This window comes from Endozoicomonas acroporae (assembly GCF_002864045.1).
In the GTDB taxonomy this organism is placed as follows: domain Bacteria; phylum Pseudomonadota; class Gammaproteobacteria; order Pseudomonadales; family Endozoicomonadaceae; genus Endozoicomonas; species Endozoicomonas acroporae.
In genome coordinates this window covers 1-115,343 of the sequence record NZ_PJPV01000137.1, presented here as the reverse complement: position 1 = coordinate 115,343, position 115,343 = coordinate 1, and the positions used below count along the sequence as shown (strand labels likewise).

Sequence of the window (115,343 nt, the reverse complement as noted above, 5' to 3'; positions counted from 1 at the left end):
AAGTGAGTTTGCCGAAGAGTTGTATCTCAACAAGTTCCTTTTAGACGACCAGGGGTTTGTAGCAAAAGTCATTGACCTATCGGGCGACCAGGTAAGCCTTCAGCACTACAGCAGAGAAAGCCTGATGCATCAGGAAGCCTGGGGGTTGAGACCCTTGAACATCAACCAGGCCATGGCCCTGAATCTGCTGATTGACCCGGATGTGCATCTGGTGAATCTCAATGGTGCCGCCGGTTCTGGCAAGACCATTCTGGCCCTGGCAGCCGCCATTGAAATGACCATTGCCACGAAACAATACCGGAGAATTATTGCCACCCGTTCCACCCGGGGATTGGATGAAGACATTGGCTTCCTGCCAGGTACCGAGGCTGAAAAAATGGAACCCTGGCTGGGCGCTATAACCGATAACCTGGAAGCGCTGCACAATGATGACGAATCCACCAACAGCAGTGTGGAGTACATACTCGACCGGGTACCGCTGCATTTCAAATCCCTGAACTACATCCGTGGCAGGAGCTTCCAGCAGAGTCTGATCATCATTGATGAATGTCAGAATCTGACTCCCCACCAGATCAAAACCATCATCACCCGCGCCGGCGTCGGCAGTAAAGTGATCTGCCTTGGCAACCTGGCCCAGATCGACACCCCTTATCTGGCCGCCACCAGCTCCGGCTTAACCTATATGACTGAGCGCCTGAAGCATTTCCCCAATGGAGGTTCAATGCAGCTTCAGGGTGTACCAAGGTCACCACTGGCAGCGTATGCTGAAACCCATCTGTAATTCATTCCTCTTCATCACGACAAAGCCCCGGATCGCCGGGGCTTTCTATTTATTTCAACTGTACGGGAATAGACTGCACTGCTGCGGTGGCAACAAATTGATCTGAACATTCCCGTTTCTTAAAGTGATAGCCATTATCAATGGACATGATAGGTCTTATTAACCCATTCAACCCTATTAAAGGAACGCTCCCTGCTCTACTATTGTCATCATTATCTTAAGCTTGAACAATCAGGGAGAGTTGAATGCTGCTCGTTATTTCTCCAGCGAAAACCCTGGACTATGACACACCACCCACAACAAAAAAATTCACTCAGCCAGACTTTCTTGACCAGTCCGCCCTGCTGATTGAAGAGCTCCGTGAATTAAGCCCGGCAGCGATTGGCAGCCTGATGAGCATCAGTGATAAGCTGTCCCAGCTCAATGCTGCCCGTTTCCAGGCATGGTCGACACCGTTCAGTCCGGATAATGCCAAGCAGGCGGTACTGGCCTTCAAGGGTGATGTCTACACTGGTCTCGACGCAGAAACACTGAGTGAACAGCAGCTGTCATTTGCCCAGAAACACCTGCGAATTCTCTCTGGCCTTTATGGCCTGCTTCGCCCGCTGGATTTAATGCAGGCTTACCGTCTGGAAATGGGCACGCGATTTGCCAATCAGCGGGGGAAAGACCTTTACCAGTTCTGGGGAAGCAGGATTACAGAGCAGCTGAACAACGAGCTGGCCAGTCAGAAGAGCCAGGTACTGGTCAACCTCGCGTCCAATGAATACTTCAAGTCTGTTCAGCCAAAGCAGATTAATGGCCAGATTATTACGCCGGTATTTAAAGACTGGAAGAACGGTCAATACAAAATCATCAGTTTCTACGCCAAAAAAGCCCGGGGCCTGATGTGTCGCTACATTATCGACCACAATATTGACCAGCCAGAAAAAATGAAAAGTTTTGACTACGAAGGTTATGCCTTTAATGAGGCCATGTCCTCGGATGAAGAATGGGTTTTCACCCGGGAAAGAGATAGGACAGAAAATAAATAAAAAAGCCGGTCAGCTGAAATAAAGCTGACCGGTAACAATTTCCTCCTGCTGCCGATATCACTAACAATACAACCGGCCAGCCTACTCAATTATGTTCAAACTACCCAGAAACCCACTTTGTCACAGAGCGCCAGGAGTCGAGGGTTCAGGCCCTGTCCACACCAATTATGAGCCAGCGCCAAAAGAGGCGGAGGCACCGGTTGGTACCCATAGAGGCAGGAAAATTGAAAGTGCCGATACCACAAGCTATTTAGCTGAACAGAAAAGCGTGGTAACCGGTGCAGACAGTCCATCGCCACTAAAAACAGCAGCTACCCAGGTACCCGCTCATCACACGACGGGTTTAAAAGAGAATAAACCGGATAGCCAGGATGCAAAACTTTTGCAGGAACGGACTGATTTACTGCAACGGGCAGACAGTGTTCTTGGTGCCATTAACGCCAAGAAAGTAGTCGGTATTTCGCTGGAAGCGCTGGATAAAGCTCGAGCTAATAGCCCTGAGCAAGTGCTGGCAATGCTTAGGAGTATGGAGTTCCCGGCTGGCCTTAGCGTTAAAATCACCCTTAAGTCTCAGTCCGAAAAACCACTGAGCCTGATACCCCCGGGCGATGAATTGGAGAACCAGAAGAATCTTGACCAGTTAATGGAAAAAACCATAGAGGCCCTTAAGCGTCAGCAGCATGCCAATACAGAAGCAAGTGTCAGTGAAGCCGAAGAAATAAGACAGTCCCTCGTGCGCAACGATAACGAGATTGCGGGCAGAGAAACTTTGGGCCAGGGGGAAGGCGCACAGGCGTTTGACAAGCTCAGTAACAGAAAGTGTGCAATCACCGTTCATCATCGAACCCCCGTTGAGAAAAGCTATGTCGAGACCAGGCACCATGATACAAGCACCCGGCCAGCAACAGGGGAAAGTTCGGCTATCACTGCCAGAGAAGATTCTCCGGGTATTGAGAAGGGTAATGCTCACCCTGAAGAGCAAGACTTAACCACAACAACTGCTTCCGGTGCGCAGAAGCAAGCTGCCCCCATAGTCACCGATCCACCTGTAGGCACTCAGCAAGCAACTCCGGTTTATCCAGTACCACTCCCTTCAGTGAATAGTTCGCAAACCGCCGCTCCAACTCAGCCTAAGGAGGCCAAAACCGCTTTACCCCAGCAGCAGGCTACTGACTCAGTCGCACAAAGCTCTCCACTGATTCAGGAGACAGAACAAGAAAGCACTCCCGCAGCTGAACATACCGAGAGTGTTCCAACAGAAGAAGACCTCGCTGTCACCGAGCCCGTTTCAGCTCTGAAAGAGCAAACTGACGCCGTACCAGACAGCGCAGAAAGTCCGCAGGAAACAGCGCCCGTTGATAGCCTCTCTCCCTTGCCGGAAACCATGACAGCACCATCCCTCTCCCGGGAAGAAATCCGGGAAACAGCCTCTATCCCGGCAGAGCAATCCGACGCTCAGCCGACAATGACGCTGCAACAGGCAGAGCCGTCAACTGACCCGAAAACGGAACAGACGGCCAAATCGCAAGTCCGACAGCCAGAAAAACAAGAGAACTTGCATGCAGCACTGCTCAGAGAGCTAAAAAATAGACAAAGGGAACTAAAATCAATAAAGCCAAACCAGCCAATCGAAGGCAATAGCACTCAAACCAGTGACACACTTTCACCCAATGACGATACGGCAAACACACCAAAAGCCTCTCGGCCCGGGAGTCACCCCGAACTCATGGCGGAATTGACCAAAAAACTGGCCGACAGAAGACCCAAAACACCAGAAGAAGTTGACACTCTGGATAGCAATGTTGCCAAGAAATGGGCTCAGACGACGGAGAGATTGGAAAATAGCCACCTTCCCTTTATCGATGAACTGATGGAAAAAGTAGCGGCAAGAAACAGAGCAATGGAAGAAACGGCTCAGCCCTCCCAGTCGGCACTATCATCCAACGGTTACAAGCCTGCTGAAACAACGGTTTCCTTTCCACCGTTCCCTGCGGCGGATGAGTTACCAGCCGGGCAGAGAAGCTCTTCTCAGACGAATAGCAAGGCAACCAGTAACATTGCCGTACCAAAGGGCGAAACGAAAAACACATCATCCGGTAACAAGACGTTTAACGATGCCCAGTTTAAAGCAGAGTTGGAAGCCGCCGTGGCAAAGATGCTGAGAAAAAGTTCAGATACCATGGATGCTGACGACATCACAGACTCGTCGGTATCTGATGACCAGCTCCCGGAGGATGTAACCGCTGACCTGAACAACATAAATGCCGCCCTCTCTCCAGAAGAACCGGGAGAAACCACTCAACCAATTTTGAACAATGATGCCACAACGCCATTGCCTCCCGCTGCACCACCAGTACCTCCACCAATATCCCAGGAAATATTGTCCGCCAGGACCAGGAAGGCTCCGGCATCAACCAGCACTGCTCAGGCCAATAGCCCGGACAACGCAAACAAAACGGAATCAGGTAACGGAGCTAAAAGCAAGCCATCAAACCAGGGCTTCTTTGGCAGTGAGACATTCAAAAAAGCTCTGGAAAACGCTGCTACCGCCATGGATAACAAGCGTCAGAGCAGCGACAAGGATATTGAGCAACAAATCCAAGAGGCAAAAAAAGAGGCAAAGGAAAAAGAAGAGCAGGCACCCAACCCCAATGATCTGTTTGGTTCTCTGAGAAAGAGATTGTTTCCAATCAGGCAAGCCAATGATGATGATGTTGATGATAAAGACGAAAAAGACGGGTTTAACTAAGCACCACACATTCCGGTGAGTTCAATGTAACCTGGCTGACCGGTAATGTCGCCTTTAGGCGATAACGTTCCCGTATCTGTCATGTCTGCGGGGTTCTTTGAGCTTTATGATCATGAATAGGGTGCTCTCTCGGGTTAATAGCTGGCTCAGCAATCAAGTAGAACTTTGCCTGACATAACGTTAGACCACAGTTGTTCCCACTGCCTTGTAACGCTTTTCTATCAATGCCGTCGTCTTTTTCGGGAGTTCTTCTGATTCAATTTCCTTCAGTATTTTCCTGGCCGCACCGCATGTGTGTTTCAAGTTATGGAGCCTATCTTCTAACCAGAGCTTTCTCCTGGCTTTGCTTGCCATATTCAGGTGAGCTGGCGGTATAAATAGTGTGCAATCAATCACCATTGGCCGAGTAAAGACTCAGGGTTCCACACATCGCTTCTCTCCAGCCGTGTTCACAGAGCAAGATGCAGGTGCCATCCAGACCTATGGCAATGGTTTCGACGGGTTCTGACAGGAGCGGCAAGTCATATTCGATGTCTTTCTGGTCTTCAATTAATGCACCTACCCTGTCGGATAAATGCTTGATATACGAGTTAGACAGAGTTCTTTGATGGTTGGTTGCAAAGTCTTCTTTAACAGCAGGAGCGGGCATCTGACTGTATTTCCAAGCGAGTGTTTTGGCAAACTTGGGGGTAGTTGAGCCGACAATACCGGTGCGAAGATCAAGAGGCGCCAGCGTAACACCACCTCTGACTCCCTGATAAACAGAACGTTCCATAGGCACGCATCCATACATGGTTTCATATCGCTTCAGTACCTTTACCTTGTAGCTCCACTTCTGCTGGTTTAAGACAATGGGGTCTTTGTTGGGTGGTTCAAACAGTTCAAGCAACTCTTTTGTTCCGAGCTGCCCTGCCTGAAAGAACGTTGGGCGGGCAACGACGAGGCGGTTAAGAACAATCTTGTCGACCTTTATCGACTCTTTAAAATGAACTTATTCCTTTTTTTCTGGTCTGGTGTGATGCTCTGGATGATTTTTCCAGGAACCTGAAGATTGATGTCAATCACACTACAGGGTAAACAGATATGGTTCCCACATCGTTTTCTGGCGTAAAACGTGTGTTTGCGCAACTTGATGATCAGCTAGATTTGCCCAAGAATCAGGCTACTGAGGCTGAGTCAGGGGCAATTGCCAGAAAAAATCTTAAAGCCCTTAAAAAGGCTAATAAGATGCAAGCATCATCGTCAGATGCACCATCCACTTTAGAGTCTTCCAACCCCGATGGGCCGGTAACTCCCATTCAGCATTGGTTCTGGGATTTGACTGTCAAGCATCACAAAACCAGCACCATGGCCAAAATTTCCCAGGCTATCCAGGAAGGCAAAGAAATTCTGGAGCAAAATCCAGCCCTGTCCATCAATGATTGTCTGTGGTGGCCAGAATGGAAATATGTAACGGGTTTAATGTCTGTTATAGCAAACGGTGGTGGTGAGGTTGCCATTGATTTAATCACTGAAATGGGTGCTGATCCTTTTATTGAGGACTGTAACAGGAAAAATTTGCTGCACCTGTTGATTGCCAAAGGACATAAAAAAGCTTCAACAAGTAGGCATCAAAAACAATACCCAGTGTTCACAAAAATAATACAATCAGAAAGTTTACCGGTCAGCAGGCATATAAACTCACAGGATAAATACGGCCTGACACCATTGCATTATGCTTGCGCCAGGCGAGATCAGGCCTATATCCAACCCCTTATAGAGAGGGGAAGCGACCCTGCTATCAAAGATATCAATGGCAATAATTGTCTGGACGTATTACTGATGAGCGAGCAGAGTAGACTCAATCTTATTTCCCTGGCAGTAGCCATTGAAACTCAGTCGTTAAGCCATAGCAGGGTCTTGGCTGACTATAGATTGGACGGAAGTCAAAACTACTTTTTTCGGGATAAACCTATAGCTAATGTATTTGAGTCCCCCGCTACGTTGTTTAATCACTTAACCTTCAATTTAAGCGCGTTTATCAGTTGTCTGGAGCAACCATCTGATGACTGCATGAGCTATCTGGTCGATTTGCTGCTCTCTGCCATGGCCACTCCCGAGGCAGTTACAGAGGGTAGAGACAATAAGGGTGTTGCTGAGACAGCAAAAAAACATGGAGTCCTTACTGGTACCACGACTGAAGGTGATGGCAAAAAACTGGGGGCAGTTCTTTAACCTTGAAACCAACGTCAAAAATCAAGACCTAATGAAATGGTCCACCCCGCTCCCAAAACGGCTTCAAATGAGCCAGGATAGTTCTCGTCCAAAAACACAGCCAATTGAAAATGTTATTGGCATTTATCTTTAAAACCAATAACAACACAGTCAATGCTTGCTGCTGTTGGTTGTGGCTCTTTGCCCGCCTGAATTCGTACCTGATCACGAAGCGCATCATGTCCTTCTGCCATGTGTCATCTTTTTTCCTGATCCGGAAAGAGGTGTATACAGTGCTCCATGGTGGAAAATCAGAAGGAAGCATTCGCCACTGGCAACTTGTTTTATTGAGATAGAATATGGCATTCAGTATCAGACGATAATTCCAGTCACGTGGACGTCCGTTCTTCGGAGTGTCATAGCCAGGGTCAGGAAACAGAGGTTTAAGGATTGCCCACTCGTCATCAGTCAGGTCTGAAGGGCACCATGATAGTTCTCCATCAACTAATCAGATACAGTAGTTATAGACGACTTTTGATCTTTATCCTGAGTTAATGATCAGTAACTTTTACAACAGCCTCTAATATCTCTGCCGATTTGAGCTACGGCTGTTGAGTAGTTAACCTCTCTTGATATAACGAGATTTATGCAAACCCTAATAAAACAATTTTCTTTTTATTCCTTAGGAGATCATTTAAATGGCATTTAAATTATCAAAACCAGCTCCCCTGACCGTCGCTGCTATTGCGGTTATGGTTAGCGCATACTCCCTTATCCCGGAAAAACAAACGGGCACCGCCTTCGACCCGGATAAAACTTACCAGTTAACGGTACTGCACACTAATGACCATCATGGCCGGTTCTGGCATGACAGGAAAGATCAGTTCGGTATGGCAGCCCGCATGACTTTGATTGAGGAGATTCGCAAAGAAGTATCTGAAGAAGGTGGACATGTGCTGCTACTGTCCGGGGGCGACATTAATACAGGTGTACCCGAGTCAGACCTGCAGGACGCTGTCCCTGACTTCAAAGGCATGAATATGCTTGGGTACGATGCAATGGCTGTTGGCAACCATGAATTTGATAACCCGCGAGATATATTGATGATGCAGGAAGAACTGGCGGAGTTTCCATTCCTGTCAGCCAATATTATCGATCAGAAAAGTGGGGAGCCATTGTTTGTGCCTTACACCATGTTCAATCTTGATGGCCTTCGTGTCGCGGTTATGGGTTTAACCACAGACGACACCCCTAAAACGTCTAATCCTGAGAATGTGCAAGGTCTGACATTTGCCAGCCCGATTGAGGTAGCGCGTGAATTACTGCCCAGACTGGAAGAGAAGGCCGATGTGATCATTGCTTCAACGCACATGGGTCACTACCCCAATGGCAATCATGGTGTTAAGGCTCCCGGAGATGTAACACTTGCTCGAACCGTAAACGGCATCGACCTGATTGTTGGCGGTCACTCCCAGGATCCATTGTTTGAGCCTGATCTGCAAAATGACACCTGGATCGTACAGGCCCATGAGTGGGGCAAATACGTTGGGCGCGCAGACTTCGTTTATCAACAGGGTGATCTCGAACTTATTGATTACCAGCTGATCCCTGTTAACCACACAGGCAGTGAAACCAGAATTCCTTATCAAGAAGCAATGATGAGGCTTCTTTCTCCTTATCAGGAGGCGGGCGCAAAGCTGGTTGACGTTAAAATTGGCAGTGTCGACCAACGCTTAATGGGCGAACGTAATGAAGTACGGTTCCAGCCAACTAATCTGGGCACGTTACTGACCCGGGCTTTTATGGACAAAACCGGTGCTGACTTTTCGGTAACCAATGGAGGCGGGATTCGTGCCAGTATCAATGCTGGGGAGATTACTTATAAAGATGCTCTGATAGTATTTCCATTCGGCTACACACTGACTACTGTTGAGATGTCTGGTCAGCAGGTTCTCGATTACCTCGAGGTTGTTGGTCAAATGTCGGCTAATAGCGGTGCATTTGCCCACTTCTCTGGTGTTGAGATGGTGATCACCCCATCGGGAATTGAAAATGTTCGTATTGGCGGGAAACCACTGGATAGGAATAAAACTTATAAGATGGCAACTCTGAGTTTCTCTGCAAGGGGAGGTGATAACTATCCTGATGTGAGTTCCTATCCGGGCTTTGTAGACACAGGCTTTATGGACGCAGAAGTGATTCGTGAGTACATCGAAAAAAACTCACCCATTAACGTTGCCGATTATGAACCACAAGGTGTCGAGCGACAGACATTGATATCATACGGCAGCGATTAAGGAGACGCTGCGGATGTCTAAATAAAGTGAACGCGGTAAAAAAGGACGAGCGCACACTTGCACTTATTCAGGATGCATCATCGCAAGCAGCGCTTTGACAAAATCCTTCCTCTTGATCTCGTAATCATTAACATGGTGAGTTGTCGTTAGCCAGTCGTTAACTCTGTGCTCAAAAGCATCACGGTAAACATGGCTATGCAATTTGGTTTGAAGATTCGCACTAAGCACACGAAGGCGTTGTTGCTCTTGTTGAAGCTGATCGGTAAGACAGTCAGGATTTCCTTTTTTTTGTTCAAAGTGCAGAACGATAAACTGCCAGGCTTTATTCAGGCTAAGCAGGGCGCGCATAAGCAAGCCATAAATACGCTCATCAGGGCTTTGCGGGAAATTAAAAAGAATGGTTCGCGGCAGGTCACATACCGTGCCTTCTTGCAATTGCCCTGTCAGCGCATCAAGGTTCTCAGCGAGGTGTTCGAGCGTATCGTTCAGTAGCCTGGTTTCTTCAGCAAACGACAAATACCATACCGGCCTCTCAACGCCGGGCACATGAACAGCCAATCGTTCTGCATTGTCATGGATGACTCTGGCATCAACACTGACCTGAATCCCCATTGCCCTGGCACCCAAATCACCGTATTCAAGCTCAATATTATAAGCGTTTGGTAGTTTAATCGCCGGACATCCCGGTATTAGCCTGATGGTGATGTTTTTGGGGATTTCAAAGTCCCTGTCGGTATTCAGTGACTGCAGCGTATCAAAGAGTGCTCTGGCAGACGCTTCTGTCGTGCAGATAATGTCAATATCATTAAATACTGGGCAGAGGTTCTGTAAAAAACGGGAGTATGAACCGGTAATCAGAATGGCTGGATCGGTATTAGCACCATTAATTTCCTGAATAATCTCCAGGGTTTTCAGCGTTAGCGCATTTAACTGCGGAATCCAATGGTTGGGGGCTCCCGGCCCGCCTGTTGCTGTCCATTCTTTTGGCAAGTGCTTCCGGGTTTGAACTGCACCAGCGGTAATGGCAACAGAAGCTTCCTGTTGTACGACAAAATCTTTATATACGTCAGAATTATCACTACCCGAGGTAACGGCACTTACCCGTTTAAACAGTAAAGAATCCGTTATATTGGCTGCGGAGCTGCATTGTTCAAACCAGCAGCTTAACGCATTGCGAAGCCTGCTTCCCTCGGGAAAACTCTGAAGGCATTCCTGAACCTGCTCCCTATGGATTTGCCGTCCATTAACAGGCTGTCTCGCGATATGACACTGCGCCAGAAAGAAGAAATACAGGCGTGAATTCTGATATGAGCATCTCAGTGTGTTAATTGATTGCAATACCTGTTCTGCGGTTACTCTCAGATGATCAATGGTCAATTCATACTGCATCGCCATGAATTGCAATATACATTGCAGTCGGAGTTGCTCATCGTCCCGGACCGATACGTTGCTTAAGATTTGCCAGGCCTTTTGAAGGACATCCTGAGCTTCATTGGCTTCATCGTACCGCTGAGGTGGTTTCAGGCTTTGCATCAAATACCTGGCTTGCCTTGAAGAATGATCCCCGGGAACGTCATTAAATGCTTCTAATACTTTCTGATCATCCAGACAGGTAAAATCCGATACTTTTGCATTCAATGCCAGCTGAGCATAAAAAATAGCTCTCTCGAGCAACCAGCCACCACGCTCATAATCCTTGACCACTGCCCCCGGTGTGACCTGCTGGCCATTCAATAACAGCCCCCTCAGGCAACATTCCGCCTGGAAACGTGCTATCCCCAGTCTTCCTTCCGGGCTATCCGGGAAATCCCTGACCACCGAATCCGGTGTGACCAGCTGACCATTCAATATCAGGCCCCACAGGCAACATTGTTCCTTAAAGCGTGCCAGCTCCAGTGGTGCGTTGGCTATCTGGTAGCCCTCAACCACTTCATCCGCTGTGACCTGCCGACCATTCAATGTCAGCCCCCTGAGGCAACACTCTGCTTTGAAGCGTGCCTCCTCCAGTGTTGCTTTGATTGCCTGATAATTCTTAACCACGGTATCCGTTGTCACATGCTGGCCATTCAACAACAGCCCCTTCAGGCAACATTGTTCCTGAAAACGCCCTAGCGACAGTGTCGCCTTTAATGCCTGATAGCACCTAACCACCGCATCAGGTGTGAACTGTCGACCATTCAACAACAGTCCCCTCAGGCAACATTGTTCCTGAAAGCGCACCAACTCCAGTTTTGCGTTGGCTGCCTGATAATCCTTAACCACTGTATTCGGTGAAATCTGCCGACCATTCAACATCAGGCCCTTAAGGCAGCATTGTTCCTTAAAACGCGCTATCCCCAGTTTGCCTTCCGGGCTACCCGGGAAATCCTTAACCACTTCACCCGGTGTAACCTGATAACCATATAACGGCAGACACTTCAGGCAACATTCGGCCTTGAAGCGTGCTATTGCTAATTTGTACTTACTCTTTCGGTCCGGCTGCCGGTTGAATGCCTGAATGACCTGATCCGGGGTAACTTTTCTATTGCTATGTAAAATATTCTGTAAACAGAGCTTTTGCAGGAAGAACCCGCTTCTGAGAGACGTTTTCTCATTTCCATAGGTAGCAAGCACTACAGCCGTGGTTATCTGACGCCCTTCTAATGTTTTTTTTGCCAAAAGGCATCCTCAGTACATTTGCCAATATCTGAGGGGGTAGCTGTGGCTCTATAAGACGGATGACTTGCAACGCTTTTGCAGTTACAGGGGCTTTTTGAACAATCAGGAAACCCGCCTGCACCAGCTTGTTGACCAAACCGATCAGCAGAATGTGGAGATGAGCAGGTTGATGCTGTTGCTTTCAGAATAAAACCCGGCGCACTTTAACCATAAATACCACTGTCAGACCTAAAAATAATGGTTAGGTTCCTGTGTGGAGTGTTCGGGGGAGCAGCAGTCGGTGATCATATTTACCTGGTCATATTCAGGATGCATCATCGCCAGCAGTACTTTTATAAAGCCCTTCCTCTTGATCTGGTAATCATTATGCATGGTCGATAGACAGCCATTTACCCGGTGCTCAAAATCATGACGGCAAACATGGCCATTCAATTTCGTTTGAAGCTTCGCAGTCAGTGTATGCAGGCGTTGTTGTTGTTCTTGCAGCTGGTCAGTCCGAAAGTCTGATCTTCCGGTTTGTTGCTTAGAGTACAGAGCGATAAATTGCCTGGCTTTATTCAGAGTAAGCAGGGAGCGCATCAGCAAGCCATAAATGCGTTCCCCTGTGTTCATAGGGTTGTTAAAAAGAAGCGTTCGGGGTAATTCAAATACCTCCCCTTGTTGCAATTGCTCTGTCAACGGGTCGAGGTTCTCAGCGAGGTGTTCCAGCGTATCGTTCATAAGCCTGGTTTCTTCAGCAAACGACAAATACCATACCGGCCTCTCAACGCCGGGAACGCGAACGGCAGATTGCTCTGCATTCTCATGGATGACTCTGTCATCAACACTGACCTGAAACTCCATTGCTTTCGTACCCAAATCACCGTCTATAAGATGAATATTGTAGGCTTTTGGCAGTTTAATCGCCTGACATCCCGGGATTGATGAGATGGTGATGTCTGTTGGAATTTCTGAATCCCTGCCGGTGTTCAGTGCCTGCAGCTTGTCAAAAAGCGCTCTGGCGACCTCTTCTGTCGTGCAGATAATATCAATATCATTAAATACCGGGCAGAGGTTCTGTAAAAAACGTGAGTATGAACCGGTAATCAGAATGGTTGGAGCAGTATTGGCACCATTGATTTCCTGAATAACCTCCAGTGTTTTCAGCGTTAGCGCATTTAACTGTGGAACTCCCCGGACACTCGTTGCGCCTGTTTGTGGCCATTGTTTCAGGGGTTGATACCCTCTGACGATCATTGCCCAGGTAGCTGACACAGGTTTTGTTTCATCCCGGTATTCCCTGGCCTGATAAGGGAATAGTTTCTCCCTGTCAGGATTGGCAACGGATACCTCTACCGATGTTGCTCTTCGGCCAAAGCTCTCTGTATCGGGTATCACTTCGGAGAGGAAATCCGATTTGAACAGCAACTCATCCATGATATTGGATGCCGGGCTGCATTGTTCAAACCAGCAGCTTAAAGCGTGGCGGAGCTTGCTGGCTTCAGGAAAACTCTGAAGACACGCCATAACCTGATCTTTATGGATCTGTCGTCTATTAACAGACTGGCTGTTGATATAGCAGTATGCGAGGAAAAAGAAATGCAGGCGTGAATTCTGAAATGAACGCCTCAGTATTTTGATGGAATGCAATACCTGCTCTGCGGACACCCGCTTATGATCAATTCGCAACTCATGATGCATAGCCATGAATTTCAATATGCATTGCAGCCGGTGTTGTTCATCACCTTTGACCGATATGTTGTCCAAGATTCGCCAGGCCGCTTGCAGCAAATCCTGAACTTCTTTGGTTTCATCGTACCGCCAGGATTGTCTCAGCCTTTGAATCAGATACCTGACCTGCTTTGAAGAATGATCCCCCGGAGCTTGATGAAACGCGGCCAATACTTCCTTGTTATCCAGATAGCGGCCATTCAATGTCCTGCCACTCAATGCCAGCTGAGCATAAAAAATTGCACTTTCGAGCAGCCATCCACCCCGCGCATAATCCTTAACCACCACATCCGGTGCCACCTGTCGGCCATTCAACGTCAGGCCCCTCAGGCAACATTCTGCTTGAAAGCGTGCCAGCTCCCGTGTTGCCCTGAGTGCCTGAAAGTCCCTGACCACTGACTCTGGTGTCACCTGTCGGTCATTCAATGGGAGCCCTCTCAGACAGCATTCCGCCTTTAAGCGTGCCTGCTCCAGTGTTGCGTTGGCTGCCTGAAAATCCTTGACCACCATATCCGGTGTTACTTGCTGGCCATTCAACACCAGCCCATTCATACAACATTGCTCTTTAAAGCGCGCCAGCGCCAGTGTTGCGTTGGCTGCCTGAAAATCCCTGACCACTTCATCCGGTGTCATCTGCTGGCCGTTCAGTGGCACACCTCTCAGGCAACATTCCGCTTTAAAGCGCGCCAGCCCCAGTGTTGATTTGGCTGCCTGAAAATCCTTAACAACGGCCTCCGGTGTCACCTGCCGGTCATTCAACGCCAGCCCCAGCAGGCAACATTGCTGCTTAAAGCGTGCCAGCTCCAGTTTTGCGTTGACTGCCTGAAAGTCCTTAACCACCGCCTCCGCTGAGACCAGTTGGCCATTCAATTTCACTCCCTTCAAGCAACAATGTTCCTTAAAACGCCCCAGCGCCCTTGTTGCCCCGGCTGCCTGAAAACCCTTAACCACCGCCTCCGTTGTGACTTGCTGGCCATTCAAGATCAACTTCTTCAGGTAACAGTGCTCCTTAAAGTGCGCCAGGGCCAATCTGCCCTTCGGGCTATCCGGGAAATCCTTAACCACGACATCCGGTGTGAACTGCCGGTCATTCAACGCCAGGCCACTCAGGCAACATTTTTCCTTGAAGTGCGCCAGTGCCATTCTGCCCTCCGGGCTATCCGGGAAATCTTTAACCACTGCCGCCGGTGTGAGCCGTTGGTCGTTCATTGACAGCCCCTTCAGGCAACATTCCGCTTTGAAGCACGCTATCGCTAATTCGCTCTTACTCCGATCTGGTTTCAGGTTAAACGCCCGGACAACCTGATCCGGGGTGATGTTTCTATTGTTATGGAGAATGTTCCTTAAGCAGAGTTTTTGCAGGAAGAAACCGCTTCTAAGAGACGTTCTATCATTGCCGTAAGCTGTAATCACACAAGCCGTGGTGATTTGACGCCCTTGCAACATTTTTTGTTGCCAAAAGGCATCTTCAATACGTCTGCTATCGTCCAGATTCTTGGCTGTACCACCAGAGGACTGATGGCAAGAGACTCTTTTACCATTAAATAGACTTATGTAGTGGTTAGACGTCCCACTTGAACCGGCTTGCTGTTCAACCCGGCCATCAGGCTTTGGACGGGTATAGGTTGATGCCATTGTTTTCAGAATAAAACCCTGCGCAGTTGAACTATAAACACCGCAGTTTGACCTCAAAACGGTTATTAGGTTCACTCGCTTTTGGTTCGTGGGCTTTGCTTTACCCCCATTCGCCATTGCAGGGCGACCAGTACCGTCACGACCATTAAGCCCGGCAATGCCCCGCCATATGGATTAAATAGCAGCAGAGGCAAACTAATCAGGGCCATCAATCGCTCCCAGGCATTTAACTTTCTTAGCAGATAGCCTTCGATAGTCATTGCCATTGCCACAATAATCGCGACCGTTTGCAGGGTTGCTATAACCAGCCCCAATAGATCTGCGGAAGTATTAATCAGTCCGGTATAAGCCATCATCATTGGAATGACAAACAAGCCTGCAGCAAGCTTAAATGCCTCAACCGAAGCCTTCATTGGTTTGGCATTAGCCACACCCGCACCGGCAAATGCGGCCAGGGCAATGGGGGGCGTGACATTAGAGGTTTGTGACAGCCAGAAAATAATCAGATGGGAGGTTAATAACGGTAACCCGAAATCACCTAATAAAGGCACGGCAATAACAGCAAGCACAATATACGCAGCGGTAACCGGTAATCCCATGCCCAGAATCAGGGCAACAAGGCTGATCAACAACAAAGCCGTGAACAGGTAACCACCGGACAGTGCCATAACAAACTGGGTAAACTGCAGGCCAATGCCGGTCTGCCCAACAACACCGACAATAATACCGGCGGCACCACAGGCTACAGAGATAGGAAGTGCCAGCAATGCCCCCGCCTTCATACCTTCAATCACCTTGGGCAAACTTACCCGACTGTGTTTGCGTAAAGCGGCGGTGACCAATATGGCAGCACAGCCAGCAACCCCCACCAGCAAGGGGGAATACCCCATCATCAATAATGCAGTAATCAGCACCAGGGGAATCAGGAAGTGAGCACCCTGCTTCATCACCTTAAGAACGGCTTCTGTACGACTGACCGCCTGTAAATCCAACTTGCAGGCCATGATATGCACATAAAGCAGTGTGCAGAAGAAATAAAGCAATGCCGGCACTATGGAAGCAATCATAATGTCGCTGTAGGGCACACCGGTAAACTGTGCCATTACAAAAGCGCCCGCCCCCATGATCGGTGGCATAATCTGTCCACCGGTTGAAGCGGCAGCTTCAATACCTGCTGCCTGTTCGGGTTTGTAACCCAGTCTCTTCATCATGGGGATGGTGATTGAACCGGTGGTTACCGTGTTGGCAATGGCAGAGCCGGAGATTGAGCCCAGTCCGGCAGACGCAATGACCGCAGCTTTTGCTGGTCCGCCTCGATATTTGCCAGCAATGGCAAAAGCCAGATCAATAAAGAATTTACCCGCCCCGGTCACCTCCAGAAAAGCACCAAACAAGACAAAGATAAATACGGTGGTGGCGGCAATACCCAGTGCTGAACCAAAAATACCGTTACTGGAAAAAATCTGGAACTGTACCAATTCCTGCAGACTGTATGCCTTGGTTGCCAGTGTTCCCGGAAGCAGATCGCCAAAAGCACTGTAAGCCAGAAATATACCGGCAATAATCACCATGACCCAGCCTACAGTACGTCGACAGGCTTCTAACAATAACAGCGTAAAAACGACACCCGCCAGCAAATCCGTATCGGCCAGGCCAAACAGAAGATAGTTAATATCGTTATAGTCAAACTGGATGATCTGATATCCGGCAAACAGGGCCAGAGCACAGAACCCAAGGTCTAGCAATCGGCCAGCCACCATTATCGGGCTGCCTTCCTGTTTATTCCCGGCGTTTTTAATGAGTGGATAATGCAGAAAAATCAGTACCATCACCCAGGTCAGGTGAGCTGGCCTGAAGTACGTTGCAGAAATGGTTGAGGTCACACCCTGCCAGATCTGGAACACTGACAGCAGCACAGCAAGGGCTAACAACAAATAGCCCAGTCCCTGATTAAACCTGCTCATATAATACGCCCAACAGATTACAAGAGAGGAAGTAGCGATGCCCAATCGGCTAACGCTACTGTTCAGTGCTGACTCAGTACTGAATTTATTGAATGCTGTTCAGATACTTTTCAGCACCCGGATGAAGAGGCACACCAGCCAACTGTTTCGCATTAGCCGGAATGGTCGCCTCAGCAACGTTTACCACCTTGCGGACTTCATCCATGTTTTCATAGGCAGCCCGGGTCAGTTCAAACGCCATGTCATCTGACATATCTGCCCGTACCACCAGCACGTTCCAGATACTCAGCGTGTCAGTGGCTGGCACATCGTTATAAACACCTTCGGGAATGGTGTACTCGCTGTAGGCTGGATACTCGGCAATAAATGTCTGACGTTCTTCCTGAGTAATGGGAATGACACGCAGCTTGTGGGTCAGTGCAATCTGGGTCACCGCCCCAACCCCCTGGCCACCAACAATAAAGCCAGCATCAATCTGACCATTGGCGAGCGCATTGGTGGTTTCAGAGTAATTGAGATAGACGGCGTTGATGTCCTTTTCAGGGTTAATCCCCAGGGTTTTCAGTAAGGCTGCCGAAGTGACGGCAGTGCCTGAACCTGGCGCTCCCAGGGAAACACGCTTGCCTTTCAGGTCATCCAGGGTCTGAATATCAGAATTTTGCAGTGTCATGGGATGAACAAGGTTTGGATAAAGCGCGAACAACACTTTGACGGGCATTTTTGCGGGAAATTTACCCTCCCCCTGATAGGCGTCCATCACGACATTGCCCATGGCAATACCCGCCAGCATATCGCCACGTACGACTTTGATCGTGTTTTCAACGGAGGCAGCAGTCACCTCGGCTTTTACATTGATGCTACTCACTTCGTCCGACCAGACTTTGGCCAGAGCACCACCAAAAGGGTAATAAATACCACTTTGTCCACCTGTCCCAATGGAGTAGTTTTGGGCAAAAGAAATGATAGGCAACAGCATTGCGAATGCAGCAGCTATACGTTTCATGTGGATCATCCCCCTTTTACAGGTCATTTTGTTGTTTTTTTGAACGGGATCTTCCGCTCTATTTTCTTGTTTGAGCAGAGCTTACTACAGGAAGCGCTGATGGAGAATACTCTCTGATAAAAGATGGTGCCACTGACAAAATAAAATAATGGATTAGAGATAAGCCCAAACCTTGCTGTAATACTCCTTCGTAATGATCACCTGGTTAAAATAATAGACGAAAGATGTAGTTAATAACTTCCATGGGATTAACTAATAGCACAGAAAAAATTTCAATTAGATACTCTGTTTTTTTCAAGGCGGGGTTTTCCACTTCAATTTTCTCATTTGCTTTGAGAAATTTTTTTATCGTTTCATCATTAAAATCCATGTTGTAGTCATTAAATTTATCCAGTACTTCTTCTACCATTTGCCGAAGCTGAGCTGAATTAGCACTTTTTAAATCTTCGTGCAAACGTAGTCTTGTTTCTTTGGCACAACTGACTGCTCTTTGATACTTGTCCCCGCGGGATTCGGAAGGTTCTTCATCACCAAACACATCTAACAATGAAGTTAATAAACTTAAATGGCGTATGAGATACTCTCTCAGAGGTGGTCTGGTCAGGGCTTTCTCACAACAGTCACTGATCAAAACTACATTTTTCAAGAAACCTTGACCAGTATAAAACCACTTCAGAGTTGACCTTTCAACTGATTGACCTTCAGGTGTTCGAAAATGATCACATAAAATTTGAGCATTGTGATGTAATTCAGATTCAGGATCAGATACTGTTTCAGAGTAAAAACACGCCATTTCAAGCAGCGTATGATGGAGTTGAGTTTTTTCTTTAGTTAAATTCCTGATAGCCTCATCACGAGGAGCTATCCGTTCGTGCATATTAGCTCCGCAGTTTAATAATAGCTTGATCATCTTTGCTGCTGCAGGATTCGTGGAAAAACTTGCCATAAATAATGGTGATTGTTGAATGGGATTAGCCGGATCAATATTATTTGGATCTCCACCATTTGCGAGCAGTTGCTCCAGAATAATGTGGTTGCCATATTCAATTGCAGACATAACAGGAGTAATCCAAACCTTTCCTGGTGGTATTGATTCACTCTCTCCAAAGTTGCCAATGGATCTGAATCCAATCTTATCACTCCCAGCGCAACGAATTTTGTAGTTGGGGTCAGCCTTGTGCTCCAAAAGGATTTTCGTGGTCTCGGCGTAACCCTTTTTTATGGCCATGATCAATCCGGTGATGCCATCTTTCCTGGGGTTGTCAGGATCAAACTGTTTGGATTTGGTCATCACCTGAATGACCTTCGTTTGATTTTCCTGCGCAGCAATAGTTAGAGCACTACTCTGAAGGGAAGAAAATGGATTGTTTTCACAGGGATTTGCCTGATGGTCGATTAATGTCTCAACAACTGCTGCATGACCACGTCGGGCAGCATATATCATCGGAGTGTCTTTTTTATCGCTGAACGACAGTGGGCAACTGAACCATTCCTTCCGTGTTTTTTCATCCGTACCCGATAATAGACGAGCAAGCTTCTCGCCATCATCCGAGTTGCACGACTCTTGAAAGCAAGAGGTTAAAGCCTCCGGTGTTATCTGAGCTATTGTGTCAGGTTGTGAAAGCACATTGGGCATTTCAAGCCGTGCTTTTTTAGCAGCGGGCTCAGAGTTAACATCAACCCTGGTTATGATGAAATCTGCTAACGGTACGGTCTCAGGTGCAGGAGGACTGCGATGTTCGCAGGGAATCTGAGGAATGCCCGCTGCTGTCTTATTATCCGACGGTTTTTCCGGGATAGCTCTGGGTAGTGCGGAAGGGACTAATGAATAATTGCAGTTCATTGTTGTTGGACCTCAGTCATTTGTCAGATACATTTTTGGACTCTCCAATGGGCAAAAATGACAGTCACATCCTGTCGGGCAAAGTGCAAAATGGACCGGGTAGAGTCCGACCGTACATTTTCACGACAATTTATAGTCAAATTTGTTTTTTTATGACTGATCGATCATTGGAAAGTTCCCCTATCAAGGCATAGCTGGCAAACTTAGCCAGAATTCAACAGTTGAATTGAGAACCTGCTCAAATCCCGATTTACGGTTCAGCCGTTGTTTTCCTTACGCTTCAGAGGTTTGATTACGGCAACAGGCATGCCAATATTGGACTATCAAACGATCAGGTACTGGCGGGGAGGACTGGCCAGCCATACTGATCACCATCAGGGAACTGTGTGAATGTCACCGATTATAGAACTTATAGAGACCTCAACCCCTTACCTGACCTTTGTGCTGACCATCTCTGGCTTGATTGTCGGTAGTTTTCTCAATGTGGTGATCCACCGGTTACCGATAATGATGGAAAGGCAGTGGCAGCAGCAGAGTGAAGCTATTTTACACCCGGAAAAGATACCGGATCCTCTGCCTGCTTTTAACCTTGTGGTGCCTGCATCTACCTGTCCTTCCTGTCAGCATAAAATCCGTGCCTGGGAGAATATTCCGGTGATCAGCTATCTGTTCCTGAGAGGTAAATGCTCAGCCTGCCGGACCCCGATTTCATTGCGCTATCCGGCCATCGAGATACTCAGCGCCCTGATGACGGTAATGATTGGCCTGACCTACGGCGTGACATTACAGACACTGGTCTTCTGTCTGTTCGGCTGGTCACTGCTGACCCTGACCATGATCGACTACGATACCCAGCTACTGCCTGACGATATTACTCTGCCACTCCTCTGGGCAGGCCTGATCGTCAACAGCTTTGAACTGGTGGTAACCCTTGAACAGGCGTTATGGGGAGCCATTGCCGGTTATCTTTCCCTGTGGAGTGTTTACTGGGTATTCAAACTGGTGACCGGCAAGGAAGGCATGGGCTACGGTGACTTTAAACTGCTGGCGGCGCTGGGAGCCTGGCTAGGCTGGATGAAGCTGCCCCTGATCATCCTGCTCTCATCACTGGTTGGCACTGTTGCAGCGATACTGTTGATCGTCAGTCAACGCCAGGAACGATCCAACCCGATTCCCTTTGGTCCTTATCTGGCCATTGCCGGCTTTGTTGCCCTGGTCTGGGGCGATCAACTGATTGCGGATTATCTGAGCTTTTCGGGTTTGAACGGATGACCACGGTAAGCTCACAGCAGCCCTTAGTTCAACAAAAGCGCCCTTTTACGGTTGGAGTCACCGGCGGTATTGGCAGCGGCAAGACGGCAGTGACCGACTTTTTTGCCAGCAAGGGAATTTGTATTGTTGATGCGGATATCGCTTCCCGCGTGGTGGTAGAGCCGGGAAAACCGGCTTTGGCTGACATTGAACGGCGCTATGGCCCGGAGATTTTGCTCGATGGCAGTCTTGACCGTAGAAAGCTGAGAACCATCATCTTTGCTGATGCTGATGAACGAAAATGGCTGGAAGGTCTGCTACACCCCCTGATACGGGATCAGATAATCCTTGAGCTGACCCATGCAGAATCACGTTATGCCATACTGGTTTCGCCGTTGATGCTGGAAACCAGTCAGCATGAATTGGTGGACCGTGTGCTGGTCGTGGATGTGCCAGAGAGTGTTCAGCTATCCCGCACCATGGCCCGTGACCAGATGACAGAGGATCAGACCCGGCAGATCCTCAGTAGCCAGATGGAACGGCAACAGAGAGTTGGCAGAGCCGATGATATCGTTGATAACAGTGGCTCTATAAGCCAGTTACACCGGTCATTGGATAAACTGCATCATTATTACCTGAGCCTCGCTTGAGGCTCAGGTGCTTCGTTAAACACCCGGTCTCCAGCCATTAGTTACCGGATAGCGACGATCCCGGCCAAACCCTCTTGGCGTAATTCTGACCCCAATAGCTGACTGGCGACGTTTGTACTCATTGATGTCCACCAGCCTCAGAACGCGATAAACCGTATCCCGGTCAAACCCTTCTTTCACGATGGATTCGGCGCTTTGATCCTGTTCAATATAGAGTTCAAGAATGCGATCCAGCTCATCATAGGGCGGCAGGCTGTCTTCATCCACCTGATCCGGGGCAAGTTCAGCGGAGGGCGGACGGTCTATCACTCGCTGGGGAATCACATAGCCCCGGGTATTGCGATATTCGGACAGTTTAAACACCAGTGTTTTCGGTACATCTTTCAGAACATCAAAACCACCGGCCATATCGCCGTAGAGCGTGCAGTATCCCACTGCCATTTCACTTTTATTACCGGTAGTCAGTACCAGGTAACCCTTCTTATTGGAGATCGCCATCAGCATGACACCCCGGCACCGGGACTGCAGGTTTTCTTCCGTGGTATCCCGACCATAACCGGCAAACTCGGTACTCAGGGTGTCCATAAAGGCATCAAACATCGGTTCAATCGGCAGCACTTTATAGTCAATACCCAGAATTTTCGCCTCTTCTGCCGCATCCTCAAGGCTCATATCGGAGGTGTAACGATAGGGCATCATGACCGCCTGAACCCGATCTTTACCCAGGGCATCGGTAGCTACTGCCAGAGTCAGGGCAGAGTCAATGCCTCCGGACAAACCCAGAACGATGCCCTTAAAACCATTCTTATTGACATAATCCCTGACACCAGTCACCAGGGCATCATAAACCCTTGAGCAAACGTCGGGGATTTCAGCAACCTCTCCCGGTTCAAATGTCATAGAGCCTTTATCAAAGGCAACGCAGAACAACTCTTCGGTAAACCAGGTTGCCCCAACAGCCACTTCACCATTACCGTTCATGGCAAAGGAGCCCCCGTCAAACACCAGCTCATCCTGACCACCCACCAGGTTGGTATAAAGGACAGGAAGGCCCGACTCCAGACAGCGCTCACGAACTACCTGCTGACGCAGTGACTGCTTGTTCATGTGGAAGGGTGACGCATTGAGACTGATAATGAGGTCTGCTCCGGCTTCTTTAGCCCGGCGAACCGGCCCCTGGTACCAGAGATCTTCACAAATCAACAGGGCAATATTGACACCTTTGCAGGCATAAATAACCGTGTTCTGACCTTTCACAAAATAGCGTTTTTCATCAAAAACCTGGTAATTGGGCAGATGCTGTTTTCCGTAGCGGGCGACAATCTCACCATCACGCAGCACCAGCGCCTGGTTTTCCAGACCATGTGGCCCCATCAGCGGGACACCGATAATCAAGCCAATACCCTTAACCACCCTGAGTCGGTTCAGCGCCTGTTCTACCCGCACAATGAGACTGGGCCGCAACAGCAGGTCTTCTGGCGGATAACCACAGAGGGTCAGCTCCGGAAAGACAACAACATCCGCATCCAGCTGATCCCGGGCCTGCTCGGCAGCCTCAATGACACGGGACGTGTTCCCGTCGATGTCGCCCACCACCAGATTCAGCTGGGCCATGACCATATTGAGCTTTGCTGACATGGAAATACCTGTCTATCCCTTGTTTAAAGACATCTATCAGGGGCGGTATTGTCTGGTAAGTAATGGTGTCTGTAAATTGAAATACCCAATGAAGGGGATAAACCCATAAATCCAGCTGCTGAGAAACAGCCTCAAATCATGGGAAGATGGGGAACAGCCAATAGAAGATGCAGGATGGGCGGCGTTACCCATCCGCCCCGAAATCAAAATCCATGCGCTCTGAAGGGGGTTGCATATAGCTGCCCTGAATAAAATCGGCGCCATACTGCCAGACAGGGGTCATTTCTTCCGCTGTTTCAATCCCGGGCACAATCACTTTACGGCCACTTTGACTGAGATCCTGGATCATCTTTTGTAACTCCTGGGCATTTCCACCACTGCTGAGGTCTTCTGTGAAGGATTGGTCAAGCTTTACCAGGTCAATATCAAGATGAGCAATCCCCTCCAGTGGGTTAAGGCTGCAACCAAACTCACTAATTACTGTCTGGCATCCCATCGCTTTCAGAGTGCTGAAAAAATCCGGTATCTCTTCTGAGTAACGGGCCAGGTTCTGTTCACTCAATTCAATGGCAACAGCATCAGTAGGAATGCCCGCCGTTTTCAGAGCAGCCTTCATCCATGGGATAAATGTATCATCCGTTGCAGAACAACCACCGACATGCAGCAACAGCCGGGTATCACTCCCTTCTTTTCTTTTGGCCATCAATGCTTTACTGGCTTCAATCAGTTGCCACCGATCCAGCTTGTTCCACAAACTGATTTTTTCCAGTTTGGGCCTGAATTCCGAAGCCTCATGTTCCTTTCCTTCCGGGTCGGTCAGGACAAAAGAGACTTCGTAATACTCAGATGGCGATCCTGCAAGGGAGATAACGGGTTGATAACTCAACCTGAATGTTTTGTTCTTTATCGCCTGGCTGACCATGCCAGCCAGCTGCTTTTCAACGGAATGAACCGAGCTGACTTTACGCTTCTGGTAAAAGCACAGTCGGTTGCCACCCTGCTTTTGTGCCAACACGGTGGCCTGACGACTTTGACCAGTCAATGTTTCAGCATCGCTGGCGGTATCACTGAGAATAACAGCACCTATTGACAGCTTGACCGGCAACGGATGTTGATCAATGACAATATCCTCACCGGTAACCGCTGCCAGTAAACTTTCCATCAGTTCGGTAACGTCCTGTTCTTCCCCTTCCCGAAGCAGGGCGGCAAAGTTTGCCCCTCCCCGACTGGATACATGATGCGTGGCGTCAAGATGTGACGTTATCTTATGCGCAACCGATTTAAACAGCTTATGGCTAACCTCTTTCCCATGCTGTTCATGGGCGGCTTTCAGAGTTTCCAGATGGAGATAACATAATGTTGACTTTCCTTTGCCTTCTACCGCTCTCTGGATAGCAATATCCAATGCCTGATCGAACAGTTTTCGGTCAAATAGCCCCGTTTCGGCGTCCGGCGCTGACTTTTCGAGAGTTTTATTTACTTCGTCCTGCTCACCTTCTTTCTCGCAGTGCTTAATCTGCAGACTGAGAGTGAACTCACCATTAAATGACGTTGGTGAGATCACTATGGACACAGGCACTTCTGAGCCATTGTGAGCGACTAAAGGACATTGAATAGCCGCCAGTGCCTGACCACTTTCTTCAATGCCCATGAGAAACGCTTCAACGTCCTGCTGATCTTTGGAAATGATCAAATCCCTGAACAATTTTTCATCCAGAGACTCCTCTTCCGGAAGCCCCAGCAGGTTGATAAATGCCGTGTTAGCAAACCGGATGTGTCCATAATTAATGTATACAACCGGATCAACCTGGTCATCGAGCAATAATTGACGCTGCTTTTCTGATTCATGCAAGGCGACGCTCATGCGTCGATGGTGTCGCCTGACCTTCAGGTCTTCGAACTCCTTCCGGGCAACCGTCAAAAGATATTCGTCATGCCCCGGTGGAATCACTGCACGGGCACCCATTTGAATAAACGACAGTTCGTCGGTTTCATCATCCGGGTTTATCAGGACGATACCCGGCAAATCAATGCCTTTCTGATTAATATCATCAAAGATGCGGGAATAAGTTAATGGCTCGGGAGGCTCTGCCATCAACAGTAGATCCCAGTGCTGCTGTCCGGACGTGGCTTCAGTGAGATCATCCAAAGAGTTGATCTGTTTTGCCCGAGTGGAATAACCAGACTCACGGAAAACATTCAGGAGCGATTCTGCTTCCCTGGTTGATGAGTCAATGATTAAAAAGCGAATTAAGTCTTTGTCGCCCAATGCCATGGTTATGCTTTCCCTGTTGATCTTAGAAAGCTATCGGCGGTTACCTGATGAATTATATAGCGCAAAGATCATCGTCAGAGGCTGTTGACGTTTCAAACTGTGCGATCAGGTAATAGAGCAAGGCGGAATCCCCGTAATACCAGGAAGAAAGAATCCAGTCATTGGTAAGGGCGACATTAACTGGCATTTATACATTATACAAGGACAGACAGGGAGCACGTCTATGAAATATCCGGGTTAGCTTCCTGGTAATGTATCAACGAAAATAATCCCCATAGTCTGGCTTGAACTGGCTCCGTTACCATTGAGCGTAGCTATGCTGTCTAACTCATAAACACGGCCGATGAATTTAGCAATGTCAAATCCGGGGGGAGGAAGGGTATTAGAAACATACCTGAGTGTAACCCTCTGACATATTCCAACTGCATTGTTACACCCACCCGGATTGACAATAGGAGACAGAGGTTCCTGCTTCGCGGTGAAGGCGTTACGGAAGTGTACGGGATTGGCATCCAGGTAGGAAAATTGGCTTTCCAACTCATTGAAGGCAACCTGATATACCTCAATGGTTCGCTGTTCATTGCCTACTGTTACTTCTTCCAGCAATGCTGTTTCCATAACCATAAGACCGGAAAACGTCATAACAAGCATGACAATCATAACGATCAATAAAAAAGAACCCGTCTGCTTGCGTTGCTCTGAACCGCTTTCCATAATGACAGCCCGTATTAATGTGGTCTTCAAATGGTGCTATCGACTGATCATTCTGCTTCATAATATCCATCGGGCTTTTTCATCAGTGAAATTCCAAACGGGTTATTGCAAATCATCTACTTGCTGACATATTGCTAACATCACCGCCAGTGGCTTTGAGGTGTTCGTGCTCCGCGGCTGTCCAAAGTCATATTGCCATCTTCTGCCTGCAAACCCTGGGCAACAGCGGTTAACTGCACGCAGCGCTCCAGGGGGTCTGAACCACACTGAGCGGCCTGTATCCGGTAAGTACCACTTTCAGACTCTACAGGGCTTGTGGTGTCAAACCCTAAATCGGCCAGATTGGCAGTGTATCTCAACATCTCAGTGTAGTACCGTTCCTGCTGCTGCATGACATTCAACAGCATGGCAGCACCCTCACCTCTTTTTGATTCGGTGACATATTGACGATAGCTGGGCAGCATAATGCTTGCCAAAATACCAATGATGGCCACAACAATCATCAGTTCAATCAAGGTGAAACCTTTATTAACCTTATTCATCGGTTCTCTCTCCGGAACTCTCGGATAACGGTTATGGAGCCAGTACTTCTGCATCAGTAAAAAGAGCCCTGCTTTTTTTCAGAGTAACTGTCCAGGCTAAAATCCTGCATTATTCAAACGGATGGCTGTGCTATACATGTACCTGGGCGTCTGATCATCCATTGTCAAACTGCCACTATCGAGCAGGTTATAGGTTCTGGACCTTCTATCAAAAATACGTGACTCCTTTCCAGCGCTGACCAGCACGCCAACACGAATGCCTAAAACCTGTCGCCAGTCTGGCACCCCTGAGGCTGTCACATACTGGTTAATACTTGACTCCCCCGCCGGGGCAATTCCATAAAGTGCCTGCAATCGCTCCACACCCTGAACCAGTGCCTGGGCATTCCCCCGTGGAGTTCCCGTTAATGGATCATAACCACGGCAAAACAAGGTACTGATGTGATCGTTTGCATGGTCCGGGGCTACAAAATAGACGTCTGCTGTCAATGCCCCCGGGACAACGGTTGCTCCAGTACAGTCCTGAAGTTGACCATTATCACGATTTGGCACGGGCTCATATTGAATGGCCACTCTGTCACTGTTGGTACCACCACCTTCAATCGTACAGGTCGCCCCCCCTTCGCATCTTCCCAGGTAGAAAGGTTGTATTGAGCCTGCTCCGATCTCGGATCTGAAGCCGGCTCTACGAAACTCAGTACTCATGATATAGAGACTATGACGTCCGTTTTCCTGGGCTGTGGCAATAAACTCATTCACACTGGCGGAGCGACTATTGTTCACCATTAACTGTAAAGCACTGCCTGCGACTATCAGCCCCATAAGAAAGGCCAGCATCATTTCTACAATGCTGAACCCCTTTTGATGATGAATTATGTTGGGCATTGTTCAATTCCTGACGTACCTGAATTCAACCTGCTGACGATCCCCAAGAACACCTTTTTCCGTTCCCCTTGTGGCCCAGGAAATCAGGACCCTGACTTTATCCGTCGGCAAACAGGAGCCATCACAGCTGATGTCGATTCTCGGTTCGATCACGATATTGGCACTGCTGCACACCAAACCATGAATATCAAACGCTGCCATTTGATCAGCATTACATGTGGTACCAATACAACGGGGAGGAGAAGCCTGGCAGTAGGAGCCCAAATTGGCGGAGGCGTTTGATGATTCTCTCTGATATGCTGAGTTTGCCAGCCCGGCCGGGTTTAGCCTCATTACCTCAGCAGCGGCATTCACCATCCATACGGCCTGGGATCGCTGGATAGCGTCATGATTCGCTCGAATGGCCTGACTTTGCATACCAGTAACCGCGATTACGCCCCCTGCAAAAATCAGCACACCGACCATGACTTCAACAATACCGATCCCTTTTTGCCGCAAAGACCCGGGCTGTCTTCCTGTCTTGTGAAAAGCCGCAACCGAAAGGGAACCTGGTTCAGCATTTACGGGGCTGGCATTGGCAGGATTGATATGGTTGGTCATAAACAATTCACACCCTCACGCTTGCGAATCAACCCTGATCCTGAAATATTCACCAGTCGCTGAAACACTGGTCTTTTTGGCACCGAACATAACGTGAACCCACCCTGATGAACTGCGCTCCCCCTGGGTCTGAAACTGAGCACCTCAGCATTGCTGTGCCACAGAATTTCAACCGGGCTGCTGACCGGGTTATACACCCGAATAACCTCTTCACCCCAGTCAACATAGTTGTTGCCATTGCGGTTAACGAAAACAATCCAGCCATCTGCCCAGTTCACCCCGGGCTGACAGCCACTGCCAGTTGTGGAGCGACAGACGCTGACGGTTTCAGCACGCTTGATCGCTTCACTTCGGGCCAGAACCGCACTGGCATAGAGCCGCTGATTCACATAATCAAGCTTGAACCCTTCAGCAACCTGCCCGATGGGAATAACCAGATTGACCATGATGGCGATCAGGACAATCGTGATCATCATCTCTACAAGCGTGAAGCCACGGTTGTATTTATGGTTTAACGTTGTATGAAGAAATAACAAACCTACCTACTTCCCTGTCGAGGATGCTTTTCTTTAAATCTAGGTGTGTGAGTTAAACCGACGTTCAGAAGTCGATAGACGGTACAAAAACAAGGATAAAAACTGGAAGTCGTCCGTTTATTTCCAGCACGCATCCGGGGCCAGAACACCTAAATGATCCACAGTAAACTGCGTACAACCTGAGTCCGTAGCCTGGACACCATTGCCCAGCGCAGTGGCTGTCAGGGTAAATGAGGAGTTGTCGGCTTCAACGCTCAGGGTGTAATACCCCTCGGGAGAACTGCTTCCACCGAGCATATCCATAGAGTCTGTATAGGTATGGTTAACGGAGTACCAGCGCTCCTGGGCAGCCATAGCGGCGGTCAGGGCGGCCCAGGCATCGCTGCGTCGAACTTCATACATATACTGGCTGTAGGAGGGATAGACGATACCTGCCAGAAGACCAATTATGGCGACAACAATGATCAGCTCGGGTAATGAAAACCCCTTTTCATGACTATTTTTCACTGGTTTATCTGTATTCATATCAATCAATCCATGGAATGCTGAAAATCTGCCACCAGCTCTGCCGTCCTTCCGAGCTGAAACTGTAATCAAGGTTTGTTGCCGTAATACTGCCACCGGCCCCCTGGGTCACCGCAGTCAGTTTCCCTCCTTCCCCCTGATGGGCCACCGGTGAAGAAGCATAACCGATGCCCAGACTCACCTTATTCAGGGAACGCTCCAGCTCCAGACTTTCCACAGGCACACTGCCCAGGACGGCATCAGGCGATGCGGTACCGGTCAGGTAATGAACGGCATAAAGTAAGCTTGTACCATCAATTGAACAACTGTCCGCGGGTGGACGGTATTCAGTAAACAGGATTTGGGAGAACAACCTGGCAGCGCTGTTCACACTTCGCCCGGCTGGGCCAGAGCCATCAACACTGAGAGGCAGCTTCCACCCCCCCTGCTCAGCGACCACCGCCTGTAAGGTGCCGAAACTGTTGATGGTTCGGGAGCCTACCGTAAATGGCGTATAGGAGGAGTCTGACTTCTTCAGTACATCACCATTGGTAAATACAACCACATCCCCCACATTGACCAGATTGCTCTGGCTGACAGATGCATAGGTAAACTGCCTGGAGCTGTTCAACGGCTCCTGAACACCGTAGAAATAGTTGGACTCAGTACTGCGATTGTCACCATTGGTCAGCAGCCGACCTGTTCCGGAGTATACCCAGAAGCTGTTGTCATCAGTCACGGTCATGGGGGGGGCCATAATCGGCTGTCCGGCATCCATCAATACATTGAGGCTTGAGTTTTCCAGTGCTGATGTCAGCCTTAGCCTCATCAGTTTTCCACTCAAACCGGTACTTCCTGTCTCAACCGTGCCAAAATAAACGGCATCATCCTGGTAATCCCGGTCCCAGTCTTCAGCCACCATATCGCCTGCATAAGCCGTGGAATAGGAGGTCACAAGGGGATCAAAACCGGCAACAAAATTCTTATTATTAAGATCGTACACAAATACCCGTAGATTCTGATCCGACGTTCCCTGCTCCAGGGCTGATCTCAGGGCAGTAGACCCACTGCCTGCTGGCCCGGAGCCAAACACCAGGTACCACTCGTTTTGCACCGGATTACTCCAATCGGTCTCGCCATTAACATCCGTAACAGCTTTCCGCCTTTTAACCAGCGCAGGCTGTGAGGTAGTAAAACCCAGATCAGCATGGGTAATTTCAGCCAGCAACTCCGGTGGTTGCTCGGGATCAGTGATATCCAACACCACCCAGGCAGAGCGCATGGTGCGACTTTCGCTGTCGATGGTGACATCAATATTGCCCCCACCCAGTCTCATACCCACCACCAGAACTGTTCCCCAGCCACCAGGATGAGTGCTGTCATCAGCGAAGATATTGGCATCGAAGACCATCGGTTCCGAATCCATGTAATAAACATGGGGGTAATCGGTCTCAGTGAGCCAGCGAAGGTGAGGTAACAGATTCATTGGTGCGTAACTCCAAAGCTCTGAACCCAGCGGATGCTGTACCTCACCATGACTGGCTGTGCGCTCATAGCGGTAGGAACTCTCTTCCCAGAACCCGCCATTAAAGGCATGAATCAAACCATCGTTGGCTCCGACGTAGAGCACATGCCGCCGATTCAGGTATTGATTGCGGAAGGTTCGATAGCTGCTGTCGTTGTAATAGGCGTCGTAACGGCTATCGGGTGCTGCCACCAGTCTGGGGGTTGAGTGGACGATATCCCCAAGACGCCAGACTTCATCAATACCATCTTCATCAAAATCGATGGTACGGGAACGGGTGCCAGCCTGCTCTTCTCCCCGAACATAGTTAACGACAGTAGCGACTTCACTGGCAAAAACGCCCAGATACCCTTCATGTCCAGTAAAGGTTGAAGGCATAAACGGCAGCTGTTCGTCATCATCCACCTGCTGATTATTATTGATATCCAGCCAGGTCAGCATATATCGGCCGCCGGAGGCGAGCGCATCATAGGTTCTCTGATTGCTCAGATTACTCAATAAGGCCAGCTGTTCCCGGGCATCCCAGATCGTCTCAAGTGAAGCGAGTGATTTCAGCGGGCCATCGGCTACCCTAGTGACACCAAAGTCGTCAGAGGTGTAACGTTGAACCATTGTCTGTCCGGCATTCGGATCAAAAAACAGTTCAACGATTTTATCTGAGCGGTAGTCATCCAGTTGGGCATTCCCGTTGCCATCTTCACGGATATAGCCTTTGCTATCGATAAACAGTGAATGGAGAATACCGCCCCAGGTCACCGACTTGCCATTGATATCCAGGCTTGGCTGAAACAGTGCCTGATAGATAGCGCCAGTGCCTGTAGAGCTATTTGCAAACAGCGCCGCATTCGTTGCCGAAGAGACCCGACTGGAAATATCCTCCAGTACCTGCCCCAACTGACTGGCAAGTAAGGCTGGATTTCTGGCGAAAAAATAGTTATCCGGCAAGCCATCCGAGCCCAGGGCTCCCGTCACATTATTTCTATTGTCCCACTCACGGTGATCATCGCTATCAGGGCTGCCATCCCCATCAGCATCATGGTTGGGACTGCCATCGCCATCAAGATCGATAAAGCCACCGTATTTTGCCGCAAGAAACAGCGGTTTGGGTAACACCCCAGCAGCCGCTCCGGAAGCGGTAAAATCAGTAACCTTAAATGCGGTTGTTCCCTTGTAGGCATAATCAGTTTGCAGGCCATCACGCCCCGAACTCCCGGTGACGGTATAAGAGAAGCGCATATTCAAACCGGCAAATACGCCATCCACCTGCACAGCCACCCTGACTTCACTGGCATTAAACCCGGTTGTCTTCAGCGTGCTGTCTGTGGTTTGGTTGCATTGATTGCCAACACAGAACTTGATTCTGGAAGAAGCGTCATAGTCGTAGTCATTTCCCCAGAGCGAATCCTCCCAGGTAAACAGAAGAGAGCCCTGAACAACCTGTCCGGTGGCATTCAGTATCTGCTCTTCAATCACCACATCGGTTAAAGAGCAGTCACTGATATTGTTACCATTGAAGTTAGAGCTACTCTGACAAAACGGCTGAAAAGTAAATGATTTACCATTCACATCCAAGGTAAAACCCGGCAAGGATTCGGCCATTTCAATGGCATAAGTTTTCACTTTCTGAGAACCGTCAAAATCGGTACGCAGGTCGCTGGTATTTCCATAATAAGCAAGTCCTGCTGCCTGATACCCCCCTTCCAGCTGAGGAATTTCCGGGCACAGGCCAACGGCTTTAGAAAGTCCTGACAAATACTTTGAAGTGCATTGACGTTTACTTCCGGTTCCGCCAACCAGGTAGTTACCGGCAAAATTACCGCCATACTCATGGTTGCCCACTTCATCTGTTTTGCTATTAACGGAGCTGGTTCCTGTCATTCCAGGCAGGTCCGAACTGCTGGATAGCTGATCGGTATCGAAAGAATTCAGGCCTGTGGATAACACAATAATGGAGCAGTTGGCACAGGCACTTTCCGATGACATGGGATTGGCCCAGCTTTCCCTGGATAAGTCACTGACAAAAGCACGGTCATTCGTGGTATCAAAACTACTGGTAGCCGCTGAATTTCCGGAAAAATAGCGAAGTGCCTCTAAATAAAGTTCAGCCAGCGGATTGCCCCACATACTGCAATGCTTAGAGGAGTATGTGCCTCTGCTGCCTTTAAAGTCCGAAACAGAAATTCCGTAAGTACCGCAATCCGTATATTTGTTCTGGGAAAAACTGTACTTCGCCAGTCTGAACTTATTGATGTTATGAATAATGCCTTCAACACTGTTGAAACGGCCGGTAGCCAAGTCTATCTCATCATCAACACTCTGCGTATTACCGGCAATTTTGCTGATATTTTTCCGCAATACGCCACCGGAAATATTTTTATCATAAGAACCACTAATTAAGCCAAAGCGAATATCCCCTGACTCACCATACTGCTGAAGCAAGCCTGTGGGTTTGCTATTGCCGGTGCTGTACAGCTTACAGCGATCGGTATTAACAGCGTCTTTATCTGTGACACAAGCCTCAATATAAACATCATTCGTTGTTAATCTGTACCAGGTAGAAGGACTGTTTACTCTACCCCACTGACACTGTCTTTCTTCAGTTGAAGCCCATCGCGGCCAAGCTTCCCTGGCAACCCTGACTTCAGGCGTGCCATTTTCGGAACCGGCAACATTGCAAAGGCTGATCTCACTGTTGCTAAAGGGCGTAAAATTTTCTGTTGGAATACCAGAAACACTGCTTCTGTACACCTTAACAAATGCATGTACATCCCTGGGGATATAAGCCCGTTCCAGTATCGTTTGATTATCGGTATCCGTTGATCGCTTGCCACCAAAAAGCACCGTTCTGAGGATGTCCATCCGTGTCATGGTGGCCCAGTTCAGAAAGTTACCACTCCAGGGAGCCTCAGAGGTGGTGCAATAGTGCCCGTGATCACCGGTGGCCTGGGCTACCGGTGAATAGCGTCCGGAAGCGTATTGATAGCACCAGCCACTGTCGAAATAGCCGAGATAGTCAAAACTGTCCACATAGCTGGTATCCAGTCGTCCATCCGAATCCAGGTCCGTGTAATCGCTGTACGCTTTCTTAAAAAGTTCATGGTCAACGGACATCACCAGCATCACCAGTGGCTCCGATGTATTACTGATCAAGGGGGGCATTGCTGCATAATCACTGGAAACCGCTTCAGCATTGGCCCGAAAAGACAACAGCACCAGCAGCCAGAACAACACGACCCGCCTGAAAGTAACACCATGTGAGGTATATCGATCCATGATCACCTCCACTTCCCTGTTAATATTCCCTAACTCAACATCAGCTGCTTTTTTTATACGACGATTGAAGCATTACCCGCGAATCGCCAGAACCGCCCGTAGCCAGGGCGGTAATCCGATAGAACCTGGCCCAGTCCCCACGGTTGGCCGGATCTGGTAAAGGCCCTGATGCCTCTTTGGCGATATAGCAGCGAAACTCAATAATGTATTTGGCCTGGGCAGATATACCGCTGATGGTAACTGTCGTCACTCTGTGCCGATCACTCGCACGCCACAGGGTGCCCGTTAACCAGGGCTCGGAAACACCCGGGTCACAGCTACCAATATCGTCAATATCGCTTCCGGCAAAACAGTACCCATTGTCACAATTCACACCAAAGCTGGATAAGGCCAGCTCATTGTCGGCAATAAAATTTTCCGCCTCTTTTAACGCCGCCTCTGCCGCATAAAACGCCATCTGCTGATCCTGATAATTACCACTCATCTTCTCTTCAAGCGTTGCCATTTTTACAGCGGTCAAACCAGCAACCGTCATCACCAGCAACATCACCAGGCTGACCAGCAATATACTTCCTCTCTCACCTGTTTCCGGATGCAATAAACGGCTTCTCCAGAAAAACTCAATATGTTGTCTGATGCCTGAGGCAGTTAAAATGATTCCCATCACAGCCCCCGATTCCTGATCTTAATGGTTTTCATAAAGCTTCGGCGAACGTATAGGTCATCAGGCAGCACTCGCTGGCCAGCAAAGAAATAGGCCTGAGCTTCCGGAGCCACTTCAGTGAAACTCCGAACCAGCAGTTCAAGCTTGACCGTAATAATCTGCCGCCACTCATCGCTGTAAGGTGTTATTTCACCAGCGGTCATATACCGGTTGGCAACCCCGTCATTATCACTGTCCAGCCCATAACGAATACTCAGCCCTTCAATGCCTTCAACCAGCGCTTCTGTATTGATGCTATTGCCACTGGCGTATTCACCCGCCAGTTTCCGGTACAGTGTCGGTACGTTATTGCTTTCCCTCAGATAGAAGGCATAAGACTGCAAAGGTGCCAGTCGTGATCCCAGGTGACTGATATTGCCGGAACCAACAGTACTGCCATGACAACTGAAATTACCCTGTAACTGACTGATACAGTTGTAAAGGCTGCTACTGCCTGCTGCCGGATGCGTCACCACACTATTGGTTGTTGCCGCCCCTGCCCGGAAAATGGAAACCTGCCCACAGTCTGATGAAATCAGCGCCAGAAGATCACCCTCATCATGACTACGGCTTTGTGCCAGTGTTGCCGAAGCAGTGCCAGTATTATGGCCACTGACCAGGGTGGACTGATTGCTATCAACACTGTGGATAATAATGGCTTCAGAGATAGCATTGCTGTCCAGCTGCTGCTCAACACTGTTACCGGCAGGAATGCCCAGAACGCCTTTATCAAAATGCATCATCCACTGACGATTATCATTGTTGGAATAGACTAAATTCGCCAGCTTTGCCTGGGCAGGACAGCCGGTATATCCCGCAGTGCTGATACTTTGCCCCAGAATATCCAGGGCCAGCCGACCATTTTCCTGAACCCGTGCCAGCTCATCCTGCAATACCCACGATCGGCTGGATGCCAGCACCAGATGGCCAACCCCGGTAAAAAGAACCAGACCAAGGACCAGGGCAATCATCATTTCAACCAGTGAGAATCCTTTCTCAATCCGCTTCATAGTATCCCCCTTAATACCACATCACTCAGGGGGACCCTGTTGCCCATATCCGGGAAACTGAGACGAATGATATACGTTCGAACACCCTCACTGTCCTGGTAGGTAATTGAACCCTTGCTTCCCGGAATCTGGCAGGTCAGCTGAAACTTCCATTGCAGAATATCGTAGGCCGCCATTTCCTGAGGAGTGCAGCTTCCAGCCTCGCAACTGTTGGGGTAGTTGCTATCAATGCATTGGCTGTATTCAAGATCATTCATACCTGCCTGATAACTGTTTCCGCTTCTGGCCAGGCTGTTGTTGGCCTGAATACGATCCAGCATATCCGTCGCTAAAAAGGTAGCCTGTGATTGCACATAGGCTGACTGGTTATACTGCAAACTGCTGCTATGTACTCCTGCCATACCAAGAATGCCGATCGTGATCACCAACAGGCTGATCAATACTTCAATCAACCCTGCGCCCCGGTTCTTTTTCTCAGGGCTTTTGTCACCACTATGAACATACTTCAGCCGCATGCGCCCCGCTCCTCCGTCCGGAGACGGCCTGTCATGCTGATGATAATTGCTTTGGCATCGCTGTTACTGTCCTGGTCACAAACCTGAAAAGTGCCTGCCTGACTGGTCTGGCCACGGCTATTGAAGCGAAGGCTGTAACCACGATTCCACAGGATTGAGATAAGCTCTGACTGCCCTGCAACACGACGAATCACCTGATCACTGTCGTTCAATAGACCATCATCACGTTCATCCGTAAAAATAAGCCAGCCGTGATGCCAGCCAGCGTTACTTTCATCGCAGGTCAGATCATCCACAGTGCTGCACAATGAAACGGTCCGTTGTCGTTTGACAGCCTCAGATCTGGCCAGCATCAAACTGCCATACAGTTCATCTGCCACATTATCGATCCGGTTATTGACGATAAGGGTTTTCATGCCGGGTGCAGACACTGCAATCAAAATAGCCGCAACGGACAGGGAGACCAGTAACTCAACCAGAGAAACACCCATTGTTTTTAACGGAGTTTGGGGGAAATATTCAGACGGGAAATGGCGATTGCACTCACAGGCTGTATGAGAGCTGTCAACATGATTTGCTGAGAAACGATGCCCAACCTTGTACTTCATTGCCCAATCCCTGGCACTCAGTTTTTTTGATGATGTGCGTTATCCAATTGCCAGAAGCTGTCATGCCAACTGAATCTGCGTCAGGCTTTCTGGTGAGAAGACATTGCATCTTTTACCCAATTTTAAACCCGAAAACTGAAGTGCCAGGATTTAATCTATTAAAGGTTCCTTTCCTTTGATCAATGGGTCAGCAATCAGCAGAAAGCCCAAAACCCGGTTAAAAATGCCAAGAGGTGTGTTAACCAACCTTTACAGCTTATCGTTATTCATAACCATTGATCAGATTTTATTCAACGAATAACGTTTACTTTGACCGATTGTTTGCAAAAATTAAAAAAATGAATTAATCAGAAACCGCTTTCAAACGCAGCTCTTTAGGCATGGTAAAGACAATATTCTCTTCTTTGCCAGCCAGCTCTTCCGGTAATTCTGCGCCCAGTTCTTTTAACCGCATAATAACACCCTGAACCAGAATATCCGGTGCCGAAGCGCCTGCTGTGATACCAATGGATGCTTTGTCCACCAGCCATCCCGGTTTGACATCGTCGGCATTATCCACCAGATGTGCTTCAGCGCCCGAGCGCTCGGCCAGTTCCCGCAGTCGGTTAGAGTTTGAGCTGTTCACTGAACCGACCACCAACACCAGGTCACACTGTCCCGCCAGAATTTTTACCGCATCCTGCCGGTTCTGCGTGGCATAGCAAATATCGTCTTTCCTTGGTCCCTGTATCTCAGGGAACTTGAGACGCAGGGCTTCAATAACTTTGGCAGTGTCATCCATGGAAAGGGTTGTCTGGGTGACATAGGCCAGTCTGGAAGGATCTGCTACCTCAAGAGCACGAACATCGTCTTCGTTCTCAACCAGATACATAGCACCACCGTTTCGCGAGTCATACTGCCCCATGGTGCCTTCCACTTCAGGGTGCCCATGGTGACCAATCAGTACACACTCCATGCCATCCCGGGAATAGCGCACCACTTCCATATGAACTTTTTTAACCAGCGGGCAGGAGGCATCAAACACTTTCAGGCCCCGACGTTGTGCCTCATCCTCTACAGCCCGGGAAACACCATGGGCACTGAAAATAACGATGACGTCATCCGGTACCTGATCCAGCTCATCGACAAAGATTGCCCCACGCTCTTTCAGGTTTTCCACCACAAATTTGTTGTGGACCACCTCATGACGGACATAAATAGGAGGACCGAAAACATCAAGCGCCCGGTTGACGATCTCAATGGCACGGTCCACACCTGCACAAAAGCCACGGGGATTAGCCAGTTTGATTTTCATAGGGGAATCACCAACCTTTTCTGTCACTGCTTTATGGCTCTGGTTATCGCTCAAGGCGTCTCTACATCCAGAATCTGTACCTCAAAGGTCAGGTGCCGACCTGCCAGAGGGTGATTGAAGTCAACTTCAACCATTTCATCATCAAAATTTCTGACCACGCCGGGAAGCTCACTGTTGGCCGCGTCAGAAAAGGACATCACCAGCCCTTCCTCCAGTTCAACCCCACTGGCAAAACTGCCCTTGGGGATACGCTGGAGATTATTGGGATTCGGCATACCAAACGCTTTTTCCGGAGGAATCCGGGACACCCGGTCTTCACCCGACGCCAGGCCATACAGCGTTTCTTCAAATCCTTCCGGGAGATTACCGTCACCGATGATCAGGGATGCCGGTTTCTCCGCTGGTGTGCTGTCCACCACACTCCCATCATCCAGCTTCAGGGAAAAATGCAGAGTGACCTTGCTGCCTTTCTTAATTACTGCTGACACCGTGACTCACTCCTGCTCTTCTATTTATCGTTGCTGCTACTTTCCACCGAAGGATTACTCCGGAACATATCCAGAATCAACATGGCGGCACCCACCGTAATGGCGGTATCCGCCAGGTTGAATGCTGGAAAATACCAGTTTTTGTAATAAAACAACAGAAAGTCGGTGACATGCCCATGCAACAACCGATCAATCAAATTCCCCAACGCACCGCCCAGTATTAATGACAGAGAGCAGGCCTGCCAGTTTTCCCCTGAGCGAAGCTGCTTCAACCACCCCACCAGCATGATGCTGACGATAATGGCCACACTGCTGAGAAACCAGCGCTGCCAACCGGACGCATCACTGAGAAAGCTGAATGCAGCACCGGTATTGTAGGCAAGGGTCAGGGAAAAGAAGGGCAATACCGATAATTGCTGGTAAAGGGAAAACTCCTCAATAATCCACCATTTTACCAGTTGGTCAAAGCCGAACACGATGGCACTGAGCCAGAGCCAGTGAAGCTTTCCTGAAGTATTACTCTGCATGGCCGGTTCCTGCTAAAAAATCCATATTATTCAGTGAGTCCTGTCAATACTAAGTGTCTTGAACCGCCGGGGGATAGTGCGAATTACCGAAATCCATAAGAATTTAACAAGTTACAGCGTTGAACAACAGGTCATAAAGCAGACTACTGTCCAAAAAAATACCCGGAGCTGACCGGGTATTTTTTATGGCAAAAGCCAGGAGGCTGTCCGAGAATAGCGCCCGTCTAGGCGACCCCGTAGCGAGGATGGCAGAAAATTGAGGATAAAAATTCCGTTTTGTGAGGTGAATAGCGGGGCTATTTGCCGAACAAAACGGAATTTTTAGACCAATTTGCTGCCACCGCAGTAGGGCAGTCTATTCTCGAACAGCCTCCTGGTATCAGGCAAATTGTCGCTGTTCGCCACTGCCTTCTACGTTTGCAACACAGCGGCCACAAAGCTCCGGATGTTCGGCAATGGTGCCAACATCTTCACGGCGATGCCAGCAACGCTCGCACTTCTTGTGCCCGGCCTTCTCAACCAGCACTTTGAGTCCTGCCAGTTCAGTTGCCGCAGCATCACCCTTATCAGTCAGTGGCTTAACGGTAGCCGCAGAGGTAATCAGCACAAACCGCAACTCATTACCCAGACGGTTCAGTTTTTCTGTCAGCGCCCCATCGGCAAACAGAGTCACTTCCGCTTCCAGAGAGCCACCGATGGTTCCAGCCACACGGGCATCTTCGAGGGCTTTGTTCACCGCCGTCTTCACGTCCAGAATCGTATTCCAGAACTCACGACCCAGCTCATCACCCTCCAGACTGTTCAGCCCTTCATACCAGGTTTCCAGGAAAACCGATGCACCACGCTGCCCGGGCATCGCTTCCCAGATTTCATCGGCGGTAAAGCTGGTGATGGGTGCCATCCAGCGGACAAAGGCCTCGATGATACGGTACATCGCAGTTTGACAGCTGCGACGGGCCAGACTGTTTTGCGCAGTGGTGTACTGACGGTCCTTGATAATGTCCAGATAGAAACCACCCAGATCCAGTGAGCAGAAATTGTGAACTTTCTGGTAGACCGAAAGGAAGTTGTAGCTGTTGTAAGCATCCACCACTTCATTTTGCAGTCTCAGGGTACGATCCACAGCCCACTTATCCAGTGACAGCATATCCTTCCAGGCAACCGCATCGGTTTCTGGGTTGAAACCGGTCAGGTTGGACAACAGAAAGCGTGCGGTATTACGAATACGACGATAGCTGTCTGCCGTGCGCTTGAGGATATCATCAGAAACGGTCATTTCTGAGGTGTAATCTGTAGCAGAGACCCAGAGACGCAGGATATCCGCGCCCAGAGACTTGAAGATCTTCTGGGGAGCAATCACATTACCCAGCGACTTGGACATCTTCCGGCCATTGGCATCCACGGTGAAGCCATGGGTCAGCAGGCCTTTGTAGGGCGGCACGCCATGCATGGCAATACTGGTTTTCAGGGACGACTGGAACCAGCCACGGTGCTGGTCAGAACCTTCCAGATAGAGGTCTGCGGGGAGTTGCAGCCCATCACGTCGCTCGATCACCGAATAGTGAGTAACACCGGAATCAAACCAGACATCCAGAGTATCGGTCACTTTCACATAGTGCTCAGCATCTTCAGCACCAAGCATATCCGCAGGCTCCAGATCAAACCAGGCGTCCATCCCCTCCTGCTCAACTTTCAGCGCAACTTGTTCAATCAGTGCCTGAGTATCCGGATGCAGATCTTCGGTCTCTTTATGGATAAACAGCGCAATTGGTACACCCCAGGTACGCTGACGGGAGATACACCAGTCCGGACTCTGGCCCAGCATGGCTTCCATCCGGTTACGGCCCCACTCAGGGGTAAACACGACACCTTTCAGGGAATCCATGGCGGTATCCAGCAGATGTTCTTTGGTCATGCTGATAAACCACTGGGGCGTGGCACGGAAAATCAGTGGTGTTTTGGTACGCCAGCAGTGAGGGTAGCTGTGCGTCAGTTTCTCCTGAGCCAGCAGTCGACCTTTATCAACCAGTACCTCAACCACTTTCGGGTCAACCTTGTAAACGTGCTCACCAGCAAACAGTTCTACGTTGGCACGGTAATAACCACTGTCGTCCAGATAATTCAGGGTACCGATACCGTAGTGACGCCCCACATTGAAGTCATCAACACCGTGGTCAGGTGCCGTATGAACATTACCGGTACCCGCGTCAATGGTGACGTGGTCACCCAGTATCAGCGGCAGTTCCCGGTCATAGAATGGATGGGCAACTTTCTTGTGTTCAAACGCTGCGCCCTTTGCCCGGGCAATGATCGTATAGTCCTCAATGCCATAGCGCTGCATGGCACTGGCCACCAGGGCTTCAGCCAGAACCAGACGGGCAGGTTCACCATTCACCTGACACTGCACCAGGGCGTAATCCAGATCGCCGCCCATGCTGACCGCCTGGGAGGATGGCAGGGTCCATGGCGTTGTCGTCCAGATTACGACGGCAACCTCGCCTGCACCTTTCTCTACTGAAGAGCCACCGTCAAAAGTAAACGCACTTAACAGATCAGCTTCATCAAGCGCTGCATAACGCACGTCAATCTGGGTAGAGGTTTTATCCTGATACTCAACTTCTGCTTCCGCCAGGGCAGAGCCACCGACAACACTCCAGTAAACCGGCTTATAGCCTTTGACCAGGTGGCCATTGGCAGCAATTTTGCCCAGGGAACGGATGATGTCAGCTTCGGTCTGGAAATCCATGGTCAGATATGGCTTGTCCCAGTCGCCAAACACCCCCATGCGCTTGAAGTCTTCACGCTGGCCATCCACCTGCTTGGCGGCGTATTCACGGCACTTTTTGCGGAAGGTTTTGAAATCCACTTTATCGCCAGCCTTGCCGAGCATACCTTCGACCTTATGCTCAATCGGCAGACCATGGCAGTCCCAGCCCGGAACGTAAGGCGCATCATAGCCATCAAGTGTTTTGGCTTTAACGATAATATCCTTCAGGATCTTGTTAACGGCATGGCCGATGTGGATATCACCATTGGCATAGGGAGGGCCATCATGGAGAATAAACTTTTCCCGTCCCTGGCTGATCTTGCGAATTTCTTCGTAGAGATCCATGTCATACCAGCGCTTGAGCATTTGTGGCTCACGCTGGGCCAAATTGCCACGCATCGGAAAATCGGTCTGCGGCAAATTCAATGTATGCTTGTAGTCGGACATAGTTGTTTACCGGAACCTCTACGGACTATTCATCACAGCTATTTAAGTAGTTAACCAAATGAAATCATATATTTCTGACTAAGTTGTCAGTCACTCTGCGGCGTTGCAACTCCGGTCACATAGCTACGGCTATGCTCCCTACGTTGCGCCTTGCATAGCAACTGCCCACTTAGCCAGAAATATACGATTCCATTTGGCCAACTACTTATTTAAAAAGCTTGCGGGTTATTTAAAAAAGCTTGCGGGCTGTTTCAATATCATTGGCAATCGCTGCCCGCAAGGCTTCAAGCGATTCAAATTTCTGTTCATCCCTGATCTTTTCCACAAACTCTACCCGCAGGGTCTGATCATACAGATCTCCCTTGAAGTCGAGCATATGGACTTCAAGCAGCGGTTTAACGCCGGATACCGATGGCCTGACGCCCAGGTTGGCAACCGCATTAAAACGATGACCATCCACCAGTGTACGAACAGCAAACACGCCCCGCAAAGGCAGACGTCGACGACATACCCTGATGTTCGCCGTGGGGAAGCCCAAGGTTCTGCCCAACTGCTGCCCCTTTACTACCCGGCCAATCATGGTAAATGGTCTGCCCAGCATATGTTCCGCTTCGGCAAACTTATTTTCCGCCAGCGCATCACGAATGCGGGTACTGCTGATACGCCCCTGCTGCATCAATACGGTCTGGGTATCACAGACTTCAAAACCGTAGCGCTCACCCATCAGTTCCAGATGGGTAAAATCGCCTTTGCGGTCACAGCCGTAGCGAAAGTCATCACCCACAATCAGGTAGCGAATATCCAGACCTTCAACCAGCGCCCGGAAGACAAAATCATCAGCACTGAGGCTACGCAGCCGGTCATTGAACGGCAGACAGAGCACCTGATCCACATGATTTTCCGCCAGCAGCGCCAGCTTTTCCCGCAGGCTGGACAGCCTCACGGGTGCAGCATCCACCTGAAAATACTCTCTGGGCTGGGGCTCAAAGGTGATGACACATACCCTGGCGTCCAGCTCAAACGCCTGTTGTTTCAGGGCCTCAAGAATGGTTCTGTGGCCCACATGCACACCATCAAAATTACCGATGGTGGCCACGCATCTCTGATGTTCTGGCCTGATATTGTGCAACCCGCGGATCAACTGCATGGAGGGGCTCGGACTCCCTTACTTCCTGTATTCAACCATTGTTGAAAAAATGTTGACGATGAAGCCGGGCAGTATACCCCAGCCGGTTCCACGGGTCACTGCGTTGGGAAAGCAGCCTGGAAAATTATGGAAAAACAGTCTCTAATGCCTGAACTGCCCGGGCCTGACACCACTGAGTAAAAGCACACCGATGTAAACCGCCAATCCGGACAGGACCAGCAGGCCAGTCTGGGATACTCGCTCCCATAGTGACCAGACCAGCCATTGTTCAATATCTTTGGCCAGCCAGATCAGCGTCGCCGCCATCGCCAGGTTAGCAGCCAGCAGCCGGGCGAAATAAACCAGCCAGCCACTGGCAGGCTGATAAACCCCGGACCGTTGCAAACCACGATACAGCAAGCCCGCATTCAGAAAAGCCGACAGAGTTGTGGCCAGTGCCAGCCCGGCATGTTGCAGGGGGAATACCAGAATCAGGTTAAACGCCATATTCGCAACCATCGCGATAATGGCAATTTTTACCGGCGTTTTGGTGTCCTGGCGGGCAAAATAACCGGGTGCCAGCACTTTGATCAACATAAAAGCGATCAAGCCAAGGGAGTAGGCCTGCAAACTCATGGCGGACATCAACACATCACGGTCCGTCATCTCGCCATAGTCAAAAAGGGTTGCGATTAATGGTCCAGCCAGAATGAACAGCGCAACGGCCGCCGGCACACCAATCAGCAATACCAGACGAATAGCCCAATCCAGTGTTCTGGAGAAATGCCCACCGTCTGCTTCCGCATGCTTGGTGGAGAGGCTGGGCAGAATCACCGTGGCAATGGCGATACCAAACACGCCCAGTGGCAGCTCGGATAAGCGGTCAGAGTAATACAGCCAGGAAACACTGCCGGTTTGCAGGAAAGAGGCCAGCACCGTATCCAGCAGCAGGTTGATCTGACTGACAGAAACCCCGAACAGCGCCGGCACCATCAGTGTCATGATTCTCCGGCTGCCCTCATGCTGAACGCCCCATTTAGGCATGGGCAGAAGGCGAATCTGCAAAAGAAAGGGCATCTGCAGCAACAGCTGGGAAATGCCCGCAATCGCTACGCCCCAGGCCAACGCCATCACCGGCTGATCAAAATAAGGCGTTAGCAGAAGCGTTGAGCCAATCAAACTCAGATTCAGCAACACGGGAGTAAATGCCGGTACCGCAAAGCGTCCATAGGTATTCAGGATTGAGCCCGACAGTGCTGTCAGGGAAATCAACAGCAGGTAGGGAAAGGTAATCCGCAGCATGTCACCGGCAAGCGCCAGTTTTGCCGGTTCATTGATAAAGCCCGGCGCAAACAGCCGGATCAATATCGGAGCCGCCAGAACACCCACAACCGTCACCAGCAGCAATATCCCCGCCAGGGTTCCACTTACGCGACTGACCAATTCGCGCACATCGTCAAAGCTTCGTTTAGAACGATATTCCGACAGCACCGGCACAAAGGCTTGAGAAAACGCCCCTTCAGCAAACAGGCGACGAAGAAAATTCGGGATTTTGAACGCCACAAAAAAGGCATCCGCTGCGGCTGTCGAACCAAAGTAGCCAGCAACCACCACATCCCTGGCCAGACCCAGTACCCGGGAGAGCATGGTCATTATCCCCACCACCAGGCTGGATCGCAGTAATCCGGATTTTTTCGATTCAGGCTGATTGGCTGGCGGACTGTTATCGGAATCACTCATGGTGCAATTGAATGTAAAAGCATAAGAATAAACAGCCAATCATATCCAAGGTAATTGCGATTGCCACATATATTGTGAAAATCGCTGGTTTTGCCCAAAAGCAGTGTCACCTCCCGGACCGTCAAAAAACGCCACAGTCCGGCAGATTTAAAGCCCTGCAGGCAGTATGCCGTATTGACAAGACCGGCCTGAGTCGGCATAGTTCGGCGGCTAAATAGCCTTGAGCCAAATACAGTGCCAGGTATAGCCCTGAGCTGGATAAAGCCCTGAGCTAAATGAAAGTGGGATATGGGCTGACAGTGTCTTACCCGGGGCATTGCCAGTAACTGCGGCAAACAACCTATTCCATGCAGGGTGCCCCAAAGCCGCCCTGAGACAACCCGAACGAAATTGAATTTCCAGGAGCACCGAAATGGCAAACTCTCCTTCTGCACGCAAGCGCGCCCGTCAGGCTGAAAACCGTCGTCAGCACAACGCCAGCCTGCGTTCCATGGTTCGCACTTCTATCAAGAAGGTGATCAAGGCGATCGACACCAGAGACGTTGAAGCCGCTAAAGCTGCCTTCACTGCAGCGGTACCTGTGATCGACCGTATGGCCGACAAGGGCATCATCCACAAGAACAAGGCTGCTCGTCACAAGAGCCGTCTGAACGCTCAGATCAAGGCCCTGGCAACTGCCTGAGCCCCGCTGAGACAGACAACCAATCTGCGTTGTCAGGATACAAAAAAACCGGCGCTTGCCGGTTTTTTTGTATCTATACGATCAAGACGCAAGCACCATATTATCCCGGTGCAGCAACTCAGGCTCTCGCTGATAGCCTAACAACGCCTTAATCTGATGACTGGGCTTGCCAATAATACGTTCCGCTTCACTGGCACCGTAATTGATCAACCCCCGAGCCACTTCATTGCCGTTTTCATCCAGGCAGGTAACCATCTCACCACGCTGGAAGCGGCCTCTCAGCGCTTTTACCCCTACTGGCAACAGGCTCTTACCCTGTTCCTTCAGTACCCGGACAGCACCGGCATCCAGCACCAGTTCGCCGGCGGTTTTCAGATGCCCCTGGAGCCACTGCTTGCGTGCCGCCATTGGCTCCTGATCCGGAAGCAGTAAGGTACCCAGCTCTTCACCGGCAAACACCCGGGTAATCACACTGTCTGCACGACCACCAACAATCACCGTCGCACAGCCGGATGCAGCCGCCTGGCGGGATGCGCGCAACTTGGTCTGCATGCCACCACGACCCAGGCGACCACTGCCACCACCCGCCATGGCATCCAGGGACTCATCCCCGGCACGCACTTCATGCATCAGCCTGGCATCAGGATTGGTTCTTGGGTCGGCGGTAAACAGGCCATCCTGATCCGTCAGAATCACCAGGACATCCGCTTCCACCTGGTTGGCCACCAGCGCTGCCAGGGTATCGTTATCGCCAAAGCGAAGTTCGTCAGTCACAACCGTGTCATTTTCATTGATGACCGGTACCACCCCAATTTCCAACAGGGTTTTCAGGGTACTCCGGGCATTCAGGTAACGTCGGCGATTACTGTGGTCATCGTGGGTCAACAACACCTGTGCAGGCTGCACACCATACTTCTGAAAACCAACCTCCCAGGCCTGCACCAGACGGGCCTGACCCACCGCCGCCGCTGCCTGCAGCTGATGCAGCGCTGTTGGCCGCTCCATCCAGCCCAGCTTTTCCATGCCTGCCGCAACCGCACCGGAAGAGACCAGCACGACCTCCACGCCCTGATCACGCAGCTGGCACATCTGCGTCACCCAGGCGTCCATACGATCAAGATCCAGGCCCTGACCTTCATTGGTTAACAGCGCACTGCCAATTTTGATCACCCAGCGCCGGGCTGCCTGCAAGCGGTTGCGTTCACTCATACGTAGAAGACCTCAACATCGTGATCGTCATCATCGTCGTCGTCATCGTTATCCGCCGCTTTTTTTGCCGCCCGACGAGCACGACGCTCTTCGGCCAGCTCCCGCATACGCATGCGCGCCTCAGATTCCATCTTGCTCAGCTGCTCTTCTTCCTGTTTGGCCAGCTCTTCATCTTCACTTTGTTCCAGGGCGCGCTCTTCGATAAAGCTCATGATGTTCTGACAAAGAATCCCGGTGCCCAGACCAGCAATAGCGGATGTCTGGTAAACAGGGCCGGTCCAGTTCAGCTCCTTGATAATATGCTGGCAGACAGCTTCACGCTGATCATCGGGCAGCAAATCAACTTTATTCAACACCAGCCAGCGATCCCGGTTCGCCAGGGTTTCACTGAACTGTTCTAATTCATGAATGATTGCCTTGGCAGACTCCGCCGGATCGGTGTCATCATAAGGTGCCACATCAACAAGGTGCAGCAGAATACGGCATCGGGCCAAATGCTTGAGGAAGCGAATACCGAGGCCAGCCCCCTCAGCAGCGCCCTCAATCAGACCGGGAATATCAGCAATAACAAAGCCACGATGACGATCCACCGCCACCACGCCCAAATTTGGAACCAAGGTAGTAAATGGATAGTCAGCCACCTTTGGCCGAGCCTGGGATACGGCACGAATAAACGTAGACTTGCCCGCATTGGGCATACCGAGCAGGCCCACATCGGCAATCACCTTAAGCTCAAGGCGCAGATCCCGGCGCTCGCCTTCAGAACCCGGGCTGGTCTGTCTCGGCGCACGGTTGACACTGGATTTATAACGGGTATTCCCCAACCCATGGAAGCCACCCTGGGCGACCTTGACGCGCTCACCAACATGGGTCAGATCGCAGATAACCTCTTCCGTCTCGTTATCCACAACCGTGGTGCCCACCGGCACTTTCAGCTCGATATCCGTACCTTTGGCACCGGTACAGTTACGGCCACGACCCGGCTCACCGTTCTGTGCCTGGTAGTGCTTCTGGTAGCGGTAATCCACCAGGGTATTCAGGTCGTTGTCAGCAATCACATAGATGCTGCCACCATCACCACCGTCGCCACCATCGGGGCCACCTTTTTCAATAAATTTTTCACGGCGAAAGCTCAGGCAGCCATTACCACCTTTACCCGCCTGAACCGTGATTGTCGCTTCATCTACAAACTTCATTGCGCCACTCTCCTGCAACCATAATTGCAGCGTAACCAGTCATCTGCCAATGCCTGCAGGTAAACCCTTAATAGATGTCAGGGCTTACCTGTAGGCACTGTCCGGTCAATAGATAAACAAAAGCCCCGCGATAGCGGGGCTTTCAGGGTGAGCCGTCAGCAATCATCAGATAATCACTGGCAGCCCGAACGCCATTATGCAGCAGCTACGCTGACATACTTGCGCTTTTTAGGACCCTTCACTTCAAACACGACTTTACCGTCGGCCTTGGCGAACAGGGTGTGGTCCTTACCGATGCCTACGTTAGCACCAGCGTGGAACTTGGTACCACGCTGACGAACGATGATGGCACCCGCCTGGATAGCCTGACCACCAAAGATTTTGACACCAAGGCGTTTACTTTCTGAATCGCGACCGTTGCGGGTACTACCGCCAGCTTTTTTGTGAGCCATCTTGCTCTCCTTTTATCCCGGACCTGCCGCCAGCTACCACACCAGAGACTGCCCTTAGAAGTATTCAACAGGTTTGATAAAACCTGTCAGCAATAATTAACCGGCAATTCCGGTGATCTTCAGCTCAGTGAACCACTGACGATGGCCCATCTGCTTGCGGTGATGCTTACGACGCTTGAACTTGATGATCTTGATTTTTGGACCACGGCCGTGGCTGATAACTTCAGCAGTAACCTTGGCACCTTCAACCACTGGAGCACCAACTTTCAGTTCTTCGCCATTGGCGATCAGCAGAACGTCGTTGATTTCCAGGCTTTCGCCAGCGGCGTTGCTCAGTTTTTCTACCTTCAGGATTTCTCCTTCGGTAACGCGGTACTGCTTACCACCAGTTCTGATAACTGCGTACATGATTTGATCTCCGAAAATCCTTAAGAGCCTCTTTGTCAAAGGCATCCACCGGCCCTGGAAAGGCATGGTGGAATTTTTAGCTATCTAAAAACCACTTCTTTTGAAGCTGACGGCCATTAAAGAAGCTGATGGCTGCAACAAGACCAGTACGGCCTTTCAGTTACCATCAGGGATGGGCGGCACCTCATGAGCTGAAGGGCAGCTGAAACCAGCTATTGATCAGCAATCCATGACAAAGCGGCACACCGCACCGGATTCTCAGATAGGGGCGCAAATTCTAAGGGAGTCAAGCCTCACTGGCAAGACCTGTTGGCATTTTATCCTGCCCTGCCCGGTGAAAGGGGTCAGGAGGTCTGCTGCCTGTGTCACCGAAATAAGTAGGCACACCGCAAAGACCCTGTATTAGTGCCTTCATCACCGGCTGCTATTGACAGTTGCAGTAGCACTAAATACGATGCCCAATTTCGCCCCACCAAATAAGCCAGATGCCGGACAAACAACAAGCCTCTTTTCAGATCGCAGTCCACGACGATTTCCGCAGGGTGAACGAGTGCATTCACGAGCAGTTGCACTCTGACGTCGCCCTGGTCAGCAAAATCAGTGAATACATCATTAAGTCCGGTGGCAAGCGGCTACGCCCATTGCTGGTACTGCTGACGGCCCGGGCCTGTGGTTACAATGACTACAACCATGTGCCACTGGCCGCCATTATTGAATTCCTGCACACCGCCACCCTGCTGCATGACGACGTGGTGGATCAGTCAGACCTGCGCCGTGGCAGAGACACGGCGAATGCCCTGTGGGGCAACGCGCCCAGCGTTCTGGTGGGTGATTTTCTCTATTCCCGCGCATTCCAGATGATGGTAGGGCTGGAGAGCTTCAGGCTGCTGCATATTCTGGCGGATGCCACCAATGTCATTGCCGAGGGTGAGGTTATGCAGCTGATGAACATCAATGATGCTGATGTTACCGAAGATGACTACATGGAAGTCATCCGCTGCAAAACCGCCATGCTGTTCCAGGCCTCCAGCCAGACGGCTGCCGTGCTGAGCAAAGCCAGCCCGGAACTGGAAAAAGATATGGCTAACTACGGTAATTACCTCGGCATTGCCTTCCAGCTGGTGGATGATCTGCTGGACTATGAGGGCGATACGGAAACCATGGGTAAAAACCTCGGGGATGATCTGGCGGAAGGCAAACCGACATTGCCGCTGATTTACACCCTGAAACATGGTACCAGTGAACAAAAAGCGCTGGTAAGGGAAGCGATTGAGCAAGGCGGCCGGGACAATATTGCAGCCGTTGCGGAAGCGGTTCGCAGCTCTGGAGCACTTCTGTACACTGCTGCTAAAGCCCGGGAATACACAGCCAAGGCAAAACGCTGCCTGAACTTATTGCCTGAAGGCGAGTATCGCAGTGCTATGGCGGACCTTGCGGACTTCGCGGTTGTCAGAAGCTGTTAATCAGCATTTATTACAAGGCGAACCCTTGCAAGCGAAGTGGCCGGTATTTTGTGAATACCGGCCTTTTTTTATGGCTGGACAAAAGGCAAGTTCACCGCAGCCTCCAGAAAGATCTGACCGCGGTTTTCAGGATTGGTGTCGCATTCCAACGAAAGCAATCCCTGCAGCCATGGCTCAGGGGTGATCAACTGCTGAAGTCAGGTCAGCAATGCATGCCATTAACATGCAACTTTTCCACTATTTTGAAATCGAATATGTCCAAAACAAATATGACATTGGACAAATTCATGCTTTCGTTAAATACAGAAATCAACTCAATACTTTTCCAACCCTGGCAACCAGATACTGCTTCTGAAAAGTCACCAATACCAACGGCTGCCTATCAGCCAGAATATATTGAATTGCCCGGGGTCCATTGTTACGAGGAACTGGAAACCCATGCTGCCTTTCCTGAGATTAAAACCCGTTTCCTGAATGATATTGAGGAGATGAAACAACTGGTACAGCCCTACGTTAATGATCAATACGATACATCAATAGATATTTTTTATGAGAAACTGGAATCACCGCCTGATCATCTTAAAAACAGCCTGCTCACCCTGTATCGTGAGACACGCTTTCAGATTCGACAGTTAGTCATGCAGCTCAGGGACCAACAACACGATCCAAATGTTGACAACCAAAATTACATCGCCGGGGTACTTCATGAGTGCCTGAGTGACATTCAGGAGTGCCCTCCCGGTATTCACGGCCGCTTTACCAAGAGTTTTCTTAATTTGGAAGCCTCACGAGGAGGGCTGGGCGGGAAGCTCTTCAATGTCAGGAGTGAACTGTTTGATCAATTTATCCAGTCTTTCCTGCTTGAGTTGCAACGGGAGGGATTGGTTGATATATCACCAGACATGGAGATTCACTGGGTTCACAGCTTGCACAATCTTTTCTGTGAGCCTCTGGGACTTGCTCATATCGCTGACACTTCGGCACCGATCAATCTGGGTGGTGACCTTACCCGGCGATTTCTTGCAGCTGCACCACTGTCAGTCAATGCTTGCACCATCCTCCGTAAACTCTCGTCCGGGTGGTCTGACCAGCTCAGCGCAACCCTGCAAAAACTGGGCGTACAGACATGGGAAACCAACGTTATTGCCCCTTTTGAACTGACTTCAGAGAGAACGGGGACGCTTGAAAGCGCACTCTTTAAACCGGTCAATCATTTACTGCAAACAAGCGGAGAACAGTCCCTTGATCTCAGGACCGTTATCGAAGAAACAGGCGATGGCAACTATTACCTTGGCCGTTATCGGGAAAAGTTACTGGCCTGGGTGACCAGCCATTTCTGTGAATCATCCGCCCGGGTGTTCGCCACTATTCCTGCTGATGTTGATTCGGCCTGGTATATCGGTACCATCAACCAGCTTTTCTTCTGGGTATTTAATCATGACCAGTACTTGCCGACGGGGCTGGCGTGTCCTTTTGATGGGAATAATCACACCACGCTGACATTGCCTCATTTAATCTCCATTGACTTCTCAACCTGGCCTGAAACCACCATTTATGCCCTGCTCACCCAGGCAATGGAGCAAACCGATAAGGCCTGGCATATTGCCTCGTTCTTCCTGCAACACACCACCATCGAACAGCTTGGTAAAATACCAGCGATGGTGACCAGGGCACTTGCCAACCAACTCAGTGACAAGCTGATTAAACACGATGACACTTTTAAAGAAACGTTATACCAATGTGTAGTTGATCATTTTGCCTCTGTTACAACGTTCATTACTCCCGGCATTACTCCAGGCATTGCTCCACGCGTACTGGACTGGCTGATCGATACACCTCTGCTGAAGCCGGTCTTATTGAGACTTCAACAACAGGGAATAGATGTTTTGTCAATCACATCACGTCTGGCCAGCTGGCAGGTCTCTGATTTCTCCCACGAGGATATCAAAAAGTTACTGACACCCCATGATTGCCAGCGACTGTTCAAACAGGCCCTTATTCTGAAGCAGGCAGAAACCCTGTCCAATCTTCTGTTAACCGGTCATTGTGATCAATTGACCAGCTTCTTGAACGATGACCAGGACAGCCCCCTGGCGTGCTTTGCAAGTTCCGGTAATTTGCCTGGATTGGAATACCTGTTGAAACCGGGCAACCCGCAGGTTAACCAGAAAAATATCCATGGCTCGACGCCACTGCACATCGCTGCCAAAAACGGGCACGTAGCGTTCGTCAGGGCGTTACTGGCCATCGGTGGCATTGACGTCAATGTGAAGAATAACAATGGCGTGACACCCCTGTACTATGCTGCCTTGAGAGGCCACGCAGAGTGCGTCACGGAGTTGTTGAACACCACAGGCATTGACGTCAATGTGACACATAACGATAGCTTGACGCCCTTGCACGGTGCTGCCTCAGAAGGCCACGTAGTGTGTGTCAGGGCGTTATTGACCGCCGATGGCATTGATGTCAATGTGCAGAATAACAATGGCTTTACGCCCCTGTACTGTGCTGTCGCAGAAGGCTACGCAGAGTGCATCAAGGAATTACTGTCCGCCGACGGCATTGACGTCAATGTTAAGTGTCTCGATGGCTATACGCCCCTGTACTGCGCTGTTGTAGAAGACTTCGCAGAGTGCATCAAGGTATTACTGACCGCCGACGACATTGACGTCAATGTGAAATCGTCTTCAGGCGTGACGCCCCTGAGCTGCGCTGCCCTATCTGGCTATACAGACTGCATCATGGTGTTATTGAACGCCAAAGGCATTGACGTCAATATGGCACTACCTGGGCACCTTACGCCCCTGCACTGGGCCGCCATGGGCGACAACGTAGAGTGCGTCCTGCTGTTATTGAACGCCAAGGGCATTGACGTCAATGTGAAAACATTCAAGGGTCTCACGCCCCTGCACTGCGCTGCCGAATTTGGCCATGCAGGGTCTATCAAAGCGTTACTTACAGCTCCCGGCATTGATATCAGTATAAAAAGTAGCGATGGCTTGACGCCCCGGGACGCCGCCCGCAAAAATGGCCATGCAGAGTGCGAAAGACTGCTGACTCCACTTTTTCCGGATCCGGGACTTGGCTCTGGTAATTGATTAGCCCGGACTGCGTAAAATGATGAAGTTATTCCGGGACAAATTCAAAGGGGTGTGAGGGAGCACATTTACGAAATATTCGGGTCAGGGTCGGCAGTTCCCGGTTTATTCGTTACCTGTTTTTCCCACGCCAATATCACCATATTCATTTTAATAGCTAAAAATTCAATAATTAATGCAAGCCATTAATATGCAACTTTTCCACTAATTTGCAATCAAATATGTCCAAAACAAATAGAACATAGACAAATTCATGCTTTCGTTAAATACAGAAATCAACTCAATACTTTTCCAACCCTGGCAACCAGATACAGCTCCTGAAAAGCCAACGGTTGCCCATCAGCCAGAATATATTGAATTGCCCGGGGTTCATTGTTACGAGGAACTGGAAACCCATGCCGCCTTTCCTGAGATAAAAACCCGCTTCCTGAATGATATTGAGGAGATGAAACAACTGGTACAGCCCTACGTTAATGATCAATACGATACATCAATAGATATTTTTCATGAGACGCTGGAATCACCGCCTGAACATCTTAAAAACATCGTGCTCACCCAGTATCGTGAGACACGCTTCCAGATTCGACAGTTAGTCATGCAACTCAGGGATCAACAACACGATCCAAATGTTGACAGCCAGAATTACATCGCCGGGATACTTCATGACTGCCTGAGCGACATTCAGGAGTGCGCTCCTGTTATTCACGACCGCTTTACCCTGAGTTTTCTTAATTTGGAAGCCTTACGGGGAGGGCTGGGCGGGAAGATCTTCAATGTCAGGAGTGAGCTGTTTGATCAATTGATCCAGTCTTTCCTGCTTGAGCTGCAACGGGAGAGGTTGGTTGATATACCACCAGGCATGGAGGTTCACTGGAAGCACAGCTTGCACAATCTTTTCTGTGGGCCTCTGGGGCTTCCCCATATCGTTGACACTTCGGCACCGACCCATCTGGGTGATGATCTTACCCGGCGATTTCTTGCGGCTGCACCACTGTCAGTCAATGCCTGTACCATCCTGCGTCAACTCTCGTCCGGGTGGTCTGACCAGCTCAGTGCAACCCTGCAAAAACTGGGTATACAGGCATGGGAAACCGACGTTATTGCCCCCTTTGAACTGACTTCAGAGAGAATGGGGACGCTTGAAAGCGCACTCTTTAAACCGGTCAATCATTTACTGCAAACAGGCGGAGAACAGTCCCTTGATCTCAGGGCCGTCATCGAAGAAACTGGCGATGGCAACTATTACCTTGGCCGGTATCGGGAAAAGTTACTGGCCTGGGTGGCCAGCCATTTCTGTGAATCATCGGCCCAGGTGTTCGCCACTATTCCTGCCGGTGTCGATTCGGCCTGGCATATCGGCACCATCAACCAGCTTTTCTTCTGGGTATTTAATCATGACCAGTACTTGCCGACGGGGCTGGCGTGTACTTTTAATGCGAATAATCACACCTCGCTGACATTGCCGCATTTAATGTCCATTGACTTCTCAACCTGGCCTGAAACCACCATTTATGCCCTGCTCACCCAGGCAATGGAGCAAACCGATAAGGCCCGGCATATTGCCTCGTTTTTCCTGCAACACACCACCATCGAACAGCTTGGTAAAATACCAGCGATGGTGACCAGGGCGCTTGCCAACCAACTCAGTGAGAAGCTGATTAAACACGATGACACTTTTAAAGAAACGTTATACCAATGTGTAGTTGGTCACTTTGCCTCTGTTACAACGTTCATTACTCCCGGCATTACTCCAGGCATTGCTCCACGCGTACTGGACTGGCTGATCGATACACCGCTGCTGAAGCCGGTCTTATTGAGACTTCAACAACAGGGAATAAATGTGTTGTCAATCACATCACGCCTGGCCAGCTGGCAGGTCTCTGATTTTTCCCACGAGGATATGAAAAAGTTACTGACACCCCATGATTGCCAGCGACTGTTTAAACAGGCCCTTATTCTGAGGCAGACCGAAACCCTGTCCAATCTTCTGTTAACCGGTCATTGTGATCCATTGACCAGCTTCTTGAACGATGATCTGGACAGCCCCCTGGCGTGCTTTGCAAGTTCCGGTAATTTGCCTGCATTGGAATACCTGTTGAAATCAGGCAACCCGCAGGTTAATCGAAAAAATATCCATGGCTCGACGCCCCTGCACATCGCTGCCGAAAACGGGCACGCAGCGTTCGTCAGGACGTTGCTGGCCATCGACGGCATTGACGTCAATGTGCAGAATGAAGATGGCTATACGCCCCTGAACTGTGCTACCTCAGAAGGCCACGTAGTGTGTGTCACGGAGTTGTTGAACACCACAGGCATTGACATCAATGTAAAAAATAACGATGGCTTGACACCCCTGCACTATGCTGCCTCAGGCTACGTAGTGTGTGTCAGGGCGTTATTGGCCGCCGACGGCATGGACGTCAATGTGCAGAGTGACGATGGCTTTACGCCCCTGTACTGCGCTGTCGTAGAAGGGCATGCAGAGTGCATCAGGGAATTACTGTCCGCCGACGACATTGACGTCAATGTTAAGTCTGCCGATGGCAATACGCCCCTGTTCTGTGCTGTTATAAAAGACTTCCCAGAGTGCATCATGGCATTACTGACCGCCGCCGACATTGACGTCAATGTGAGGTCTGACGCAGGCATACCCCTGAACTCGGCTGCCGCGGCAGGTAAGGCAGAGTGCATCTCGGCGTTATTGACCGATGACCGCATTGACGTCAATGTGATGTCTGACGCAGGCTTCACGCCCCTGAGTTCCGCTGCCCGATCTGGCCATACAGACTGCGTCATGCTGTTATTGAACGCCAAAGGCATTGACGTCAATATGGCACTACCTGGGGGCTTTACGGCCCTGCACTGGGCCGCCATAGAAGACAACGTAGAGTGCATCGCGCTTTTATTGAACGCCACAGGCATTGACGTCAATGTGAAAACACTCAAGGGTTTCACGCCCCTGTACTGCGCTGCCAAATTTGGCCATGCAGAGTCCATCAAAGCGCTACTTAAAGCTCCCGGCATTAACATCAGTATAAAAAGTAACCGTGGCTTGACGCCTCGGGACGCCGCCCGCAAAGAAGGCCATGCAGAGTGCGAAAGACTGCTGATTAACCCTTTTCCAGATCCAGGACTCAGCTCAGGTAATTGATAGCTATCCAAAATAAATTCTGACATTGGATAAATTCATGCTTTCGTTAAATACAGAAATCAACTCAGTACTTTTCCAACCCTGGCAACCAGATACTGCTTCTGAAAAGCCACCAATACCAACGGTTGCCCATCAGCCAGAATATATTGAATTGCCCGGGGTTCATTGTTACGAGGAACTGGAAACCCATGCCGCCTTTCCTGAGATAAAAACCCGTTTCCTGAATGATATTGAGGAGATGAAGCAACTGGTACACCCCTACGTTAATCATCAATACGATATATCAATAGATATTTTTCATGACAAGCTGAAATCACCTCCTGAACATCTTAAAAACAGCCTGCTACCCCTGTATCGTGAGACACGCTTTCAGATTCGACAGTTAGTCATGCAACTCAGGGATCAACAACACGATCCAAATATTGACAACCAAAATTACATCGCCGGGGTACTTCATGATTGCCTGAGCGACATTCAGGAGTGCGCTCCCGGTATTCACGGCCGCTTTACCCAGAGTTTTCTTAATTTGGAAGCCTCCCGGGGAGGGCTGGGCGGGAAGCTCTTCAATGTCAGGAGTGAGCTGTTTGATCAATTTATCCAGTCTTTCCTGCTTGAGCTGCAACGGGAGAGGTTGGTTGATATACCATCAGGCGTGGAGGTTCACTGGAATCACAGCTTGCACAATCTTTTCTGTGAGCCTCTGGGGCTTCCCCATTTCGTTGACCCACTGGCACCGACCCATCTGGGTGATGACCTTACCCGGCGATTTCTTGCGGCTGCACCGCTGTCAGTCAATGCCTGTACCATCCTGCGTAAACTCTCGTCCGGATGGTCTGACCAGCTCAGTGCAACCCTGCAAAAACTGGGCGTACAGACATGGGAAACCGACGTTATTGCCCCCTTTGAACTGACTTCAGAGAGAACGGGGACGCTTGAAAGCGCACTCTTTAAACCGGTCAATCATTTACTGCAAACAAGCGGAGAACAGTCCCTTGATCTCAGGGCCGTCATCGAAGAAACTGGCGATGGTAACTATTACCTTGGCCGGTATCGGGAAAAGTTACTGGCCTGGGTGGCCAGCCATTTCTGTGAATCATCGGCCCAGGTGTTCGCCACTATTCCTGCAGGTGTCGATTCGGCCAGGCATATCGGCACCATCAATCAGCTTTTCTTCTGGGTATTTAATCATGACCAGTACTTGCCGACGGGGCTGGCGTGTCCTTTTGATGGGAATAATCACACCACGCTGACATTGCCTCATTTAATCTCCATTGACTTCTCAACCTGGCCTGAAACCACCATTTATGCCCTGCTCACCCAGGCAATGGAGCAAACCGATAAGGCCTGGCATATTGCCTCGTTTTTCCTGCAACACACCACCATCGAACAGCTTGGTAAAATACCAGCGATGGTGACCAGGGCACTTGCCAACCAACTCAGTGACAAGCTGATTAAGCACGATAACACTTTTAAAGAAACATTATACCAATGTGTAGTTGATCATTTTGCCTCTGTTACACCGTTCATTACTCCCGGCATTACTCCAGGCATTGCTCCACGCGTACTGGACTGGCTGATCGATACACCGCTGCTGAAGCCGGTCTTATTGAGACTTCAACAACAGGGAATAAATGTGTTGTCAATCACATCACGCCTGGCCAGCTGGCAGGTCTCTGATTTTTCCCACGAGGATATGAAAAAGTTACTGACACCCCATGATTGCCAGCGACTGTTTAAACAGGCCCTTATTCTGAGGCAGACCGAAACCCTGTCCAATCTTCTGTTAACCGGTCATTGTGATCAATTGACCAGTTTCTTGAACGATGATCTGGACAGCCCCCTGGCGTGCTTTGCAAGTTCCGGTAATTTGACTGGATTGGAATACCTGTTGAAACTGGGCAACCCGCAGGTTAGCCAGAAAAATATCCATGGCTCGACGCCCCTGCACATCGCTGCCGAAAACGGGCATGTAGTGTTTGTCAGGGCGTTACTGGCCATCGACGGCATTGACGTCAATGTGCAGAATGAAGATGGCTATACGCCTCTGCACTGTGCTGCCTCAGAAGGCCACGTAGTGTGTGTCAGGGCGTTATTGACCGCCGACGGCATTGACGTCAATGCACAGGATGAAGATGGCTCGACGCCCCTGCACTGTGCTGCCTCAGAAGGCCACGTAGTGTGTGTCAGGGCGTTATTGACCGCCGATGGCATTGACGTCAATGTACAGGATGAAGATGGCTCGACGCCCCTGCACTGTGCTGCCTCAGAAGGCCACGTAGTGTGTGTCAGGGCGTTATTGACCGCCGATGGCATTGACGTCAATGTACAGGATGAAGATGGCTCGACGCCCCTCCTGCACTGTGCTGCCTCAGAAGGCCATGTAATGTGTGTCAGGGCGTTATTGACCGCCGATGGCATTGACGTCAATGTGCAGAATAACGATGGCTTTACGCCCCTGTACCGTGCTGTCGCAGAAGGCCTCATAGAGTGCATCAAGGTATTACTGTCCGCCGACAGCATTGACGTCAATGTGGAGACTAACGAAGGCTTTACGCCCCTGTACCTTGCTGTCGCAGAAGGCCTCATAGAGTGCATCAAGGTATTACTGTCCTCCGACAGCATTGACGTCAATGCGAAATCGTCTTCAGGCTTTACGCCCCTACACTGGGCTGCCACGAAAGGTCAGGCAGAGTCCATTCTGGCGTTATTGACCGACGACCGCATTGACGTCAATGTAACGACTGACGATGGCTGGACGCCCCTGTGCTGCGCTGTCAACTCTGGCTATACAGACTGCGTCATGGTGTTATTGAACGCCAAAGGCATTGACGTCAATATGGCACTACCCGGGGGCCTTACGCCCCTGCACTTGGCCGCCATAAGCGACAACGCAGAGTGCGTCGTGCTGTTATTGAACGCCAAAGGCATTGACGTCAATGTGAAAACACTCAAGGGTATCACGCCTCTGCACAGCGCTGCCCAATTTGGCCAGGCAGGATCCATCAAAGCCTTACTTACAGCTCCCGGCATTGACATCAGTATAAAAAGTAGCGATGGCTTAACGCCCCTGGACACTGCTCGCAAAAAAGGCCATGCAGAGTGCGAAAGACTGCTGATTCCACTTTTAACAGTTACTGGTTCACTAACTGATGACCGTGATAGTACTGATACTGGATTCCTGGCGGTGTCAGGGGGAAGCGCTTCAGGAACCGGATGGGAGTCGAACCCACTGGATTTCAACGATTAAAACAACCAATGGACGACAGTATTCATCGATCCTGCCAGCCTGAAAGTGGTGTCCCCAAATCTAATTAAGGATATGAATGACTATGCCCCCGTTAGCAAGCTCCAATGCACATTCACTGCCTTTACCACCGTCTAATCCAGACGTCAGCGAGGTTGTTTTCGCAGCTTCATGCAATGCCAGCGTTCAGATATCAGCCCCTTGTTCAAGCCGGTTTCCTGATTCCGGCGAGCGTCCCGGGCACTCGCTGGATGAACACCAAATAACCGCTCTAAAATCTGGTGACGCAAAAACAGAGTCTGTCAAATCACCGGCCAGGTTTCAGGAAAATGATATAGTGCTCGTTTACCCGTATCATGATTTTAATGGCAATTTTCCTCGTTTTGATTTGAAGGTGAGACTCGAAAAACTTAATGAAAAGTTAGCTTTACACATAAGTCAGGATTTGGATGAGATAGATCTGGAAGACCTGTCAATCAGTAGTCAAGATCTGCCTACCGAGGGGGATAAGCCAGGGTGGCTGGCTGATTTCATATTTTCAAAGTTTCCACCAGAGTTAACAGAATTCATTAACAAAGACTGGTCTGGTAAAACGCTGTTTGCTCCCGAAGAGTACCAGGCCCTGGCGAGATTCCACTGTGCAATGACTATGTATGATGATGATAGGGGCTTAAGCTATTCACAAGACTGGTTGGATGATGAATTTGAAGATTTTTTCATAAAGGAATGCTTACCCCTCCGTGATGGTTGGACCAGCAAAGAAATCGAGTTAGTTCAGGATATGCTGAATTATGGATTGGATCAGTATATGGATTTTAAACCTGACTTTATTAAACCTTGCCATTATGGCCTATTAAAAGCCGGATGTGTGTCGATCTGCAAAAACTGTGATTATAGCATCACTGAAAACTGGCAAACATACAGACACATCAAAAACCTTGAGAGCCAGCTGGCAAAGTTGTCTCAACACTGCCACTCTTCCATACCGGTTAAAGAATATGCAGTTGGGCAGCGAAAAATTAGCAAAGATATTCAGAACCAACCTGCAGAGCATCCAGGCCAACAGCAAAACTGCGCCCCATTTGATGTATGACGCCGTGGAAAACCACCACGCCCAGGCAGAGCATCATCAGCAACGCCCGCCCGGTAGACGCCCCATTCTGGCAGACCCAATATCTAACCACTGGCTGGAATTGCCAGTGCGGCGAGATTCAGCTGACCAGATGGAGCGAACCTTTTTTTAACGGTACAAATGGTCGTAACAGTAGTTGGTAGCCTCAATAAAGCCCTCAATACTGCCACAGTCAAAACGCTCACCCTTGAACTTATAAGCCATGACACAGCCTCGCTGCGCCTGAGCCATCAAAGCATCGGTAATCTGAATCTCGCCCCCCTTACCCGGCTGGGTATCATGAATCAGGTCAAAGATGTCCGGTGTCAGAATATAGCGGCCAATGATAGCAAGATTACTGGGCGCATTTTCTCTGGCGGGCTTTTCCACCATATTCTCAACCCGGATCAGATCTTCTGAAATGTGCTGACCAGCGATCACCCCATATTTATGCACTTCATCTTCGGGTACTTCCTGCACCGCAACAATACTGCAACGGAACTGCTTATAGAGTTGCGCCATCTGGGCCAGAACGCCGGGCCCTCCGAGATTGATGCAGAGATCATCCGCCAGCACCATGCCGAATGGCTGGTCACCAATCAGCGTCTGTCCGGTTAATACCGCATGGCCAAGCCCCTTCATCTCACGCTGACGGGTGTAGGAGAAGGTACACTGATCAATCACACTGCGAATATCAGACAACAGGCTTTCCTTGTCCGTACCGGAAATCTGATGCTCCAGCTCGTAGTTCACATCAAAGTGATCTTCCAGCGAGCGCTTGCCCCGTCCAGTGACAATGCAGATATCCGACATACCGGCCTGCAGTGCCTCTTCAACGCCATACTCAATCAGCGGTTTGCTGACGATGGGCATCATCTCTTTGGGCATGGACTTGGTGGCTGGCAGGAACCGGGTACCATAGCCTGCTGCCGGAAAAAGGCATTTCTTGATCATTTAAGGCTCTTTATTTATCCAACTCAAATGAAGAGACCGCTCCTTAATGAGCAATCTCTTGAAAATATCAGTTACGAATCAGCTTCAGTAGCTCTGCAGTTTTTTCCTGCATCAACACCTCATCACCACGACTTTCTACATTCAGACGAATCACTGGCTCGGTATTGGACAGTCGCAGGTTAAAGCGCCATTGCCCCATATCCAGGGAGATGCCATCGGTGTTATCAATTTCCAGCGCATCTTGCTGATAGTGTGCCAGCACACTCTCTATAGCGGCCTGAGGATCGGTTAATTGGCTGTTAATTTCGCCAGACGACGGGAACATGGCGATCCGTTCACTGACCATCGCTGACAAGGGCTGCCCCTTTCTGGAAATCAACTCAGCGACCAGCAGCCAGGGAATCATGCCGGAGTCACAATAGGCAAAGTCGCGGAAATAATGATGGGCACTCATCTCGCCGCCATAAACCGCATCTTCCCGGCGCATCCGCTGCTTGATAAAGGCGTGACCGGTTTTGCACAGCACCGGTTCACCACCCACCGCTTTTACCTGATCGATGGTGTTCCAGGTCAGCCTGGGGTCATGGATGATTTTTGCTGCGGGGTTGTGAGCCAGGAAAGCCTCCCCCAATAACCCGACAATATAATACCCCTCGATAAACTGCCCCTGCTCATCAAACAGGAAGCAGCGATCGAAGTCACCATCCCAGGCGATGCCCATATCGGCCTGATGTTCCAGAACGGCGTCTACCGTCGTCTGACGACACTCTGGCAGTAAAGGGTTAGGAATACCCTGGGGGAAGTAGCCATCCGGCTCGTGCAGGACTTTGATAAACTCTACCGGCACACCGGCCGCCCGGAATCGCCCCTCGATAGCATCCACCACATGCCCTGCAGCACCATTACCGGCATTGACCACCAGCTTCATCGGCTTGAGACTGTCAGCCTGGATATACCCCAGAACGTGGCTGATATAATCATCCAGAACAGAGATCTTCTTGTAGCCGCCCCGTTGTGCCGCAGGCTCCCCAAACCGGTTCTCCTCTGCCAGTTGCTGAATCTCCCGCAAGCCGTTATCGCCACTGATGGGTTGCGCACCGGCCTGCACCAGTTTCATACCGTTGTAGTCAATGGGGTTGTGACTGGCCGTCACCTGAACACCGCCATCAACCCCCAGGTGGAATGTGGCAAAATAGATCTCTTCGGTACCGGACAGGCCAATATCCAGCACATTGACCCCGGCATCACGCAGGCCTTCAGACAATGAGTGTTTCAGGGCTTCACTGGTCAGGCGGCTATCGCCACCAACAACGACATCCTTCGGTTTAAGGTACTCGCCATAGGCCCGCCCTATGCGGTAAGCAATATCTTCATTAAGTTCATCCGGCAGGCGGCCACGGATATCGTATGCCTTGAAGCAGGGAAGCTTGGTCATTTCTCGGTCGCAACGGAAATTAAAAGTCTGTATTTAACTACGAATTCCCTTAAATAGACAAACTGTGTCGGATAAAAAATGCCTGTAAGTTAAACGACAAGGCAATACATCAATCACAAAGCCTTTGCCGTGAAAGAAAATTGCCACGGAGGCACAGAGACACGGAGAACAGAAAAACGCTTTTCCTCTGTGTCTCCGTGACTCTGTGGCTAAAGCTTTCATGACAGAGGGTGACAAATCATCGTCATGAACATTTGTGGAGAAAGCCACCTATCAAACCGTCACCTGAATAGCCGATAGCTTTCAGATAAATGCTGAACAGAGTAAAGCGGTTATCAGAGCTATGAACAGGACCATCAAATCCCCATCCACGCAGCCATCAGGACGGCTGTTATGGTTCATTACCGTGGTCTTCTTTTCAGGTTTGTCGCTGTCCACCCCGGTAGCCAGCCAACCCTGCACCGCTAACGGGCGACCGCTGTTTGGCTATCTGGAAAACGCCACGTTGGTCAATATAAATCAACATAAGGTTGCATCACTGGTTGACAGTGGTGCGACAACCACGGCCCTGGATGCCCGTAATATCCGCATGCATATTAAGAGAAATGGCTATCGCTGGGTTTACTACGATTTCATTCACCGGGAAAGCCGCCAGAAAACCCCCATGCATCAACCGGTCAGCCGGGTAGCCAGAATAATCACCCATAAAGGTGCGCCCAGTGAACGAGCGGTTGTCCGAAACACCGTAAAAGTTGGCCGGATTACCCGCATTGTAGAAATGTCCTTAATCAGTCGCAGCAATTTTCCTCAACAGTTATTGATTGGTCGCAACTTTCTCAAAGATACCGGACTGATTGATGCTGGAAAGCGATACCTTCAGGAGCGCTGCCCATGAACATTCACCACAAGGCAGTGACTGCCAGCCTTATACTGGGCCTGACCGTCACGATAACGTCAAGCTATGGGAAAGACCGCTCCATTGGGCAAAATATCCATCGGGCTTATGAACCGGCATCCATGCTGCTGGACGTTAACCTGCAACAGGATACCCTTAACCTGTTCCTCTCCATCTCCCCGGAGGCGGCGAACACGATCACAACACTAACGCCCGATGCTCTGGCCCGGTCTCTGCAAGAATTCAACCTCCTGGTTAACCTCCCGGACGATGCACAGTGTCGGCAAACGCAAAAGCAGTTTCTTGTTGAGCCGTTAGACAGCCCTGATCTCAAGGGGGAATTGCTGGCTGCACAGCTCAGTGAAATCAACGGCTATCTCGAATATAAATGTCAGCACCCGGAAAACCTGTCCCATCTCTCATTCCTGGCTTTTGAAGCAATACCTGACTTAAAGCACACCAGCGTCTGGCTGGTCAGTGACAACTGGCAAAGTAAACAGCGGCTGAGTCAGAAACAGCAGGAGGTGCAGTTGCAACCGGTAAAGAGTGATTTCCTTCCGGACTTTTTTAACGATTAAAAAAAGCTGTGTTTTGCAAGAGGACCATGTATGAGTCAGGCAGTTACCGTTGAAAAGCTTGAATTAAGCAGAGGAAAGCAAAGCTGTCTGTCGATACCACTGTTTACGGTAGAGAACGGCGAACGCCTGCAGATTACCGGGTTGAACGGCTCTGGCAAGACCACGCTGCTGCAACTGCTGACCGGGTTACTCCTACCGGACAGTGGCAGAATTGACATACTTGGCCAGCAGATTGACAGCCTGTCCAGATCCGGGCGGGAGACATTTCGAGCCGGACAGGTGGGCTACATTTTCCAACAGCCAACATTGGTTCCCTATCTGAATCCACTGGAAAATATTTTACTACCCTGTCGTTTATCCAGGTGGCGCCAGCAGCGCCTGGCAGACCGGAAAACCACGGCGAATTATGAGGCCTACCAGCTGATGGCCGCACTCAACATGGAGAACCCCGAGCTCCTGCGCCAAAGCACCGGCATGCTGAGCATTGGTCAGCAACAACGGGTGGCTATTGCCCGGGCACTGATCGGCTCCCCCCCGCTGATTCTGGCCGATGAAGCCGCATCAGCACTGGACCCGCAGGCGCGAACAACCCTGTATGACATGCTGCTGAAAAGCACCAGAGAACATGCACAGACATTGATCTGTGTTGACCATACCCCTTACCCGGGATTTGACCGCTGTATTGATATGTCAGACATCAACCATTCACAACAGGTGGCCAGGCTATGGTAAACATCCACTGGCTCAGTACTGCATTACTGACCTTTCAGCATGCCATGAAGAGCATGAACTATCGGAAAAAAAACACGCTGACCATGCTGCTGGTTCTGGCCTTTGGCTTTTACCTTGTGTTTCTGTTTCAAGGTATCAAGCAACAAATGATTGAAAGTATTGATCGCTATTCACTGGAAAGCGACCTGATCATCAGTAAAGAAACACCGGCCATGCCCCTGGTTCTGTTCTCGCTATTCCATGTGGGCTCACCACCACCACAAATGCGCCTGAGCCTGCTGAATAAGCTGACAAGCCACCCGGAGATTGAATACGCTATTCCTTATGCCTATGGCGAAACCCATCGGGGAATCACTGTTATTGGTACCAGCGCCGAAGGGATAGCACGATTGACTCAACATTCAGCCAACCCTGCAAAACACCCGCAGAGAAAACAGCAACGGCCGATCAGCCCAGAAACATTACCGCCAGCAACTCACCCGATGGTCGCTTATATCGGGATAAACATCGCCAATACTCTTGGTTACCAAATCAACGATCAGATCACCATTGCCGATGGCAGCGAACCAGGGCCAGAACAAGAATACAACGAGCTATTTACCATCGCCGGTGTTTTGCCACGGCAGAATGCCCATCAGGATGACAGTATTTATATCCCGATTGAAGGCTTGATAACCGCAAGAAAATCCTACGTAAAAGGCAATACGCCGAGCTGGTCAAGCCCTGATGATATCTCTTTTATCGATATCAAACTGCAGGACCGTATGGCCCTTCTGGCGCTGGAAAAAAGCCTGACTCGATCGGCCACGGAACAAGGCCTGGCAATAACCGCCGCGATGCCAGCCAGAGAACTGGAGCTGCTTTATAGCTATCTGAACAGGGCAGCGGTCAGTCTGATATTCATCTCGTTTGTCACGCTCGGGTTGTGCCTGCTGACCCTTTTTTATGCATTGACCCGCAACCTTCAGGAACGAAGGCAGGAAATACAGCTTTATCAGACGCTGGGAATGAGCCAGACCTGCATCAGTGTTATGGCCCTGCTTGAGCCTCTGTTAATTATCTCCGGTGCTCTTGTCCTGGGTTTCATCGCCAGTGAAATGCTGTCAGCCCATACGGCCGATTTTTTCCTGATAAAATGGTTAATAAATTAAGGTAATTTAAAAAAGTATTTTTTTGATCCTTAATTATTAACCCGGCCTGTATACGTAAAATCACCGAGCAATACAACAAATCAAGCTCATAACCCGGTTAATAACGCTAAGCTGGGAAGGCAATAGAGGGAACTTTTCCATACAACCCGGATCTAATGGAGTTAATCACAGTATTTACCAAACACGTTGGAAGATTTCATTCCGAATTGATCAGCGGAGAAACTTCCACCCGGAGTGCAAGAATGCCCGCGCAAGTTGTCAACAGGCTACCCAACATTGCCTTACTTCTGGTTCTGACCATTTTTATCACTTATCCGCAGCTTGATTATGCCAGTAGCCATACCGGATTTCCCGGGCAAACCTATAGCAACTACTCTCTGCCAATTGACTACCGGCACATGGCGTTGTTTCAGCTTAAGCTCAATCGTTATTACTACCCTTCCCGTTCAGGGAACCCCGACTATATACATATTGAACACACCCATCATCATTCACACCTGGGTTGGTGGGATGGCCCGTTTTTCTGGGGAGGCTATACCATTGACAACGATTCTTCCTTCAGTGATCGGGTGTCAGACGGGCTGATTGGGGTCGCGGTGGTACTGACAGTCGTTGCTGTTGCCGCAGCAGCCATCTACTCAGTGGTCCATGCAACCTCGCCCTATCTGGGCGCTGCCAGCCTGACATCGATTGAACTCCCGGAAAACTCACCCTGGAAAATTACAGGTTATAAAGTTGCACATGGTGGAGCAATACGGTACTCAGATTTAGCCTTCAACGAAGACGCCATGATCAACGCCAGAGAACAGGAAATGTTCGACCGGCAGCAAATGATGCAAGGCCGCTTTCTTCTCGTTGACCAGGAGAACTGGTGGGGTATTGTCGATTACCCTGTAGACGTTGACGTAACCTTCACCCACTTTGATGACGTTTCAGGCGAAGCTACTGAACAGGTAACGGTGAATGTGCAACGTAAAGTCACCAACGGCATGAAAGCCGGAACCATTTTGCCACGGGTGGTCCACAGGACTCAAAACCAGCAGAAGTATCAACTGGCCACCAGAACGGATTATCCGGCATGGTTCAATTTTTCCAACTGGTATCATCAGCCAGCCCGGATAATGATTGATTTCAAGCCCTTTGGCCCCGTGACACCTCACGATTAATTACCATCTCTGTGCCAATTCAGCGAGTTGAAAATCGAGTCCGGTCTTCGTTTTTTAAACCACAGAATCACCGGACTGACCGCCAGCCTACTTGCAGTCATCCCCCCGATTTGGATAATTCACCCAAATTTTGATTATTTTCTTATTTTGTACACATCCCTTCTTTGCGGCAGGCACCTGTGTACAGAGATACGTACACAATTTGGAACCCGCTCATGCCTCCAACAACGTCACCACTTCTCCAGGAAGTTGAAGCCAGACGCACTTTTGCCATCATCTCCCACCCCGATGCCGGTAAAACCACGATTACCGAAAAACTTCTGCTGCTCGGTGGTGCCATTCAGCTTGCCGGTACGGTAAAAGGCCGCAAGAGCGGGCGAATGGCCACCTCTGACTGGATGAAGATGGAACAGGAGCGTGGTATCTCCATCACCACCTCGGTGATGCAGTTTCCCTATGACGGTCGTACCGTAAACCTTCTGGATACGCCCGGACACGAAGACTTCTCTGAGGACACCTACCGGACACTGACCGCTGTTGACAGCTGCCTTATGGTGATCGATGGCGCCAAAGGTGTCGAAGATCGCACCATCAAACTGATGGAAGTCTGCCGCCTGCGGGACACACCGATATTTACCTTCGTCAATAAAATGGACCGTGAAGTCCGTGACCAGATTGAAGTACTGGATGAAATTGAAGATATTCTGAAAATCCAGTGTGCACCTATCACCTGGCCTATCGGCATGGGTAAACAGTTCAAAGGGGTTTATAACCTCTATACCGATACCATTCATGTGTTCAAACCCGGTCAGGCCAGTGTGGTTCCGGAAGATATCCGAATCAAAGGTCTGGAATCAGCAGAAGCCAGAACCCTGCTGGGTGATCTCCATGAAGAGTTGATGGAGGAAATTGAGCTGGTGAAAGGTGCCAGCCATGAGTTTGACCTGGAAGAGTACCTTGCCGGTCGGATGACTCCGGTCTTCTTTGGTACCGCACTGGCCAACTTCGGCGTTCGGGAAATGCTGGATGATTTTGTCAAGTGGGCTCCCTCCCCCATGCCCCGGGAAACCAATGAACGCACGGTGGTCGCCAATGAAGAGAACTTCTCAGGGTTCGTCTTTAAAATCCAGGCCAATATGGACCCCAAACACCGTGACCGCATTGCCTTTCTGAGAATCTGTTCCGGCAAATACACCCGGAATATGAAAATGAAACATGTTCGTATCGGCAAGGATGTAAAAATTGCCGATGCCGTGACGTTCCTGGCGGGTGACCGTTCCCATGTGGATGAAGCGACCTCCGGTGATATCATCGGTCTGCACAACCACGGGACTATCCAGATTGGTGACACCTTTACCCAGGGTGAAATGCTGAAGTTTATGGGCATCCCTCACTTTGCGCCCGAGCTGTTCCGCCGTGTCCGCCTGAAAGACCCATTAAAGCTCAAGCAATTGCAAAAAGGGCTGCAACAGCTCTCAGAAGAAGGTGCTACCCAGCTATTCATGCCAGTGAACAATAATGACCTGATCCTGGGGGCAGTGGGTGTACTGCAGTTTGATGTGGTCATGCGTCGACTGAAAGATGAATACAAAGTTGAAGCGATCTATGAGCCGGTTAACGTCAACACCGCGCGCTGGATTGACTGCAGTGACCAGAAAAAGCTGGAAGAGTTCAAGCGCAAGTGCGCTGATAACCTGGCTATGGATGGCGGTGGCCATCTGACCTATCTGGCACCCACCCGGGTCAACCTTTCCCTGGCAGAAGAGCGCTACCCGGATGTGACTTTCCGCACGACCCGGGAGCATTGATCGCAACCGATAACCCCGGTATAAAGTGACAGGCAAACGAGTTTTGACTGCCTGTCACTGTGATTAGTTCCATCGTTCAAATCAATAATTTATCTCACCTGCACTTATTCCTTTTCTGACTAATACCGATACTGCGGGACCAAAAAATATTGTCTAATCTGAAGGTTCCTTTCTTTCTGGTATTTCTATGAGTGATGCAGTCTCGACCAAATCGGAAACCTCAACGGGTGTACGTCAAATCGTAGAACCGTTAGCCCTTCTTCTTCTGGCAGGGCTTTTGTTTGGCTATCTTGGCCAGACCATGGGTGTTACCCACATGTTCAACACCCTCTTCAACACCGCGCACCAGCTGTTGTTAAATACCGTGCTGTTCCTGATGGGGATCACCGTATTGACCGGTGCCGCAGGCCGTCTGCTGATGGAGTTCCATGTCATTTCCCTGATTGAACGGCTGCTGGTGCCATTAATGAGACCTGTGTTCAATCTCCCCGGCCGTGCTGCCATGGCGGCCATGATGACCTTTTTCTCAGATAACCCGGCCATCATTGGCCTGGCAAAAGACAGGCGATTCAACCACTCCTTTAAGGTTCCCGAAATCATCTCACTGACCAATTTCGGTACCTCTTTTGGTATGGGACTTATTGTCATCACCTTTATGGCAACCCTGCAGAATAATGAGACTGGCGCTACCTATTTTCTGCCGGCCATGATTGGCCTGGGCGGTGCCCTTGTTGGAGCCATCATATCCACACGGCTGATGCAGCGCCTTATCCGGAATGATTCCCGACTGCATGAGCTAAGCATTAAAGATACTCACAGTGAACTTCTGGATGACCACAGCTCCACAGATCCGGTCTGGTTGAGATTCCTCAACGCTCTGCTGGATGGCGGTAAAGGTGGCGTCAAAATGGGTGTAGCGATTATTCCCGGAGTATTAATCATCAGTACGTTTGTTATGGTGCTGACCTTTGGCGCACCAGTAACCGGCTACACCGGTGGAGCGTTTGAGGGAGTGGCCCTGCTGCCCAAACTTGCCAGCCACGTTACCTGGCTGTTTGAGCTGCTGTTTGGTTTTGATCATGCCGAACTGGTTGCCTTCCCCATTACCTCGCTGGGCGCGGTTGGTGCCGCCATGTCGCTGGTACCAAACTTTATCAGCCAGGGCATTATTGGCGGCAGTGATATTGCTGTGTTTACGGCTATGGGGATGTGCTGGAGTGGTTACCTGAGTACCCATACGGCCATGCTCGATTCTCTTGGCTTTCGCCAGCTCACCTCAAAAGCCATTCTGGCTCATACGGTTGGTGGTATCTGTGCCGGTATCGCTGCCCATTATCTTTACCTGCTGCTCAGTCCTTTTATTGGCTAACAGCCGGAACAAACAATCAACTCATCGGATGAGTTGATTGTTTGTTTTTTCGCTTGGGACTGGCAAAAACAGTACCCGCAATAACCTCCCCCTCCAAATCATGATCAAGTGACTCAAACCAAGGTCTAACGGTCAAAAATCATTTCCAGAGCCATATTTAAGACTCTACAGATATAAAAAGAAAGCTTATAAGACCCACAGATTTTAAAAAACTGGGCTGAGCAGCCCGGAATACTGAATTGGTAAGGAGAGATGTATGCGCCTGAACCTTCTGTTAGCACCGTTACAACAGGTAATCGACACCATGCATAAGGGTAAGACCTTCAAGATCCGGGTGCTGATGGAGGAGCTTGGCCTGTGGGAACATCAGGATGATCTGCAGAAAATGAGAACAGCCCTGGCTTTTCGCTCCATGGTGGAAAGTGGCGTGCTTAGCAATATTCAGCTTCTCACTCACCATAAAACACGGCATGCGGTATATATCACGATATAATTGCCATATAGAAGCCGAAGGTATCCGGCTTCTTTATGGGATCAACGTTCTGCTCAACGCTTCACACTGTGGGTTTGGATGGACTCAGTGAACATGTCCGCCAGGCCCATGCACATGACCGTGGTCCAGCTCTTCCTTGGTGGCTTCACGAACCTCAACCACTTCAACGCTAAAGTGCAGATTCTCACCCGCCAGGGAATGGTTAGCGTCGATCACCACCTGGCCCTCTTCATCATCAATAGCTACCACGGTGACAATACGTGGGCCAATGGCGGTATCAGCATGGAACTGGTTACCCACCTCTACAGGATGGTCACCAAACTGCTCTTTCGGTACCGGCTGCACCAGACTTTCGTCGTACTCGCCGTAGCCTTCAGCAGGCTCAACCACCACATTAAACTTGTCCCCAGCCTGCTTGCCTTCCAGGGCATTTTCCAGCCCTTCGACAATATTGTGCTCACCGTGAAGATAAGCCATCGGCGACTCGCCTTCCGAACTGTCGAGAACTTCTCCCGCATCATTTTTCAGCGTGTAATGGAACAGAGCCACTTTCTCTTTGGCTATCTTCATCTGTTTATGCCCTTAATAAAGTAAACAACTATCTTAACTGCCATTGTTACTGGTAGCCAGAAAACTGCAAATAAATGCGTTATCTGATGTAATTGGCAAACTACCCCTGTTGGCAAGCGCCTGACAAAAGGAGCTTTTTATCTTGAACGATGCTCGATGCAGTTGGTGCCATGGCGATGAACTCTATACCCAATACCATGACACAGAGTGGGGGATTCCCTGTCATAACGACCAGAAACTCTTTGAATTCCTGATTCTTGAAGGTGCCCAGGCAGGTCTGAGCTGGATCACCATCCTGAAGCGCCGGGAAGGCTACCGGAAAGCATTTCATCAATTTGACGTTCAACAAGTGGCCAGAATGACAGACCCGGATATTGAAAAGCTGATGCAGGACGCAGGCATTATCCGCAACCGGCTGAAAATCCGGAGCGCCATTAACAATGCCAAGGCATTTATCCGGGTGCAGGAGGAATTTGGCTGCTTCAGCCAGTATCTGTGGTCGTTTGTAAACCATCAGCCCATCATCAACCGGCGACAATCCATGAGTGACGTACCAGCCACCACCGATATTTCAGACCGGATGAGTAACGATCTGAAAAAACGCGGCTTCAGTTTTGTTGGCAGCACGATATGTTATGCCTATATGCAGGCAATGGGTCTGGTGAACGATCACCTGGTCACTTGCCCATCTTATCTAACCGAAAAAGTTATTGCTTCTGCATAGGTTGGTGGTTGTTGTCCTTGTGGTGCTGATTCATCAATTACGGGTTCCGTTTGTGTTCCCCGTTCGCAGGCTGTTTGTGTTCCCTGTTCACGAGTGGTTGGCGCTGTCGGCGCAGGGGTCCTTGGGGCCGGGATAGGCAGTTGAAGTCTATCACAGTGTTGGCGATACACGGCTCCGTGGCCATACCATGGGTCTTTGAGTGCAGCTTGAAGAGCATGGCGGTTTAATGCTTCAGGGTTGTCACGCTTGAGTTGCTTATAGCTGCTATAGGCCCCGCTGCAGTATCCATAAACACACATCATGACCATCCCAATGGGAATTGAACCGAACATAAGACCCAAGGCTAAATGAACGGTATCGGGATCAGAGGTCGTGGTCAGGTTTGTCGTTGGATAAGCTGAGGATGGCGTGTACAGGAAGCCTGTCTCGTTTGATCCATTACCGTATGCCGGGCTGTTACTCACCGGGTATGCACCGGCCTGGGCAGGCATTGTCGCCAGAAACATCAGCCCCTGTCCTATGACCGGAACATGGTGAGCGGCGAACCCGGCAACACTGTGAATCAGCATATTGCTGCCCTGCAGGGTCTTACTGACAAACTGAACACCGTAATCAGACAGGGATTTCTCTGTCGTGATATTATTTTCCGTGCCAATATCCGGACAGACCGATTGACTGGGTTGTGCGAAATTGACAGCCCTGCCGTTGGCCGTTGGCTCCTGGCCATAACATTCGGTTTGGGAAGCTGCATCTTTTTTTACAGCAACCATTTGCGCAAGGGGGAGGCTGGATGACGATCCAAAGGTAGCGTGCATTTTTGACATTCCTTTCGAGGCAATCTTCTCGTTAAGACCATCAATCAGCAATTAAGTTCCGTAGAGACCAGCAAAAGCTGTCAGCAAAAAAAGAAATGAAAAAGGTATCAACAAGACAGCTTTCAGTGAAAGGTTGCTGATCCCTTTTTCCAACACAGCACCTACCGTCTTTACTGTTCTCTTTCCTGCACCAGTACCCAGGGGCGAACCACAACCGCCCACAGATCACGATTATCGGTAACCCAGGACTGGGCCTGCTCATCGCTGACCGCCCCCAGGACACCCTGTGCAACCCAGGCTTCTACCGCTGATTTATTGTCTACCGAGATCTGATAGCCAACATCAATCAGGTCCAGCGAATCATCCACCTGGAGCACAACCCCCTGGGCAAAGTAACGCAGCAGTTCGGACCAGGCTATTAATGAGGTTTCCTGATTTAATTTGGCCTTTTCAAGCAATTCACGGCTAACCGTCTCAGACATCTTTTGCTTCCCATTTCATTGCACAGACATTGTACAAACCGACAATTTTTTTATAACGGTGGGCGGGAGCATAACAGCACATAACACTAAAGTGAAAACGCTCAAAAGAGCCTTTTGACGTTTCGTTGCGTGCTCGTAACGCATCAATAAGCCCTGTAAGAGTTGAGCTGACTTTGTCTTTAAGCCCCGGTTCTCTTCTATACGGCACCTTGACTGCTGCTCAAAGCGGCAAAATCTGCACTATCGGTGATGGTTATCTGTTTGTGTTGCAGTTTGAACAACGCCCCGGGAGACCGATCAATACTGTCTTGTTGCCCGCTGTAAAAGTGCCTGGTGAGTTGATCAACGCTGTCATTGTATTCTGAATATGTAAACACCTGTGCAGACCAGCCAGCCCGGAGAATGAATTCTTTTAGTTCATTGAGAGCCTTTTCAGCCCTGATGATAGGGGAACCGATAGCCTTTTGTTGATTCAAATTAGATAACACAATGTTTTTGAACTTCAGGCCGAGTGCTTCACAATTCTTTTTATAGAACTCTGAAAGGTAAACCTCCGGCTCACCTGAGACATTTATTGAAACTTTAATGAACTGCATTGATGAACTCATCCATGATATTGAAGAATCAAGGTCACCAACGAACTTTTCAAGATCTGAATGTTGATCTTCTGCTCCAATTAATAAGAAAACAGAATTTGCCTTGGCAATCTCACAGGGTGCGCCTGACACTATATATCCACCAGTATTACCAAGTGTTTCTTGACTGTTGCCATGAGTGGGTGTGGGCGGGTTAAATTCTAAAATGACAATCGCACTATTTTCTCTATCTGTGGTCCGGAGTTGCTGACCATTTAACTTTTTGTTCAGGTAGGTGGTTGCTGTAGTAAAAAACCGGACATTTTTTCCCTCTATAAACTGCTTTCTGACATCTTTAAGAGTCTGTGAAGCCTCCGGGGAACGAGAGGGATCCTCCTCGTAATCAATATCTATACAACGCCAGGCAATTTTTTTATCTGATACCCCGCTCTTGGTGATTTGCTGGTGAATCAGCTGCTCCATCAACAATGCTCCAGCCCCCATGGATATAAAAGTTACCCGACTGTCCGGCAGTTTTTGCAGATAGTCACACACCCATTGAGTAACCTTGTTGATCACCTTTATACGGGATTTTATGCTGTCAATTTTGTCATAAACATTAAAACTCAGGCACCCCAATTTAACACAGGTTAGTGATTCATTGCTTGCCTCCGATACTTCCCGTCGATGGATAAACTCACTGGTATGGATATCTTTATATTCAAGCTTCTTTGCTACCAGGGGGAGGCGCTTAAATAAATCATCAATTTCCTGAAGCTTAACACTGGGCAGGTCGGAATAGATCATTTCTTCAACAATACGATGAATTGCTTCTTTTTTTTCTGACTCTGTTCCACCTGAAGGAATTTTTTTCAGCAACGAGAGGCAGGCTTCGTTTGTCAGTTTTAATACAGTTCTTAAGGACAAGGGTATTTTTTGATGTTCGATGATATATCGTGAAACAGTCTCCTTTACAGCACTGGGGTTAACAGAAATGTTCTCTGGTAATGACTGACCAGCAGCCTGAGGCTCTGGCGTAGAAGGGGTATTGTGGCAGCTGCTGATAGTGGTTTGCATAATTACTGACTCAAGTGATTATTTTAATGGGCTGAGCAAATTTGTTCAGTACTTGAGTAGTAGAAATAACTTCGTGAGAAAAGTTCAGTTTTGTCACAGGTCAACGGGTATAAACGACACGAATAGACTGGTTCTCAATGGCCATCAGACCTCGTCAGTGCCATTTTCGAATGGCCTGATTTGGCAATCAAGGCGGATTATGGGAGGATGTCTTCCTCGAAACAGAGAAGGTTACGTTGTTTATGCCCCTCGCTCTCAAAGGCCGCCTGAAAGATCACCCCAGGCTGGCCCGTGAATATTTTACCGTTACCCGCATGATTGAGCTTTACTGCCACCACCACCACCAGCACCCCACCCTGTGCAATGAATGCCTCTCTCTGCTGGCTTTCAGCAAGCGACGGCTTGAACGCTGTATTTATGGTGTCGAAAAACCCACCTGCACTAACTGCCAGGTCCACTGCTACAAGCCGGAACAACGCCGACAAATTCGTGAAGTGATGAAATGGGCTGGCCCTCGCCTGCTTCTTAAACATCCCGTTCTGACCATTCAACACCTTATTGATCAACGCAGGGCTGCGCCGGTGCCCCCCAACGCCGGGAGCAACTGAATTAGCTGAGGGAACTTTCCGGTAAGAAACTGGTCAGAGAGTTATAAACCAATATACCTCTGGACGGATCTAAATATGGAATGTCATTGGCTTAACCCGAATGTTTTTCGAGCCCCTCAGCGTGGATACCTTCTTCTATCAGAGCCCGGGGAAGAGCGCCATACACCGGCTCACTCTCGTAACCCCCTGGCGGGCAACTCATTTACTGATCTTCGTTGTTATGCACCGGTTCCGGGATTACTGGAAATTCACGCGCCTCCCGGCACGCCGTTTGAGCCAAGAGATCTGCATACCCGTAAATCACATCATGCACCTTCCGGGCATGTTTGTACCCGGCTTCCCCACGGGATCACGCCAAGCCCTTCTCAACGAACTGATATGCTGATGGCCAAAGCAGCCACATTCAAGGGCTTTGAGAAGAACTTCCCCCATCATACTCCGAGGGAATTGGCTGAAGCGGGATTTTCCTGCAGTAAACATAGTGACTCAAGTGAACATATTGACTCAGTTTATTGTGATCAGTGTTATATACATATTGGCAACTGGAAACCTGATGATATCCCATGGATTGAACATACTCGCCTGTCGCCAGACTGTGCGATCGTGGAGCGGGAAATGGGTCAACCATTTACCAGAGCGATTAAAGAGTCATTTGATGTGGAAAAACAATTAAAAAGGTACTGCGATCAACACTCTCCTGTAAAAGAGGATCCTTATAAAACGCTTTTCAAATTCAGACTGAGCCGACCTTACCAGCAACTTGAACAGATTTACATTAAAAACCTTAAAGATCTTCCAGAACAAATGCGCAAGGTCGAACAAGCCTTCATTCATTGGCATTATACTGAAAACCTCTATGGAAATAGCACTTTGCACGCTTCCTGTATTCTAAGCCTGCTTAATAATCCCCGGAACCATGACGAGGCGGCCATAACTGAATCCTGCAAAAGGTTCCAGCAGGAATACAAAGAATACAAGGAGCAATTAAAAGCATCAAAAGAAGAGCAACAGCTAATTGTCCAGTTGAAAAATGAGCGCATTGCACTCTTTGAGCAAGTAAATCAGCAAAGGCAAATAAGAATCAAGGCTGAACAAGAGGGTGAAGATGCAGAGATCGCCCGTATACTGCAAGAACGGTACAACAATGAACAGTTTCAATTACCTGTCCACTAAGTCAGGAAATATGATTTCATTTGGTTAACTACGTAACCTCATTTGAGGACTCGAGTTGGCTTGCATGCACTGTGAATGCGCATGCGAGCCGATTTTCATCGAGACCACTTTTAACATGTTCGCGACAACCCCGGGGTCGTCAGAGTCAGGTGCCTGTCAGAGTTTAAATCCTTTACGCCGTTTGTCGGGTAGCCGTCACTACCAGCTCACGGATACAGACATTTTGCGGCTGCTGATACACAAAGGTAATACAACGGGCAATATCCTCTGGCGTAATAACGCCTCCCATGCCGTGCTTCCACTGTTCATAGCCCTCCTTGATGTCACTGGATGTGGTATGGCTCAGCAGCTCAGTTTCTACCGCTCCAGGTGCGATGGTTACCACCCTTACACTGTCGTCAGCCAGCTCTTCTCTCAGGGTTTCAGACAAACCATGCACGGCAAACTTGGTGCCACAATAGGCCATATGATTTGGAAAACTTTTGATACCGGCCACTGAACTGATATTAATGATGGTTCCCCCTTTTCTGGCTTTCATCTGATGGGCAACGGCATGAATGCCATTCAAAACACCCTTGATATTCACATCAACCATGGTATCCCACTCGGCAGGATCCTGTTCATCGACACGCCCCAGCTGCATTAGCCCGGCATTGTTGATAAGACAGTCTGCAGGTCCATAGCGGGACTCGGCTTCTTCGATAACCAGTTTCAGGGCATCACGATCTGTCACATCCACTCGTCGACAAAGTGCGTCAGTCAGATCCAGGGCCTCCAGGCGCTCGATCCTTCTGGCCAGTAATAACAAAGGGTGTCCAAGTTGGCTCATTGCTTTGGCAACAGCTTCTCCGATACCAGAGCTGGCTCCGGTGATCACAACCAACGGCTTATTCATGGAGGGACTCCTGCAGAAATGGATGTTGGGATCTCAGTTCACCAGGCTGTGGCGAACCATGTATCTGTCGTTAAGAACAGAGAATAGAGATAGTTGATCTGAAAAGGATTTTAGACCGAAAAACAGTATGCACTGTTTTTATTTAACGGGAAATAGCGTGCATTGTTTTTATCGGTAAATACTATGCATTGTTGCCTGTTCGGTATTCGTCAGCCCCATTAGAGGCATCACTACATGCATCCGGCCGGTTGTGGCGTTATAATCCCCGCCTCCTGAGCCAGGAGGCTATTCATTTAAGACTCAATGAGTCTTCCGAAAAAAGCATCCAAACCGGTTATCGGTTTATCGTTATTCGATTTATATCTTTAAACATGATTTATCTGCTTATTTCGGAAATATATACTTGACGCCTTCCATCAGGTACCCAACAGCACTTTTGATCGACCGGCTCTCCAGGAGGCTGACCGAGAATAGCGCTATTCTCGACCAGCCTTCCAGGGGCCGGGCATTGCGGCAGGAAACCCCAATGAGCGAACTGATACTGATTCTGGTCAGCGCCATACTGGTCAACAACTTTGTACTGGTCCAATTCCTTGGGTTGTGTCCTTTTATGGGCGTGTCCAACAAGCTGGAGTCGGCCATGGGTATGTCAATGGCTACCACCTTTGTGCTGACACTGGCCTCTATCTGCAGCTATTTAACGTATAAGTACGTCCTATTGCCACTGAATCTGGAGTTTCTGAAAACCATCTCATTCATTCTGGTGATTGCCGTGGTGGTGCAATTCACCGAGATGGTGGTGCGCAAAACCAGCCCGCTGCTACATAAGGTGCTGGGCGTGTTCCTGCCACTGATCACCACAAACTGTGCGGTACTCGGGGTTGCCCTGCTGAACACCAACCGGATGGACAGCTCACTGGTGGATTCAGCCACCTACGGCTTTGGTGCGGCGGCCGGTTTTTCCCTGGTACTGGTGCTGTTTTCCGCCATGCGTGAGCGCATCGCCGCGGCGGATGTACCAACACCGTTCAGAGGGGCCGCCATCGGTATGATCAGCGCCGGTCTGATGTCGTTGGCCTTTATGGGTTTTACCGGACTGATCAAACTGTGAGTGCAGGATTTCAAACCATGATGAGAAATGCCAGACGTGATAAAAAGCTGAAGGAGCGGTTGCGTTAGTCCATGGACATTGTTCTTTACGCCATTGGAGCCCTGCTGGCTCTTGCCCTGATTTTCGGGGCGATTCTCGGTTTTGCTGCTATCCGTTTTAAGGTGGAAGGCAACCCGATTGTTGACCAGATTAATGAAATTCTGCCCCAGACCCAGTGTGGCCAATGCGGTTATCCGGGGTGTCGCCCTTATGCGGAGGCCATTGCCAATGGCGATGCCATCAATAAGTGCCCGCCCGGTGGCCAGGCAACCATCAACACACTGGCGGACCTGCTGGATGTGGAGCCTGAGCCGCTGGATGCGGAACATGGGCAGGAGTCGATCACCAAAGTTGCCTTTATCCGGGAAGCGGAGTGCATCGGTTGTACCAAGTGCATTCAGGCCTGCCCGGTGGATGCCATCCTGGGCGCCGCCAAACAGATGCATACGGTGATTTCCGATGAGTGTACCGGTTGCGATCTCTGTGTTGAGCCCTGCCCTGTTGACTGTATCGAAATGCGTCCTGTGGATATCACGGTCAGGACCTGGAGCTGGGCGCTGCCCCAGCCGAATCATGGCAAGGCTGGCTTGATTGCCACTGACCTCAGGGGGCAGACCGTATGAACGCAATTGTCAAAAGTCCACACCAGGACATACAGAGCCCTGTGGCCGGGAGCCAGGTGATAGCCAGTTCTGAACGCAAAATCTGGCCGCTGACCGGCGGGGTTCACCCGGAAGAAAACAAGCATCAGTCCACCAGCCGCCCTGTCAGTGTTCCGCCTCTGCCTGAAACACTGGTACTGCCATTGTCGCAACACGCCGGTTTGCCTGCTGATCCGCTGATCCGCGTGGGAAACAAAGTACTCAAAGGCCAGATGATTGCCAAAGCGTCCGGCTTTGTCAGCGCCGCGTTGCATGCGCCCACCTCGGGCACTGTTACCGCCATTGAGAACCGTCCGATCCCCCATGCCTCCGGCTTTTATGACCTGTGTATCATTCTTGAAACCGATGGTCAGGAGCTATGGTGTCAACTGGCACCCGTAGCGGATTATCGTCAACTGTCGCCTGCTGAGCTGGTAGAAAAAGTACGTGATGCCGGCATCAGCGGTATGGGTGGCGCAGGCTTCCCTACAGCCATCAAACTGGCACCCGGCACAGCAATCAATACCCTGATTATCAATGGTACGGAGTGTGAGCCCTATATTACCGCCGACGATATGCTGATGCGGGAAAAGGCTGATGCGGTAATCCAGGGTGCAGAAATCCTCCAATACATGCTCGGTGCCCGGGAGTGCCTGATCGGTATTGAAGACAACAAGCCGGAAGCCATCACCGCGATGCGCAGGGCAGCGGCTGGCAAAAATATAGACATTGTCGTTTTCCCCACCATCTACCCTTCCGGTGGTGAAAAACAGCTGATCCAGATTCTTACCGGTCAGGAGGTGCCTTCCGGAAAACTGCCTGCGGATCTGGGCATGGTGGTTCAGAACGTGGGAACAGCCGTTGCCGTCAAGGACGCCATTGTGGATGGCAAGCCGCTGATCTCTCGTATCACCACCCTCACCGGTGATGCCTTGGCAGCGCCACAAAATGTCGACGTATTGATCGGTACACTGGCTCAGGACCTGCTGCAATACGCGGCGCTCAAAACGTCCGAATTATCAACGCTGGTGTTTGGCGGCCCCATGATGGGCTTCACTGTTGATCGCATGGATATCCCGGTGATCAAAACCTCAAACTGCCTGATTGCCGCGACGGAGGATGAATTTCCGGCAGCACCGGATGCCCAGGCCTGTATCCGTTGCGGGCACTGTGCCGAAGCGTGTCCGTCGTCATTGCTGCCCCAGCAGCTTTACTGGCACGCCAGGGCTGAGAACCATGAGCAGCTTATGCACCACAATCTCTTTGACTGTATAGAGTGCGGTGCCTGCTCCTTTGTCTGCCCGTCGTCTATTCCGCTGGTTCAGTATTACCGGGCATCCAAAGGCGCTATTCGTACCCAGGAAGCCAAACACACCAAGTCCGAGCGCTCCAAACAGCGCTACGAAGATCGCCTGGCCAGACTGGAGCAGGAAAAAGCCGAGAAAGAAGCCAAACGAAAAGCCAATGCCGAACGGGCAGCAAAACTGAAGGCGGCCAAAACAGCGGAACAAACCGGAAGCGACGCCAAAGCCGAAGAAGACCCGATCCAGGCCGCTATCGCCCGGGCCAAGGCACGAAAAGCAGCGGCTGCTGCGGGGAACTCCGAGCCTGCCTCAGGCAGACAAGCGTCTGATCGACCACTTTCTGCCAAACAAAAAGAGCTGAAAGTTCAGCTGTCCATGGCCAAAGCTCAGGCCAAAAAGACAGAGAGAGCGCTGGCTGCCGCCGAAGCTTCTGCTGAGCTTAAAGGCGACAGGAAAGATATTGAACAACTGAAGTCTAATCTGGCGATGCTGAATGAGCAGGTGAGTCAACTTCAGCAGGCGTTTGATGAAAACAGTCAGGATTCTGCCAGCAAAGACAGTCCAGAGAAGCCCGTTAAAGTTGCCAAACCGGCACTCTCAGACAATGAGAAGAAACGCAAGGTTGAACTGGCCATGGCCAAAGCGGCCTTGAAAAAAGCAGAGCGCGCACTGGCAGCAGCGGTTGAGAGCGGCTTTCCTGATGAGCAGGAAAACACCGAGTCGTTCAAGCAGGCCGTCGAAGCGTGCCAGGCCAACATCAAGCGCCTCGAAGCTGAGGCTTCAGAGCCTCCGGCAGAAACAGCGATACCCCCTTCTGCGGATGCCAAACCGTCAGCAAAGGCCAAAGCGCCGTTAACTGATGAAGCAAAAAAGCTGAAAATCGAGTCGGCCATGGCCAACGCTGCGGTGAAAAAACTTCAGCGAGCGATCGCCAGTACCGGTGAAGATGAGCAGGATACGCTGAAACAACAGCTGGTGGCAGCGGAACAAAAGGCGGCTGAGCTGAAACAGGCTCTGGAGAGTCTCTCGTGACTTGCAGCTACAGCCACCTCGTTCCCACGCTCTGGGTGGGAGGAAACCCGGGAAGCATGATAAAGACACAACAGAGCGGAATCGTTGAATGGCTTTGATTAATAGCAGATCGTCCATCAGCCAGAGGGGAAGAGAGACCTCACCCCATGCGCTGGGACAAAACAGCACTCAGCGGGTCATGAGTCTGGTGATCATGGCCACCATCCCCGGTCTGATGGCACAAACGCTCTTTTTTGGCTGGGGCACACTGATCAATGTTGTCTGGTGTTCCCTGATTGCGATGGGCTGCGAAGCAGCCGTGGTATCACTGCGCCAACGGTCCGTAAGCTTCTACCTGAGTGATTGCAGCGCCCTGTTGACCGGTGTACTGCTGGGGCTGGCATTGCCGCCCTTTGCTCCCTGGTGGCTATCACTGGTCGCTGTGTCCTTCGGTATGGTCATTGGTAAACATCTCTATGGTGGCCTGGGTCAGAACCCCTTTAACCCGGCCATGCTGGGCTATGTTGTAGTACTGATTTCGTTTCCACAGGAAATGACCACCTGGCTGCCACCACTGGGGCTGGAAGGTCATAACAACAGCCTGACCGATGCGCTGTTCACTATTTTCCCCCTGGGTCAGAGTGTTGATGCCATCAGTATGGCCACCCCACTGGATGTGTTGCGCGAAAACAAAAGCCTGACCATCAATGAACTCTGGGAAGCCAACCCGGTATTTGATGGCATGGCTGGTCGTGGCTGGATGTGGGTTAACCTGGCTTATCTGGCCAGCGGCGTCTTTCTGATCTGGCGCAAAGTATTTACCTGGCATGGCCCTGTGGGAATGCTCGCCGCCATTGCCATTATGGCGACCCTGTTCTGGAGTGGTAACGGGTCAGACAGTCATGGTTCCCCACTGTTCCACCTGCTCAGTGGTGCCACCATGCTGGGTGCTTTTTTTATCATTACGGATCCGGTCAGTGGTGCAACCAGTAACCGTGGACGTCTGATTTTTGGTGCGGGTGTTGGCGTTATGGTCTACGTCATCCGTGCCTGGGGTGGATACCCGGATGGTGTCGCCTTTGCCACGTTGCTGATGAATATGGCTGCCCCCACCATCGACTATTACACTCAGCCACGCACTTATGGCCACCACAAGGCCAATAAAGGCCTGCCAAAGAAGGACTGAAACATGAGTGACGGCCAGATTCCTTTAAAAGACACCACCGACAGCAAGGCTCCCGGCGGGAACGGTCTGCTGCAAAGCATTTTTCGCAATAGCCTGGGCCTTGGCCTGTTTGCCGTATTTACCGTAGGCCTGATTTCCGTGACCTGGATCATGACTCAGGACCAAATAGAGACACAGGTTCGAGCCTATGAAGCCAAAGCATTGATGGAGATTTTACCGGCCGATACTCACGACAATGTGCTGGTAGATTCGAAAATTGATCTGGAACCATCCCCCCTGCTTTCCAGCCAGGATCAACGTGACGCCTATATTGCCCTGAATGATGGGGCGGTCTCTGCCGTTATTCTGCCGGTCACCGCACCTGACGGGTATAGCGGGCGAATTGAGCTTTTGGTGGGCATCAACCGCAATGGTACGCTGGCAGGCGTCAGGGCCATCACCCACAAAGAGACACCCGGGCTTGGCGACAAGATCAACAGCAATGTCACCGATTGGATTCTCGGGTTTGCCGGCAAATCCCTGGGCAACCCCGTTAGCGAAGGCTGGGGAGTGAAAAAAGACGGTGGTGAGTTTGACCAGTTTACCGGTGCCACAATAACGCCAAGAGCGGTTGTCGCTGCGGTGTACCGCGCACTGCGATACTTTGAGGCAAACCGCAAGCTATTGCTGGACCCACTTGCCGGTGTCCGCGAGGAGATTCAATATGACAAATGACACTGTGGCGAACCAGAGCACTGCTGGCAGCCAGGCCGCAAAGATTGCCCTGGACGGTCTCTGGAAAAACAATCCGGCACTGGTCCAGCTGCTTGGCCTGTGCCCTCTGCTGGGGGTTTCCAGCAGTGTCGTCAATGCGCTTGGTCTGGGCATAGCCACCATGCTGGTGGTGATGGGCTCCAACGTTGCCGTCTCGCTGATACGGCACCAGGTAACCGATGCCATTCGCCTGCCGGTATTTGTGATGATTATTGCTTCTTTCACCACCTGTATCGAACTGCTGATGCAGGCTTATACCTACGAACTCTATCGAATACTGGGTATTTTTATTCCGTTGATTGTCACCAACTGCATCATCCTGGGCCGGGCCGATGCCTTTGCCTCCCGAAACCCGGTGCTGCCTGCCGCTTTTGATGGCTTGATGATGGGTACGGGCTTCGCTGTGATTCTGGTATTGCTGGGGGCACTGCGGGAGCTGATTGGCCAGGGCACGCTGTTCTCCGGCATGGACCTGCTGCTGGGCCCCATTGCCGCTGACTGGACCATTACGGTGATTGCCAACTACAAGCAGTTCCTGTTTGCCATTCTTCCCCCGGGTGCCTTTGTCTTTATGGGCTTTTTGATTGCCATTAAAAATATTGTTGATCGTCGCCTGGAAGAAAGAAGGAAAAGCCTGCAACCGGTAACTGCAAAAGTAAGCAAACGGGTCAGGGTTACCGGTAATGTTTGAATATTCTTAACGCCGACACAGGAACTTACTCTCTGATTACCTGTCTATTGAATCAGAATCGTAAACCTTTTTTGATTTGCCAGACAGGCCCCCATTAAACCAGAGGAAAATTCTGTAATGTTATCTGTTCAATCGACTCCCCCACCCTTGCAATCAACACCAACAGGCAATGAAAAAGCGGTTAAAGACGTGGAGGTGAGCAGATCAACTCAGCCTGTTGAACTGACACAACTCCAGAAATGCATCCTGGACAACCAGCGCTTTATCCTCGATACAGTAAATCTGGTTAAAGTAATGAACAAAGTCTTTGGTAAAAAGGAACCAGACGCCTCGCTACGAAAGCCAGACAATTTCGATGCACTGCCGGAGCCAGAAAAGTACGAAAGTCTGACTAAGCTTGTCAGGCAACTTGACGTCTATTTCCACCAAAGCCCTATTCTCAGGGAAGAACAGGGAAAAATAGTGGAGCGCTGGAATGCCATAGAGCAAACTGAAGTCATTGAAAACCTGAGTGACGCTGCCAAAAATGAGCTACGGTCAGCACTTGAGCCCTTAAGGACTGCTGATTCAGAGCCCCTTGAGTTTACTGATCAATCAGTTCTTCTTTTTCCGGGAGCGGCTATCCCTCGAATGCACCTTCGCCCTAAGTTCGCTATTGCACAAAACAGTGACAATAAACTGCCCGGACTGCTGCTCTGTAACGGTTCATCAAGGACTTTGGGCGACGTCGACGAGCTTCAGGATGTTACTAGCAATGATCGTCTGTTTAAGCGCATGGGTGAGCTGGTTAAAAAGTTTGAAACTACCCTGGGATCCACTACCACAGAAGCTCACGCCCAAATGGCTCTTATGGACATGCTCCGTATGGCTGACCAGAAAAACGATCAGAAAAGCGTTCAGGAAAGTGAGCAGATAAGTGAGGAGAAAAGTGACCAGAAAAGTCAGCAGACATGCTTTCTGAACAAACAAACCATCTATGTAACTTATACCGGAGAAGTTCAATTCTTTCAGCAATCTCTTCAGGAAGATGGCAAATACACGCTCAACCTCAATGAGGAAAATATCATCACTGGCAGACCAAACACCGAAGCAACGATGGTGTCTGCCTTAAATGCCCTGGAACTACTGCCTGGAGCCACTCCCGGAGACATCGTTCTGGTCAGCAACCAGCCCCATATACGTGCCCAGCAAATTGCCACAGAACGCGTGGTTGCCAATAGAGGGTACAACAATGACTACTCTCCAATAACCATCCGTGCCTGTGGTGACGAGTGTTCGCTGACAAGCTCTAAAGATTTGTTCCTTGCCATCGACTCAGCCAGAAAGGCAATCCAGTTGTTAAATCCGGATTATCATGTGACAACTAATTGGGTTAAAGCCCCGGAATGGAAGCTGTTTGAATCCAGGAAAGCCGGTGAATGGCAGCTCTATAAGCCTGAGCAACCGCCACTGGAACTGTTGGTTTAGGCATTCTTCGCAGGATGGCTTGCTGATGTTATGCCAACCTGCGAACGTCCCTAAAAATCCACATCAAGATTATAGCTGTCAATCAACTGCTGAATATGATTATCCAGTTTTTTCTGGTGATCTATAAAGCCACCCTGCTGATTCTGATGTTCTATAAACAGGGCATCACTATTAGCATAAAAAGCTTCTGCCCTGGTTAATCCGTTATACAGAGGATTATATTCAAGACCTGCCCGTTCAGCAGAAAAATAGAACGCATACGTTTGCGATACCAGAATCCAGCCTCTATCCATAACCCGGGCGGTGATAATAACTTCTGTATCGGTATCTGAAATCGGGTTTACGGTTATTGGTCGATTCATTGTCAGGGGATCTATTTTTAAATGATCAAGCTGATCTGAATAGACAGGACCAAATTCTTTTATCTCCCACAACTGGTCGATATCCCCTCCCTCAGCGTACACGGTCCCCCTGCCATTCGACCGGGTTCGAACATCAACATCAAGCTCAATCATGTTGAAGGCATTGGTTGGAGCCGTCACGTTTACACCGGATTTTTTCAATGAAACTGACAGCTGTTTTTCCAGATATCGGGCAACACCTGAAGCGGCATGTTTTTTATCAACATAAACGGTAGCTGATCCAAGGCGTCCTCTGGCGATGAGGCTCTCAGCAAGTTGGTTGGCAATAACATTCCAATATTGAGTAAATGGAACAGGCGCATATTCCGGTGAGGATACTGCCAGCAACCTGGTTGAAGGAAATAGTCCACCGATCATTAATAAACCTGTAACGACTGACAGGTATAACTGCTTATTAAACACGATACATCCCTATACTGCTTTTTTATTTCAATGTAGCATGTGCAACCTTATTCGTGTTCAGGCTGCCTGAACCACTACTCTGAACAAAGTCAGAAATCCGGCATAACAAAATAAGAGCCTGATTTATCAGCCCGATAAAACTGGAAATAATGATAAACCTCAATCGATTATTGACCGAATTCGCTATAGAATCGTCCTCTTTTGTCCAGAACAGGGGTAATGACCTGAATGGATAACCCGTTTTTGGGTGGTGTCTGCGCCTCCCCCCAGCTATCTCACGAATAAAAGACGATGCTTAACCAGATATTGCCAGTTTTTTTATCTGGCCTGATCATGCTTTCCGGCTTTGTCCAGGCCAACGCCACAGCTTCTACTGTCCCATCAGTGGCGGAGCCAGACGCTGAATTCACCCTCTCTCTTCAGGAAGAGCGCTCCCCATGGGCGATCACCCTGTTCGATGACAATCCTCAGGAGAATCAGGCACGTCTCTGGTCCCAGACAAAACTCATGTTCGGTCTGGGCGTTGGTGTGATTGGTGCCCTGGCCGTTATGCCGGAGTCCTTTACCAACTGGGATAAGTCTGACATGAAACAGTTCCACAAAAAGTGGTGGGATAATGTCAGTTCAGGCCCGGTGATGGATGAAGATGACTTTTTCCTGAACTACGTCACACACCCTTACTTCGGTGGTGTTTACTACATCGTTGCACGGGAGTCTGGTTACAACCAGTGGAACTCCTTTGTCTACTCCTTCCTGATGTCCACCTTCTACTGGGAGTACGGTATCGAAGCCATCGCTGAAGTGCCTTCCATTCAGGATATTATCGTAACGCCCATTGGTGGCTGGCTATACGGTGAATGGGCTTACCAGAAGAAGCGCACAATTGTCGACAATGACGGTCTGGTATGGGGCTCTGCCGGCCTGGGCTCCACGGCGCTGTTTTTCCTGGATCCGGTCGACAGCATTGACCAGTGGATCAATGGTGACCGTGAACAGCCCGTTATGGAAGACTTTGATATCCGTCTGGCATTTGCTCCAACCTTTTATCAGGTAGAGAATCAGGATAAAGACCGGAACTATTTCGGCCTGGTCATGACATTTCGGATGTAAGCCTCCTAGTGATCAGAAACAGGGCATTCCAGCCCTGTTTTGCATTAAAATAAGCACAAACTGATTTTTATACTTTTTACTGGTCAAAGGATGAACAAGGAAAAGCGCACACAGATTTTTACCCGGCTTCGGGACGCTAACCCCAACCCAACGACCGAGCTAAACTACAGTACACCTTTTGAACTGCTTGTCGCGGTGATACTGTCTGCCCAGGCCACCGATGTAGGGGTCAACAAAGCCACCGATAAACTTTACCCTGTTGCCAATACCCCTGAAGCAATACTTGCCCTGGGTGTTGATGGCCTGAAGGAGTACATCAAAACCATCGGGTTATTCAATGCCAAGGCAGAAAACGTTATCAAAACCTGTCAGATGCTGATTGATAAGCACAATAGCGTGGTACCCGATAACCGGAAAGATCTTGAAGCACTTCCCGGCGTTGGACGAAAAACGGCTAACGTCGTTTTAAATACCGCCTTTCATCAGCCCACCATGGCGGTGGACACCCATATTTTCCGGGTATCCAACCGAACGGGCATTGCCCCCGGCAAGGATGTGCTGGAAGTGGAAAAACGGCTGGTCAGGCTGGTTCCCAAAGAGTTTCTGATGGATGCCCACCACTGGTTGATCCTCCATGGCCGTTACGTGTGTAAAGCAAGAAAGCCACAATGTGGTAGCTGCATTATTGAAGACCTTTGTGAGTTCAAGCAGAAAACATCTTAGTCTGACTCACTTTAAACAGGGAAATATCCGCTCATGGCATTCCATTATGGCGTAATAGAAGGGCTGTATGACCAGGAAAACCAGTGGTCCTGGGAGTCCAGGAATGCCTATGCCAGCTTCTGTGCAAAGAAAGGTTTCAATTTCTATATCTACGCACCAAAGAATGATCCTTATCTGCGCGAACAATGGAATCAGCCCTGGCCAGAACAGGATTTCAACCACCTGAACACACTGGGTTTGTCGCTAAAACAGAACAATGTGCGTTTTGGTATCGGACTAACGCCGTTTAATGTACGGGAGCTGAACCAGAAAAGTCGCCAACAGCTGCAACAGAAAATCGCCAGCATCAATCAACTGAATCCACAGATTCTCTGTATTCTCTTTGATGATTTCAGTAACGACATTGATGACCTGGCAAAAACCCAGGCTGACATTGCCGAATTTATTGCCGCAGAAAGCACCGCGACCCAATTTATTGTCGCAGGCACCTACTACTCAAAAGACCCGTTATTACAGAGAGTCTACGGCACCATGCCCGAAGGCTACTGGTCTGACCTGGGCCAATACCTGGACCCACAGTTTGATATTTTCTGGACGGGCGACCACGTTATTTCCCTTGGCTATGACCAGTCAGGTTTGCAGGAAATGACGGACCACTTCCAACGCAAACCCTTCCTCTGGGACAACTACCCGGTCAATGATACCGAATGGCTGAAACACCGGCTCAGACTCTATACCTTCACCGGCCGCCCATGGCAAATCAGCGACTGGTGCCGTGGCCATGCCGTCAACCCGATGATCCAGCCCTGGCTATCCATGATACCGCTGGCCACTCTGGCTGACCTTTACCAGCAACGAGACCGGTTTGATGGCCATGCCAGCTTCAGGAAGGCAGTGGTTGATCTTTGCGGTCAATCGCTGGCATCGGCCATCGAAAACAACCTGCTCTATTTTACCGAAGAAGGCACGTTGAACTTTTCCGGTTTCACCCGCAAACGCCTGGAAAACACCTTTTCGGCGTTTCAGTCCGACACAGCACAACCGTACGTTCGGGAAATTCTCACATGGTTGCAGTCCGGCGAAAAATGCTAGACTGCATTGCAATTGCTGCCAACTATCCGATTTCTTTCCAGAACAATAAATGACTGATTCCCTGACTATGACCTCCAAAACCCTGCAACTGGCCATGGACCTGATCAGCCGCGCTTCCGTCACTCCTGAAGATGCGGGCTGTCAGGAACTGATGATCAGCCGACTTGAGCCACTGGGCTTCAAGGTTGAGCGACTCCGCTTCAGTGAGGTCGATAATATCTGGCTGCGCAGAGGCGACCAGAGCCCGGTGCTCGCCTTTGCCGGACATACCGATGTGGTGCCCGCCGGCCCGAAAGGGCAGTGGGACAACCCACCGTTTCAGCCAGCCATCATCGACGGCATGCTGCACGGCCGTGGAGCCGCCGACATGAAAGGCAGCCTTGCCGCCATGGTCACCGCCTGCGAAGACTTTCTGGCAGAACACGCTGACCATAAAGGGTCCATTGCCTTTCTGATCACCAGCGATGAAGAAGGCCCCGCCAAAAATGGTACGGTAAAAGTGGTTGAGCACCTTGAGGCTCGAAATGAGAAAATCGACTGGTGCCTGATTGGCGAGCCATCCAGCACCAACCGGGTGGGAGATGTGGTGAAAAATGGCCGCCGTGGCTCACTCCATGGCCACCTTACGGTCAAAGGTATTCAGGGACATGTCGCCTATCCTCACCTGGCCAGAAACCCGGTACATCAAGTAGCCCCGGCCATTGCGGATCTGACCGGCGAAGTCTGGGATGAAGGCAATGAATTCTTTCCGCCCACCAGCCTCCAGATCTGGCAAATTCAGGCCGGTGCCGGTGCCAGCAATATCATCCCCGGCGAGTGCCAGGTGAATTTCAACTTCCGGTTTTCTTCAGAGGTCACGGCTGAGCAGCTTCAGGAAAGAGTCACCGCGATTCTGGACCATCATCAGCTGAAGTACGATATTGACTGGTACCTGAGCGGTCAGCCGTTTTTAACCCGCCCCGGGGCCCTGGTCAATGCCGCTCAGCAAGCCATACGGGACGTTACCGGCATGGAGGTGGAGTTATCAACCTCCGGCGGTACCTCCGATGGTCGTTTCATCGCGCCTACTGGTGCCCAGGTGGTAGAGCTTGGCCCCGTTAATGCCACCATCCATAAAGTGAATGAGTGCGTTTACGCGGAAGATCTTGATACCCTGCAGGAAATCTATACGGGTATACTTAGGCATTTGCTAGCTGAAAAGTGACGTTTCTCCAATGAGCAGTCTTGATCCATCAAAAGCTGACGCAGCCGAAGTCGACGATATTGAAGTGTATGCCAGCGGTCTCTCCCTGGAGGCTATTACCGACTGGCTGAACGATACCTTTGATACCGTTGTGACAGTGAACAGCGGCAAGGTGGTGCATGACATGGAAGTCACCCGCCTGGACAACACCATTACGGTGATGATTGTTGAAAACGCTGTTGGCAAAGCCTGGACCAGCATCTGGTTTAAAACCACAGGCACCCCCTGGCAGGATGACACCCAGTGCGCAAGAAGCCTTCAGGCCTATGGGCAATGCCGGGTTCGCTGTAACTCCGGCCCCTGGCAGGAAGGAGCTGATATGGATGAATGGTGGCAACTGGATGAACACGGCCAGGAAAAGCTGATCAAGTGGCCTAACGCTTCATAACCGCAAAGCAGCCTAGGAGCCATACTGTCGAATGGAGAGTGGTTTCTTCCTGATATCGAAGCTCCGTAACTTTTGCGCAACACCACGTAATCAGGCTAGAATGCCCGATTAACTCATCAGCGACTTGAGAGCTACCATTTAATACCAAGCCATGAGGCCTGTACCGGTTTACCGGTACCAGTCTTCTGACGTTCATTATCTCCTTTACTGACGGATGCAGGCCAAGAGCCAGTTCCATGCTGAAGCCCATTACCCTGAATCGCTATGTTTTTCATAGCCTGAGAAAACTCCTCTCCACGTGGGTGCGTACCACGGTTGAAAACAACAATCCTGAAGCTTTGCACCTGCAGACCGGAAAACCGGTGGTCTATGTTATGCACCAGCGCTCCCTGACGGACCTGATGGTGCTGGAAGGTGAGTGCATAAAAGCAGGTCTGCCCCGCCCTTACAAACCCATTGTCGCTGACCAGCCACAGAGCAAAGCGCACTTTTTCCTTAGCCAGCACGAAGGCCTGATTCTCCAGAGAGAACGGCCAGAGCCCCCGGAACTGCTGGAAGCGCTGGTCAGACAGGTTGAAGCAAAGCATGAGGATGTCCAGCTCGTTCCCGTTACCATTATCTGGGGACGCTCACCGGAAAAAGAACAGTCCGCCTTTAAACTGCTGTTTGACTGGAACTTCAGCCTTGGCGGACGTTTCCGGAAGTTTCTGGCAACCCTGCTGCACGGCCGACAGACCATGGTGTCTTTCAGCCCTGCCTTATCACTGCAGGAAATCATGGGTGACAGTAACAACCATGCCCGCAGTGTGCGCAAGGTCAACCGGATTCTCCGGGTGCATTTCCGCCAGAAAAAAGCATCGGTTCTGGGGCCGGATCTTTCCCACCGTCGTATGCTGGTCAACAGCCTGATTCATACGCCCAGGATTCAGAAAGCCATTGCGGCAGAAGCTGCGGCTCAGGAAATCACTCTGGTAGAAGCCGAAGCAAAAGCCCGGAAGTATGCCAATGAAATCGCTTCTGACTTCTCCATGCCCGTGATCCGCTTCCTGGATATTCTCCTGACCTGGTTCTGGAACAAGCTATACAGCGGCGTAAAAATCAATCATGTCGAGCCATTGAAGGCGCTGGCACAGAGCCATACGATTGTTTATGTGCCCTGCCACCGAAGCCATATCGATTACCTGCTACTGTCGTACGTCCTGTACTATGAAGGTCTGCCACCGCCCCATATTGCTGCGGGCATTAACCTGAATATGCCGTTGGTTGGCACCATTCTGCGTAAGGGCGGTGCCTTCTTCATGCGCAGAACGTTCCGTGGCAACCCGCTTTACAGCATGGTCTTCCATGAATACATGTACACGCTGACCAGTAAAGGCTTTGCTACCGAGTATTTCATTGAAGGCGGTCGCTCAAGAACCGGCCGTACCCTGACACCAAAAACCGGCATGCTCTCCATCACCGTCCGCAGTTTCCTGCGTGACCATCGCAAGCCGCTGGCGTTTGTTCCGGTCTATATCGGTTATGAAAAGCTGTTGGAAATGGCCAGCTATCTGGGCGAACTCCGGGGTGAAGCCAAGAAAAGTGAGTCCCCCCTGGATATAGTCCGCACACTGGCGGCCCTGAGGAATGAGTTTGGCAAGGCGTGGATCACTTTTGGTGAGCCACTGGACCTGGGCTCATTCCTGAGTTCACAGGCACCCAACTGGAAAGACAGCTCAGGTGCCAATGACAAACCGGCATGGCTGGAAAAAACCACGTCGAACCTTGGCGATATGCTGGCTGGCAGAATCAATGCGGCAGCGGTCATCAATCCGGTCAACCTGGTCGCCATTGCCCTGCTTTCCTCACCAAGGCATGCACTGGGTGAAGAGGAGCTGGTTCGCCAGCTGGGTGGCTATACACGTCTACTGTCCATGGCTCCCTACAGTGACCGGACGGCAATGACCGATCTGGATGCCCGCAGCATGATTCACTATGTGGAAAACCTGCAGCTGATCCAGAGAAAGACCGATGCGCTGGGCGATATCATCAGCATGGATGAGAAAACAGCCATTGCCATGACCTATTATCGCAACAATGTGCTGCATATTTTTGCCATCCCGTCCCTGATCAGCTGTTTCTTTGTGAACTGTGCCAGTATCACCAGAAAAGAGATTCTGCGCATCAGTGCGGTTCTCTACCCTTACCTGCAGGCGGAGCTGTTCCTGCAGTGGACGCAACACGAAGCGCTGGCCGTGGTGCAAAAATGGCTGGATTGTCTGGTTGCAGAAGGACTGATTACCCATGGTCAGGATGATGATGGCGAAGCGTGTTATTTCCAGCCGGACCCTGCCACCGCCGAATACATCATGTTGAATGTTTTCTCACGCTCCATTGTCCAGACACTGGAACGCTTCTATATGGTGATCAGCCTGCTCCTGCGCAATGGCAGTGGCAATATTGAAGCAGAAGCCCTGGAACATCAGAGTGGGGTGCTGGCACAGCGCCTGTCGATCATTCATGGTCTTAATGCGCCGGAGTTTTTTGATAAATCACTGTTCCGTGGCTTTATTGCCCAGATGCGCTATCACGGTGTATTGGAGATCACGCAAACCAATAAACTGGTGTTTGGCGATGATATTCAGAAAGTGGCTGATCAGGCGCACACCCTGTTAACCACTGAAATACGACACAGTATCAACCAGACCAGTCGCTACGGAGTCAGTAACGGTTCAGGAGAAAAATCTACGCCATGAATAGGAATTGTCCCTGAATAACTTCCTCTTTTTGCCACAGAGGAGCCACAGAGGAAAAGAGTTTTTTCTTTTCTCCGTGCCTCCGTGTCTCTGTGGCAATGTTTTTTTACTGGATAACATCGGAAATGTGGCAGTTATTTCGGGAGAGTTCCATAGCGGGTAGAGCACGCGATAAGCTGGTCATACCATAACCACGATTATCGTTAGACAGATTACCCGGAAAATGCTTTCAGGGCATAGATATCATAGCGACAGGCTTTCCCTTCCAGCCGGTAGGTGGGAGCCCGACCATTAAGATCCGGTGCCAACCTTGGCCTTTTCACAACAACCCGATACTGAGCAAGATCCAGTGCCGGTTGCAGCAACTGATCCGCATCCGGATCATCCCCCAGCAGATCCTGAAACAACCGCATCTCTTTTTTGACCAAAGCCGACTTTTCCCGGTGAGGAAACATCGGATCCAGATAAACAACATCGTACTTATTGTCCGATGCCTGCATCAGCTCAATGGCATTACCAGGCAAAAGCGACATTTGTTGTGCAATGGGCGCGATATCACTATCGCCGAGTGCACGGCGCAAACCATCTGCCAAAAGGGCTGCCACCACCGGTGACCGTTCAATCAGGGTGACATTGCACCCCAGACTGGCCAGCACAAACGAATCCCGCCCCAATCCACCGGTTGCATCGAGCACCGATGGTTTGACGCCTTTATTCAGACCCACGGCCTTGGCGATATCCTGCCCTTTGCCACCACCAAACTTGCGCCGATGCCCTGCCTTGCCACCGACAAAATCAACGACAATCGGCTTCTCTTTCGATCCTGCACGTTGAATCGCCAGCTCTCCGGATGCATCAAAAGCCACCAGAGCGCCTTCATCAACGTCTTGAAGACGGTGACTAAAGGCTGTATTAGGCTGTGCGGCCAGGCCTTCAAGCAAAGCCTGAATGGCAGGGTGATCAGAAGCAAGAAGAAATAGCGGGGTAGACATCAGTGCAAAAGAAATAAGCCATGGGGGTGGCAGAATCTAACACCTCCAGAGCAGCCGTTGCAATCTATGCACATCAGCGATATGTTCCGAAAGCCTGTTCAGGTTCACTCAGTCATAGGTTTTTACCGCTATTCCATACAACAACGATAGATTTCCCATAACCTTGTTGCTATCTTCCGCAGCTTCATTTTCATCAACCTGATGACTGGGGGTGTAGCGACTCCGTTGAGTCACTACTGATTATTGAAAAAATGCCATCGAAGAGTAACTGGCTCCAACTGACCGGAGTACCAGGAGGCTCACCCATGGCTTGCTGTAAGGATTCACCATGATCAGACATCTGGGGAAATCTGTATCCACTCTTGTAATCGCTGCTTCTCTCGCCATAGCGCCTGCGTTTGCCACAACGGCCAATGAAGGGCAGAGTACGCTTAATATCTACAACTGGTCGGATTATATCGCCGAAGACACCATAGCCAACTTTGAGAAAGAGACTGGCATTAAGGTTCATTATGATGTCTTTGACAGCAATGAAGTTCTGGAAGCCAAATTGCTTTCAGGAAAAACCGGCTATGACATCGTCGCACCATCAGCAGACTTTCTGCTTCACCAGATCAAAGCCGGGGTATACCAACCGCTGGATAAAGAGAAGCTGCCCAACTGGAAGCACCTGGACGCTGAGTTGATGACCTTGATGGAAACCTACGACCCGGATAACCAGTACTCGTTTCCCTATCTGTGGGGCACGACGGGCATCGGCTATAACCCGGAGCGGGTGAAAGCGCAGTTGGGGAAAGATGCTCCCATCAACAGCTGGAGCCTGATCTTTGATGAAAAACACATCAGCAAGCTCAGTCAGTGTGGTGTTGCATTCCTGAATGCACCAACCGAAGTGATTCCTGCGGCCCTGAGCTATCTGGGTCTTGATCCGAACTCGACCGACAGAGCGGATTACGCCAAAGCCGAAGCACTGCTGATGAAAGTTCGTCCCTACGTCACTTACTTTCACTCTTCCCGCTCAATTTCCGACCTGGCCAATGGTGATATCTGTGTCGCCATGGGCTGGTCCGGGGATATTCTGCAGGCAGCAGACCGTGCTGGTGAAGCGGACAATGGTGTAACCGTAAAGTATATGATCCCTGATGAAGGTGCTGGCCTGTGGTTTGATGCCGTAGCTATCCCCAAGGATGCCAGAAACCCTGAAGAGGCCCATATCTTTCTGAACTACCTGCTGCGTCCCGATGTGATCGCCAACATCACTGACTATGTGGCTTATGCCAACCCGAATAAATCCGCCACAGCATTAGTGGACGACGACATTCGTGAGAACCCTGGCATCTATCCAACCACTGAGGCAAAAAAACGGTTATTTGTCTTTGATGTGCTGCCTTCCAGAATTAACCGTCAGGTTAACCGCCTGTTTACCAAACTGACATCCGGTCAATAAAAGCGGCAAGGGCAAGAAAGAGTATACTCTTCCTTGCCCTTGACATATCACAGCATCGATATGATGGATCGGAACACGGACCCGGAGAGGCCAGCATAGTCCGTTAGAAAGAAGCCGAAGCCCCAGTTAATAATTGCAGTCACGGAAGACCTCCTGTTTATGAAAACAAAAACATGAAAACATGGTGTCGCCCGCTAGTAGACAAAGGAACATCCATTTTGTTCACTTCATCATCAAAATTATTTCACATCAGCCAACCAAAAAACGCTGACTGACGTAAAATCCATCAGCCTCCTAGGGAATCTTCAAGCTCTGCTTTCCAGATAGCCATGGCCAATGCCGGTACACGAAGGACTTTTGGCGTTGGTATCCACTTGTGGCGAATGCGGGAAAACACATCAAATCGCTCAGACATCCCCGCCATTGCTTCCGCAACCACACGCCCGGCAATATTGGTCAGTGCTACACCATGCCCCGTATAGCCGTGTGCCGTGTAAATATCATTTCCAAGATGCTCAATATGCGGCATATATTCCCGGGTAACCGCAAAAAAACCGCCCCAGTGGTACTCCATTTTCACATCATCAAGCTGTGGAAAGACCTTCAGCATCCGCTGACGCAGACGCTCTTTGGAGTCACTGTATTCGCCATTGAACGGATGGTTCACGCCACCAAACAGAATTCGGCCATCAGCAGTAGGACGGAAATAGTCAAGACTGTTGTTTAAGTCAGACATGGCCATTTTGTTGCTAATAGGCTGTCGTTTACCTAACGGTTCGGTAACGGCAATATACGAGGCCACCGGCAATACTTTGCTTTCCGCTTTCCGGTTAAGACCGTCAATGTAAGCGTTACAGGCCAGCAGAACCTGCTTCGCCTGCACACTGCCCTGCTCCGTCAGTATCCGGTTTGGACTGCCTTTGACCAGTTTGCTCGCCTTGCTCTGCTCGAATACGCGAGTGCCCAGCTCGATCGCTGCGCGGGCCAGGCCCAGGGTGTAGTTGAGTGGGTGCATATGACCACTGTTGGTATCGAACAGTCCACCGAGGTACTTCTCGGTTGAGGTCACTTCCCGGATTTTGTCCCGATCCCACCAGGTAACGCTGGGGTAGTTATAACGGGTCTGCTTCAGCTCCAGCCAGGACTTCAGCTCTTTTACCTGACCTGGTTTGATGGCCAATTCGATATAGTTCTGCTGGAAATCACAGTCGATATTGAACTCACGGATACGATCACGAACGATATCCAGCGACTCACAGGAGAGATCCCACAGCTGCTTTCCCCACTGCGGACCAAAGGTTTCATCCACCTCACGCAGCCCCAGACAGTAGCCCGCCAGACACTGTCCGCCATTGCGCCCGGAAGCGGCCCAGGAAATACGACCAGATTCCAGCAGTACCACATCAAAGCCCCGCTTGCGCAGTTCAATAGCCGCATTAAATCCGGTCATGCCACCACCGATGATGCACACATCCGCAGTGATATCGCCACTCAGCACCGGCTGAAGTTCCAGTGAATGCCCGGTGGCCTGATAATAGGAATCGATATATTCGCCAGCTTGGCTCATTCCAGTTGCCCACTCATTATCAAAAAACTGAACGTCAATAACGCAGAGGCCTGAGCGATGCAATCCAACCATTACATACTCATCGTCAGTCTCTGATTATGGCAGTATGGCTTTGATCACCATAAGCGGCGTGGATTATCAGGTGGATATACGATGCTGGCAATAAGTACCCGACTGCATAAAACGGTAATTATCCTACGCATGGAACGAGACACACTCGATCTGCCTGGCAATAACTCCCGGAAACGGCGCTAGGAGCCTGTCGGACTTAAGCGTCCGTAGCGAGGATTGCGAGAAATTGAGGATAAAAATTTCTGCTTCTGAGGAGAATAGCGGGGCTATTTGACGAAGAAGCAGGAATTTTTAGACCAATTTATCGCAACCGCAGTAGGACAGTCTTAAGTCCGACAGGCTCCTAGTCCCTCCCATAACCGAATCCGGATATACGTAACCTTAATTTCCACTTCCCACCCCCCGGCCTCTGCCGCTACGATATCGCCAGCCAAGGTCATAAACACATGAATTATTTATGGTTTCAATAAAAGATGTCGCCAGGGAAGCTAATGTTTCTACGGCAACCGTTTCACGGGTAGTCAATCGCTCCCCCAACACCAGTAACGAAGTGGTGCAACGGGTCTGGCAAACCATTCGGAAGCTGGGTTATCGTCCGGTGATTGGCCGACAGTCGGCAACCACTATCGGTGCGGTGGTGTCTGATGTTTCAGAACCCTTTTTTGGCCAGATGTTGAAAGGCATTGATCAGGTTGCCAGAAACCACAACAAACAGCTGCTGATCCACAATGGCCATTACAGCGAACCAACCGAGCATCAGGCCATTGAGCGACTGATCGGTCACTGCGAGTCGGCCATTGTGCACAGCAAATGGTTGTCCGATGAAACACTGATAGACTTTGCCAGCCAAATCCCCGGTTTAGTGCTGATTAATCGATACATTGAACCCATTGCTGAGCGCTGCATCGCTCTGGACAATGTTCAGGGAGGCTACATTGCTACCCGACACCTGCTGAATAAAGGTCATCAACAAATTGGCTATTTATGTTCAGACCAATTTATCGATGACGCGCAAGATCGTCTTAAAGGCCACCACAAAGCCATGGCAGAAGCGGGCATTCCTGTTGATGAACGTTATATTGCCGCCTGCCCACCCACCGAAGATGGCGGACGACTGGGGGTTTATGACTTACTGGCAAAAGGCTTACCACTGACCGCCATCATCACCTACAACGATATCATGGCCGCTGGCGTGCTGTTTGGCCTGCAGGAAAACGGCCTGCACTGTCCGCAGGACATCTCTGTCGTTGGCTATGATGATCTGGTCATTGCCCGTTATCTGCACCCGAAACTGTCCACTGTCCGTTACCCCATTGCCATTATGGCTGAACAGGCGGCACGACTGGCCATCAGCCTGAGCGATAAGAACAGGGGAAAGGTAACAGGCCAGATAATGATGCCGACTTTTGTTGAACGCAGCAGTGTGCAAGCACCAAACCTGTATCAACAAACAGGCTGACACCAGAAAATGTAACAGTTACATAAGTTTGAGCTGGATCAACACTTTTTCCCGCCTTCACAGATAAGATACATCATGTTGAAGTATGAAAATTCTGGATAACTGTCGTCAATAATCTCACCACCAGGTGAAATGATCTGTGACTCCAGAGACAGGAAAATGATTTAGCCAACCTATGAGTAAATTCATGCAGCGCGACTGGGAAAGCCCACAAATCACCGCACGCAGCCGACTGGCAAGCCATACCCCTATGAGCAGCTGGCGCAGTGAGCCACAAGCTCTGGCAGACAATGCCAGTGATTCGGTATTAAGTCTGGATGGCCAGTGGGCTTTTGCACTGTATGACTCTCCGGAACAGGTCCCTGAAACATTTTCAAGGGAGGGATCTGACCCGACACAGACCATTACCGTTCCCGGTAACTGGCAGCTACAGGGCTTCGATAAGCCCATCTATACCAACGTCAAGTATCCGTTCCCCTGCAACCCACCCCGGGTGCCTGTGACGAACCCGACTGGCTGCTACTCCACCACATTCACCCTGCCTGAGCAGTGGCAGGAAGATAGCCAGACCCGGGTGATCTTTGATGGCGTAAACAGTGCCTTCTATCTCTGGTGTAACGGCAAGTCCGTGGGCTATTCACAAGACAGCCGACTGGCCGCCGAGTTCGATTTGACACCATACCTTCAGGCCGGAGAGAACCGCTTATGCGCAATGGTCATCCGCTGGTCCGATGGCAGCTACCTGGAAGATCAGGATATGTGGTGGCTAAGCGGCATTTATCGTTCAGTCCGCTTGCTCAACAAGCCACACCAACGTATGGTGGATATTCGCGTCACACCTGACCTTGATGACCGCTACGAACACGGCAAACTCACTATTGTTGCCGACACCAGGAATGCTGATGACCTGGCCATTCGAGCGACGCTGTATTTGGCCAAAGACGTCATTGCCACCACCACATCCGCCATTGGTACCGCACCGATGGACGAAAAAGGGGGGTATAACGATCGCACATGTCTGCAACTGGATATCAACCATCCGCAAAAGTGGAGCGCAGAGGCACCCAACCTTTATCGCGTTGTGGTCACGCTGACGGATCCACAATCAAACAGCGATATTGAAAGCGAAGCCTACGACGTTGGATTCCGTAAGGTAGAAATCAAAGATGGCCTCCTGCAATTAAACGGACAGCCATTAATGATTCGTGGTGTGAACAAGCACGAGCACAACCCGGCGACCGGTCATTTTGAAACGGTAGACGATGTTCGTGAACACCTGATACTGATGAAACAGCATAATTTCAATGCTGTGCGCTGTTCACACTACCCGCACCAACCAGCATTCTATCAGCTGTGTGACCGCCTGGGCCTCTATGTGGTTGACGAAGCCAATATTGAAACCCACGGCATGACCCCCATGCGCAAACTGGCCGACGACCCGATGTGGGCCAATGCGTTCCTGGAGCGGATGATGCGCATGGTGGCGCGGGACTTTAACCACCCATCCATCATCATCTGGTCACTGGGTAATGAATCAGGCTACGGTGCCGCCCATGATGCCATGTACCAATGGACCAAACGGACCGACCCGTCTCGCCCAATACAGTATGAAGGTGGTTGTTCCGATACCCCCGCAACAGACATCATCTGCCCAATGTATGGCCGTACTGATCAGGATCAGCCACAGCAGTTCCTGGGCAAAAACAAATGGGCATTGACCAAGTGGGTCGGCATGCCCAACGAAACCCGACCAATTATCCTGTGTGAATATGCCCATGCCATGGGCAATAGTCTGGGCGGTTTTGCCGAGTATTGGGATGCGTTCAGAAAGCACCCCCGCCTGCAAGGTGGTTTCATCTGGGACTGGGTGGACCAGGGACTGGACAAGTTCGACGACAATGGTCAGCACTTCTGGGCATACGGCGGTGATTTTGGTGACCAGATCAACGATCGCCAGTTTTGCATCAATGGGCTGGTATTCCCGGATAAAACACCGCACCCCGCACTGTTTGAAGCCAAAAGAGCACAGCAGCCGTTTACTTTCGAATTAGTGGCAACCCGACCACTCACCGTGAAAGTCACCAGCGAAGCCTGCTTCTGCAGCACCGACAACCATCAACTGGTGTGGCAGCTGATGGCGGGCGAAGAGGCCCTGGTTGCTGGCGAAGTCACGCTGAATATTGCGCCCCACTCCTCAGAACTGCTGGTACTGTCTGAGCAGTCACTGACCATCAACGGCAAACAGCCACGACTGGATCTCTCTATTATCCAACCTGAAGCAACCGACTGGTCCGAAGCCGGCCACGAAGTCGCACGCCAACAGTTTATGTTGACGGGATCGCTGATCAATCAAGCGGTTACTCCTCGCTTACCAACCTCTGCGGTCATCAATGAGGCCGACAGCAGCTTTACTGTCAATGCGGCAGAAAACAGCTGGACGATTGATCGTAACAATGGCCAGCTGGTGAGCTGGGTAAAAGACGGCAAAGAACAACTGCTCACCCCGTTGGCAGACAATTTCTACCGGGCACCGTTGGATAACGATATTGGTGTCAGTGAAGTTGACCGTCCGGATCCTAATGCCTGGATGCCACGCTGGGAGCGGGCCGGATTAAACAACCTGCAACACCGCTGCCTGCTGGTTGAATGTGATGCTGAGAAAGGGCTGGTTCTGTCTCACCATGGCTATTTCCATCCGGAACAACCGGAAAAAGAGATTCTGCGCAGCGTATGGACCTATCAGTTTGCCGCCAACGGCAGTGCCCGTATTGATATTGAGGTCACTGTTGATGGTGATATGCCGCCTATGCCCCGCATCGGTGCCTGCCTGAGACTGAAGGAACAACCGGCACAGGTGAACTGGTTTGGCCGTGGGCCCCACGAAAACTATCCAGACCGCAAGTTAAGCGCGGATATCGGACACTGGGAACAGTCCCTCAAGGCCATGCACACGCCTTATATTTTCCCAAGCGACAATGGTCTGCGGTGCGATACCCAGGCGCTGATGCTGGGCGATATCCGGGTAACAGGACAGTTCCATTTCAGTGTCAGCCCGTACGGTCAGGCACAATTGGCCAGGGCAACACATACCCACGAGCTTCAGGAAGAAAAAGGCATTTTTGTCTATCTGGATGGCTTCCACATGGGTATTGGTGGTGATGATTCCTGGACGCCGAGCGTTCGGCCTGAGTACCTGTTGACTCAACCAATGTACCAGTGGTCGTTCGAACTGTCGTGATCACACGTTGATAACCCTGAATCCACAGTGATACAGGGTTATGACCAGCAAGCTTTGAAACACCCTGAGACGGTTAATGGTTCAGAATTAACCGTCTGCCGGGATTCACTACATTTTATTGCTGTTTCTAAACAGGGGGGTTAACTCTTCATTAAATGGAGGGTTAATTCAGATGCAATTCTCAATTGGCGAAAATGACAATGAATGCTCATGCAGATAGTCAGCATATAACGCTGAAAACCAAAGCATCTTATGGCCTGGGTGCCCTGGGAAAAGATTTTGCCTGTTCTATTATCTATATCTTTTTAATGTTCTATTACACCGATGTCGTTGGCCTCTCGGCCGCCTTCGTCGGTTCCCTGTTCTTCGTTGCCCGTTTTATTGATGCATTTACTGATCCTTTGATGGGCATGATCGTTGATAATACCCGCTCCCGGTTCGGTAAATTCCGCCCATGGATTCTCATCGGTACACTGATTAACTCCGTGGTGTTATTGATGGTATTCAACACCCATCAGTTTGAAGGCACCTTTGTTTATTTTTATGCAGCGGTAACCTACATCCTCTGGGGAGTCACCTACACCATTATGGATATTCCTTACTGGTCGATGATTCCATCGCTTTCCAGCAAACGGGAAGAACGTGAGCACCTGGTGGTCTGGCCACGTATTTTTGCCAGCATCGCCTGGACCGTAATGGGAACTTATGGTCTTTATGCTGTTGGTGTTTTTGGTGGCGAGAATAAAGGTCAGGGCTTTTTCTACCTGAGCATCGCCATTGTTATTTCATTTATCGCCAGTGCGCTGATCACCTTTTTCCAGGTCAAGGAAAAAGTCGTCAATCAAAAAGTGTCCGGTGAGAAATTCAATATTTCCGATGTCAAAAAGATCATTGGTGATAATGATCAGCTGAAGTCCCTGATCGGATTTGTACTGTCGTTTAATATTGCCATTCAGTTAGTGGGTGGCTTTGCCATCTATTACTTCACCTACGCCATTGGTAAACCGGAACTGTTCCCAATGTTCTCCTTGGTGGCCGGGGTTGCTGAATTCTCAGGTATCTTCCTGTTCCCCTGGATTGCTAAAGTAGTCAATCGCCGTTTGATGTGGCCCCTGGCCTGCGGCTTTCCGATTCTGTGCAGCTCCGTACTCTACTTTTCCAGCGTGATTGCCCCGGAAAGCGCCATTCTGGTAGGTCTGGCCGGTGCTGCCCTGAAATTTGGCAACGGTCTGTTCAATGGTCTCTCTACGGTTATGCTGGCTGATGTAGTGGACTACGGCGAAACCAAAACCGGCTTGCGCAGCGAGAGCATTATCTTTTCAGTGCAAACCATGCTGGTGAAATGTGCCGGTGCCCTGGCAGGTTTCCTGATCGGTTTTGGTCTGACGTTTATCGGCTATGTGCCCAACGTTGTTCAGACACCGGAAACCATTGTCGGACTGAAAGTGCTGATGATCCTGATTCCCGCAGTACTGATTGCCCTGAGCGCCATCATCTACAAAAAGACTTATCGTCTGGATGCCCGCTTTAGCAAGGATGAAAGTGCTGTAGCTGCTATTGTCTGAAGACCGGTAGTTCACAAATAACCTGTTTTTTGCCCCCCTTATGTGGGGGTATTTTTGTTGAATAGTCAGAACCATTTCTTACGAGCATATTCTCAAGAGCACATTGTGATGAGCAAACCGTTAATACACCTTTTCACAGACACCACCAGCCTGGTGATCAAGGCAGGCACCTCCCTTCCGGTGATGCTTTACTGGGGCAAGCGCCTGCCCGACGGCATTGATCTGGAAGGCTTCTTTACCGCTAACCACCACCCGGTTCCCCAGGCCCGAATTGATACCGATACCCTGGTCTCTCTCTGCCCGGAACACGCCCGGGGACTGTTCACGTCGCCAGGTCTTGAAGGCAGCCGTCAGGGTGACAGCTGGTCACCGGAATTCACCCTGGAAGAGAAGACACTGGTCAATAATCAGGTGTTGTTTTCCAGCAGGGATACCCGTGCCGGCTTAAAACTGGTGATCCGCATGGGCCTGAATACCACCTCACATGTACTGGAAACATCGCTGGAACTCACCAATGAAGGGGATACACCTTACCAGCTGAATAAACTGTCCAATACCCTGCTACTGCCCACCCACGCCAGGGAAATCATGTACTTTCATGGTCGTTGGACCCACGAGTTTCAAACTGAACGCAAACTGCTGGATCGCAGCGGTTTTATCCTGGAAAACCGCCGGGGCAGAACTTCTCACGAGCACTTTCCGGGCATGATGATTGGCCAGCCCAACTTCAGCGAAACCGCCGGTAAAGTCTATGGCTTCCACCTGGGATGGAGTGGTAACCACCGCTTTCATGCCGAAGCGATGAGTGATGGACGCCGCTATCTGCAGGCCGGTGAACTGTTGATGCCGGGAGAAGTCGAGCTGGCACCCGGTGCAAGCTATACGACACCAACCCTATACAGCACCTACAGCAACAAAGGTCTGAACGGCATCAGCCAGAATTTCCACTGCCACGTGCGCGCTGAAATCATCCGCTTCCCCGAACCGGAAAAAGTGCGTCCTGTCCATTTGAACACCTGGGAAGGCATCTACTTCGACCACAACCCGGACTACATTCTGAAAATGGTGCGCTCAGCGGCAGAAATCGGCGTGGAGCGTTTTATTATTGATGACGGCTGGTTCCGCGGTCGTAATGATGACAAAGCCGCGCTGGGGGACTGGTACCTTGACCAACAAAAGTACCCTCAGGGTCTGCAGCCCATTATCGATTGTGTGAAAGAACACAATATGGAGTTTGGCCTCTGGTTTGAACCGGAAATGATCAGCCCGAACTCTGACCTCTATCGGGCCCATCCGGATTGGATGCTCTGTACTGAAGGCTACGATCAGGTCACCATCCGTAACCAGTACGTACTGAATCTGCAGATCCCGGAAGCCTTCGACTACGTTCTGGAACGTCTCGACAGCATGCTCAGTGACTATGATATCCGCTACATCAAATGGGATATGAACCGGGAACTGGTACAACCGACACACCATAATCGTGCTGCCTTCCATGGCCACGTTCAGGCTTATTATCGACTGGTGGATGAAGTCCGCAAACGACACCCGCTGGTGGAAATTGAAACCTGTTCCGGTGGCGGCGGCCGGGTTGACTTCGAAGTACTGAAGCGCACCCACCGCTTCTGGGCATCGGACTGTAATGATGCCCTGGAAAGACAAACCATTCAGAAGGGTGCCAGCTACTTCTTCCCGTTGGAAATTACCGGAGCCCATATCGGGGCAACGCTTTGCCACACCACGGGCCGCCAGCATAACCATGACTTCCGGGGTATTACCGCCTTGTTTGGTCATATGGGGGTAGAGCTGGACCCGGCCAGTGCTTCAGAGGAAGAGAAGCGCTCCTTTGCCAAATACATTGCCCTGCACAAGTCCTTAAGACACCTGTTGCATACCGGTGATCATTTCCGCTGTGACACCGCCCATAAAGCGTCACAGGCCTGGGGAGTTGTTAGCACCGATAAGCAGGAAGCCGTGGTGATGTTCGCCCAGCTGGATATGCCTGAGTATGCTATGTCCGCCACTGTGCAAATTCCCGGCCTGGACCCGGAAAAAGACTATAAGGTTCAGGTATTGGAAAAAAGCTCTTCCGATATTTACATGAAACAGTGTCCACCCTGGATGACAGAGCCTGCCATTATGAGCGCTGCCCTGCTTGAACAGGTGGGTCTGATGATGCCAGTGATGCAACCGGAAAGTGCACTGCTGATTAAGATTACGCAGGTTTGAATTTAACGAACCTCGCGGAATTCTCCATCCATAGCGTCTAAGCGCTTGGGTGGAGATGGATAGGGCCGCCCGGGTAGCGACCAGCCCGTGGAGGGCTGGAAAAACCCTCAATATACTATGAATTTTCTACTGGTAAGTTTGTCAATTACCATGAGAGCCTACAAGTACAGAATTTACCCGAATGCCGAACAGAAAGTGTTGCTTGCCAAGCACTTTGCTTGCATTCGGCATGTTTATAACTGGGTACTTGCTGAAAAAGAAAAGCATTACCAGGAAATAGCGGTTGTGTAAAGAGTTCTCCTGTAGAGATACCTGACAGCGCAGGTTCTACGGCGAAAGGTGCAGAGGATTCTCTGTATGCGTCAAAGAAGCCCCCACTATAACCGCCTTAGCGGTTTAGTGGTGGGAGTATTTCACTACGATAACTGTTTTATAACGTCCCGGGTTTTCAGATTTTGTCTGGAAACCCGATTTTTGTGATCGTATAAGACGCTCAGGCCTTTTTATCCCGCGTTTTGGTCAGCATCTCATCCATCAAGACGCTGGTATAGACGAACCATCTCTTCTACCATGTCTTGAGCCAATATCGAAGTCATCAGGTGGTCCTGAGCATGAACCATCAGCAGGTTAACCGGCACTTTTCCTTCACCGCTATCTGCAGCAATCAGTGCGGTTTGCATTTTATGCGCTAAACGGCTGGATTCACGGGAGCTGCCAAGAGACGTTTCAGCCAGATCGAAATTACCGGCTCTGGCGTGAGATAACGCTTCCATCGCCAGGCTTCTCGCTTCACCGGACTTTACGATCAATTCCATTACAACATTATCAACGTTCACAACATTATCCTTACAAAGACCTGCCAATAACAGCAGGCAAACAGTCTGTTTAAAGCCAAATAATATTTATGCTTTTTCCAGTAAAGCTACTGCCTGATCCAGCACTTTTTCACCGTTCATCATTCCGTAAACCATTGGTTCAATGGCTGCTACAGATTTGTTTAACTTTGCGGCCTCAGTCTGGAAATCAGCCAGTTTGTATTTCACTTGCGGTCCAAGAAGGCAAGCGTCGTATTTAACAATAGCACTACTAAATTCATCCATGGGAACTGCGGCAATTTCTATTTCAATGCCGCGCTGAGCTGCAGATTGCTCCATTTTTTTAACTAGCATACTTGTTGACATACCAGCGCTGCAGCACAGAAAAACCTTCTTCATGACATTTTCCTAATTTGTTAAGTTGTTAACTTTCACTGCACCATTTCCTCATAAAGACAAGCAATGGTGCTATTGAATCTATGACCTAAAGAGACTCGCCATTAGTGGCAATGACTTCTTCATACCAGTGGTAGCTCTGCTTTTTCTTTCGCTGCAGGTTCTCGCGATCCACATAGACAAATCCGTACTGTTTTTTGTAGCCATTCAGCCAGCTCAACAGATCAATCCATGACCAGGCGTAGTAACCTTTCAGGTTGATGCCTTCACTAATGGCTTGCTTACAAGCGAGCAAATGGCGACGAATGTAATCTATGCGAGCCTCATCCAGTACTTCACCATTGACGATTGGGTCTTCATCTCCCAAACCGTTTTCAGTGATGTAAATTGGAATATCACCGTAACGGTCTTTGATTCGATGCATGCTGTCGCGCAGCGCATCGGGACAGATCTCCCAAAGCCACTTGGTATACTCAAACTGCTCTGTGTCTAAAACTGTACGATAACGGCCGCAGAAGCTTGCCGTTCCGGCTGCACCAGTATTACTCTCACGCCCATTGCTGTGGCTAGTCTCAGAGTTATTTGCAGCTACCCGGGAAGGTTGGTAATAATTGATGCCGATGAAGTCACTTTTTGCCTGCTTTAAAAGACTTATGTCGTCTTCTGTGATATCCAACTTGCCATAGGCTTCTTCAATAGCAGCCAGATATTCTGCCGGATACTCTCCTTTCAAAATCGGGTCGTAATACCAGTGGAATGAATACGATTCTGACCACCAGGTAGCTTCACGATCAGCAACACTATCGGTGTATGGGTAAGCTGGGTTGATTACGTTGGTTATCCCTATTTCACCGGTGCCCCCTATTTCGCGGTATGCCTTAACCGCACGGGCATGTGCCAAATTGACGTAGTGGCTGGTCTGATACAGCAGATGCGGATTACTTTTAGCCGGAGGGTGCGCTTCTGTCACATAGCCAAACATCTGGAATACAATTGGTTCATTGAAAGTAATCCAGTGGTTAACCCGATCACCAAATCGCTCAAAACACAGACGGGCATATTCTTCAAAAGCATCAACGCACTCACGGGATTCCCAGCCATCAACCTCATCTTGTAATGCCTGAGGCAGATCCCAGTGATAGAGGGTGACGAAAGGTACAATGCCGTGTTTTATTAACTCATCGATCAGGTTTGAATAAAACTCAATTCCTTTCTCATTGACTCCACCACGACCTTTCGGCATAACCCGTGGCCAGCTGATGGAAAAGCGATAGCTCTTTAAGCCCATCTCTGCCATTAACGCAACATCTTCTTTGTATCGGTTGTAATGGTCAGCAGCAACATCACCGGTGGTGCCATCAAATGTTTTTCCGGGAATACGAACAAAGTTGTCCCAAATGGAAGGTCCTTTGCCATCTTTATCCCATGCACCTTCAACTTGATAGGCAGCTGTAGCAGCTCCCCAGAGGAAATCAGCTGGAAATGTCATGCGTTAATCTCTGTTGCTATTAATGATGAATGTTTCACCATATTTTTGGTCTTTGTTTGAGCAGGTCGTAACTCCGCATTAAATATATACGACACTGCAATACTAGTTAATGAATTCTTTCAGGCAGCCACTGCAGCGCCGGAAGCAATGCCTGGCTGCTCATCTTGCTGCTCTTGAGCTAAGAGTGTTTTTTCATAAGCTTTGACAAACGGGTAGTAAATGATCAATGCGTTAACAGCCAGAAGTAGAGCAAGCAGGCCAGAACCTATTGCCCAGTTTGCAGCCCAGGCTGCACCGATCGGAGCGGGGGTTGTCCATGGCGCCAGGCTGACAGCCGCATCAATAATGCCAAACTTGATGGCTGCGTAGGCAATAGAGGCATTAATGACCGGACCGAACACAAACGGGATGAAGAACGTCGGGTTCATCACAATGGGCATGCCGAAGATAACTGGTTCGTTAATATTGAACAGACCCGGTACTGCACTCACTTTCCCAATCGACTGTAGGTGAATAGAGCGGCTGCGAATTAACAAAAATGGCAGCAGCATGGTTGCACCGGCACCACCAATAACGATAAAGAATGAGTGAAATGGTTCGGTGTAAGTGAATGGTAAGGTAATGCCGTGAGCCAGCGCAGCTTGGTTTTCAGTCAGGTTGGCGAGCCAGAAGGGTGTCATGATACCGGCTACAATGGATGATCCATGGATGCCCGCAAACCAGAGCAAATGGACCAGCAGTACCGCCAGCACAACAGAAAAATAGTTGTCGGATGCACTTACCAGCGGTTTAAACATAGCCATGATTACTTCAGGCAACTGCATACCAAACTGGGTCTCAACAAATATGCTGAGTGGGTAAAGAGTCAGTATTACGGCAACAATCGGTGTAAGAGTATCAAAAGAGTTGGCTATTTGCGGTGGTACCTGCTCTGGCAGTTTAATCGTCAAGCCTTTCTTTTGCATGAAACGTTGCAGCTCAACGGCATAGATGGCCACTAAAATACCGGTAAAAATGCCAGTTCCACCCATAAACGCTGCGGACAAATTACCATCATGCATTGGTGAGCTGACCAGCATAAAACTCATCAATGCCAGCATAGTGCTGGAAAAAGCAGACATGCTGTAGCGATTCGCCAAGCTGAAAGCAACGCCTGCGGTGATAAACAGAGTCATGACACCCATAGTCATATTGAAGGGCATTAAAATTTGCTCTTGATATTGTGCTGCAAACTTTAACCAGGCTTGTGCAAGCCAATTTTGGGTTTGAGGATCAAAAGGAGGAAATGCAAATGCTAGCAAGCAGCTGCCAACAATCAAAAATGGAATAGCGGCAATAAAGCCATCCCTGATAGAACTGATGTGCTGCTGTGCAGCAACTCTACCAGCAACAGGTCCTATGTACTGCTCAATAAAGGTTGATATCCGGTCTGATACCATACTCATCAGAATCACCTGCGGATCACATAAAAGGTCGCGTTAGATTTACACACTCATTTTTTAAAAAAACTGACTTAGAGCAAAAAATACTGATCGAATAAAAGACAAATATATTTTTTTTGACCCAGAGCAAACGTTTGCTCTTTTTTTCTTGGGAACATATACGCACGTTAAATTCATGTGTGTCCTGAGATGGTAACCATTAAAGATGTAGCCCAAATGGCTAATGTAACCCCTTCCACTGTTTCCAGGGTGATCAACAATACCGGACGAATCAGCGACGGCACTCGCCTACGTGTACAGCAGGCTATCAGGGAAAGTGGTTACCGATTTAACCGAAGTGCCAGGGCTCTGGTAACGAAAAGCTCAGGTATTATTGGCTTTGTCACTAATCCTGACGATGGTTTTTTCTATGCCAATCTTTTACAGGTGTTATCACAATGCGTTCTCAGCCAGAACCAGCAACGCTTGATGCTTGAGTTTGGCCACGGAAATGAGGCCGGAGAACTTGAAGCGGTTAATCGGCTATTATCGGAGTCTTGTGAAGCAGTGTTCGTCTATTCACGGCACATCTCGGAGTCGTCTGCTAAGCAGCTGGTTGAGACTAATAACATACCCATTATTTTTTTGAACCGCTATTTTTCTTCAATACGTGCTAACTGTGTGAGTGTTGACAATATTGCTTGTGGCTATCTAGCAACCTCCCTACTTATTAATAAAGGCCATCGAAATATTGCTTGTATATATGGCTGCTCTCCTTATACCAGCGGTATTGAGAGATGGGAGGGATATCGCTTGGCGATGGCTGAATATGCTATTCCAATTAATGATCAACTGACGTTTTCTGGTCTTTATGAACCACAAGTTGGCTGGGATGCTGTACATCAATTTCAACCTCATTATTTTACAGCCATTTTTTCCTGTAGTAGTGGACAGTCTATGGGAGCTATAAATGCCCTGCATCAGTTAGGTTATCGGGTTCCGGATGATGTTTCCCTGATCAGTATTGATAATCACGTACTTAACGATTATGTGAGGCCGACGCTTACGGCCATTGAAATTCCTCTGGCTAAGCTGGTTACTACGGCGTTAGATCGTATCCGTTTGTTGAAAGAAGGGGTTAAGACACTCGGACTTACTCGCATTACCGGGGAACTGGTCGAGCGGGAAAGCGTACGGGAGATAGGCTGGGAGGCTGACCGAGAATAGACTGCCCTACTGCGGTGGCAGCAAATTGGTCTAAAAAGTCGGAAATTTTCTGCCATCGTCAGACCTGCAGCGCAAGGATCTTGAGCTGATTGTGTGTCGGCGTAAAAGCGCCCAGTATATGGTACTGCGGGCCAAAATTATCCTCGCTGGTGCGGAAGGTAAAAGTCTTCATAAAACATCACAGGATCTGGAGTGTAATCGAGAAACCGTCACTCACTGGCGTAATACCAATTCCGCCTTCTAAATATGAGATCGAGCAAGTCATTTTGGACAGCTGGGCAAGGCGGAATGACGAGTAATAGCAGGGCTATTGCGAGGAATTCCAACGAAGATCCAGCTGTCCAAAATGGCTGCGCAGTTCATATTTAGAAGGTGGAATTGGTATAAGCACTGGGTTGAGCGTAGCGATGATCTTTCGGTGCTGGAACGCCTCAAGGAAGCCCCACGCCCCGGAGCCATACCCAAGTTTAATGCAGAACAAATTTGCCAGATTATCGCCATGTCTTGCGACAAACCTGAAGACCATGGTTATCCCTTCAGTCATTGGTCAGAAAACTCATTGAGTTCTTCAATGAGAGGATGGCCAAGCCATTTAAGTGGACTTTCAAAGGCCGTCCTCTGCAGGTGTGAATATGCATGGGTATTAAGGCTTGGACACACTAGTCCGTGAATTTTATTAACAGCCCCAGTTCTCTTGCAAATTTCTTCTTGTTCATAGTCGGGGAAGCTGCATTTGAGCCAGCTCTCCAGAAGCCATTAAGGTCCTTTTGGCAAAACCGCAACTCTGGCAAAAACCCAATGATCTCTCTATTATCCGTACTCAATTAAAAAGCATGGATAAAACTAAAAGTCAGCTTATGCCAATTCTTTCATTTCTTCTCGGAGTGCTCCTGACGTGGCTGTTTATGTCAGGCCTGATGGCTCAGGGTCTGGCACTGTTGATACGTATCTGGTGGCCATCGTCAAGCCGCGAGCGCGAGTTGAAGGTTGATCAGTGGCTGTTGAATACCCCGTTACAGCCCTCCTCCGGCTGGCGCTTGCCGGGTTACTGGAGAGACACGTCCCAATACCGGCAGGCCTGCTCGGAAATGGCGGGGTTACTGGCCGACAAAGCCTGTCTGTCCAGTCAGGATGAAGTCCTTGATGTCGCTTTCACCAGCCATGATCAGTTGCTGGTCTGGCTGGATTATTACCAGGTTCAGCACCTGACGGCAATCGCCAGTGATGAGCAACAGATGGCCCAGGCACTGGAGCATTGCGGGCATTTCAATACGCTTAAACTGGTGCGGGGGGGTGACAAGTCACTGGCAGAACGGCCAGAGAATAGCTGCGACAAGTTAATCGGCCTGGACTGCGTGTACCATCTGGAGTCCCGCTCTCATTTTTTCAGCCATGCCAGGAAAGCACTAAGGCCGGGAGGCACTCTGGCGTTTACCGATATGGTGCTGGCCCGGCCATTTCAGGACCGTCGGGAACAGCGTCTGGTAAACAAGCTTGGTCGTATATCAGGGCTCCTGGTTGAAGATATGCCAGTCAAAGAGACCTACGAAAACCTGCTTAACCAGCATGGGTTTGAGCAGGTTGAGATTCTGGATATTACCGATGATGTCCTTTCCGGTTTCTGTTTCTGGTTTGGTCAACACTACCAGAGCCTTTCAGCATTCACACGTTCCAAGATGTGGATCAGGCTGCGACTGCAAGTCTGGTTTATTCGCTGGATGCTTCACCGGGAGCAACTGCGCTATCTGATGATTATTGCCCGCTGACAGGCTCATATAAGTAGCTAACCATATGAAATCATATATTTCTGACTCCTTGTTCAGGGACTCTGCTTCGTTACAACTCCGGTCACATAGCTACGGCTATGCTCCCTCCGTTGTGCCTCACATAGCACCTGCCCAAGTAGCCAGAAATATATGATTCCATATGGCCAGCTACTTAGTTTATCCACAGCTTTTGTGGATAAACTTGTGACAACACTCGGGATAGTTCACAAACACCTGTCAATTCAGGCCACCCGGACAGTTTGATTAAAAAATGATCAGACCGGCCTACTGGCATCCGTTCAAGTCTGTTTATTCACGGACAATAAACGAATCTTCTTAATAA

General features: G+C 49.9%; 88 protein-coding genes and 1 pseudogene (1 of these 89 running past the window's edge). 45 read left to right on the top strand and 44 right to left on the bottom strand.

The genetic code is table 11. From position 1 onward, the window contains the following. The 3 genes from CX664_RS19575 to CX664_RS19565 all read left to right on the top strand — a co-directional run. Positions 1-781, top strand: partial view of a PhoH family protein gene (locus tag CX664_RS19575; RefSeq protein ID WP_101748362.1) — the 3' portion only. 623 nt of this gene lie to the left of the window's left edge; 781 of the gene's 1,404 nt are visible here — the last part of the coding sequence; the start codon falls outside the window, past its left edge; it ends in the stop codon at positions 779-781. Between the two features lie 245 nt (positions 782-1,026). After that, positions 1,027-1,815: a peroxide stress protein YaaA gene (gene yaaA, locus CX664_RS19570; RefSeq protein WP_101748361.1), complete on the top strand. Its 789-nt coding sequence runs from the start codon at positions 1,027-1,029 to the stop codon at positions 1,813-1,815. A 91-nt stretch (positions 1,816-1,906) separates the two neighbouring features. Beyond that, on the top strand, positions 1,907-4,564 hold the full coding sequence (locus CX664_RS19565) for a hypothetical protein (protein ID WP_101748360.1): 2,658 nt from the start codon (positions 1,907-1,909) through the stop codon (positions 4,562-4,564). Between the two features lie 388 nt (positions 4,565-4,952). On the opposite strand, the gene CX664_RS19555 is transcribed toward CX664_RS19565, so the two are convergent. Beyond that, positions 4,953-5,453 carry a hypothetical protein gene (locus CX664_RS19555; RefSeq protein ID WP_101748358.1) on the bottom strand — a complete coding sequence of 167 codons (501 nt, stop codon included), beginning with the start codon at positions 5,451-5,453 and terminating at the stop codon, positions 4,953-4,955. Between the two features lie 194 nt (positions 5,454-5,647). Here CX664_RS19555 and CX664_RS19550 point away from each other — a divergent pair, with 194 nt between their 5' ends. Further along, positions 5,648-6,778 carry an ankyrin repeat domain-containing protein gene (locus CX664_RS19550; RefSeq protein WP_101748357.1) on the top strand — a complete coding sequence of 377 codons (1,131 nt, stop codon included), beginning with the start codon at positions 5,648-5,650 and terminating at the stop codon, positions 6,776-6,778. 283 nt (positions 6,779-7,061) lie between these two features. Here the strand turns inward: CX664_RS19550 and CX664_RS28290 are convergent. After that, positions 7,062-7,196 (bottom strand): annotated as a pseudogene (locus CX664_RS28290) (transposase); the annotation flags it as partial. Positions 7,197-7,455: 259 nt separating this feature from the next. Here CX664_RS28290 and ushA point away from each other — a divergent pair. Further along, positions 7,456-9,054 carry a bifunctional UDP-sugar hydrolase/5'-nucleotidase UshA gene (ushA, locus tag CX664_RS19540; protein WP_101748355.1) on the top strand — a complete coding sequence of 533 codons (1,599 nt, stop codon included), beginning with the start codon at positions 7,456-7,458 and terminating at the stop codon, positions 9,052-9,054. A gap of 63 nt (positions 9,055-9,117) precedes the next feature. On the opposite strand, the gene CX664_RS19535 is transcribed toward ushA, so the two are convergent. The 5 genes from CX664_RS19535 to CX664_RS19515 all read right to left on the bottom strand — a co-directional run bounded on the left by CX664_RS19535 (position 9,118) and on the right by CX664_RS19515 (position 19,867). Beyond that, positions 9,118-11,712: a hypothetical protein gene (locus CX664_RS19535; protein ID WP_101748354.1), complete on the bottom strand. Its 2,595-nt coding sequence runs from the start codon at positions 11,710-11,712 to the stop codon at positions 9,118-9,120. Positions 11,713-11,940: 228 nt separating this feature from the next. Beyond that, positions 11,941-15,057 (bottom strand): hypothetical protein, encoded by a 3,117-nt coding sequence (locus CX664_RS19530; RefSeq protein WP_101748353.1) that lies wholly within the window; start codon positions 15,055-15,057, stop codon positions 11,941-11,943. A gap of 71 nt (positions 15,058-15,128) precedes the next feature. Then, positions 15,129-17,021 carry a TRAP transporter permease gene (locus CX664_RS19525; protein ID WP_101748352.1) on the bottom strand — a complete coding sequence of 631 codons (1,893 nt, stop codon included), beginning with the start codon at positions 17,019-17,021 and terminating at the stop codon, positions 15,129-15,131. A gap of 85 nt (positions 17,022-17,106) precedes the next feature. Then, positions 17,107-18,024: a TAXI family TRAP transporter solute-binding subunit gene (locus CX664_RS19520; RefSeq protein WP_241693383.1), complete on the bottom strand. Its 918-nt coding sequence runs from the start codon at positions 18,022-18,024 to the stop codon at positions 17,107-17,109. 205 nt (positions 18,025-18,229) lie between these two features. Beyond that, the gene (locus tag CX664_RS19515) at positions 18,230-19,867 is read right to left on the bottom strand and encodes an ankyrin repeat domain-containing protein (protein WP_101748350.1); all 1,638 of its coding nucleotides are present in this window, start codon (positions 19,865-19,867) and stop codon (positions 18,230-18,232) included. Between the two features lie 390 nt (positions 19,868-20,257). Here CX664_RS19515 and CX664_RS19510 point away from each other — a divergent pair, with 390 nt between their 5' ends. Together CX664_RS19510 and coaE are read left to right on the top strand one after the other, a co-directional pair. Further along, on the top strand, positions 20,258-21,139 hold the full coding sequence (locus CX664_RS19510; protein ID WP_101748349.1) for a prepilin peptidase: 882 nt from the start codon (positions 20,258-20,260) through the stop codon (positions 21,137-21,139). Beyond that, on the top strand, positions 21,136-21,768 hold the full coding sequence (gene coaE / locus CX664_RS19505) for a dephospho-CoA kinase (protein ID WP_101748348.1): 633 nt from the start codon (positions 21,136-21,138) through the stop codon (positions 21,766-21,768). The genes CX664_RS19510 and coaE overlap by 4 nt, the downstream gene beginning before the upstream one ends. A gap of 15 nt (positions 21,769-21,783) precedes the next feature. On the opposite strand, the gene CX664_RS19500 is transcribed toward coaE, so the two are convergent. The 19 genes from CX664_RS19500 to murJ form a co-directional block, all read right to left on the bottom strand. Continuing rightward, complete coding sequence (locus tag CX664_RS19500; protein WP_101748347.1) at positions 21,784-23,406, bottom strand: NAD+ synthase; 1,623 nt, start codon at positions 23,404-23,406, stop codon at positions 21,784-21,786. A 184-nt stretch (positions 23,407-23,590) separates the two neighbouring features. Beyond that, positions 23,591-25,681: an EAL domain-containing protein gene (locus tag CX664_RS19495; protein WP_101748346.1), complete on the bottom strand. Its 2,091-nt coding sequence runs from the start codon at positions 25,679-25,681 to the stop codon at positions 23,591-23,593. A gap of 237 nt (positions 25,682-25,918) precedes the next feature. Then, positions 25,919-26,395: a pilus assembly PilX family protein gene (locus tag CX664_RS19490; protein ID WP_101748345.1), complete on the bottom strand. Its 477-nt coding sequence runs from the start codon at positions 26,393-26,395 to the stop codon at positions 25,919-25,921. A 140-nt stretch (positions 26,396-26,535) separates the two neighbouring features. Next, on the bottom strand, positions 26,536-26,937 hold the full coding sequence (locus tag CX664_RS19485) for a type IV pilin protein (RefSeq protein ID WP_101748344.1): 402 nt from the start codon (positions 26,935-26,937) through the stop codon (positions 26,536-26,538). Positions 26,938-27,033: 96 nt separating this feature from the next. Continuing rightward, on the bottom strand, positions 27,034-27,822 hold the full coding sequence (locus tag CX664_RS19480; RefSeq protein WP_101748343.1) for a PilW family protein: 789 nt from the start codon (positions 27,820-27,822) through the stop codon (positions 27,034-27,036). A gap of 3 nt (positions 27,823-27,825) precedes the next feature. Then, positions 27,826-28,422, bottom strand: coding sequence for a type IV pilus modification protein PilV (gene pilV, locus CX664_RS19475; protein ID WP_101748342.1), 597 nt, complete (start codon positions 28,420-28,422; stop codon positions 27,826-27,828). Continuing rightward, on the bottom strand, positions 28,419-28,958 hold the full coding sequence (locus tag CX664_RS19470; protein WP_101748341.1) for a GspH/FimT family pseudopilin: 540 nt from the start codon (positions 28,956-28,958) through the stop codon (positions 28,419-28,421). The genes pilV (CX664_RS19475) and CX664_RS19470 overlap by 4 nt, the downstream gene beginning before the upstream one ends. A 117-nt stretch (positions 28,959-29,075) precedes the next feature. After that, the gene (locus tag CX664_RS19465) at positions 29,076-29,483 is read right to left on the bottom strand and encodes a type IV pilin protein (RefSeq protein ID WP_146000164.1); all 408 of its coding nucleotides are present in this window, start codon (positions 29,481-29,483) and stop codon (positions 29,076-29,078) included. A 1-nt stretch (position 29,484) separates the two neighbouring features. Next, complete coding sequence (locus CX664_RS19460; RefSeq protein ID WP_101748339.1) at positions 29,485-34,260, bottom strand: pilus assembly protein; 4,776 nt, start codon at positions 34,258-34,260, stop codon at positions 29,485-29,487. 40 nt (positions 34,261-34,300) lie between these two features. Continuing rightward, a complete protein-coding gene (locus CX664_RS19455; RefSeq protein ID WP_101748338.1) occupies positions 34,301-34,924 on the bottom strand; it encodes a pilus assembly PilX family protein in 624 nt (207 codons plus the stop codon). After that, positions 34,924-35,973: a PilW family protein gene (locus CX664_RS19450; RefSeq protein ID WP_101748369.1), complete on the bottom strand. Its 1,050-nt coding sequence runs from the start codon at positions 35,971-35,973 to the stop codon at positions 34,924-34,926. Before CX664_RS19450 ends, CX664_RS19455 begins: the two co-directional genes overlap by 1 nt. Then, a complete protein-coding gene (gene pilV, locus CX664_RS19445) occupies positions 35,970-36,488 on the bottom strand; it encodes a type IV pilus modification protein PilV (RefSeq protein ID WP_101748337.1) in 519 nt (172 codons plus the stop codon). Before pilV (CX664_RS19445) ends, CX664_RS19450 begins: the two co-directional genes overlap by 4 nt. Then, entirely contained in the window at positions 36,479-37,096 is a 618-nt protein-coding gene (locus CX664_RS19440) for a GspH/FimT family pseudopilin (protein WP_101748336.1), read from the bottom strand. The genes pilV (CX664_RS19445) and CX664_RS19440 overlap by 10 nt, the downstream gene beginning before the upstream one ends. Before the next feature lie 343 nt (positions 37,097-37,439). Continuing rightward, positions 37,440-38,390 (bottom strand): 4-hydroxy-3-methylbut-2-enyl diphosphate reductase, encoded by a 951-nt coding sequence (ispH, locus tag CX664_RS19435; RefSeq protein ID WP_101748368.1) that lies wholly within the window; start codon positions 38,388-38,390, stop codon positions 37,440-37,442. 50 nt (positions 38,391-38,440) lie between these two features. Next, on the bottom strand, positions 38,441-38,878 hold the full coding sequence (gene fkpB / locus CX664_RS19430; RefSeq protein ID WP_101748335.1) for an FKBP-type peptidyl-prolyl cis-trans isomerase: 438 nt from the start codon (positions 38,876-38,878) through the stop codon (positions 38,441-38,443). 20 nt (positions 38,879-38,898) lie between these two features. Then, positions 38,899-39,405, bottom strand: a complete 507-nt coding sequence (gene lspA / locus CX664_RS19425; RefSeq protein WP_101748334.1) for a signal peptidase II — start codon at positions 39,403-39,405, stop codon at positions 38,899-38,901. 379 nt (positions 39,406-39,784) lie between these two features. Next, positions 39,785-42,619: an isoleucine--tRNA ligase gene (ileS, locus tag CX664_RS19420; RefSeq protein ID WP_101748333.1), complete on the bottom strand. Its 2,835-nt coding sequence runs from the start codon at positions 42,617-42,619 to the stop codon at positions 39,785-39,787. 229 nt (positions 42,620-42,848) lie between these two features. Further along, positions 42,849-43,766, bottom strand: a complete 918-nt coding sequence (ribF, locus tag CX664_RS19415; RefSeq protein WP_101748332.1) for a bifunctional riboflavin kinase/FAD synthetase — start codon at positions 43,764-43,766, stop codon at positions 42,849-42,851. Between the two features lie 141 nt (positions 43,767-43,907). After that, the gene (gene murJ / locus CX664_RS19410) at positions 43,908-45,485 is read right to left on the bottom strand and encodes a murein biosynthesis integral membrane protein MurJ (protein ID WP_101748331.1); all 1,578 of its coding nucleotides are present in this window, start codon (positions 45,483-45,485) and stop codon (positions 43,908-43,910) included. A 412-nt stretch (positions 45,486-45,897) separates the two neighbouring features. On the opposite strand from murJ, the gene rpsT reads away from it, so the two are divergent. Next, positions 45,898-46,167, top strand: a complete 270-nt coding sequence (gene rpsT / locus CX664_RS19400) for a 30S ribosomal protein S20 (RefSeq protein ID WP_101748329.1) — start codon at positions 45,898-45,900, stop codon at positions 46,165-46,167. 81 nt (positions 46,168-46,248) lie between these two features. On the opposite strand, the gene proB is transcribed toward rpsT, so the two are convergent. From proB to rplU, 4 genes are all read right to left on the bottom strand, one after another. After that, positions 46,249-47,376 carry a glutamate 5-kinase gene (gene proB / locus CX664_RS19395; protein WP_101748328.1) on the bottom strand — a complete coding sequence of 376 codons (1,128 nt, stop codon included), beginning with the start codon at positions 47,374-47,376 and terminating at the stop codon, positions 46,249-46,251. After that, positions 47,373-48,572 carry an Obg family GTPase CgtA gene (cgtA, locus tag CX664_RS19390; RefSeq protein ID WP_101748327.1) on the bottom strand — a complete coding sequence of 400 codons (1,200 nt, stop codon included), beginning with the start codon at positions 48,570-48,572 and terminating at the stop codon, positions 47,373-47,375. The genes proB and cgtA overlap by 4 nt, the downstream gene beginning before the upstream one ends. A gap of 194 nt (positions 48,573-48,766) precedes the next feature. Then, positions 48,767-49,024 (bottom strand): 50S ribosomal protein L27, encoded by a 258-nt coding sequence (gene rpmA / locus CX664_RS19385; RefSeq protein WP_020581555.1) that lies wholly within the window; start codon positions 49,022-49,024, stop codon positions 48,767-48,769. Positions 49,025-49,120: 96 nt separating this feature from the next. Beyond that, positions 49,121-49,432 carry a 50S ribosomal protein L21 gene (gene rplU, locus CX664_RS19380; RefSeq protein WP_101748326.1) on the bottom strand — a complete coding sequence of 104 codons (312 nt, stop codon included), beginning with the start codon at positions 49,430-49,432 and terminating at the stop codon, positions 49,121-49,123. 485 nt (positions 49,433-49,917) lie between these two features. Between rplU and ispB the strand changes: the two genes are divergently transcribed. The 5 genes from ispB to CX664_RS19355 all read left to right on the top strand — a co-directional run bounded on the left by ispB (position 49,918) and on the right by CX664_RS19355 (position 61,481). Next, positions 49,918-50,895, top strand: a complete 978-nt coding sequence (gene ispB, locus CX664_RS19375; RefSeq protein ID WP_101748325.1) for an octaprenyl diphosphate synthase — start codon at positions 49,918-49,920, stop codon at positions 50,893-50,895. Between the two features lie 254 nt (positions 50,896-51,149). Next, positions 51,150-53,993, top strand: coding sequence for an ankyrin repeat domain-containing protein (locus CX664_RS19370; protein WP_180966562.1), 2,844 nt, complete (start codon positions 51,150-51,152; stop codon positions 53,991-53,993). A 253-nt stretch (positions 53,994-54,246) separates the two neighbouring features. Then, positions 54,247-57,144: an ankyrin repeat domain-containing protein gene (locus CX664_RS19365; RefSeq protein WP_101748323.1), complete on the top strand. Its 2,898-nt coding sequence runs from the start codon at positions 54,247-54,249 to the stop codon at positions 57,142-57,144. Between the two features lie 37 nt (positions 57,145-57,181). Continuing rightward, positions 57,182-60,391 carry an ankyrin repeat domain-containing protein gene (locus CX664_RS19360; protein ID WP_146000161.1) on the top strand — a complete coding sequence of 1,070 codons (3,210 nt, stop codon included), beginning with the start codon at positions 57,182-57,184 and terminating at the stop codon, positions 60,389-60,391. Positions 60,392-60,473: 82 nt separating this feature from the next. Further along, positions 60,474-61,481, top strand: coding sequence for a hypothetical protein (locus CX664_RS19355; protein WP_101748321.1), 1,008 nt, complete (start codon positions 60,474-60,476; stop codon positions 61,479-61,481). 147 nt (positions 61,482-61,628) lie between these two features. Here the strand turns inward: CX664_RS19355 and galU are convergent, their stop codons facing one another. After that, complete coding sequence (gene galU, locus CX664_RS19350; protein WP_101748320.1) at positions 61,629-62,453, bottom strand: UTP--glucose-1-phosphate uridylyltransferase GalU; 825 nt, start codon at positions 62,451-62,453, stop codon at positions 61,629-61,631. A gap of 67 nt (positions 62,454-62,520) precedes the next feature. Beyond that, positions 62,521-63,888, bottom strand: a complete 1,368-nt coding sequence (locus CX664_RS19345) for a phosphohexomutase domain-containing protein (protein ID WP_101748319.1) — start codon at positions 63,886-63,888, stop codon at positions 62,521-62,523. 343 nt (positions 63,889-64,231) lie between these two features. Here CX664_RS19345 and CX664_RS19340 point away from each other — a divergent pair, with 343 nt between their 5' ends. From CX664_RS19340 to CX664_RS19305, 8 genes are all read left to right on the top strand, one after another. Beyond that, a complete protein-coding gene (locus CX664_RS19340) occupies positions 64,232-64,783 on the top strand; it encodes a putative ATP-dependent zinc protease (protein WP_101748318.1) in 552 nt (183 codons plus the stop codon). After that, the gene (locus CX664_RS19335) at positions 64,780-65,361 is read left to right on the top strand and encodes a ZrgA family zinc uptake protein (RefSeq protein WP_101748317.1); all 582 of its coding nucleotides are present in this window, start codon (positions 64,780-64,782) and stop codon (positions 65,359-65,361) included. The genes CX664_RS19340 and CX664_RS19335 overlap by 4 nt, the downstream gene beginning before the upstream one ends. 30 nt (positions 65,362-65,391) lie before the next feature. Then, complete coding sequence (locus tag CX664_RS19330; protein ID WP_101748316.1) at positions 65,392-66,093, top strand: ATP-binding cassette domain-containing protein; 702 nt, start codon at positions 65,392-65,394, stop codon at positions 66,091-66,093. Further along, positions 66,087-67,244, top strand: a complete 1,158-nt coding sequence (locus CX664_RS19325; protein WP_101748315.1) for an ABC transporter permease — start codon at positions 66,087-66,089, stop codon at positions 67,242-67,244. The genes CX664_RS19330 and CX664_RS19325 overlap by 7 nt, the downstream gene beginning before the upstream one ends. 242 nt (positions 67,245-67,486) lie before the next feature. Beyond that, positions 67,487-68,410, top strand: coding sequence for a hypothetical protein (locus CX664_RS19320; RefSeq protein ID WP_101748314.1), 924 nt, complete (start codon positions 67,487-67,489; stop codon positions 68,408-68,410). A gap of 215 nt (positions 68,411-68,625) precedes the next feature. After that, entirely contained in the window at positions 68,626-70,218 is a 1,593-nt protein-coding gene (locus CX664_RS19315) for a peptide chain release factor 3 (protein ID WP_101748313.1), read from the top strand. Between the two features lie 187 nt (positions 70,219-70,405). Beyond that, complete coding sequence (locus CX664_RS19310; RefSeq protein WP_101748312.1) at positions 70,406-71,587, top strand: CD0519/CD1768 family membrane protein; 1,182 nt, start codon at positions 70,406-70,408, stop codon at positions 71,585-71,587. Between the two features lie 256 nt (positions 71,588-71,843). After that, positions 71,844-72,080 carry a hypothetical protein gene (locus CX664_RS19305; RefSeq protein ID WP_101748311.1) on the top strand — a complete coding sequence of 79 codons (237 nt, stop codon included), beginning with the start codon at positions 71,844-71,846 and terminating at the stop codon, positions 72,078-72,080. 84 nt (positions 72,081-72,164) lie between these two features. Here CX664_RS19305 and CX664_RS19300 read toward each other — a convergent pair whose 3' ends face one another. Then, a complete protein-coding gene (locus CX664_RS19300) occupies positions 72,165-72,650 on the bottom strand; it encodes an FKBP-type peptidyl-prolyl cis-trans isomerase (protein WP_101748310.1) in 486 nt (161 codons plus the stop codon). 142 nt (positions 72,651-72,792) lie between these two features. Between CX664_RS19300 and CX664_RS19295 the strand changes: the two genes are divergently transcribed. Next, positions 72,793-73,374 (top strand): DNA-3-methyladenine glycosylase I, encoded by a 582-nt coding sequence (locus CX664_RS19295; RefSeq protein WP_101748309.1) that lies wholly within the window; start codon positions 72,793-72,795, stop codon positions 73,372-73,374. On the opposite strand, the gene CX664_RS19290 is transcribed toward CX664_RS19295, so the two are convergent. The 3 genes from CX664_RS19290 to CX664_RS19280 form a co-directional block, all read right to left on the bottom strand. Beyond that, the gene (locus tag CX664_RS19290) at positions 73,341-74,189 is read right to left on the bottom strand and encodes a hypothetical protein (protein ID WP_146000160.1); all 849 of its coding nucleotides are present in this window, start codon (positions 74,187-74,189) and stop codon (positions 73,341-73,343) included. The genes CX664_RS19295 and CX664_RS19290 overlap by 34 nt on opposite strands. A gap of 170 nt (positions 74,190-74,359) precedes the next feature. After that, positions 74,360-74,671 (bottom strand): DUF2288 domain-containing protein, encoded by a 312-nt coding sequence (locus tag CX664_RS19285; RefSeq protein ID WP_101748307.1) that lies wholly within the window; start codon positions 74,669-74,671, stop codon positions 74,360-74,362. Positions 74,672-74,868: 197 nt separating this feature from the next. After that, positions 74,869-76,125 carry a hypothetical protein gene (locus CX664_RS19280; protein ID WP_146000159.1) on the bottom strand — a complete coding sequence of 419 codons (1,257 nt, stop codon included), beginning with the start codon at positions 76,123-76,125 and terminating at the stop codon, positions 74,869-74,871. A gap of 440 nt (positions 76,126-76,565) precedes the next feature. On the opposite strand from CX664_RS19280, the gene CX664_RS19275 reads away from it, so the two are divergent. After that, entirely contained in the window at positions 76,566-76,931 is a 366-nt protein-coding gene (locus CX664_RS19275; protein WP_101748305.1) for a nitrous oxide-stimulated promoter family protein, read from the top strand. 384 nt (positions 76,932-77,315) lie between these two features. Further along, complete coding sequence (locus CX664_RS19270) at positions 77,316-78,104, top strand: baculoviral IAP repeat-containing protein (RefSeq protein WP_180966561.1); 789 nt, start codon at positions 77,316-77,318, stop codon at positions 78,102-78,104. Positions 78,105-78,276: 172 nt separating this feature from the next. Here CX664_RS19270 and CX664_RS19265 read toward each other — a convergent pair whose 3' ends face one another. Then, a complete protein-coding gene (locus tag CX664_RS19265; protein WP_101748303.1) occupies positions 78,277-78,999 on the bottom strand; it encodes an SDR family oxidoreductase in 723 nt (240 codons plus the stop codon). A gap of 526 nt (positions 79,000-79,525) precedes the next feature. On the opposite strand from CX664_RS19265, the gene rsxA reads away from it, so the two are divergent. The 7 genes from rsxA to CX664_RS19230 all read left to right on the top strand — a co-directional run bounded on the left by rsxA (position 79,526) and on the right by CX664_RS19230 (position 87,202). Further along, the gene (gene rsxA, locus CX664_RS19260; RefSeq protein WP_101748302.1) at positions 79,526-80,110 is read left to right on the top strand and encodes an electron transport complex subunit RsxA; all 585 of its coding nucleotides are present in this window, start codon (positions 79,526-79,528) and stop codon (positions 80,108-80,110) included. A 71-nt stretch (positions 80,111-80,181) separates the two neighbouring features. Then, entirely contained in the window at positions 80,182-80,772 is a 591-nt protein-coding gene (gene rsxB / locus CX664_RS19255) for an electron transport complex subunit RsxB (RefSeq protein WP_101748301.1), read from the top strand. Continuing rightward, positions 80,769-83,126, top strand: coding sequence for an electron transport complex subunit RsxC (gene rsxC, locus CX664_RS19250; RefSeq protein ID WP_101748300.1), 2,358 nt, complete (start codon positions 80,769-80,771; stop codon positions 83,124-83,126). The genes rsxB and rsxC overlap by 4 nt, the downstream gene beginning before the upstream one ends. 88 nt (positions 83,127-83,214) lie before the next feature. Beyond that, complete coding sequence (gene rsxD, locus CX664_RS19245) at positions 83,215-84,291, top strand: electron transport complex subunit RsxD (protein WP_101748299.1); 1,077 nt, start codon at positions 83,215-83,217, stop codon at positions 84,289-84,291. A gap of 3 nt (positions 84,292-84,294) precedes the next feature. Then, a complete protein-coding gene (gene rsxG, locus CX664_RS19240) occupies positions 84,295-85,005 on the top strand; it encodes an electron transport complex subunit RsxG (RefSeq protein ID WP_101748298.1) in 711 nt (236 codons plus the stop codon). Next, the gene (locus CX664_RS19235; RefSeq protein ID WP_101748297.1) at positions 84,995-85,735 is read left to right on the top strand and encodes an electron transport complex subunit E; all 741 of its coding nucleotides are present in this window, start codon (positions 84,995-84,997) and stop codon (positions 85,733-85,735) included. The genes rsxG and CX664_RS19235 overlap by 11 nt, the downstream gene beginning before the upstream one ends. 117 nt (positions 85,736-85,852) lie before the next feature. Next, positions 85,853-87,202, top strand: a complete 1,350-nt coding sequence (locus tag CX664_RS19230; RefSeq protein WP_101748296.1) for a hypothetical protein — start codon at positions 85,853-85,855, stop codon at positions 87,200-87,202. A 50-nt stretch (positions 87,203-87,252) separates the two neighbouring features. Here CX664_RS19230 and CX664_RS19225 read toward each other — a convergent pair whose 3' ends face one another. Continuing rightward, positions 87,253-87,981 (bottom strand): hypothetical protein, encoded by a 729-nt coding sequence (locus CX664_RS19225; protein WP_101748295.1) that lies wholly within the window; start codon positions 87,979-87,981, stop codon positions 87,253-87,255. A gap of 336 nt (positions 87,982-88,317) precedes the next feature. Between CX664_RS19225 and CX664_RS19220 the strand changes: the two genes are divergently transcribed. The 6 genes from CX664_RS19220 to plsB all read left to right on the top strand — a co-directional run bounded on the left by CX664_RS19220 (position 88,318) and on the right by plsB (position 95,317). Beyond that, positions 88,318-89,136: a DUF3943 domain-containing protein gene (locus tag CX664_RS19220; protein ID WP_101748294.1), complete on the top strand. Its 819-nt coding sequence runs from the start codon at positions 88,318-88,320 to the stop codon at positions 89,134-89,136. Between the two features lie 90 nt (positions 89,137-89,226). Further along, positions 89,227-89,859 carry an endonuclease III gene (nth, locus tag CX664_RS19215; RefSeq protein ID WP_101748293.1) on the top strand — a complete coding sequence of 211 codons (633 nt, stop codon included), beginning with the start codon at positions 89,227-89,229 and terminating at the stop codon, positions 89,857-89,859. Positions 89,860-89,892: 33 nt separating this feature from the next. After that, a complete protein-coding gene (locus tag CX664_RS19210; RefSeq protein ID WP_101748292.1) occupies positions 89,893-90,951 on the top strand; it encodes a beta-N-acetylglucosaminidase domain-containing protein in 1,059 nt (352 codons plus the stop codon). A 49-nt stretch (positions 90,952-91,000) separates the two neighbouring features. Beyond that, complete coding sequence (gene dapE, locus CX664_RS19205) at positions 91,001-92,155, top strand: succinyl-diaminopimelate desuccinylase (protein WP_101748291.1); 1,155 nt, start codon at positions 91,001-91,003, stop codon at positions 92,153-92,155. A gap of 10 nt (positions 92,156-92,165) precedes the next feature. Continuing rightward, positions 92,166-92,582, top strand: a complete 417-nt coding sequence (locus tag CX664_RS19200; protein WP_101748290.1) for a hypothetical protein — start codon at positions 92,166-92,168, stop codon at positions 92,580-92,582. 236 nt (positions 92,583-92,818) lie between these two features. After that, entirely contained in the window at positions 92,819-95,317 is a 2,499-nt protein-coding gene (plsB, locus tag CX664_RS19190; RefSeq protein WP_101748288.1) for a glycerol-3-phosphate 1-O-acyltransferase PlsB, read from the top strand. Between the two features lie 212 nt (positions 95,318-95,529). Here the strand turns inward: plsB and CX664_RS19185 are convergent, their stop codons facing one another. Next, on the bottom strand, positions 95,530-96,309 hold the full coding sequence (locus tag CX664_RS19185; protein ID WP_180966560.1) for a class I SAM-dependent methyltransferase: 780 nt from the start codon (positions 96,307-96,309) through the stop codon (positions 95,530-95,532). Positions 96,310-96,637: 328 nt separating this feature from the next. On the opposite strand from CX664_RS19185, the gene CX664_RS19180 reads away from it, so the two are divergent. Continuing rightward, positions 96,638-97,756, top strand: a complete 1,119-nt coding sequence (locus CX664_RS19180) for a polyamine ABC transporter substrate-binding protein (protein ID WP_101748287.1) — start codon at positions 96,638-96,640, stop codon at positions 97,754-97,756. 286 nt (positions 97,757-98,042) lie between these two features. Here the strand turns inward: CX664_RS19180 and CX664_RS19175 are convergent, their stop codons facing one another. Continuing rightward, positions 98,043-99,323: an NAD(P)/FAD-dependent oxidoreductase gene (locus tag CX664_RS19175; protein WP_101748366.1), complete on the bottom strand. Its 1,281-nt coding sequence runs from the start codon at positions 99,321-99,323 to the stop codon at positions 98,043-98,045. A gap of 529 nt (positions 99,324-99,852) precedes the next feature. Between CX664_RS19175 and CX664_RS19170 the strand changes: the two genes are divergently transcribed. The 5 genes from CX664_RS19170 (at position 99,853) to CX664_RS27840 (ending at position 108,177) form a co-directional block, all read left to right on the top strand. Continuing rightward, complete coding sequence (locus CX664_RS19170) at positions 99,853-100,854, top strand: substrate-binding domain-containing protein (protein WP_101748286.1); 1,002 nt, start codon at positions 99,853-99,855, stop codon at positions 100,852-100,854. Between the two features lie 175 nt (positions 100,855-101,029). Beyond that, a complete protein-coding gene (locus tag CX664_RS19165; protein ID WP_241693364.1) occupies positions 101,030-104,092 on the top strand; it encodes a beta-galactosidase in 3,063 nt (1,020 codons plus the stop codon). A 200-nt stretch (positions 104,093-104,292) separates the two neighbouring features. Beyond that, positions 104,293-105,657 (top strand): melibiose:sodium transporter MelB, encoded by a 1,365-nt coding sequence (melB, locus tag CX664_RS19160; protein ID WP_101748285.1) that lies wholly within the window; start codon positions 104,293-104,295, stop codon positions 105,655-105,657. A 108-nt stretch (positions 105,658-105,765) separates the two neighbouring features. Beyond that, entirely contained in the window at positions 105,766-107,886 is a 2,121-nt protein-coding gene (locus CX664_RS19155; RefSeq protein ID WP_174783906.1) for an alpha-galactosidase, read from the top strand. 117 nt (positions 107,887-108,003) lie between these two features. Beyond that, positions 108,004-108,177, top strand: a complete 174-nt coding sequence (locus CX664_RS27840; protein ID WP_101748284.1) for a helix-turn-helix domain-containing protein — start codon at positions 108,004-108,006, stop codon at positions 108,175-108,177. A 236-nt stretch (positions 108,178-108,413) separates the two neighbouring features. Here CX664_RS27840 and CX664_RS19145 read toward each other — a convergent pair whose 3' ends face one another. From CX664_RS19145 to CX664_RS19130, 4 genes are all read right to left on the bottom strand, one after another. Next, entirely contained in the window at positions 108,414-108,722 is a 309-nt protein-coding gene (locus CX664_RS19145) for a PTS lactose/cellobiose transporter subunit IIA (RefSeq protein WP_101748283.1), read from the bottom strand. A gap of 66 nt (positions 108,723-108,788) precedes the next feature. Beyond that, positions 108,789-109,100 (bottom strand): PTS sugar transporter subunit IIB, encoded by a 312-nt coding sequence (locus CX664_RS19140; RefSeq protein WP_101748282.1) that lies wholly within the window; start codon positions 109,098-109,100, stop codon positions 108,789-108,791. An 85-nt stretch (positions 109,101-109,185) separates the two neighbouring features. Next, positions 109,186-110,586 carry a GH1 family beta-glucosidase gene (locus CX664_RS19135; protein WP_101748281.1) on the bottom strand — a complete coding sequence of 467 codons (1,401 nt, stop codon included), beginning with the start codon at positions 110,584-110,586 and terminating at the stop codon, positions 109,186-109,188. 119 nt (positions 110,587-110,705) lie between these two features. Further along, complete coding sequence (locus CX664_RS19130; protein ID WP_101748280.1) at positions 110,706-112,031, bottom strand: PTS sugar transporter subunit IIC; 1,326 nt, start codon at positions 112,029-112,031, stop codon at positions 110,706-110,708. 186 nt (positions 112,032-112,217) lie between these two features. Between CX664_RS19130 and CX664_RS19125 the strand changes: the two genes are divergently transcribed. Beyond that, positions 112,218-113,234, top strand: a complete 1,017-nt coding sequence (locus tag CX664_RS19125; RefSeq protein ID WP_101748279.1) for a LacI family DNA-binding transcriptional regulator — start codon at positions 112,218-112,220, stop codon at positions 113,232-113,234. Between the two features lie 905 nt (positions 113,235-114,139). Continuing rightward, positions 114,140-115,000, top strand: a complete 861-nt coding sequence (locus tag CX664_RS19115; RefSeq protein WP_146000157.1) for a methyltransferase domain-containing protein — start codon at positions 114,140-114,142, stop codon at positions 114,998-115,000. The last annotated feature ends 343 nt before the right edge of the window (positions 115,001-115,343 follow it).

Coding starts and splice junctions, on each gene's coding strand:
- yaaA (WP_101748361.1), top strand. CDS start 1,027: ATGCTGCTCGTTATTTCTCCAGCGAAAACCCTGGACTATGACACACCA.
- CX664_RS19565 (WP_101748360.1), top strand. CDS start 1,907: ATGTTCAAACTACCCAGAAACCCACTTTGTCACAGAGCGCCAGGAGTC.
- CX664_RS19550 (WP_101748357.1), top strand. CDS start 5,648: ATGGTTCCCACATCGTTTTCTGGCGTAAAACGTGTGTTTGCGCAACTT.
- ushA (WP_101748355.1), top strand. CDS start 7,456: ATGGCATTTAAATTATCAAAACCAGCTCCCCTGACCGTCGCTGCTATT.
- CX664_RS19530 (WP_101748353.1), bottom strand. CDS start 15,057: ATGGCATCAACCTATACCCGTCCAAAGCCTGATGGCCGGGTTGAACAG.
- CX664_RS19525 (WP_101748352.1), bottom strand. CDS start 17,021: ATGAGCAGGTTTAATCAGGGACTGGGCTATTTGTTGTTAGCCCTTGCT.
- CX664_RS19520 (WP_241693383.1), bottom strand. CDS start 18,024: ATGAAACGTATAGCTGCTGCATTCGCAATGCTGTTGCCTATCATTTCT.
- CX664_RS19515 (WP_101748350.1), bottom strand. CDS start 19,867: ATGAACTGCAATTATTCATTAGTCCCTTCCGCACTACCCAGAGCTATC.
- CX664_RS19510 (WP_101748349.1), top strand. CDS start 20,258: ATGTCACCGATTATAGAACTTATAGAGACCTCAACCCCTTACCTGACC.
- coaE (WP_101748348.1), top strand. CDS start 21,136: ATGACCACGGTAAGCTCACAGCAGCCCTTAGTTCAACAAAAGCGCCCT.
- CX664_RS19500 (WP_101748347.1), bottom strand. CDS start 23,406: ATGTCAGCAAAGCTCAATATGGTCATGGCCCAGCTGAATCTGGTGGTG.
- CX664_RS19495 (WP_101748346.1), bottom strand. CDS start 25,681: ATGGCATTGGGCGACAAAGACTTAATTCGCTTTTTAATCATTGACTCA.
- CX664_RS19490 (WP_101748345.1), bottom strand. CDS start 26,395: ATGGAAAGCGGTTCAGAGCAACGCAAGCAGACGGGTTCTTTTTTATTG.
- CX664_RS19485 (WP_101748344.1), bottom strand. CDS start 26,937: ATGAATAAGGTTAATAAAGGTTTCACCTTGATTGAACTGATGATTGTT.
- CX664_RS19480 (WP_101748343.1), bottom strand. CDS start 27,822: ATGCCCAACATAATTCATCATCAAAAGGGGTTCAGCATTGTAGAAATG.
- pilV (WP_101748342.1), bottom strand. CDS start 28,422: ATGACCAACCATATCAATCCTGCCAATGCCAGCCCCGTAAATGCTGAA.
- CX664_RS19465 (WP_146000164.1), bottom strand. CDS start 29,483: ATGAATACAGATAAACCAGTGAAAAATAGTCATGAAAAGGGGTTTTCA.
- CX664_RS19460 (WP_101748339.1), bottom strand. CDS start 34,260: ATGGATCGATATACCTCACATGGTGTTACTTTCAGGCGGGTCGTGTTG.
- CX664_RS19455 (WP_101748338.1), bottom strand. CDS start 34,924: ATGGGAATCATTTTAACTGCCTCAGGCATCAGACAACATATTGAGTTT.
- CX664_RS19450 (WP_101748369.1), bottom strand. CDS start 35,973: ATGAAGCGGATTGAGAAAGGATTCTCACTGGTTGAAATGATGATTGCC.
- pilV (WP_101748337.1), bottom strand. CDS start 36,488: ATGCGGCTGAAGTATGTTCATAGTGGTGACAAAAGCCCTGAGAAAAAG.
- CX664_RS19440 (WP_101748336.1), bottom strand. CDS start 37,096: ATGAAGTACAAGGTTGGGCATCGTTTCTCAGCAAATCATGTTGACAGC.
- ispH (WP_101748368.1), bottom strand. CDS start 38,390: ATGAAAATCAAACTGGCTAATCCCCGTGGCTTTTGTGCAGGTGTGGAC.
- lspA (WP_101748334.1), bottom strand. CDS start 39,405: ATGCAGAGTAATACTTCAGGAAAGCTTCACTGGCTCTGGCTCAGTGCC.
- ileS (WP_101748333.1), bottom strand. CDS start 42,619: ATGTCCGACTACAAGCATACATTGAATTTGCCGCAGACCGATTTTCCG.
- ribF (WP_101748332.1), bottom strand. CDS start 43,766: ATGCAGTTGATCCGCGGGTTGCACAATATCAGGCCAGAACATCAGAGA.
- murJ (WP_101748331.1), bottom strand. CDS start 45,485: ATGAGTGATTCCGATAACAGTCCGCCAGCCAATCAGCCTGAATCGAAA.
- rpsT (WP_101748329.1), top strand. CDS start 45,898: ATGGCAAACTCTCCTTCTGCACGCAAGCGCGCCCGTCAGGCTGAAAAC.
- proB (WP_101748328.1), bottom strand. CDS start 47,376: ATGAGTGAACGCAACCGCTTGCAGGCAGCCCGGCGCTGGGTGATCAAA.
- cgtA (WP_101748327.1), bottom strand. CDS start 48,572: ATGAAGTTTGTAGATGAAGCGACAATCACGGTTCAGGCGGGTAAAGGT.
- rpmA (WP_020581555.1), bottom strand. CDS start 49,024: ATGGCTCACAAAAAAGCTGGCGGTAGTACCCGCAACGGTCGCGATTCA.
- rplU (WP_101748326.1), bottom strand. CDS start 49,432: ATGTACGCAGTTATCAGAACTGGTGGTAAGCAGTACCGCGTTACCGAA.
- ispB (WP_101748325.1), top strand. CDS start 49,918: ATGCCGGACAAACAACAAGCCTCTTTTCAGATCGCAGTCCACGACGAT.
- CX664_RS19370 (WP_180966562.1), top strand. CDS start 51,150: ATGTCCAAAACAAATATGACATTGGACAAATTCATGCTTTCGTTAAAT.
- CX664_RS19365 (WP_101748323.1), top strand. CDS start 54,247: ATGCTTTCGTTAAATACAGAAATCAACTCAATACTTTTCCAACCCTGG.
- CX664_RS19360 (WP_146000161.1), top strand. CDS start 57,182: ATGCTTTCGTTAAATACAGAAATCAACTCAGTACTTTTCCAACCCTGG.
- CX664_RS19355 (WP_101748321.1), top strand. CDS start 60,474: ATGCCCCCGTTAGCAAGCTCCAATGCACATTCACTGCCTTTACCACCG.
- galU (WP_101748320.1), bottom strand. CDS start 62,453: ATGATCAAGAAATGCCTTTTTCCGGCAGCAGGCTATGGTACCCGGTTC.
- CX664_RS19345 (WP_101748319.1), bottom strand. CDS start 63,888: ATGACCAAGCTTCCCTGCTTCAAGGCATACGATATCCGTGGCCGCCTG.
- CX664_RS19340 (WP_101748318.1), top strand. CDS start 64,232: ATGAACAGGACCATCAAATCCCCATCCACGCAGCCATCAGGACGGCTG.
- CX664_RS19335 (WP_101748317.1), top strand. CDS start 64,780: ATGAACATTCACCACAAGGCAGTGACTGCCAGCCTTATACTGGGCCTG.
- CX664_RS19330 (WP_101748316.1), top strand. CDS start 65,392: ATGAGTCAGGCAGTTACCGTTGAAAAGCTTGAATTAAGCAGAGGAAAG.
- CX664_RS19325 (WP_101748315.1), top strand. CDS start 66,087: ATGGTAAACATCCACTGGCTCAGTACTGCATTACTGACCTTTCAGCAT.
- CX664_RS19320 (WP_101748314.1), top strand. CDS start 67,487: ATGCCCGCGCAAGTTGTCAACAGGCTACCCAACATTGCCTTACTTCTG.
- CX664_RS19315 (WP_101748313.1), top strand. CDS start 68,626: ATGCCTCCAACAACGTCACCACTTCTCCAGGAAGTTGAAGCCAGACGC.
- CX664_RS19310 (WP_101748312.1), top strand. CDS start 70,406: ATGAGTGATGCAGTCTCGACCAAATCGGAAACCTCAACGGGTGTACGT.
- CX664_RS19305 (WP_101748311.1), top strand. CDS start 71,844: ATGCGCCTGAACCTTCTGTTAGCACCGTTACAACAGGTAATCGACACC.
- CX664_RS19300 (WP_101748310.1), bottom strand. CDS start 72,650: ATGAAGATAGCCAAAGAGAAAGTGGCTCTGTTCCATTACACGCTGAAA.
- CX664_RS19290 (WP_146000160.1), bottom strand. CDS start 74,189: ATGCACGCTACCTTTGGATCGTCATCCAGCCTCCCCCTTGCGCAAATG.
- CX664_RS19285 (WP_101748307.1), bottom strand. CDS start 74,671: ATGTCTGAGACGGTTAGCCGTGAATTGCTTGAAAAGGCCAAATTAAAT.
- CX664_RS19275 (WP_101748305.1), top strand. CDS start 76,566: ATGCCCCTCGCTCTCAAAGGCCGCCTGAAAGATCACCCCAGGCTGGCC.
- CX664_RS19270 (WP_180966561.1), top strand. CDS start 77,316: ATGGCCAAAGCAGCCACATTCAAGGGCTTTGAGAAGAACTTCCCCCAT.
- CX664_RS19265 (WP_101748303.1), bottom strand. CDS start 78,999: ATGAATAAGCCGTTGGTTGTGATCACCGGAGCCAGCTCTGGTATCGGA.
- rsxA (WP_101748302.1), top strand. CDS start 79,526: ATGAGCGAACTGATACTGATTCTGGTCAGCGCCATACTGGTCAACAAC.
- rsxB (WP_101748301.1), top strand. CDS start 80,182: ATGGACATTGTTCTTTACGCCATTGGAGCCCTGCTGGCTCTTGCCCTG.
- rsxC (WP_101748300.1), top strand. CDS start 80,769: ATGAACGCAATTGTCAAAAGTCCACACCAGGACATACAGAGCCCTGTG.
- rsxD (WP_101748299.1), top strand. CDS start 83,215: ATGGCTTTGATTAATAGCAGATCGTCCATCAGCCAGAGGGGAAGAGAG.
- rsxG (WP_101748298.1), top strand. CDS start 84,295: ATGAGTGACGGCCAGATTCCTTTAAAAGACACCACCGACAGCAAGGCT.
- CX664_RS19235 (WP_101748297.1), top strand. CDS start 84,995: ATGACAAATGACACTGTGGCGAACCAGAGCACTGCTGGCAGCCAGGCC.
- CX664_RS19230 (WP_101748296.1), top strand. CDS start 85,853: ATGTTATCTGTTCAATCGACTCCCCCACCCTTGCAATCAACACCAACA.
- CX664_RS19225 (WP_101748295.1), bottom strand. CDS start 87,981: ATGATCGGTGGACTATTTCCTTCAACCAGGTTGCTGGCAGTATCCTCA.
- CX664_RS19220 (WP_101748294.1), top strand. CDS start 88,318: ATGCTTAACCAGATATTGCCAGTTTTTTTATCTGGCCTGATCATGCTT.
- nth (WP_101748293.1), top strand. CDS start 89,227: ATGAACAAGGAAAAGCGCACACAGATTTTTACCCGGCTTCGGGACGCT.
- CX664_RS19210 (WP_101748292.1), top strand. CDS start 89,893: ATGGCATTCCATTATGGCGTAATAGAAGGGCTGTATGACCAGGAAAAC.
- dapE (WP_101748291.1), top strand. CDS start 91,001: ATGACTGATTCCCTGACTATGACCTCCAAAACCCTGCAACTGGCCATG.
- CX664_RS19200 (WP_101748290.1), top strand. CDS start 92,166: ATGAGCAGTCTTGATCCATCAAAAGCTGACGCAGCCGAAGTCGACGAT.
- plsB (WP_101748288.1), top strand. CDS start 92,819: ATGCTGAAGCCCATTACCCTGAATCGCTATGTTTTTCATAGCCTGAGA.
- CX664_RS19185 (WP_180966560.1), bottom strand. CDS start 96,309: ATGTCTACCCCGCTATTTCTTCTTGCTTCTGATCACCCTGCCATTCAG.
- CX664_RS19180 (WP_101748287.1), top strand. CDS start 96,638: ATGATCAGACATCTGGGGAAATCTGTATCCACTCTTGTAATCGCTGCT.
- CX664_RS19175 (WP_101748366.1), bottom strand. CDS start 99,323: ATGAGCCAAGCTGGCGAATATATCGATTCCTATTATCAGGCCACCGGG.
- CX664_RS19170 (WP_101748286.1), top strand. CDS start 99,853: ATGGTTTCAATAAAAGATGTCGCCAGGGAAGCTAATGTTTCTACGGCA.
- CX664_RS19165 (WP_241693364.1), top strand. CDS start 101,030: ATGAGTAAATTCATGCAGCGCGACTGGGAAAGCCCACAAATCACCGCA.
- melB (WP_101748285.1), top strand. CDS start 104,293: ATGAATGCTCATGCAGATAGTCAGCATATAACGCTGAAAACCAAAGCA.
- CX664_RS19155 (WP_174783906.1), top strand. CDS start 105,766: ATGAGCAAACCGTTAATACACCTTTTCACAGACACCACCAGCCTGGTG.
- CX664_RS27840 (WP_101748284.1), top strand. CDS start 108,004: ATGAATTTTCTACTGGTAAGTTTGTCAATTACCATGAGAGCCTACAAG.
- CX664_RS19140 (WP_101748282.1), bottom strand. CDS start 109,100: ATGAAGAAGGTTTTTCTGTGCTGCAGCGCTGGTATGTCAACAAGTATG.
- CX664_RS19135 (WP_101748281.1), bottom strand. CDS start 110,586: ATGACATTTCCAGCTGATTTCCTCTGGGGAGCTGCTACAGCTGCCTAT.
- CX664_RS19130 (WP_101748280.1), bottom strand. CDS start 112,031: ATGAGTATGGTATCAGACCGGATATCAACCTTTATTGAGCAGTACATA.
- CX664_RS19125 (WP_101748279.1), top strand. CDS start 112,218: ATGGTAACCATTAAAGATGTAGCCCAAATGGCTAATGTAACCCCTTCC.
- CX664_RS19115 (WP_146000157.1), top strand. CDS start 114,140: ATGTCAGGCCTGATGGCTCAGGGTCTGGCACTGTTGATACGTATCTGG.